Raw genomic sequence first — 113822 nt, 5'->3', positions numbered from 1 at the left:
AGCTCCTGAAGGCCGACGTGATGGCGAAATATCCCCAGAAATTCACGGAGCTTGTCTTCATCGAGGCGGGCTACGATGACGGCAAGCTGCTGATCAAGCTGCCGCCGGCCGAGCTGCTCAATGAGGCCGAAAAGGAGGTGCAAGGCACCTCCCCTTACCCAATGCCGCCGTTCTACGCGAGCGACATGAAGGACAGCAGCCTGAAGAACGATACCCCCAGCGGCAGGCTGCTGTTCCATTCGAGGCGTGTCGGCGAGTACACGATCAAGTTCTGCGGGTGAGCAGGCACCCGCTCACCATGCGTGATGCCTGAAGCCGACGACCGGGACGCCTGCGCCGCCTATGCCATCGCGCAGGCGCTCCCAATCCTCGCGACGGGCAATTGGATGCGCATGGAGGAGCCAGAGCGCGATGTCCTGGTCGGCGGGCGGCTTGCCGAACCATATCGCGCGGATTCCATCGAGGAATTTCCTGCCCTCGAGGCGGGCCTCTTCCGTCCTGCCGAGATGATACAGTGCGGCCGCCTTCCAGCCCGGGAGCGTCTTCGCCACGTTGTTGGCGCGATCGATCCCCTCGATCGCCTCCAGGTAATTGCCTCGCATGAACTGAAGCACGGCGCGATAGGGCCAGTGCAGTGGCGGCGGCGACCAGAACACCTTGAGAGCTTCTGCCACGAGATCGTTGCCACGCTCGAAATTGCCGCAAAACCCCTGGCAGGACGCTGCCGACAGCAACGTCCAGGGATCGTTGCCGTTGAGCTCGCATGCGAGATCGATGTGGGCACTGGCTTCCGAATATTGCATCAGCATCGCCTGCGACCAGCCGAGGCAGAGCTGGGCCCTGGAATCGACGGGGTCGAGCTGCACCGCCGTTCTCGCAAGCTCGAGCGTGGACCTCGCCTTCGTCAGATCGCGGAACAGGCCGGGAAAGACGAGATGCTCGGTATTGTTCATTTGAACCAGCGCGCTGTAGCTCGGCGAAAAGTTCGGAGCGACGGCGATCGCCTCGGTCAGGAGCGCGGTCGAAGCGCGCCAATGTTCGGCGCTGAAGCTTCCGAAGCTTGCCTGTGCGCGAAGCCAGCGGTCGTAGATGTCCAGGGACACGTCCGGGGCGACGGCCACGCGCGTCAGCCGCTCGGTCGACAGATAGACGTTCACCGAGAGCGCCGTGCGTTGCACGATCCTTTGTTGCACCTGGAACCAGTTCTCGAGCTTCAGCTCGAACGTGTCACTCCAGATATAGACGCCGGTGTTCGTCTCTCGCAGCGTCAGCACCATGCTGATCGTGTCACCCGCCTGATAGGCAGTCGCCGCCACGCTGTAGCGGGACGCTGCCGCACGCTCTCCCGGCGCCACGGGTTGTTGCGCCGTGCCGTCTCCGACATACCACTCGCGGAACTTGGTCAGGCAGGCGATGAGATGATGTCGAAATCCCGTCACGAGGTGGACGCGGTCCGCGCTTACGCCATTCATGCTGAACGGATCGACCAGGATCGCGATCTTGGCCGCCGCCCGGGACGAGGCCGGCGATTGTCTCGGCGCCTCATCGGCCGTCGGACCCTTTGCGCCGTCGCGCTGCATCTGATCGCCCGCAACGGATGCGGCCTCTCCCTCGAATTGACCGTTCTTGATGTCGGCGATCAATTGCTGGGTCTTGGCCGAAGGCTCCATCCCATATTCATCATCGAGGATGTTCCACAAGGTCTTGTAAACTCGGAGCGCCCCTGACAGGTCGCCTTCTTCCGCGCGCGTCTGCATCGCGAAGCGGCACGCCTCCTCGTGGGTCGGGTCGAGATTCAGGATTGCCTCGGCCAGCGCGCGCCTGCTCGCCACGGCAAGTCCGACGTTCCTGAGGCCGGCCTCGAGTGCACGCGAGATGCGATCATGGAAGGTCTGCCGCTTGGCGAGAAGCCAGACACGGAACGACGGGTCGATATCGTCGAGGCCCGCGAGAAGAGTTTCCATGACACCTGGCGCGCTCATCAGCAGCGGATGCGCCTGTTGCGCTTCGGCCTCTCGCAAGGTGTCGAGGAGATCGACACGCAGCCGATCGCGGCCCATTTCGACGAGCATTTTCTCGATCTGCAACCCGTCGTATCCGGCCTCCAGGAACGTTTCCCGCAACTCATGGAGGACCTGACGAAGCGAGGCTCGCGCCTTGTATTCGTCAGACTCGCTCCACAGCAGCCCGACCAGACGCTCACGTGTTTCCTGGTGGCGATCCGTCAATGCCAGGTAGCCGAGAACCGCCCGCGACTTTCGGCTCTTGACCCGAATTTCCCGCCCCGCGAATGCGACGGACAGGCCGCCCAAAACGGAAATCGACAGGTTTTCGCTCGGCTTGGGAATTCCGCCGTCCCTTGCAATGGACTTTGAGAGAGATGCACGAGCGCTCACTTTGGATCCGCCCCGATAAACCGCATTTGGGAATAACAGCAACTATAACAAACTAATTCCATGTGTATAGGCATCGCCTCCTCCGGTCCTGCGCCGAGCGGACACCAGACGTTCGGTCGCGACTTCGGACGGCTCCATCTGGAGTGCCGGCGCGACGATCCGAGCGACGACAACCCCGAACATGGGACGGGTCAGATCGATGGCAAACGTCTCGACGCCTCTGGCTGACAGTCTCTCGATCAATGCCGCAAGCTGCCGCGCGGGCGTGTCCGGGCTGAACTCGACGGTCGCGTGACGGGGCGCGATCGGATGCAGCAGCGTGCAACTCGCAGCATCGATCAGCGTGCTGCGAGCGACGTGACGATGATCATGTTCGTTCAGCCTCGCGTCGCCTCCTTCCCGGCGCTTCTGCTCGACGACGGCATAGGCCAATTCCATCTGGCACATCTCCGTCAGCGCCGAGCGGACCGCATTCTCGACACTCAAACGTGCAGCCAGTCCGCAGGCGAAGCCGCTGCCATCGGCGCAGCAGGAGATCGCGACGATGCAAGGCACCTCCATATCGGTGGTGATCTCGAGCAGCCAGGTTCGCCTCGTCGTGACGCCGCCGCGCGCCTGCGCAACCCAGGCTGCGGCCGTTGCCGCGGCGTGCCCCTCCAGCGCAACCTGCCGCCCGCGAAGGCCGCCGCGCCACCACAGGCTTGCCGCATCCCTCTCGACCAGCTCCAGCATCCCGTGCAACGCAGCCGTCTCGAACGAGGTGCCGGCCGCACAGCCCGAGCTCAGGCTGAATGGCGGCGTGAGCGCGCTTCGCTCGGGCGTGCGGCGCAGGCACAGGTCCGCCGGAAACGGCATCGACCGGCCGCTCGATAGCTGCGTTGCTTCGATCCAATCGACGTTGTTGCGCACCGACAGGCGCATGAACTCGGAGAGGACAGACCGGGATGCGGGATCGAAGGCGGCAAGTCCATCTGCGATCGGGCCCTGGTGAAGACGATCCAGTACGGTCTCGAACTGGGAGAGGTATTCGACCCCTTCTCCGATGCATGATTCGAAAGCCTGACGAAGCGAGAGACCGGCGCCGGATGCGCTCGAGCGCGCCTGATGCGAGAAGGTGGAATCGACGCCGGTCGCACGGATGTCCGCGCCGAAGAACGTGACGCCCGGCGCATCACGGGAGACCAGCTGGAAGACGTCGGAAAATCTGGCCGCCGCTTCGAGCAGTGCAATGCGATTGCGCGTCTCCGACGGCGCCGTCCCGCCCGACGGGAGGTATTCGAGTTTCTCGAGGATGGATTCCAGCTCGCGATCACGGCCGTGCGCTGGCGGGCCCGCCAGGTATGCGGCCAACCGCTCGAACAGATTGGTTGCCTTCGATGCTTCCATCGGTCGGTTCCGCTACCCGGCAGGGTACAGTTTCGATCGACAGCATGCCATCAAGGCCCCTGCGGAAGGTCAAGTAATTCGTGCGATCACGCCGCGACCGTGCGAATTCACGCTGGCTTCACGCCCGCACATGATGATCGGCCCTCGACCGTAACGGGTTAGATGGCCGGTATGTGGAAAAATGGCTTTGTCGTTGCAATGGCAGCGGAATTTTCGTTCGCGGCCTATCATCGACCGATTTCGATCCGACGCAAGGTCCGGCGATGGATCATCGTGTCCCGCTGCGGTCCGAACTCGGAGTTCATCACCATTGCGAGCGCAGCAGGCAAGGTAGAACCGGAGACCGAAGCTCCGATCGGCCTCGCGCCGGTCAACACGGCCGTTGGAATTCTCCTGTCGGAAACCGCGGAAGACATCACGTTCCTGATGCTTCGGCAGCAGCCGACCCATTTTCCAATCGCAGGAACATTCTTCCCGACCGACGGCTACAGCCGGATTTTCGAGTCACAGGGCAGGTTTCGCCTGCGCAGCGAAGGACGCCACGCGCACCGTGCTCGAGGCCTCGACAGCCACGTCCGCAGCGACATGCCGGATCCCCTGCCGAACGCGCAACGCGCAATGGGCTGGCACGTCGAGGCCGTCAGGCACAACTGGGTCGGCGAGTTCTTCGAATGAGGGGCGAGCCCCGCGCTCAGCAGGGGCTCGCGAGGAAGCCGAGCCGACAGCGACCCATCCGTCATTTCCAGAGAAGCGACCGTCGCCTACTCCAGCTTGATATTCGCCGCCTCGATCACCTTCTTCCACCGCTCGGTCTCGGAGGCGATGTAGGCCTTGAAAGGTTCGGAATCCACCGCAACCGCGGCCGCGCCGAGCTCGGCCATCTTCTGCACCGTCTCCGGCTGCTGCATGAAGGCGCGGATCTCGCCCGACAGCTTGTCGACGATGGGCTTCGGCGTTGCCGCGGGGACGAAGAAGCCGTGCCAGGCCACGGCCTCGAAGCCCGGCAGGAATTCGGCGACGGCCGGGACTTCCGGATCGAAGGCGGCGCGCTTGGGCGTTGCAGTGGCGAGCATCGCGAGCTGGCCGGTCTTCACCTGCGGCAGCAGCAGCGGCACGTTGTCGAAGGCAAGATCGATCTGGCCGCTCAACAGATCCGTCAGCATCTGGCTGGAGCCCTTGTAGGGCACATGCACCATCTTGGTGCCGGTCATCTGTTGAAACAGTTCGGCGGCAAGATGCTGCGAGGTGCCGACGCCGGCCGAGCCGAACGAGACCTTGTCCGGGTTCGCCTTCAGATAGGCGATCAGCTCCGGCACGGTGCGCGCCTTGATCTTGTTGGGATTCACCACGAGCACGTTCGGCACGACGCTGATCTGGGCGACCGCCACCAGGTCCCTGTCCGGCTGGTAGCTGAGCTTCGGCCCGTAGAGCGTGGGGTTGATCGCGAGCGCGGAGGTGCTGGCAAGGCCGAGCGTGATGCCGTCAGGCGCCGATTTCGCCAGCCGCGTCACGCCGAGGATCGAACCCGCGCCGCCGACATTCTCTACCACGAACGGCTTGCCCAGCTTCACTTGCAGATGGTTCGACACCATGCGCGCGAAGATGTCGGCGGTGCCGCCGGCGGCGAAAGGCACGATCACCGTCACCTGCTTGGACGGATAGCCGTCCTGCGCCTTTGCCGGCGACGTCGCCAGCAGCACGGCTGACACAAGACCAAGCCACATCGATCTCATCGAGGTTTCCTCTACTATTACTGTTTTGTTGATTGGGTCCCGCGGGCGGCGGAGGTGACTAGAACGCGACCTCGTACATGTTCAGGATCGCATCCCGGCCGAGGTCTCGCGGATTGTTGTCGAGCAGGCGGCGAATGGCGTGCGCCTCGTCGGCCATGACGCCGAGATCGCCCTTGGGCACGCCGAGCGCGGACAGACGCATCTCGATGCCGAGGTTCTTGCAGAACTCGTAAGTGGCCTCGAATGCAAGAATCGGGTCGTTCTGCGCCGGCAGGCCGAGCGCCGCCAGCACCGCGACCGTCTTCGCCTCGACTGCCGGCATGTTGAAGGCCAGCGTGTGCGGGAAGATCACGGCGCAGGCGAGCCCATGCGCGACATGATGGCGCGTGCCCAGCGGATAAGCGACGGCATGCCCGGCAGTGGTGTTCACCGGCCCGAGGCAATAGCCGCCATAGAGCGAGGCTAGGGAGAGACCCGCGCGTGCCTCGCGATCGCCGCCGTCGGCGACCGCCCGCTTGAGATATTGCCCGACCAGCCGCGCGCCCTCGAGCGCATAAAGGTCGATCATCGGATGCGCCTTGCGGCTGGTATAGGCCTCGACGCAATGCGCCAGCGCATCGACGCCGGTGGCCGCAGTGACCTGCTTCGGCACCGTCATCGTGAGATCGGGGTCGACGATGGCGATATCGGCGAGCATGAAGCGGCTCTGCACTGCCTGCTTGTTCTGGCTGACGGGATCGGTGACGAGCGCACGGGTGCCCGCCTCGCTGCCGGTGCCCGATGTGGTCGGTATCTGCATCAGCGCGACGCTGCGGCCAGCGACTTTTTCCGGCCCAACGATATCGGCAAAGGCCACGTCGCTGGTGCAGAGCACCGCAACCAGCTTGGCAAGATCCATCGCGCTGCCGCCGCCGAAGCCGACCACGAGATCGGGCTTGGCGTCGCGTGCCATCGCGACGGCCTTCTCGAGATTGGGCAGGTCCGGCTCGGGCTTCACGTCGCCGAACACCTTCACTGCGCCCGGCAGCGCCAGCGCATCGACGCGGCGCGCATTGAACAGATCGGAAATCACCAGCGGCCGCCTGGCGCCGATCCGCTCGGCGAAGCGCGCCGCGGCGGTGATCGTGCCGTTGCCGAATTCCAGGATGGTGGGACGCTGGATTTCGATGGGCGTGAAGGCGTTGGTCATCGTGCGCTAGATCTCATGATTTGGAGGCGGAGGCGCCAGCGGAGAGCCGCTCGGCATAGTCGATGGCCTCGATCAGGCTGTGCTCGTTGGCAATGCCCTTGCCGGCAATGTCGAAGGCGGTGCCGTGATCGACGGAGGTGCGGATGATCGGCAGGCCCAGCGTGATGTTGACGCCGGAGAGCTCCTGCCAGCGGCCGGTCGCGGGATCAACCTGGAAGCCCAGCAGTTTGACCGGGATGTGCCCCTGGTCGTGATACATCGCGACCGCAGCATCGTACTGGCCGGCGCGCAGCTTGACGAAGATGGTGTCGCCGGGCACCGGGCCGACGACGTCGAGGCCATCGGCGACGGCCTTGGCAATCGTCGGTGCCGAAACGTCGATATCCTGCCGGCCGAACAGACCGCCCTCGCCGGCATGCGGATTGAGCGCGGCGATCGCAATCTTCGGTTTGGCGATACCGAGCCGCAGCAAGGCCTCGTTGGTGAGATCGATCACCATGCGCAGACGCTCCGGCGTCAGGCGCTTCGGCACGTCTTCAAGCGCCACGTGGGTCGAGACATGGCTGACGCGCATGTTGCCGTGGGCGAGCAGCATCACCGAGCCGCGCACGCCGGTGAGGTGCGCCAGCATCTCGGTATGGCCAGGGAAATGATAGCCGGCCTTGTTGAGTGCTTCCTTGTTGAGCGGCGCGGTGACAATCGCGGAGGTCCGCCCGGCCTGGGTCAGGCGCACGCCCTGCTCGATCGCCTTGTAGGCAAAGCGGCCGCCATCGGCGCTCAAGACGCCGGGCTTGATCGGGGTGCCCTCGACATCCGCCTGGAGGAAACAGAGGTTCGGCCAGTCAGCATCGTCAGCACGCACCTCCGGAATCGCAACGGCAGCGCCGAGCGCGGCCTTGGCACCATCGAGCGCCGCGCCGCTGCCGATGATCAGGATCCGCAGATCGCCTTTCGCGATCCGGTCCTTCAGCCCGACGCAGGCCTTGACGATGATCTCCGGGCCGATCCCGGCCGGATCGCCCATGGTGATGGCAAGATGACGAGAGGTCATGTCGGGCTCCCAGTATTGAGCAAATGATTGTCCCGGAGCAGATCGCGCCACAGCTCGCTGGGGCCGAACGCGCCGGACTTCGAGATGATGTCGACGCCGGCCCAGCGACCGCCTTGCAGTACCGAGCGCGGCAGCCCCGGTACGATACGCCCCCTCACCTGGAGCGCATGCGCGCCGAGCGCAACGCATACGGCCTTCAAGGTCTCGCCGCCAGCAACGATCAAGGTTCCGGGCGGATCGAGCGCCGAAATCAGCGTCGTCAGCTCGCGCGCGATCCGCTGCGCGGCCTCGACGCGCGAAAGGCCATCCGCGAGCGCGAATTTCACCAGCGCCACGCCATCGTCAGCCAGCTTGCGTTGAACGCCTGCGCCCCCCTCACCTTCGGCCAACGCGATGGTGGCTTCGCCACATGCTGCGAGCTGGGAGGCGGTGGTGGCCTGGTCGGAACCGAACAGCCCCAGCACCGGCCGCTTCAGCCGGCTCGGCGCATCGGCGCGATCGCTGCGGGCGAGTGCACCGGCGAGCCCGCCGCTTCCGCACCACAGCACCGGCCCCGGCATCTGCCGCGCCATCTCGACGATGCGATCGAGCTCGACGTCGTTCTCGGCATCGAAGACCTGAACACCGCCTTGCGACAGCGTATCGGCCCGGCCCTGCCGTGCTTCGATGCCCTCGAGCTGCAGTTGAGCCAGCAGATTGTCACCGACGCGATGCCAGTCGCCCTGGACCGTACGCGCAAATTGCTGGCCGCCCACGGTGCGGCGTCCCTGATAGTCGAAGGCTGGTGCGACCACGCATGACGCCCAAGGGCCGCTGCGCAGGCAGGCGCCGAGCTCGGCCGCCCAGGCACCGCGGAGCAGGCTGTCGACCTTCTTGTAGGCGATGGTCCCACCCTGAAGCTGCGGCGCCAGCCGTCCGACGATCTCGACGCTGTCGGCTTTCGACCGCTCGCGGGTGCCGCTGTCGATCGCGAGGCTTTGCGTGCCCGGAGTCGCGGGCGAATCCGCCCAGGTGACGTCGAATGGTCCGCACAGGCCGACGAACTCCGCCGCGGTGTCGAGTGCGCCGGTGAGATCGTCGGCAAGCAGGCGCACGACCGTCATTGTCATGCTGCTCCCGCGCCAAAGATCTTGCCGGGGTTCATCAGGCCATTCGGATCGAGCAAGCGTTTGATGCCACGCATCAGCTCGATATCGAGCGGATCGGCGACACGGGCCAGCCGGACGCGATTGGTGATCCCGATGCCGTGCTCGGCACTGATCGCCCCGCACTGCGCTGCGGTCTCGTCGTCGACGATCTCATTGATTTGCGCCACCAGGGCGGCCGTCGTCGCCGGCTCCTGACAATGCGCACGGTCGATCAGGGCGATCACGTGGATGTTGCCGTCGCCGATATGGCCATGCATCACCACGCGGGCATGCGGTACCGCGGCCATGATCCGCGCCTCGACATTGGTGACGAAGTCCGCCTGGCGCTCCAGCGGCACAACGCTGTCGTGCGAGACGACATAGCCGCTGCGCTTGTTGCCTTCGGACACGCTGTGCCTGACCGCCCAGATCGCTTTCGCCTGCGCGAGGTTGGAGGTCAGGATGACGTCTTCGGCGATACCGGCCTCCATCGCATCCGCCAGAGCCGTGGCGAGCGGCTCGTCGAGATCGACGCCCGCAAGCGTGTCCGTCAACTCGACGATCAGGTACCACGGCGTCGTCAGCGCGAACGGGATCGTGACATGCGGCACGGTCTCCGCGATCGCCTCGATCTGCGAGCGCGACATGATTTCGAGGCTGCCGAGCCGGTCGCCGACCACACCGCGCAGGCGCTGCATGATCTCGAGTGCCTGCGCGACACCCCGCAATTTCACCAGCGCCAGCGCCGAGCTGCGCGGCGGCGAAAACAGTTTCAGCACCGCCGCGGTGACGATGCCGAGCGTCCCTTCCGCGCCGATGAAGAGCTGCTTGAGCGCGTAACCCGTGTTGTCCTTGCGTAGCGCGCGCAGGCCGTTGAAGATACGCCCGTCGGGCAGCACGGCTTCGAGCCCGAGCACGAGATCGCGCGTCGGGCCGTAGCGCAGCACGGCCGTGCCGCCGGCATTGGTCGAGATATTGCCGCCGATCTGGCAGGAACCTTCGGCACCCAGGCTTAGGGGAAAATAGCGATCGACGCTACGCGCCGCATTCTGGACCTCGGCGAGAATGCAGCCGGCCTCGACCGTGATCGTACTGGCGAGCGGACTGACGTCGCGCACCGCTCGCATGCGGTCGAGCCGGATCACGACATTGCCAGCGTGATCGTCCGGAGTCGCGGCTCCGCACATGCCGGTGTTGCCGCCTTGCGGCACGATCGCAAGGCGCCTGTCGACACAGTATTTGACGACGGAGGCGACCTCGGCAGTCGAGACGGGCTTCACCACCGCGACAGCGCGGCCGCGATAGCGCCCGCGCCAGTCCACCACATAGGGCTCCTGGTCGACTCCGGACGCGATGACGTGCTTGTCGCCGACGATCGCGGCGAGCCCGGCCAATGGATCCTGGAATGAGTCGGACATCAGATCGCCTCGTCGTCCGTACCGAGCTTAGGCGGAGGCTGCGAATGCCGCAGCATTCGCAAGCAGCTCTTTCAGCTGGTCCGGCAGCAGGGACTCCAGCGGCGGCCGCAGGCGCTGCCAACCGGCATGCTTGGTGCGATCGGCCGCAAGCGCCTTCAGCGAGGCCATCTGCGGAAATTGCGAGACCAGCTCGCGCGCCTTCACGATGCGCGCCTGCGCCGCCTTGAGCGCCGGATCGTCGTCGCTGTTGCCAAAGTGCTTGAAGACATAGGCAAGACTGCGCGCGACGACATTGGAGGTCGCGGTTATGCAGCCCGCGCCGCCCTTGCGCAGCAGCGGCAGCATCAATGGATCGGCGCCGCCCAGGACAGCGAAGCCCGGAAACCGCTCGACCATCGCCGTCATGTTGGCGAAGTCGCCGGACGAATCCTTGATGCCGGTGAACGTCGCCGGATAGACCTTGCGCAGCCGCTCGATCAGTGCATGCGAGATCGGTTGCGCCGACATCTGCGGGTAGTGATAGAGGACGACTTTCAGGCGCGCATCACCGATACGCTGAACCACCTCGCTGTAGGAGGCGAAGATGCCGTCATCGGTGACGTTCTTGTAGTAGAACGGCGGCAGCATCACCACGGTGTCGACGCCGACCGAGAGCGCGTGGCGCGTCAGCGCGGTGGTATCGCTGAGCGCGGCAACGCCGGTGCCGGGCAAAAGCCGCCGCGGCGCGATGCCGGCGGCCACCACCGCCTCGAGCAGCGCCGAGCGTTCGGCCACCGAAAAGGAGTTCGCCTCACCCGTCGTGCCCAGCATCGCGATGCCGTCGCAGCCTTCGTCGAGCAGATAGCGACAATGGTCCACGAAGCGCGCATGATCGGGAGCAAGCTCGGCGTCGAGCGGCGTCAACGCGGCGGAGAACACGCCATGAGGGTGCAGCGATGATGTCGACAAAACTTCCTCCGATCGTCAGAACGATATTGTTCGGAATGCGAACATTTGTTATTTGCTGATGCAGTCGTAAAATCAGCTCGGCCCGACGTCAAGGGCATGGCTGTCATGGCGGGGCATTCGAGCATGGCCAAGGCTGCAAAGCGCATAACGGAATCGTCGCGGAAAAACCCTAAGAACCACGTCGCTTCCGTTGGGAAGGCCTTCGCGGTGCTCAAGAGTTTCAGCAGCGAGGCCTTCGAGCTGACCCTGAGTGAGATTGCCGCACGGGCCGAGCTCGATCGCGGGACGGCGTTCCGCCTGATCCAAACACTGACCGAGCTCGGCTATCTCCAGGCCGTTCCGCAAAGCCGCCGGTTCCGTCTCGGCGTCGCCTGTCTCGACCTCGGCTACACCGTGCTGTCGCACGGCTCGCTGCGGCCGATCGTCGAGCCGCTGCTGCGCGACCTCGTCCCGGCGGTGGGCGATGCGGCCTCGCTCGGCATTCTCGATGGCGGCGACGTAGTCTATCTCGCGCGCGTCGGTGCCGGCCTCGACCGTCACAAGATGGACCGCCGGCCGGGCACGCGCATTCCCGCCTACAGTGCCGCGCTCGGCCATGTCATGCTGGCGCATCTGCCACGCGACCAGCAGATCGAGCGGCTCGAGTTGCGTCCTCGCGTCAAACTGTCGGAGCGAACGCTGACCGATCTCGACGCACTGCTCGCCCGGCTCGATCAGGTGAAGAAAAAAGGCCATGCCGTCTCCGACGGCGAGAATGCCTATGGCCTGCGCACGCTGGCAACGCCGATCTTCGACGCTCAGGGTTTTGTGATCGGCGGCTTGAGCGTCACGGTCGATGCGATGCGCATGGACATGGCGGCCTTCCGCGACCAGGCGTTGCCGCGGCTGATGCAGGCGACCGCCCAAGTCCAGGATCTCGCGATCAAATCGGGATTGACGAGCTGAGGGTGGTGACGGCGATCAGATCACGATGTGATCGAAGTCGGCAGCGATCCGCGTATTCGGAAACATCTTTGTCGCCTCCGTCAAGATCTCTTCATCCTCGTATCGTCCCGACATGTGGACCAGCACGAGCTGCTTGACGTTGTTGGCAGCGGCAAACGAAGCGGCTTCGGTTGCCGTGAGATGGCCGTAGTCCCGCGCGGTCGCGGCGTCACGATCGAGGAACGTCGCCTCGATCACCAGCAAGTCGGCGTCGGCGACATGTCGAGATAGACCATCGGTGGTTTCGGTGTCGCCGACCACGACGAGCTTCCTGCCGCCGCCCGGCGGGCCCAGGACGTCTTCCGGATCGATGGTTCGACCGGCGATCACGACCGGTCGTCCAGCGGCCAGCTCTCCGCGCATCGGCCCGTCCGGGACGCTGAGCAACGCGAGGCGCTCGGGCAGAAGGTGGCGGCGTGCGGGACTTTGGAAAGAGAAGCCAAAGCTGTCGGTGTCGCGGTGGCGGACCGGAAAGCAGTCGATAGTGAAGTCGCCGGCATCGATGACTTGCCCCTCGGTCAGCGGCGCGAATGCCACAGGGATCGGCGCCCTGCCCGCGCCCCACAGACCTGCAAGCATGCGAACGACGATGTCGAGCGTGCCCGGGCCGGCATGAACGGTCATCACGTCGGAGGTCTGCCGCAACCCCAGCGTCGAGAAGAGACCGGGGATGCCGAGCACGTGATCGAGATGCCCGTGCGTCAGCAGGATGCGGTCGAGCCGGCGAAAGCCGGCGCCACTGCGCAGCAACTGGCGCTGCGTGCCCTCGCCGCAATCAACCAGAATGCGCTTGCCCGCGACCTCCACCAGGAGGGCCGGATGGTTGCGCTCCACTGAGGGAACGCTTGCCGAGGTGCCGAGAAATGTCAGGGCGAACATGGTCGTCAGCGTCCAGAGACCGACCTCTCCCCGGCAGCCCTTCAACGGTCCGCACGGTGGATGGCCTCACCGTCCCCAATGCCATGCGAGCAGCAGCGCGTACAGGCCCATCGAGCCCGCATAGAGCGCGGCAAGCAATGCATATCCGGCGATCTGGCGGCCGAGCGCTGCCTTCGGCTTGATCCACCAGTCGAGCGCCCTGAAGGCGGCCGGCACGAGAAACCAGCCGAGCAGCTGGGTACTCACGAGATTGCCGACGAACAGCGACAGCCAGACGGGCACGCCGTGGCTATCGATCAGCGGCGCGCTGACGAAATAGCCCCAGAGATAGACCACGGGATAGAGCACCAGGAGCACGATGAGGTTGCTCTTCCAGATCAGACCCGCACTCTGCTCCGGCGCCTGGGCCTTCCCCGTTGGGAACCAGAAATTGAAGCCGTAGCTTGCCCGCTTCACGTTCATGCCGGCGTTGAAGCGCGCGCCTTCCTCAAGCAGCGTCTGCCGCAAGGGCGAGTCGAGCCATGCATTGAGGTTGGCATCGCTGTCGAACGACAGGATGACGATCCACTCGTCGTGCAGGCCCGAGATAGGCCGCTCGATCTTGTGGCGCAGGAACCCCCTGAACTCGGCCTCCGCGGCCTGGATGCGCTGTTGCCATTTGAGGAACGCATCCTCGAGTCCATCCGGCACCTTGAAGGAGATGACGGCGGAGACCGCGCTGTCGCGCTGAACGCCGGTGTCGGGAAGGATATGGACGTCCTCCGACCCGACGAAGAAGCGCTGCACGTCCGCGATCAGCCGCGCCCGTACCTCGCTCTGAAGCCAAGCGCGGGCAGCGGCCGGATTCGCGAAACGTACGATCGTCACCCAGTCCACATGCGCCGGCGGCTGCGGCGGCACGACCTCCTGGCTGAGGAAGCCAGGCCACGCCTTCAGCACCTCGCCGACCTCGCCGTTCCAGCGCGCGAACGCGGCAAAGCCGTCGTCGGCGATGCGGCGCTGGATGACGAGGGCGACCGCCTGGGCCGCTGGATCCGGAGATGCGCTCATCGCGACCGTCCGCTTCAGCTCTGCTTGTAGAGGCGCTTGCCCATCACCCAGGTCTCGTCGACGCAGCGGTCGTCGCCGACCATCATGACGGCGAACAGCATATTCGCGACCTCATCAACCGTGCGCGGACCAGCACCGTCGGCGATCAGCGACTGGTGCCAGGGTTGCGCCAGCTGGCCACCATTCGGATCGAGCGCGACGAAATCGGCCTCCTTGCCGGGCTCGAAATTGCCGAGCTTGTCGTCGATGTAGAGGCCTTCGGCGCCGCCGAGCGTGACCGACCAGAAGCCGCGATAGGGCGAGAGCTTGTTGCGCTCGGCTTCCGCAAGATCCTTGCGCGCCGGGTCGATGCTGCCGTCGAGCAACGTGTTGTTGCACATGCCGACCTTGTAGGCGTCATCGAGCACGGAAATCATCGAGAAGCGGTTGCCGCCGCCGACGTCGGTGCCGAACGACATCTTCACCCGATGCTCGGGATCGGTGGCGCGGCCGAGGCGGAACAGGCCGCTGCCGAGGAACAGGTTCGAGCACGGGCAGAACACCACCGCGGCGCCCTTCTTGGACATGCGGCGGAACTCGTTGTTCGAGAGATAGACACCATGGCCGCCGGAGAATTTTGGCCCGACCAGGTCGAACTTCTCGTAGACACCGAGATAGTCCTGGCAGTCCGGATGCTCGACCAGCACGCCGCTGCACTCGGCCGGGTTCTCGGAGATGTGGGTGTTGACCCAGCAGTCCGGATGCTCGTGCTTGAGGCGCTGACACGCCTTGAGCAGCTCCGGCGAAGCGCCGAAGGCGAAGCGCGGCGTGATGGCGTAGAGGTTGCGGCCCTTGTTGTGGTACTGCGCGATCAGACGCTTGCTGTCGCGATAGAAGTTCTCGGGCGTGTCGATGAACTCGGCCGGCGCGTTGCGGTCGATCCCGGTGAGGCCCGCGATCACGCGCATGTTGCGGCGGGCGGCTTCCTCGAACAGCTCTTCGGTCGAGACCGGCGAGGAGCTGGTGAAGGCCTGGCAGGTGGTGGTGCCGGCGGCGAGCAGTGCGTCGAGAAAACGCTTCACGCCCTCGCGCGCGTAGTTGCGATCCTTGTACTTGATCTCCTCGGGGTAGATCGACTTCTGGAGCCACGGCAGCAGCTGTTCGCCATAGGCGCCGAGCACGCGGGTCTGCGGCAGATGGATGTGGCCGTCGATGAAGCCGGGGACGATGATGCGGTCCTTGATATGGGTGATCTCGACGCCCGGGTGCGCGGCGGCGATCTTCTCATACGGACCGAACGCCTTGATGACCCCATCCGTGACGACCATGAGGCCGTCCTGGTGAAAGCGCGCGGCAGCCTGCTCGTTGCCGATGTGCTTCCAGGGATCGTCGACGAAGTCGAAGAATGTGCCGCGAATACCAACGGTGGTCATGAGAGGTTCCTTCCTTAAGTCTGTGTGGCGTGGCGCGCTGCAGGCAGCGAGATCGCAAGCAGCGTGCCTGCGACGGCGCAGAGGCCGAGATAAAGCCAGCCGATCGGCGCCTGCGTCGCTTCGGGCAACACCGCTGCGATCGCCATGGCGCCGCTGACCGCGAGATAGCAGAGCGCGCTGATGAGGCCGCCGATCAGGCCGTGGTCGCGCTCGAACAGGCCGAGCGCCATGCCGTACATCATCGGGCACAGCACGCCGCAGCCGCCGAGCACCAGTGCACCGCCGATCGTGATCGACGCAAAATCAAGGCCGAGGGTCATGCCAGTTGCGGTCAAGACCACAGCGCCGGCGAGAAACAGCGCGAAGGCACCAAAAGCCATCACGCGGGCCGGCATCCAGCTCGCGAAGTGCGCACAGCCGAGCTCGCCAGCGAGATTGACGCCGCCAAGGCCGAGCGCGACGAGGCCGTAGATGGCCGCGGAATAACCGAGGCCGGTCTGGTAGAAGAACGGCGCGACGACGCCGAACGCCAGTTGCGCGCTGGCCGCGGCGGCGAACACCAGCACGAAGGCCAGGAAGCCCGGACGGACGAGCGCCTCGCGGAGAATGCTCGCCGTGCGGCGCGGATCGAACGGCGCGCGCCGCTCGGCCGGCAGCGTCTCGGGCAGAAGCAGCACGACGATCGCAGCGACGATGGCCGCGGCGATGGCAATGATGACGAAGACCCCGCGCCAGGACGTCAGCTCGACGATGAAGCCGCCGGCCGCCGGTGCGAGCACGGGTGCAAGCCCCCAGGCGGCGCCAAGCAGGCCGGAGATCGCCGTGAGCTCGCGGCCGCGAAAGCAGTCGGCCGCAACCGCATAGGCGACGACGAGGCAGGTGCAGCCACCGACGCCCTGCAGGAAGCGTAGCGCGAGCAGCAGCGATGCGCTGGTGGCGAGCGCACAGGCGATGCTCATCGCGATGAGAACCGATAGCCCCGCGAGCAGGACGTTACGGCGGCCAAGCGTGTCGGAGGCGATGCCGACAGGCACCAGCGCCAGACTCATGCCGAGCATGTAGGCGGTGACGGTGTTCTGCATCGACGCGGAATCGGTGGCGAGATCAACCACCATCTGCGGCAGGCCCGGCGTATAGGCATCGAGCGGAATCTGGCTGAACGGCACGACGCACAGCAGGATCGGCACGATCCCGCCCTTCGCGCGACCAGCGTCCGAAGCAACTGCAGTCATGGCTCACGCCCCCTCGATGCCCGCGGGTCCTGTCTTTTCGTGCGCGCAGTGAGAGGCGACGATGCAGGTTGCGGATTGACGCGCGGAGCGTGCCAGAACTGTGTGTAAAAACTCTTAGGGGGTCCGCCTCAATGCGGGCGGCCGAGGCTCTGGTCCTCGCTGTCCCGGGATGCTCCAACAAAAAATGCGAAAACAACCCCATGCACAGTACAAATCATTGAAGAATTTCGCTTCGGCATGACGCGAGCCTAGCCCCGAGGACGTTTGACACGTCGGGCAAAACAGGCGCAGGACTGCACCATCCCCGCCTGTGAATTCGCCGTCGCACAGAAGCCATTAACCGTTCGGAAGGCATCGCCGTTTCGAACGCAGGTTCGGCATCAGCCGGGTGCAGATCAAAGCAAGAAACCCTTGAGAGCTCCGAGAAACTGCCGCGGCGACTGAAGCTGCGGCACGTGCGCGCAGCCTGGAATGACCTTGAGTTCGGCGCACGGCAAACCGGCGGCCAGCTCATGCGACATTGGCGGAGGCGTCGCCTCGTCGTGCTCACCGACCAGAACGAGGGCAGGAACTTTCACCGCGGCAAGTTCGGCGCGGAGATCGAGGCTTGCCAACGCGTCGCATGCGCTGCGAAACACATCGGGATCCGTCCGCAGAAAAGCTTCGCGACGATCCCGCATCAGTTCGGGATGCTGCTCCTGAAACTCGGGCGCAAACAGACGCCGCATCGCAACGTCAGTGATCGCCTCGAGGCCCTTCTCCCGCGAGACCATCGCCATGTTGCGAAACGCCTCGCGGCCGGGCTCCGAGAACGCCGCGCCGCAATCGGCGAGGACGAGCTTGCTGGCGATCTCCGGGTGCCGGATCGCCATCTGCAAGGCGACGAAGCCGCCATAGCCGTTGCCGAGCACGATCGCCGGCGCACCGCCCGCAGCCTCCTTCACGGCCTCCGCCATCCTGTCCGCGACAACGACGAGCCCGCCCCCGACCGCGCGTGAGCGACCGAACCCCGGCAACTCCGGCACGATGGTGCGAAACGATCCCTCAAGCTCGGGCACGATCGCATCGAAGCTCGCACGGTCCGACAACAGCGAGTGGAAGAGAAACAGCGGCGGCCCTTCGCCCGATTGCGCGGCGTTGACGGTCCCGTTGGCAAGAAGCCTGTCCATGTCCGGTCTTTCCTTAACTTCGTCGGCGGGATCACACCCGTTCGCGTGCCGTGGAGGCCCCCGATTGATAAATCAACTGTCAGGGAATTCAAGCATTTGGCGCTTGACGTGAAATATCAGACTTGCCAGATTATCGCCAACGAGGTCCCTAACGATCATGCTTTTACGCGAAAACATCTACGATCTTCTCAGATCTGATATTTTAGCTTGTCGCTTTGCTCCAGGCGATGAAATGCGGGAGCAGGATCTGGCCGAACGCTATTCGGTGAGCCGCCAACCGGTTCGGGATGCGCTTTTGAGGCTGCAGCGCGAGCACCTGGTGACGGTGCAGCCGCGCCAGGGCTACCGGGTCACCCCGATCTCGCTGTCGGACGCCCGCGACCTCCTCCGCTTCCGTCTTGCGCTGGAGCCGGCCTGCGTCGCCGAGGCGATCGAGAGCGCTCCCGACAGCGTCCTGAAATCGCTCGATGAATTTCGCCGCTTCTCCGGCGACCACGAGGACTTCATCGCCTACAACCGCGGCTTCCACTCCGCGCTGGCTCATGCGTCCGGCAATCGCCGCATGGCGACGGCGCTGTGCGACCTGATCGGCCAGGCCGACCGGCTGGTCCGCGTCAGCGTGTCCAATCTTAGGGGTCACGACCCGGCAAAGCTCGTCGCCGAGCACGTTGCCCTGATCGACGCCATGCAGAGCCGCGAAACGCGAACCGCCGCGCGCATCATCAAGGCCCATATCGGGGCCACCGAAAAACGCGTTCTGCCGGCGCTCAAGCGCAATGCCGTCATCGTCGAGGAGAGGTCATCATGAACATTCCGTCGAAACCTGCGTCGATCGACGTCGAAATCCATGGCAATTTCATCGACGGGCGTGAAGTCGAAGCCGGCAACGGCGTGATGCTCGACGTCCGCAATCCCGCGACCGGCGACGTCATCGCCCGCATTCCCAATTCGACCGCCGAGGACATCGACCGCGCGATGAAGAGCGCGCGCGCGGCGTTCGAAGGCAAAGCCTGGGGCGGCATCGACACGCGCGCGCGTGCCAGACTGGTCAACAAGCTCGCCGATGCCTTCGAGGCCAATCTCGACAGCCTGTACCGGCTGGAAACCCTCAACAACGGCCGGCCGATCAACGAGACCCGCGCCCAGCTCTCCCGCCTGCCCGATTTCTTCCGCTACTTTGCCGGCGTTGCGCTGGCGCGCCGCGACTCCGTCATCCCCGTCGAAGGCGCCTATCTGAATTATACGCTTCGCACCCCGATCGGCATCGTCGCCAATTGCACGCCGTTCAATCATCCCTTGATGATCCTGTGCAAGTCGCTGGCCGTGGTGCTGGCGACCGGATGCGTCACCGTGGTCAAGCCGTCCGAATACACGCCGCTGACGACGTTGAAGCTTGCGCAGATCTTCACCGAAGCGGGCCTCCCGCCGGGCGTCTTCAACATCGTTCTCGGCCTCGGCCAGAGCGCCGGCAAGATGCTGGCCGAGCATGGCGACATCAACAAGCTGGTCCTGACCGGCGGTACCGAGGCCGGCCGCATAGCCGGCAGCGCGGCCGCAAAGGTGTTCGCGCATCAAACCATGGAACTCGGCGGCAAGACGCCGGTGATGGTGTTCGACGATTTCGATGTCGACCGCGCCGTCAACTACGCCGCGTTCGGCGCTTTCATCGGCGCCGGACAGACCTGCGTCTGCGCCTCGCGCCACATCGTCCAGGCTTCGATCTATGACGAATTCGTCGAGAAACTGCAGGCCAAGACCCGCACGATCCGCGTCGGCGATCCCTTCGACGCGAGCACCCAGATGGGCCCCGTGATCTCCGCCCGGCAGCGCGACCGCGTTCTCACCTACGCAGGCTACGGCCACGAGGATGGCGCGCGTCTCGTCACCGGCGGTGTTGCCGCGAAGGTGGCAGGTCACGACAACGGCTATTTCGTCGAGCCGACCGTGTTCGCCGACGTCACATCCGACATGCGCATCTTCCAGGAGGAAGTGTTCGGTCCCTTCACCTCGGTGACGCCGTTCAAGGACGAGGCCGACGCGCTTCGGCTCGCCAATGACTCGCCGTTCGGCCTCGCTGCGGCCATCCGCACCCGCGACGTCGCCCGCGCCCACCGCGTTGCCGCTTCCGTCAAGGCCGGCATCGTCTGGATCAACGATCACCATCGGCTCGACCCGGCTTCGCCCTGGGGTGGCGTCGACGATTCCGGCATCGGCCGCGAATGCGGCACCGAGAGCTTCAACGACCACTTCAACACCAAGAGCGTGATGGTCGCCACCCACGAGCAGCCGTTCGACTGGTATCGCGACACGGCCAACCAAAAGCGCCTGAACTAGCAAAAAAACGACAAGCGGCCGACCGTCCATAGAAGGCGGGCCGCATCGACCAGATCAACAGTCAAGGGAGAGCGTATATGTCGACATCGGTGAACGCCGGCAGCCGTCTGGATCGGCTGCCGATCGGGCCATTCCATCGCCGCATCATGCTGCTGATCGGCATCGGAATGTTTTTCGACGGTTTCGACATCTATATCGCCGGAACCGTGCTCAGCGTCACGCTGAAGACCGGCTTTTCGACCCTCGCCCAGAACGCGGTTTTCATCTCCGCGACCTTCGTCGGCATGATGCTGGGATCATTCGGCACCGGCTTCCTCGGCGACCGCTACGGACGCCGCTTCACCTATCAATTCAATTTGCTCCTTTTCGGCGTTGCCTCCCTGGCCGCGGCTTTCTCGCCGAACATGGCCTTCCTGATCGCCTGCCGCTTCGTGATGGGCGTTGGGTTAGGTGCGGAGAATGTCGTCGGCTATTCGACGATGACGGAATTCGTGCCCGCGCGCACCCGCGGCAAATGGCTTGGCTTCACCACCGTGTGCGTCGTCACCGGCCTGCCCGTGGCGCTATTGGTCGCGTCCGTGGTGGTGCCGCAATTCGGCTGGCGCTCCATGTTCGTGCTCGGCGGCGTCGGCGCGCTCGTGGTGTGGTACATGCGCAAGTCGCTGCCGGAATCGCCGCGCTGGCTGGAAGCGGTGGGACGCACCGACGAGGCGGAAGCGCTGATGCAGACCATCGAGAAGGAAGCCGCGCAAGGCCAGCCCCTGCCTCCTCCCGCGGCCACGACGCCGGTCCCGGCATCTGCCGATCTCGGCACGCTGTTCACCGCGCCCTTGCTGTCGCGGATGATCGTCGGCGCCGTCTGCCTGATCACCATCAACACCCTGCTCTATGGCTTCGTGACCTGGCTGCCCGTGTTCTTCGTCAAGCAGGGCCTCTCGATCGCGACCTCGTTCGGCTATTCGCTGCTGATGGCGCTCGGCGCGCCCGTCGGCTCGGCCATCGGCGCGCTGACCGCCGACCGCTGGGGCCGCAAGCCGACCATCATCGGCGCATCCCTGATCACGGTGATGCTTGGAATCCTCTACCCCATGATCTCCGATCCGATCCTGCTGCCCGCCGTGGGCTTCGCGCTGACGGTGCCGATCTACGTCCTGGTCGCCCTTCTGTTCGGCATCTATATCCCGGAGCTGTTTCCAACCGAGGTCCGCCTGCGCGCCTCCGGCATCGTCAACACGCTGGGGCGCGGCGCCACCATCGTCACACCGTTCCTCGTCGTGTCGCTGTTCAAGACGCGCGGCGTGGCCGGCGTCATGGCCTTGATGATCGGACTGCTGGTGGTGCAGATCATCACGGTCTGGGCGCTCGGCATCGAGCCGCGGCATCGCAGCCTCGAGGAACTCAAGGCGGAGGAATCTGCTTCGCCGGTGCTGAAGGAAGCTTCCTGAGGCTCTCCACCGCGTCATGGCCGGGCTTGTCCCGGCCATCCACGCCTTGTGACGCCGCACTGAGAACGTGGATGCCCGGGACAAGCCCGGGCATGACGACCAGATGCGATAGCGTCGTAGCCCGGATGAAGCGATAGCGTAATCCGGGTCATGCATCCGCGTCGGGATATCTCCCGGATTGCGCTGCGCTCCATCCGGGCTACAAGGTCTCAGCCGGGATACAATGGAGCTCGTGATGACCGCAGATGCCGCTGACCTGGACTACGGCTCGATCGGCGCACTTCTGAGCGCCCTGCACGCGCGCAAAGTGTCTGCGTCCGAGTTGCTCGCGCATACGATCGCGCGCATCGAGGCGCTGGACGGCCGGATCAATGCCATCATCGTTCGCGATTTCGATCGCGCGAGAGAGGCCGCACGCGCCGCCGATGCCGCGCTTGGCCGCGGCGAACGACTGCCTTTGCTCGGCATCCCCGTGACCCTCAAGGAACCGTTCAACGTCGCCGGTCTGCCGACGACATGGGGCTTCCCGCATTTCAGGGATTTCATGCCTGCGGACGATGCCCTTGTCGTCTCGCGGCTGAAGGCGGCAGGCGCCATCATCATCGGCAAGACCAATATCCCGATCGGCTTGCGGGACTTCCAGAGCTACAACGACATCCACGGGACGACCAACAACCCGTGGGACCTCGGCCGGTCACCCGGCGGCTCCTCAGGCGGATCGGGCGCGGCGCTGGCCGCGGGTTTCGGTCCCCTCTCGATCGGCTCGGACATCGGCGGCTCGATCCGGGTGCCCGCGCATTTCTGCGGTGTGTTCGGACACAAGCCGAGCCTCGGCCTGGTGCCGCTGCGCGGCTACAGCCTGCCGCCGGCACTGCCCGTCCCCGGCCAGGGCGATCTCGCTGTCGTCGGGCCGATGGCGCGCAGTGCCTCGGACCTCGCGCTGGCGCTCGACGTGATTGCCGGCCCCGACGCGACGCGCGACGGGATCGGCTATCGCCTTGCACTGCCGGCCCCGCGGCATGACCATCTCAAGGGTTTCAGTATCCTCGTGATCAATACGCATCCGCTAATGGCGACCGGAGACGCAGTGCGCTCAGCCATCGGGCGATTGGCCGACCGGCTCGGCAAGTCAGGCGCGCGGGTCGCGCGCGCGAGCACCTCGCTGCCCGACCTCGCCGACTCCGCGCGGCTCTACATGAAGCTGTTGAACGCAGCGCGAAGCCCGCGGCTGACGCCGGCCGCTCTCGCAGAGGCGCAAGGAGTTGCCGCGGCACTCGCGCCCGACGACCGCAGCCTGCAGGCCGAGCGCGCGCGCGGCTGGGGCATGATCCATCGCGATTGGCTGGCGACCGACGCGGCGCGCCTGCAGTTGCAGCAGAAATGGTATCAGCTGTTCCGCGAGTTTGACGCGGTGATCTACCCAGCCGCCGCCGTGCCGGCCTTTCCGCATGATCACTCCGAGCCGTTCGACGCCCGGCAACTGGACATCGACGGCAAGCTCCATCCCTATTCCGATGCGTGCTTCATCTGGGCAGACCCCGCCTCGACCTGCGGACTGCCGGCAACCGCCGTTCCGATCGAGCGAACGACGTCGGGCTTGCCGGTCGGCGTTCAGATCATCGGGCCGTACCTCGAGGACCGTACGACGATTGCGCTCGCCGGGTTGATTGAACGCGAGTTCGGTGGCTTCGTCCCGCCGCCGGCGCTGCAATCCTCAAAATGACAACGGCCGGCGGCCGTCACCTTCTGTCGGACGACTGCGCCTCGACCGCCTGCACGGCAACGCTCGCGACCTGACGCAGCGCCTCGCGGTCGGAGCCTGAGGACGCCATCACGCCCATGCCGACCGAGACGGCCGAGACGTAGCGCGCGAGCGCGGCGGGATCAGAACTCGGCTTGAGATCGCCTTCGGCCTTGGCGCGAACAAAGCGCTCGCGGAGCTGGTCTTCGTTCTCGGCGCGGCGGGCGGCAAGCTCGAACGGGACGTTTTCGGAGCCGCTACCGCAGGCAATGCCGCCCTGCACGAGCAGGCAGCCGGGCGGATTGGCGGGGTCGGTCTGCTTTTCGGCGATGCCCATCAGCATCCGCTCGGCGACGTCGCGGGCGGTCGGTGCGGCGACCACCTCGTCCATCCAGACGCCGCGCAATTTGGTGTAACGGTCGAGCGCGGCCTTGAGCAGGCCTTCCTTGTTGCCGAAGCAGGCGTAAAGGCTCGGGGGATTGATGCCCATGGCCTCGGTGAGCTGGGCAATGGTGGCGCCCTCATAGCCGTGGCGCCAAAACACTTCCATCGCCTGGTCCAACGCCGTTTCGGCGTCGAATTCGCGGGGGCGTCCCATGCCCATGTGCCTGTCTCCTCGGAATTCAGGTTCTGCCTGAGGCTTAACGCCCAATCCTATCTATTTGTTCTAGCTTTATTTTCTGCAGTCTTCCAATTCTTGCGGTATGCCGCTACAATTTTCTTAGTGAATGATACATAAGTATCTTGCACTGCGGCATCCAGCTCCACATCTGTAGTGAACACTACATATCTGGAGCGCGCAAATGCATCCCTCGCAAAACTCCCCCCGCACCGGCCGTTTCCGCCGCCTCCTCGGCGGCGTCGCCATCGTGGGCGCCCTCGCCGTGGCCGGCGCGATCGCAACCGGCCACTACTTCCGTGCCGCCCAAGCCACGGCAACGGCTGCCGCTGCCGAGCAGGCCGTCTCGGTCACCGTCGCGATGATCGAACCCAAGCAGACCGTGCTGTGGGACGATTTCTCCGGCCGGCTCGAGGCCATCAACCGTGTCGAGCTTCGTCCCCGCGTGGCCGGTGCGATCCTTGCGACCAACTTCACCGAAGGCGCGCTGGTGAAGGCCGGCGATGTGCTGTTCAAGATCGATCCGGCACCTTACGCCGCGGAGGTCGACAAGGCCAACGCCCAGCTCGAGGCTGCCAAGGCGCGCGTCGTGTTCACCCAGAGCGAGCTCGAGCGCGGCGCGCAGCTGGTCGGCAATGCCGTGGTCACGCGGCGCGACTACGACCAGCGCGACAACGCCAATCGTGAAGCCATCGCCAACGTGAAGGCCGCCGAAGCGACGCTCCAGACCGCAAAGCTCAATCTCGACTACACCGAGGTGCGTGCGCCCGTAGACGGCCGCGTGGGCAAGTTCGAGATCACCGTCGGCAATCTCGTCGCCGCCGGCACCGCCTCCCCGGTGCTGACCTCGCTGGTGTCGGTCAATCCGATCTACGCCTCGTTCGATGCGGATGAAGAGGTCGTGCTGCGCGCGCTGAACTCGATCGCGGATACCTCCGGCCAACGCGGCAAGCTCGACCAGATCCCGGTGGAAATGACGACATCCGGCGGTCTCTCGGCGAAGGGTCACATCCAGCTCATCGACAACCAGGTCAACGGCCAGAGCGGCACCATCCGGGTCCGCGCGGTGTTTCGGAACGAGGACGGGCGTCTCATCCCCGGCCAGTTCGCCCGCGTGCGCATGGGCCAGCCGAAGCAGCAGACGCTGGTGATGATCGACGAGCGCGCGATCGGCACCGACCAGGACAAGAAGTTCGTGATGGGGGTCGGCGACGACAGCCGTGCGGTCTACCGGCCGATCACGCTCGGCGGCTCGGTCGACGGCCTTCGCATCGTGACGGCGGGGCTGAAGCCCGGCGATCGCATCATCGTCAACGGTCTCCAGCGCGTGCGTCCGGGTGCGCTGCTCAAGACGGAGGTCGCGGCGATGGGTGCGCGTGGACCGCAGCAGGCCTCCAACCACAGCAACCAGGATGTGGTGCAACGCTAGCTACATCATTCCGGGCCGCGCGCCCGGAATGACCAAGTCATAACGACCAAGACATAACGACCAAGACATCGCATCTCGATTCCGGGTTCGTGGGCGTCGCCTACGTCCCGGAGTAACGGGAGAGCTGTCGCTCGCGTAGGGGCAAAGCCATGAATCTCTCAAAGTTCTTTATCGACCGTCCGATCTTCGCCGGCGTGCTGTCCGTCCTGATCTTCCTCGCAGGCCTGATCTCGCTGTTCGCGATGCCGATCTCGGAATATCCGGACGTGGTGCCGCCCTCGGTGCTGGTGCGCGCGACCTATCCCGGCGCCAATCCCAAGGTGATCGCCGAGACGGTGGCAACCCCGATCGAGGAGCAGATCAACGGCGTCGAAGGCATGCTCTACATGTCGAGCCAGGCGACCACCGACGGCGCCATGACGCTGACGGTGACGTTCCGGCTCGGCACCGATCCTGACAAGGCGACGCAGCTGGTGCAGAACCGCGTGCAGCAGGCCGAGCCGCGCCTGCCGGCCGTGGTGCGTCAGCTCGGCATCATCACCAAGAAATCGTCCCCCGACCTCACCATGGTCGTGCATTTGCTGTCGCCGAACAACCGCTACGACATGACGTATTTGCGCAACTATGCCGTCCTCAACGTCAAGGACCGGCTGGCGCGCATCGACGGCGTCGGCGACGTCCAGCTCTACGGCGCCGGCGATTATTCGATGCGGGTCTGGGTCGATCCGCAGAAGGCGGCCGAGCATGGCCTGACCGCGAGCGACATCGTCAAGTCGATCCAGGCGCAGAACGTCGAAGCCGCCGCCGGCGTCGTCGGCTCCTCCCCCAACGTCAAGGGCATCGACCTGCAACTCTCCGTCAATGCGGAAGGACGGCTCGCCAACGAGGAGCAGTTCGGCGACATCGTGGTCAAGACCGGCACGCGCGGCGAAGTGGTTCGCTTACGCGACGTCGCCCGCATCGAGCTTGGCGCCTCCGAATACGGCCTGCGTTCGCTGCTCGACAACAAGCAGGCGGTGGCGATCCCGATCTTCCAGGCGCCGGGCTCCAACGCGCTCGAGATCTCCGACCACGTCCGCGCCACCATGGCCGAGATCAAGAAGAACATGCCGGAGGGCGTGTCCTACCAGATCGTCTACGATCCCACCCAGTTCGTGCGCTCCTCGATCGAGGCCGTGATCCATACGCTGCTGGAGGCGATCGCGCTGGTGGTGCTGGTCGTGATCCTGTTCCTCCAGACCTGGCGCGCCTCGATCATTCCGCTGCTGGCGGTGCCCGTGTCGATCGTCGGCACCTTCGCCGTGATGCACGTGTTCGGCTTCTCCATCAACGCGCTCAGCCTGTTCGGCCTGGTGCTCGCCATCGGCATCGTCGTCGACGACGCCATCGTCGTGGTCGAGAACGTCGAGCGCAACATCGAGGGTGGACTGTCGCCGCGCGACGCCACCTACCAGGCGATGCGCGAGGTCTCCGGTCCGATCATCGCGATCGCGATGGTGCTGATCGCGGTGTTCGTGCCGCTCGCCTTCATCTCCGGCCTGACCGGGCAGTTCTACAAGCAGTTCGCGCTGACCATCGCGATCTCGACCGTGATCTCCGCCGTCAACTCGCTGACGCTCTCGCCGGCCCTGTCGGCGCTGCTGCTCAAGGGCCACAACGAGCCGAAGGACCGGCTGACGATCATCATGGAAAAGAGCCTCGGCTGGTTCTTCCGCGGCTTCAACAAGGCCTTCACACGTTCGTCGGACAATTACAGCGGCACCGTCACCAAGGTGGTCTCGGGCAAGGCCGCGGTGATGGGCCTCTATGTGGTGCTGGTCGGCCTCACCGCCTTGCTGTTCCAGCAGGTGCCGAGCGGCTTCGTCCCCGGCCAGGACAAGCAGTACCTGGTCGGCTTCTCGCGGCTGCCCGATGGCGCCACGCTCGACCGTACCGAGGAGGTGATCCGCAAGATGAGCGACATCGCGCTGACCCAGCCCGGCGTCGAGAGTTCTGTCGCGTTTCCCGGCCTGTCGATCTCCGGCTTCACCAACTCGTCCAATGCCGGCATCGTGTTCTCGACGCTGAAACCGTTCGACGAGCGCAAGGGGCCGGCCCTGAGTGGGAATGCCATCGCGGCCGACCTCAACAAAAAATATTCCGGCATCCAGGAAGCCTTCATCGCCATGTTCCCGCCGCCGCCGGTCAACGGCCTCGGCACCATCGGCGGCTTCAAGCTCCAGATCGAGGACCGTGCCGGTCTCGGCTATGAAGCGCTGAACGAGGCGACCAAGGCGTTCATGACGGCGATGCAGAAGGCGCCGGAGATCGCCGGCGTGTTCTCGAGTTTCCAGGTCAACGTGCCCCAGCTCTTTGCCGACATCGACCGCACCAAGGCGCTCCAGTTGGGCGTGCCCGTGACCGAGGTGTTCAACACGCTCCAGATTTACCTCGGTTCCTACTACGTCAACGACTTCAACAAGTTTGGCCGCACCTATTCCGTCTACGTCCAGGCCGACGCGCCGTTCCGCGCCCGCGCCGACGACATCAGGCAGTTGAAGGTCCGCTCGTCCTCCGGCGACATGGTGCCGCTGTCGGCGCTGCTGACGATCCGCCAGAGCGCCGGACCTGAGCGCGCGATCCGCTACAACGGCTTCCTGTCCTCCGACATCAACGCGGCCGCTGCGCCCGGCTTTTCGTCGGGGCAGGCCCAGGAGGTCGCGACGCGGATCGCGGCGGAGACATTGCCGCCCGGCTTCGCCTTCGAATGGACCGACCTGACCTATCAGGAGTTCATCGCCGGCAATTCCGGCCTCTGGGTGTTCCCGCTGGCGATCCTGCTGGTGTTCCTAGTGCTGGCCGCGCTCTACGAGAGCCTGACCCTGCCGCTCTCGATCATCATGATCGTGCCGATGGGCCTATTGGCGGCGATGTTCGGCGTCTGGATCTCGAAGGGCGACAACAACGTCTTTACCCAGATCGGATTGATCGTGCTGGTCGGCCTCTCCGCCAAGAACGCCATCCTGATCGTCGAATTCGCGCGTGAGCTCGAATTCGCGGGACGCACGCCGATCCGGGCCGCGATCGAGGCGAGCCGCTTACGGCTGCGTCCGATCCTGATGACGTCGATGGCGTTCATCATGGGCGTCTTGCCGCTCGTGCTCTCGACCGGCGCGGGCTCGGAGATGCGACGCGCGATGGGCGTCGCGGTGTTCTCCGGCATGATCGGCGTCACCGTGTTCGGCCTGTTCCTGACACCGGTGTTCTATGTGCTGCTCAGAACCATCACCGGCAACAAACCGCTGGTGCATCACAGCAGCGACACCAGCGCCGCGCCGGTCCAGGGCCTTCACGAAGTCCAAGGGCACTAGATCAGGGAAATCCCTGAAAGCAACAACAGAACGAGCACGGTCTTGCGAAAGACCGTCTCGTTGACCCGGTGAAAGGCGATCACACCCAGCCCTGAGCCGGCGAACAGTGCCGGCAGGCTGATCGCGAGGTCGACGAACACCTTGGACGACAGGTCCTGGTGCCCGACCAGCAACGCGATCGCAAAGACCTGCATCGCGGCGATGAAGGGCTGCACCAGGCCGCGCTGCTCGCTCTTAGGCATGCCGCGCATGTCGCACCAGATTGTGGGGATTGCGCCGGGCATCGCGGTCAGGCCGCCGATCAGCCCTCCCCCGAATCCGATCAGTGCGACCCAGTGCCGGCCGACGGCTTCGCCGGCCGTGACCAACGTCGGTCGCAGCAACATGTAGGCCGCATAGAGCGCGACGATGATGCCGAAGCCGCGCCGCAGCAGATGCGTGTCCGTGGATTGCAACAGCGACACCGCGATGGGAACGCCGATCAATCCGCCGACGATCAGCAGCAGACTGCCCTCCCACCGGATGCTGCGCCGAAGCGCCCACAGATTGGTGGCCTGCACGCCGATGCTGCACGCCATCATCAGCGGCACGGCCTCCAGCGGCTGAAACACGCGAAGCAGAATCGCGCCCGCCACGGCCGAGAACGCGAAGCCCGAGAGCCCCGAGACGAAGGCGCCGGCGAACACGGCGACACTCACGAGAAGGCTGGTCGTGATATCAGGCACGATGCGTTCTCCGGCTCAGTCGTAGGGTGTCTGCGTCGCAGGGACATCGGCAGTCCCGGTGCAGAGCTCCGCATCGTGCGAATTCAGGAGAGGCCGAGCGACCGGCTGCGCGTGCGAACGCGCCAGCATTGCCAGCCCGACCAGTTGAAGCGTGACGAGCGCCGCCGTCAGCGCGGCGGCGACAATATTGACGTTACGCCCGTTCGAACGTGGTGCGGCCGGCCGCGCGCTCGCGCGGATCAACTCTGTTGGCATTTTCAAAAGTATCCTCTTCATTGCAGACGGGAATAATTTCATTCAAACGCGACGTTTCATGCGGCTGCTCCAGCAAATGGCCGTAGCGCCGTAGCGCGCGCTTCGCGTCGATCTCGCGCTGCGCGCGGAATGCCGCTCCGATGCGGGCGACGATGTCGCGAAACTTGCCGGCCGGAGCTGGTGACGCCTTTCGCATGACAATCTCCTCTCAACTTGCGCGAGAGATTGATGAGGTTCACTTCCGCTTGCTGTGAGTTGCTTCACACGACAATCGAACGCGTCGAACAAGACAACGTGTGAGTTCTCGTAGAAGAGAGCGCGGAGAATCGCGTCATTCGATCGAACGACCCGCGATAACTTTCTAATGATGCTGCTGTTTGAACCTATCGCGAGACGGAGCGACTCGCCTGCGCCTTCGGAAAGCGCGTCAGTGCAGAACCGGATTGGAGAATCCAGCCGCGAGCTTGACGAGATCGGCCTGACGCGAGACGCCGGTCTTCGCGAACACCCGATGCAGATGCGTCTTCACCGTCGTCTCCGCGATGCCGAGCGCCACGGCTGTCTCCGGCACGCCGCCGACCTCGACGATCGATTGCAGGACCCTCAGCTCCGCAGGGGTCAACTCGAACGCGCGGTCGATGAGGCCGGCACATGAGCGGCCGTCGAGTTCCGCCTTCCAGATGAACAAGGCGCCGACCGCCGACGTGCGCTCCGCGGCACCTTCACGCAACAACGACGGCAGTGCGATGACGTGCGCGACGTAGTAGGAGCCGTCATGCGACATCAGCGGAATCTTTCGCCCGGCGGCCGCCGCGACGGCGACCTCGCCTGCGTCACGAAAGATATCGCGCAGCGCCGAATTTGCCGCGGAAGATCGTGCCGCCAGCCGGCCCGCGACGGACCGCAGGACATCATCGGCGGCGAGCAACGTGTCCGCGGCGGGATTGCTGTGGACGATGTTGCAGGCCGTATCGAGCAGGATGACGCCGGCATTCAGCCGGTCCACGACATCGGCGAGCGCGATCGCCCGCTGCTGCTTCCGCTCGATCGCCCGGTTGATCAGCAGCGCCCGGCTCGCATGCGGAACCAGGAATTGCATCCGCGCCCGCTGCTCCGCATCGAGCATCCGCTTGCCGGGGATCACGGTGATCAGCATCGGACACGGCGACTTCGACTGTTCCAGAACCACGCTGGCGACATCGACGCAGCCCTGAGGCCGCAGCCATTCCTGATAGAACCGCCCGCGGCGATATTCGTCGAAATTCACGAGATCGGGGATGTTACGAACCTCGCCATAGCGAGGCAGCCGCGCCAGCGGGTCGTACTGGGCATAGGTCTCGGCATAGAGCTGGATGTAGTGCGGATCGACACCGCAGTAATAATGCGTCGCGCCGGACTTGCTGACCGGATCCTTCGAAATCAGCCCGCACGCCTGGCTGCCGATGAACGCATTGAGCTTGACGACGACGTCGCTCCACAACTCAGGGTGGAGACCCGCGTCATATATGTTCTCGATCAACTCGGACTGTTTGGGAGGTCGGGACATCAGAACAGCCAATGGTGACTTGGAGATAGCGAAATGTTCGTCATGCCCGGCGGCACAATTGAGTCTATCGCGGGAGCAAAAGGTTCAACCCCGACCGCGATTGACCGATCAGTTGACGAGCGGGTTGGAGAATCCGGCCGCGAGCTTGACGAGATCGGCCTGACGCGAAACGCCGGTCTTGGCAAACACCCGATGCAGATGCGTCTTCGCCGTGGTTTCTGCGATACCGAGCGCTGCCGCCGTTTCCGGGACACCACCGACCTCGACGATCGACAGGAACACGCGCAGCTCGGCCGGCGTGAGATCGAAGGTCCGTGCGATCAGCTCGCCATAGGACTGTCCGCCAAGCGACACCCTGCGCAGGAGCAGCGCACCGACCGCATCGACCACCCGCTCGCCGCCATCGCGCAGCACGGACGACAGCGGCAGGATATGCGCGACATAACGCTCGCCGCTGGGTGACAACAGCGGAATCGCACGGTCCTTCGCGGCAAGCAGGACAATTTCGCTGCCGGTCGCAAGCGCCTCGCGCAGGGTCTGATTGGCCTCCGCACTGCTGGCTACGAGCTGCCCGGCAACGGACCGAACCACATCGTCGGCGGCAAGCAAGGCGTGGCCGGCCGAATTCGCATGCACCACCCGGCAAAAGGCATCGAGCAGGAAGATGCCGGACGCCAGATTGTCCAGAACATCCGCCAGCGCCGTCGCCAGTGTCAGTTGCGAGGTGATGGCGCGGTTGATCAGCAGCGCGCGGCTCGCGTGCGGCACAATCAGCGAGAGCCGATGCTTCATCGCCGGGTCCACCATGCGCCGGCCCGACAGCACCGTCATCATCACGGGACAGCTCGATTTCTCGAGCACAACGTTGGCCGCGTCGCTGCAACCCTGCGGCTGCATCCACTCCTGGTAAAAGCGCCCTCTCCGGTATTCATCGAAATTGACGAGATCGGGGATGCTGACGATCTCGCCATGCGGCGGCAGCACCGTCAGCGGATCGAACTTCGAATGGGTTTCTGAATAGAGCCGGATATAGTGCGGGTCGGCCCCGCAATAATAATGGGTCACGCCGAATTTGCTGATCGAATCCTTGGAAAACAGCCCGCAGGCCTGTCCGCCGACGAAATCGCGGATGCCGGCGACGGCGTTGTTCCACAGCCAGGGATCGAGCCCCGCGTCATAGATGGACTCGACCAGTTCGGGCAGCTTCCGTGGTCCGTGCATGGCGTGAAATGGCCTGAGTGATCAATATCACCAAGCATACCACAACCACAGCATGCGGCGTCCTCCGATCGGAGGAGGCGCCGCCCCGGAAGGTGAAGCCGGAACGGTCATGCCTGGTCCCAGCCGACCTTCTCGGAATTTTCCGACCAGACCGCCGCGCGATAGACCTCTCGCCCGCCCGCATCCCTGACGCGGATCCAGGCGTCGCGATCACGCAGATCGTCGCGCCAAACGAACAGATGTCTCGCCATCTCGTCGGCCACGACGAACGTGGCCCTGGCCTGCTCGAAGACCATGCCGCCCGGATCGATCTTCACGACATTGTCGACCAGGAGATCAAAGAAGAAGCGGCGCATTCACAACTCCAACTACAGGCGTCGTCCGAAACACAGCGTCATCGTTCTACTCCTCGCGCTTAGAAGACGTAGTCGGCCGAATGCGGCGCACTGCGATAGGCACCTGTCTGGTCGCACGAACAGCGCACCGCGCGGTCACAGCACTTCGCCGCTCCTGACGCCGCTGGGCGTCGCGCCATAGGCCCGCCGGAAACAACGATTGAAATAAGAGAGATCGCCGAAGCCCACGTCGTAGGCGATCGAGCTCACCGGCCGCCCGGCGAAGTCAGGCTCGCGCAGCATGCGATGCGCGCGTTTGAGGCGCTGCTCGGTCAGGAAGGACGAGAACGTCTTGCCGTCGGCTTCGAACAGCCGCTGGAGATAACGTGTGGTGACGCCGAATTCCTGCGCCACGGTCGCGACCGAGAGGTCCTGATGCCAGCAATTGTTGGCGATGAAGGACTTCATCTTCCGTAGCCGCGCGGCCCTGACGCCTCGGCGTCCGGCCAGCTCGTGAACCTCATCCGTCGCGCCAAGAACACGCGCCATCAGATCATGGAGATGCGCAACCGCGAGCTGGCGCAATGCGGGCACCGCGAGCGCGCGCTCGCGCACCAGCGAGGTCGCGTAGTCGACCAGCAGTCGAAGTCCGGCGGCGCGCTCCGGAATGATCCGCATCACCGTGTCGTCGATGTCCACGATCATGGGCGCCAGCACCCGCCGCGGCACGCGCAACGACAGGCAATTTCCAAGCGAGAGGCGTTCGTAGATCGTCGCATCCTCCGCGCTCGTCAGAACCGCGTCACCGGGATGAAGCCGCAGATCTCGTCCTCGCGCGGATACTTCGACGATGCCGGATCGGTTGATCATCAGGCCGAGGCTGTCGTTGCCGTCGACGACCAGTTGCTTGGTACGGATGACCCGCGCTCCGACCAGCCCGCCGATCACCAGCTGGACGTCCGGCAGGGCGTGGGATGTGAGGCTCGCCGCAAACGGCTTTTCGTCCGTCGGCTCGACCTCGGCCTTGAGCACGCCACGGCAGTAGAATTCGCGCAGCAGCGGCACGCGCTCGTCTTCGGGAATGTGGTCCGTTGAAACTTCGAGAATGGAAAATTCGTCCTTGCCGCTCACTGCAATTTCTCCAACCAACTGGGCAGGCCCGGCCACGCGCTGTCCTCTCCCGCACCCGCGTCCGGTGGCGCACGCTGCCGTTCTCGTTCAAGTGGCGCCATATACGAAAGTATCAAATGACGCGCGTCGTACGTTCGGAGGACCTGACGATCCTGCTCATCACAATGGATTGAGATTGCATCGCCGCGCGGCCCGCGCTGTGAAATGAATCACACGGTGTCGTCGTCGCGGCTCGTTCGCTGTGCAAACGGTGCAGCGAAGCCGGCCGCGATCTTCACGAGGTCGGCCTGCCTGCCGGCACCGGTCTTCTCGAACAGGCGACCGAGATGCGTCTTCACCGTCGTCTCGGCAATGCCGAGCTTTGCCGCGATATCGGGAACGCCGCCGACCTCGACGATGGCCATCAGCACGCGCAACTCGGACGGCGTCAGCCTGAAGGCAGCAGCAATGGCGTCGGGCACGAGTGATGGCACCATCACCGCCTTCTGTACGAGAAGCACCGTAGCCGCGACGTCTCGCGGCAGGCTGCGCTCCCGCTTCAATCGGAGGGCATGGACGAGATAGTGCTGACCATCCGCCGACGTCGCGAGCTCGATGCGGCGGCGACCAGCCGGATGAGCTTCGCCATCTGCGGCGACTTCAAACAGGCCGCGGAATGATTTGTCGGCCTGGGTGTTGCGGACCACGATCCGGTCGCCGACCATCGCGAGCAGGTTTGCATCGACGAACAGCTGCCGGCACGCCGCATTGGCGTGGACGACCCGGCCATCCGCATCGAGCAGGCAGATCGCCGTGCTGAGGCCGTCGAGGACATCGGCAAGGTCGTCCACCGTGTGCGAGCGCGCCCTGATCTGTCGGCCCATGATCCTGGAACGCTGGATATGGGGTGCGAGCAGCCGCATGCGTTCGCGCATCGCCTCGTCGACGGTTCCGCGGGATCGGTGGCGCAACACCTGCAACACCGTGGTACGCGCGTCCGATCTCTCGAGCGCGACGGTCGCGAGATCGATCGCGCCCTGCGGCTCGACCCACTCGCGATAGAAGCTCGTGGCCACGAAATCCGCATGCGGCATGATATCGGTCACGCCGATGGCCTGCCCGGCCGCAAAAGCGAGATGACGATCGAGCAGAGGATCCTGCTCGACATATCTGTCGCGATAGAGCTGACGGAAGCGGGATTCGGTGCCAAAATGCTGGTGAATCTCGATCGAGAGCCTTGCCGCATCACGGGACAGGATGGTCGCGGCACACCCGCCGACGAAATGGGAAACCTGTTCCAGCGCGCCGCTGCGCAGCGCAGGATCGACCGCCGCATCGTAGATCTCGCCGACGAGAGACGAGAACCGGTTTGCCTGGAGGATCGTCATCGGAAGGACGATGCGATCGGCGTGCCGTCCCGGTGACGAAGGGAGCTTGCGCATTGGAAATTGGCAGAGGCGACGGAGCGGTCAATCGTCGCCTTCGGCGTGGAAAAGGCAGTGCAGCGAGATGCTAAAATATCGGACATCGTCCTTGCGTAACGTCAACCGCAGGGTGCGGCTTGGACGTTTTCGCCAAAGACTAGGATAAAAGCGAACAGCGCGCGGGCTGTGTGCTGTGGGTCACGCGCCCTCGCGCTGCTTGCTCGATCGCGCGCACTGTGCGCGGCGGAGCACTCTATTTCCGATTTTCCTCGCAGAACTTCAGCGCGGCGAGCGCCTCGCCGGCGCGCGGGATCTGCATCTCGATGCTATCCTCGTCATCGTCCTCGAAATCGAGCGAGAGACGCCTGGCCTTCGACAGCCGGTCCATGATCGACTGGTCGTATTCGAAGATGCCGCGCACGGTGGTCTTGTCCATGACCTCCCACTTCGCCTTCTTCATGATATCGGCGTCATCGGTGCCGAGGTCGGCTCGGAGGATCTCGCCGACCTTGTCCCACTCCCAACCGTCATAGATCATCACGATCACGATGGCCTTCTCGGAATAGGTGATGACGATGACGTAGTCGCGGTTCTCGTCCTCCTTGTCCTTGTAGCCGCGGCTCGCATTGCAATGCGTGTCCTGCGTGCGCTTCTCGATGGTCCAGTCGCCGACCCTGGATTGCTGCGCGAGCGCCGACCCTGTGCTCGAGACGGCCGCGCCCAGGGCGCCCGCGGTCAGCAAAGCGGCAAGAAGGAATCGTCTCATGTCAGCCTCCAGCGTTCCCCACGCGGAGATGACCACCTCAGCCTGCAGCCCGCAAGGGCTCGAGGAGGCTGATCCGGGCCGATGCTGGAACGTCGCCGGCCCTACACCCGCCGGGGGATGATGGCGATCGGAGTGAAGGTGTAAACCTCCTCGCCGTTCTGGTTGAACATGGTCCATTTCACCAGCGCCATGCCCTGCGGCTTCGACTTCGACGGCGTCAGGCTCATGACCTCGCCGACGAGATGCAGGCGGTCATTGGGCCGTACCGGGATGGTCCAGCGCAGGCCATCGACGCCCGCGCCGATCAGCGGATGCGGGCCGAACGGGCGGGCCTGGATCGCGAGGTTCATGGCGATCGCGGCGGTGTGCCATCCTGATGCAGCCAGGCCGTTGAACAAGGTCTGCTTGGCGGCCTCGTGGTCGAGATGCATCGGCTGCGGATCGAACTCGGCTGCAAAGCGCTTGATGTCGGCTTCGGTGACTTGGACCTCGGGGGATTTGAACCGCATTCCGATGGTGAGATCGTCGAACCACTCGACCTGCGCCATGATTTTGCCTCGCAATATGATTGGCCGCCCGCCCGAAAGGCCCGGCTGAAGGACCGAGCAGCGCGGGATGTAGCGGGTCTGCGGTGCACAAACCAGCCCCGGGTTCCCCGCGAAACCCGTTTCCCAAAACGACGAAACACGCCTGAAACAGATGGCCGGTTATCTGGTTGTCAAAATCATACAGGGACGGCCACCATGCAATTCTTCCTCGACCTGATCCTGGATTATGCCTGTTGCCAAAATCTCGTCTCCCAGCCGCTGCGGGAGGATAAGCTATGATCGAGCTGATCTCAGCCGTGCTCGCCCTTTGCAGCGTCGCTGTCTTCGCGGCGCATGCGTTGGATGCCTACCGTACCACGCACTCCTGATCGGTACGCCCTCCGGCCGCTAGAACGGGCGCCGGTAGAAGTGCTCCGAATGCGTGGCCGGCGGAAACCGGTTGGCGAGCGCGATTGCCGCGCTCTCGTCGGTCTCGAGCGCGACCTTCTGCGCCAGCATCACGTCGCCGGGCACGAGAAAGCCTGACGGGACGAAGCACCATCCCATCGCCGCACGCCCCTCGTCGTCGATCTCATGGACATTGGCGGCCGTGCCGTAGTGGATGCGATACCGCTTGCCGGTATCACAGCCGATGACATCGAAATACCGATGCTGCTCGAATTGCGCATGCTGTGCCGGCGACAGCCATTCGGCCAAAAGCCGGCGGCCGCGGGCATCCGGCGTGTTCTCGCCGAAGAACCGCCGATAGAGCTCGCGCAGCGCATGCAGACGCGCACGCGCCGGCGCGCGGAGCCAAACTGCCGCGATCATGAGCAGCTCAGATCAACCGCCGACCAGGCGGGGATAGAACAGCGTTTCCTGCGCGGTCGGATCGAATGACTTGATACGGGTGACTTCACCGGGTCCGGTTCGATAGGCGGCGGTGAAGCCCGCTCCGGTCAGCTCACGAAAGCGCCGTTCGGCTCGCGCCAGCGCTTCGGCATTGTCAGGATCAAACTCGTGGCGCGTGTCACCAGTCTGGTCCATCACGATCTGGGTAGCCATATTGAGTCTCCTCATGCCAGCCCCGCCCCCGATCAAAGCAAACCTCGTGCCGTCAGTTCCTCAACGCAAGAACTTTCTCCTGCGCGGCCGAGCCTTCATGCGGCCTCAACGCGACGCGGCCGCCCCTCCTTCGTCGATCTGCCGTCCCATCAAGGCGATTGCCTTCTGATAGACGCCGGCAGCATTCCAAGCCTCGATAGCGGCAAAATTCGGTTCGCCCGGCTGGTAACCGGCTCCTGCGCGCCAGCCATGAGCTTTCAGGAAATTCGCCGTCGAGTTCAGCGCATTGGCGGCAACCTCGAGATTGCCGGTGCCATAGGCCAGGATGTTCTTGGGCATGAACTGGGTCTGGCCGACCTCGCCGTGCATGGAGCCGCGGGTCGCCCCCGACAGCGTGCCGCGGTCAATCAGCTTGAGGGCGGCATAGAGCTGGTCGGTGAAGAATTCGGGACGGCGGCAGTCATAGGCAAGGGTCGCGATCGACGACAACATGTTCTGGTTGCCGCGCTGGCTGCCGAAACCGGTCTCCATGCCCCAGATCGCGATCAACGGCCCGGGCGGGACGCCGTAGCGCTGCTGGATCGAGGCGAACAAGGCGGCCTGCGACTGCTTGAGCTGCCGCCCCTTGGCGACGATGGTGGTGGCGCCGCGCTTGGCGAGGAACTGGTCGAGCGTCAGGGAAAAACTGCGCTGGCCGCGGTCGGCTGCGATCGTGGCACCGGCGTAATTGGTCTGCATCAGCGCCGCGAGCGCGGTCTGGCCGACGCCCTTGCCCTGCGCCTCCGCGCTGAACTCGCGCTTCCAGGCCTCAAAGCCCGCCGGGGAGCGGCCGCATGTGGCGGCGTGGGCCATGGATATCAGGGACATGGGCGCCAGCGCGAGAAGCAGCGCTGCAGCGCCGATCATGGCCGTCGCAACGGTCCTGCCCTTGGTCATTCCCTGGTCCTCTCACATAAACGTGCGCGACCGGCTCGCGCGGGCCCATGATCCTACGTCGGCCCTGATCGCTCAAGCCCCATCCGGCGCAACCTGTGCCTTGACACCGGGATGACGGCCTACCTTTCCCCGTCGCGGCCGAGCAGGAAATCCACCATGATGCCCTGGTGCTGCTCATACATGTCCGTACCGGTCCCGGTCACGCAGCCGATCCTGCGGGCGGCAGCGATGAAGGGCGAGACTTCGGGCTTTGTGATGACGCAGCCGCAATAGGCAGTCGGCGCCAGCCGCGCGACATCGACCGGCAGCGGATCGCCCTCCTTCATCCCGGCGGGTGTCGCATTGGCGACGAAATCGAAGCCCGCGGGATCCCCGGTACCGATCCGCACGGGCGTTCTGCCGAGCCCGTTGAGCCGGCCGATCAGTGCGTCGCGGCGCTCGGGCACGCTGTCGTGAATCGCGAGATCGCTCACACCGGCTTCGACCAGCGCAAGCGCGATCGCCGATCCTGCGCCGCCGGCGCCGACGAGCAGTGCCCGCATGCCGCCGGGATCGATCCCCTTCGCCCGCGCCGCACCGACGAAACCGAGGCCGTCCACCATGTCGCCATGCCAGGAGCGGTCGCCGCGCCGGCGCATCAGGTTCGCCGTGCGCAGGAAATGTGCGCGCTCGGTCGCACTGACGCAGGCCTGGTAGCAGGCGAATTTGTGCGGGATGGTCACGACGATGCCGTCGAGGTTCTTCAGCCGCGTCGCCAGCGAAAGGAAATCAGCGAGGTCAGCAGCCGAAACCTGGACCGGCACGAGAATGCCGTCATGGCCGCGCGCGGCGAAGGCGGCTGTTACGCCTGCCGGCGAGCGCACCTGTGCGATGGGATCGCCGACGATGACGTAGAGCCGCGTCGCGCCTGATGGGGCCGGGATCATACCGTTGAGGCCGGAACCTGAGAGCCGCCCGCCTCGGTCCCCTCAGTCAATTCCAGCCCATCCAGATTGCCTTCCTTGCGCCATTTGTCGAGCAGCCGCAGGAACGCCACCGGCCCGCGCCAGTACTGGCTGTTTCTTGCCGCGATCGGATCGAACACGCCCTCGTTGTTGTAATAGCCCGGCGTGCACTCGGCCAGATAGGTCTGGCGGCCGAGCGCGGCCTTGACGACTTCGTCGACCCAGGCGTTCTCGGCGGCGAGCGTCGGCTCCAGCGTCCGCGCTTTGCGCTTGCGCGCCTCCGCGATCACATAGGCGATGTGCTGCGACTGCTCGTCGATGATGTGCGGAAAATTGGCGCTCTGGCCGGCCTGCACCGTGACGATCAGGAAGCAATTCGGGAAGCCGCGACTGTAGAAGCCATGCAGCGTCTTGACGCCATCGCGCCATCGCTCGGACAGGCTCACACCGTCGCGGCCGTAAACCTCGAAGCCCATGCGGCGGGCATAGTCAGTGCCGACCTCGAAGCCGCTGGCATAGATCAGGCAGTCGAGCTCATGGGCCTTGCCGTCAACCACGACGGCGTTCTCGGTGATGCGCTCGACGCCCTCGCCCCTGGTGTCGACCAGATGCACGTTGGGACGATTGAAGGTGTCGAGATATTCGTCGTGGAAGCATGGGCGCTTGCAGAACGCCTTGTACCAGGGCTTGAGCGCCGCCGCGGCGGCTTCGTCCTTCACCACGGTATCGACGCGCGCGCGGATCTCTTCCATCTTGCGGTAGTCGGCCTGCTCGATGACCTTCAACGCCTCTTCGAGCGAGGTCACCGGCTGCGGCTGGCGGCGCGGCGCGAGCAGGATCTCGCCAAGCAGGCCGGTCCAGCCGTCCTGGACCAGGTCCCGTTCGAACGGCTCGCCCGAGATCACCGCGGTGAAATTGTCCATGCGCTCGCGCTGCCAGCCGGGCTTGAGGCTCTGCGCCCAGTCTGCGTCCGTCGGACGGTCGTCGCGCACACCGATCGCCGATGGCGTGCGCTGGAAGACGTAGAGCTCTTTCGCCGAGCGGCCGAGATGCGGCACGCATTGCACGGCGGTCGCGCCAGTGCCAATGATGCCGACGCGCTTGTCGGCGAGACCTGTGAGACCGCCTTCGGCCGTGCCGCCGGTGTAGCCATAGTCCCAGCGGCTGGTGTGGAAGCTGTGTCCCCTGAAGGTCTCGATGCCGGGAATGCCCGGCAGCTTCGGACGGCTCAGCGGGCCCCCGGCGAGAATGACGAAGCGCGCGCAGATGCGATCGCCGCGGTCGGTCTCGACCAACCAGCGTCCCTCCTGCTCCTGCCATTCCATCCGCGAGACGATGGTCTGAAACAGCGCGCGCTCGTAGAGGCCGAAGTGACGGCCGATGCGGCGGGAGTGTTCGTAGATCTCGGGCGCGCGCGCATATTTGCGCACCGGCATGTAGCCGGTCTCTTCCAGCAGCGGCAGATAGATGTAGCTCTCGGTATCGCAGGCCGCCCCGGGATAACGATTCCAGTACCAGGTGCCGCCGAAATCGGCGGCCTTTTCCACGAGACGAAAATCCTCGATGCCGGCCTCGCGCAGGCGGGCGCCGCAGAGCAGGCCGCCGAAGCCGCCGCCAACGATGAGAACTTCGGTTTCTTCCCTGACCGAAGCGCGCGCAAACCCGGGATCGGCCCAGGGATCGTCGAGGTAGCGGCCGAAATCGCCTGTGACCTCGACATATTGCGCCTTGCCCTCGGCGCGCAAACGCCGGTCGCGCTCGTCGCGATAGCGCGCACGGAGTGCGGAAATATCGACCGTAGATTCGCCGGCTGCGCCGGTCTTGTGTCTTTCCGCTGACATCGATTTCCTCCGCGGCGGACGCTGCTTCGGATCAGTTAGCCCCGAAAAAGTGACGCATGCAATCGCGTCGCTCGCTTTTTGCGTGAACGTCCCGTGACGTTCCGCTAACCTCGCACGTAAATCACAAGCATACGCCACGCAACGACGTGGCAGCCCGGAGGAGACCATGCAGGGATTGATGATGGACATGCCGCTTTTGATCAGCGGCCTGATCCAGTATGCCGCAGACTACCACGGCGAAGCCGAGATCGTCGCGCGCGAGATCGAGGGCGACATCCATCGCTACACCTATGCCGACGCCCATCCACGCATCAAGCGCATGGCGCTGGCGCTGAAGCGGCTCGGCATGAAGCAAGGCGACCGCGTCGGCACCCTGGCCTGGAATACGCACCGCCATTTCGAGATGTTCTATGCCGCGCCGGGCATGGGCTACGTGCTGCACACCATCAATCCGCGGCTATTCCCCGAGCAGCTCGTCTACATCATCAACCACGCCGAAGACCGGCTGCTGTTCATCGACCGCGCCACGCTGCCGCTGGTCGAGGCGATCGCGCCGCAGCTGAAGACGATCGAGGCCTTCGTCGTGATGTCTTCGCGCGAGCGGATGCCGGAGACCAAGCTTGCGAACGTGCATTGCTACGAGGATCTCCTCGCCAGCGAGAACGACGCCGGTTTCGCCTGGCCGGAGTTCGACGAAAAATCCGCATCCACCATCTGCTACACGTCGGGCACGACGGGCAACCCCAAGGGCGTGATCTACTCGCACCGCGCCGCCATCCTGCAGACCATGACTTGCTGCAATTTCGACTTCCTGCCGGGACATCTCGAAGGCGTGCGCGAAGTCATGATGCCGATGGCGCCGCTCTTCCACGGCAACGGCTGGAACATGCCGTTCACTGCGCCTTACACGGGATCAAAGCTGGTGCTGCCCGGCCGTAACTATGAGCCCGACAAGCTCTATGAGCTGCTCGAAGGCGAGAAGGTGACGCTCTCCGCCGGCGTGCCGAGCTTCTGGCTGATCCTGCTCGATTGGCTGGGGCGCACCGGCAACAAATTCTCGACGCTGCGCGCGACGCTGTCGTCCGGCTCGGCGCCGCCGCGCGCGATGGTCGAGAAGCTCAAGCGCGACTATGACGTCGACTACGTCCAGGCCTGGGGCATGACCGAGGCCCTGGGCTGCTCGATGCCGGGCTTGCGGCCCGGCTCCGAGCATCTCGGCGACAAGGAGAAATTCGACCGGCGCCAGGTGTCGGGCCGCGCCTGCTTCGGCACCTCCTTGCGCATCGTCGACGACGGCGGCAACGAGCTGCCGCGCGACGGCAAGACCGTCGGCCATTTGCGCGCCCGCGGCCCATGGGTCGCTTCCGGCTATATGAAGCTCGACGAAGGCCTCGACCGTGATGGCTGGCTGATCACCGGCGACATGGCGGTGATCGACAGCCAAGGCCACGTCACGCTGACCGATCGCTCCAAGGATGTGATCAAGTCCGGCGGCGAATGGATCTCCTCGATCCAGCTCGAGGACGTCGCCTTGTCCCACCCCGACGTGCTTCAGGCCGCGGTGGTCGCGATCAACCACGAGAAATGGCAGGAGCGTCCCCTGCTCCTCGTCGTCCGCAAGAAAGGCGCGACCGTCGACGGCAAGACCCTGCTCGACCACATGCGCCCGAAGATCGCGAGCTGGTGGATGCCCGACGCCGTCGAATTCCTCGACGAGTTTCCGATGACCGGCACCGGCAAGGTGCTCAAATCCGCGCTGCGCGAGAAGTTCAGGGAGTACCGCGTCGCCTGAGGTACGCGCACCCTGCCGTGCGCGGTCTTCATCTTTTGGTAGATTCGACGGCGATATATCGAGATGTCGCTAACTCCAGGGATCGAGGACAGCATGGCGTTTTCCGGATTGGGCCTGCATCTCGGCAATCTGTCGCGCCTGTCGAATGCGCAGACGCGCTCGATCAGCCCCGAGAATTTCACCGGCGAGAAGGGCAAGGGCGGCATGTCCGTCGACGGACCCGCCGCACGCCAGGCCCGCGATCTCGGCCAGGGCTGGAAGATCTCGCCCTATGTCGTCATCGAACCCGGCGCGACCTTTACGCTCGCCGACATTCAGGGCCAGGGCGCGATCCAGCAGATCTGGATGACGCTGGCGCGCGGGCGGCTGCGTCACTCGATCCTCCGGATCTGTTGGGACGACCAGGAGCAACCGAGCGTCGAGTGCCCGGCCGGCGATTTCTTTGCCTGCGGATGGGAGGAATTCGCGCAGGTGTCCTCGCTCGCGGTCTGCGTCAATCCCGGCCGCGCCTTCAACTGCTACTGGGAGATGCCGTTCCGCAAGCGCGCGCGCTTCACGCTGGAGAACCGCAGCGAGGAGCAGCTCACCGTTTACTACCAGATCAATTATGCGCTCACCGAGGTGCCCGAGGACTGCGCCTATTTCCATGCGCAGTTCCGGCGCACCAATCCGCTACCCTACAAGGGGGTCTACACCATCCTCGATGGCGTCAGCGGTGCGGGCCATTATGTCGGCACCTATATGGCCTGGGGCGTCAACAACAACGGCTGGTGGGGCGAAGGCGAGATCAAGTTCTTCATCGACGGCGACGGTGCATTCCCGACCATCTGCGGCACCGGCACCGAGGATTATTTCTGCGGCGCCTACAATTTCGATCCCCATGTCGCGCATTCCGGCCAGGGGCAATCACGCTACCAGGAATTCACCACGCCCTATGCCGGCCTGCCGCAGGTGATCCGTCCCGATGGCGTCTACAAATCGCAGCAACGCTTCGGCCTGTACCGCTGGCACATCCCCGATCCCGTGCGCTTCCGCTCCGATCTGCGCGTGACGATCCAGGCGCTGGGCTGGCTGCCGGGCGTCAAGGAGGCGAAGTATCTTCCATTGCAGGACGACATCGCCTCGGTCGCGTTCTGGTACCAGACGCTGCCGACCCCGCCCTTCCCGACATTGCCCGGCCCGGATTATCTCGAAATCGGCTAGCCGCCCTTCCCTGCGCTCACAGCATTTGCGCCGCCCGGACGTCGTGAAGATCGTCCGGGCGGCGCCTTCGTGTTCGGCGCCGGCTACCAGGAATACTGGAGCCCCACGCGTCCAAGGGCGCGCACGTCGCTCCACGACTGCGCCGGAAGCGCCACGCCAAACTCCGTCGCGGTCCGGTTGGACGTGGACGTCAAGCTGCCGCGATCGAGACCGAACGCGATGCCCATGGTCAGTGACAGGTTTCCCTGGATCCTGATCATTCCGACCACACCGGCGGCATGCTGCCCGTCAAAGACGGCCCAGTGCGTCGAGATCGCATAGTTGGTCCCGTCGGGCAGGAACGGATTGACGAGCGAAGTCGCCATGGCCGTTCCCGTCGCTGCACGGGTAATCTGGCGCGCGAGATCGAACTGGCTCTGCACCGTCTGCCCCGCGTTCACGCAGGTGTCGGTACCCGGTATGTAGAAGAAGTTGGCACCGTAGATCGAGCAGATCTTTTCGTACTCGACCGCAGCATGGCCGGGCGTCGGGATCGCCAGAACCACAGCGGCAGTCGCAAGGATAGCGCGCAGGTGACATCGGAAGACGTCTCGTGCCGCGTTGATTTGCTTCCACATGTTTGTCTCCAATCAGTGACGTTGACGCGGCTCAGTAACGAGCAACGATGGCATCGCCGTTGAAGCGGTAGTTCACGCCGAGCTTCACGAGGTGCAGGTCATGGTCGACGTTTTGGGTACTGATCCGTGTGCTCAGCGCGATCGCGGCCGGACCGAAGTACAGATAGTCGTACTCCAGTCGCGCCGAGAGATTGCTCGTCAACGCGTATTCAAGGCCAACGCCGCCGGTCAAACCGGTCCGCTGGTGGTTCACGTCGAGCGGAGCAAACGTGCCGACATAGGCCTGGTAGGCGACGTTGGCCCATGCAACGCCGCCTTTGGCGTAAGCCAGCACATTATCAAACGCGTAGCCGATGCGACCGGTACCCGTCGCCAGTGCTTGGTACGACACTGAAAGCCCGGACAAGATGGGGTTCGCGGGATCGAACGGCCGATTGCCCTTGATCGACGCCCAGGAGAGATCGAGCTCGGCACCGACCACGATGTTGTCGAACTGCCAGTTGCCGCCAACCTGCGCACCTGCGAGCGCGCCCTTTGTGTCCATCGTGAAGCGGTCTTGCGCGAATGCGAAGCTCGGGTCTACGAGCCGGCTGCTGCCCATGCCATAACCGCCATGAGCACCAATGTAGAAGCCGTTCCAGAGCGGCACCGGAGCGACGACCGGAGCCTTCACTGTCATGTCGGCCGCGTTCGCAGATGTGGCAGTGAGCGGCATGGCCGCGAGAAGCGGCGTGGCGGCAGCAACGCAGGAGAGGAAGCGGCGCGCCGATCGCGAGAGAGAGATTGTCATGGGATGATCTTTCAAAATGTCAGAATGAATTTTCGGAGCGAGCGTCGCGTGCTTCACCAGGCGTACATGAAGCCCGCGCGGCCGAGGCCACGGACGTCACTCCACGATTGCGCCGGGATCGCCGTGCCGAATTCCGTCTGCGTCCGGTTGGTGAGGGACGTGAGGCTTCCCTTGTCGAGGCCGAGCGAGAAGCCGCCCGAGAACACGAAGTTGCCGGAGACCCGCACGAGCCCTGAGAAGCCCGCTGCGTGCTGGCCGTCATAGGTCGCCCAGTGGGTCGAGACGGCGTAGTTGGTGCCGGTCGGAAGCCACGGCGCGACGAGCGACGCAGCCATCGCGGTGCCGGTCGAAGCGCGGGTCTGCGCACGCGCGAGATCGAACTGGTTCGTCGCGATCTGGTTGGCGTTGGTGCAGGTGTCGGTGCCCGGAATGTAGAAGAAGCCGGCGCCGTACAAGGAGCAGACCTTGACGTACTCGACCGGAGCGGCGTGGCCTGGTGCGGCGATCATGGCGCCGAGGCCGGCGGTGACGACTGCAGCGATCTTGGACATGGTGAACATGATGTTGTCTCCGAGGATTTCTGTTGAATGCTGTTTCGATGTGCCGGGGAATTAACGCGGGAGGCCGCCGTCGCCGTTGAAGCGGATGTTGATGCCGGCCTTCACCACCTGGACGAAATGCTTGATCTCGGACGTCGTGTCCGCGCTCACCCAGTGGAGCGTTTCGGTGGGGAGAAAGATCGCGTTGTATTCGACCTTGGCGGAGACGTTGCGCAGGAAGGCCACTTCCAGGCCGACGCCGCCGACGGCACCGAACAGCTCGCGGTTGTAGTTGGTGATCTCCGGGGTGAACCGCGACGAGAGCTCCATGCGGGCATAGGCGCCACCGCCCTTGGCATAGGCGAGCCATTGGCCCGATGCGTAGCCGACACGGCCCGTCGCGGTCGCGAGGGCGGTGTAGCCGACCCCGTTGGTGGTGCTCGACGTGAGAAGGGGCGAGGTGCTGGTGTTGCCCTTCACGAAGGACCAGGAGCCGTCGACCTCGGCACCAAGGACATAGTTGCCCAGCTGCCAATTGTAGCCGAGCTGCCCGCCCGCGAGCGGTCCGTTGTAGTAGGCAAAGAACGGATTGTTGGCGGGGCTGTTGAGGGGATCGCGAAACTCCGACTTCCCCCATCCCCAGCCGCCATGGACACCGGCGTAGAATCCAGACCAGGAGACGACGGGTGCAGGCAACGGACCGCCGGCGAAAGCAGGTGAAGTAATAATCGCGCTCACCGCTGCAACGGCGGCGGCGAGTCTGATGCGGTGAGTTACGGAACGTCCTGATTGCGTGTGCATGTCGATGTCCATTTCCTTTTCGAATTCAAGATTGCCGCTATTATATTTCTCTATTTTAGATTGTGCCTTGAGATGCAACGTTTGGATCAAGCCCTTGCTTGCTTTTGAACGAACGAAACCGGCGACCGCGCAGCTTGCGGATCGACGGGACGAACTATCGGTTGTTGGAAGAACCCGCGCGCAGTCTAGAGCAATGCGCTCCGCGTCCTATCGACTGGCGAACTAGGGGCGCGCGATCCGTAAGGATGTGCTTCCGTAGTCCCCTTGTGTTGTCATGACTGCTGCCCCCACTTTTGATTGAGGCCGATCTTAGGCACGACCTTTCGGATTGCCAGTCGCGTCAAAGTCACAGTTGCTGATTGTTTCCCACGCGCTTCTCATTCGGTGCACAAACGCAAGACAACGCATGAATGGACGTTAATATCGCTACGCAACAGGTGAGCTCTGACGCGATTTGCGCAGAGCCGCGCCGATGAAAATGCGATGAGGCAAGCGCCGCTATCGCCGACTCGATTCTGATGCAGGCCGGCCCCGCGTGCAGGCGCTGCTTGATCTACAGGAGGTCCAGATGCTCTACCCGATGTCGCCCAAAGTCGTCGAGCTCAAGCGCAAGCTCGAAAGTTTCATGGACCGGCACATCTATCCGAACGAGGAGCGCTTCTATCGCGAAGCGGAGGAGCTCGGGCCGTGGAAGGTCTATCCCGTCGTCGAGGAGCTGAAGCCGCTGGCGCGCGCCGAGGGTCTCTGGAATCTGTTCCTGCCGGAGTCCGGCCACGGCGCGGGTCTCACCAATCTCGAATATGCCCCGCTCTGCGAGGTGATGGGGCGCACGCATCTGGCGCCCGAAGTGTTCAACTGCTCGGCGCCCGACACCGGCAACATGGAGGTGCTGGAACGCTATGGCACGGAGAAGGACAAGGAGCGCTGGCTGAAGCCGCTGCTATCAGGCGAAATCCGCTCCTGCTTCGCCATGACCGAGCCCGCGGTCGCATCATCCGATGCGACGAACATCGAAAGCTCGATCGTGCGCGACGGCGACCATTACGTCATCAATGGGCGCAAATGGTACACGACCAACGCGACCGACCCGCGCTGCAAGATCTGCATCTTCATGGGCAAGACCGATCCGGACAATCCCGACCGCCACAAGCAGCAATCCATGATCCTTGTGCCGATGGACACGCCGGGCATCGAGGTGAAACGTCCGCTGCCCGTGTTCGGCTTCTACGGCGTGCCCGACCGCGCTTCCGAGGTCGTCTTCACCAATGTGCGCGTGCCCAAGGAGAACATGCTGCTGGGCGAAGGCCGCGGCTTCGAGATCGCACAAGGCCGCCTCGGCCCCGGCCGCATCCATCACTGCATGCGGCTGATTGGACTAGCCGAACGCACGCTGGAAAAGATGTGTCGCCGCGTGCGCAGCCGCGTCGCCTTCGGCAAGCCGGTCTCAGAGCAGACCGTGACGCAGGAGCGCATCGCGGAAGCCCGCATCATGATCGAGCAGGCCCGGCTGCTGACGCTCAACGCCGCCTATGCGATGGACACGGTCGGCAACAAGGTCGCGAAGGCCGAGATCGCGATGATCAAGGTCGCCGTGCCCAACATGGCCTGCCAGATCATCGACTGGGCCATCCAGGCCCATGGCGGCGGCGGCACCTCGAACGATTTTGGCTTGACCCAGGCTTACGCGACCGCGCGCCTGTTGCGGCTCGCTGATGGGCCGGATGAAGTCCACAGGAACCAGATCGCGCGGTTCGAGCTGAAGAAATACTCGAATGCCTGAGTCGATGTTAGTTCGTCAGTCCAGAGCCGGGCGCCTGAGCATCGGAGTCTAATCGACGCTTTGCGGCTCCGGGATGGATGCAGACACATTTTGCTTCGAAATCGCTTCGAGCATAGCTCCGAAAATGATGATCGGCAGATAGAACGCAAGCATGACCGTATTCCTCCTGCTGTGACAACCTTGGCCTGCAGGACCAGGTTCCTCAAATTGACACTCGCCCGCCTCGGAACATTTTCGTGGCTTACCTAGCTACCGAAGAAACCGAGTCGCAGGCAGTTTCAGGAACGCATCGCGTCAATCGCATGGGCGATCAGAACGACTGCGCTCGCGGCAATGAGAAACACAAAGAACCAGCTCATGTCCGCCTCCGATCCCGGAAGTGAACGCGCTCATCCATGCACAGTCAAAACCCATCGGTCTGGAACCGCTATTCAACGGCTGGCTGATGCTTCGCTGCAACATTTGCGTCCGCTGTCGGCTCTATCGGCAGAATGCCAAAAGGAGCAACGCGCCTACGACGCAGGCTGCCAGGACTAAAAACCAAACGCCCATAAGTCCCCCGACTCACACAAGCGAGTCAGGATTAGCCCTGCGATCTGGCATTGAAACGCCTGTTGGCGGTTTTCCCCAAGCCAGGCGCGATCCATGGGCTCGTTGCGTTAGTCCAATACCTCTACCGTCGCAGAGCGGCCGGCGACGAGCGATATGGTGTCGGGGACATTGTCCAGCGCGATGCGCACGGGGACGCGCTGGGCGAGCCGCACCCAGCTGAAGGTCGGGTTGACATTGGCAAGCAGGTTCGCGCCCTCGGCGCGGTCGCGGTCCTCGATGCCGGCGGCGATGCTCTCGACATGGCCCGACAGCGTGACCGTCTCGCCCATCAGGCGAACCCGCACCTTGTCGCCGGTGCGGATGCGCGCGAGCTTTGTCTCTTCGAAATAGCCCTCCACATGCAACGTGTCGGTGTCGACCAGCGCCATCACGCCCTTGCCAGCCGTGACGTAGGCGCCGGGACGCAGATCCATGTTGGTGATGACACCGTTCACGGAGGCGTGGACCTCGCTGCGATCGAGGTTGAGCTGGGCGACCGCGCGGTCGGCGACGGCCTGATCGAACGCCGCCTTGGCCTGGAGCTGGGTCGCCAACACCTGCTCCTGCTTCTGCTGCGATACCGCATCGGTCGTCAGCGCGCTGTAGCGCTTCAAATCGGAATTGGCCTGGTCGAGCGTGGCCTGATGACCCGCCACCGATGCATCGGCTTGCCGCAAGGCCAGCGCGAAACGTTCGCGATCAATCCGGAACAGCACATCGCCGCGATGGACTTTCTGGTTGTCCTTGACCAGTACCTCCGTGACGAACCCGGAGACGTCAGGCGCGACCTGAACCACGTCGGCACGGACGCGGCCGTCGCGGGTCCAGGGCTGCTCCATGTAATAGACCCAAAGCTCACGGCCGACCGCGAGCGCGGCGACGACGGCGAGAACGGTCAGCGCAAGGCGGCCAAACCAGGCGAAATTCCCCTTCATGGCAAAAACTCCGAGAGATAGACGACGCCGCCGAGAAGACAGACGAAAATCGCGAAATCGAACAGCGCACGGTGCCAGACCAGCCGGTAGAGGTCGAAGCGCTGCATGAGCCGGCGCAGGATCGCGCTCAGGACGTAGGCGACGATGATCCACGCCAGCAACGCCGGCACGAGCACGCCATAGATGTCGATCTGGTACCTCATGCCGCAACACTCTTGCCTGCACGCGGTCGATAGGCCGGTGCGTCCGGAAACAGGCCGCGCCTGATGCCGACGAGGCCGATCAGGGCGTCTTCGCGCGCGCTGTCATTGGAATCCGCCACCGCCTTGGCCAGCGCCCGATCGACGCTGGTCAACAGCTCGGTCGGCATTCCCCCACCGGCATAGCTGCGGCAAGCGATGGCGAGCTGATCAAGCATGTCGTCGATGACGGCAATCGTGGTTGCGGCAAGCCCATAACGGGCGCGGCGCAGGTCGATGATATTGATCCCGATTCGAAGCTGCACGAGGCTGTCGGCATCGCGGCGATCGCTCTCGGAGAGGAAGGCGATCCGCTGCACCAGAAGGCCCAGACGGTGCAGCATGAGGCCTGCAAACTCTGCCCGATCATGTTTGCCGCGGCGCTCGGCAGCGACCGCGAGCGTCTTCCAGCTCGACAGCACCAGGCGATGGGCGATCCACTCCGCGCCCACGCCGCGCGCGATCCGCGTCACGAGCTCGGCGATGACGACGCCGACGAAGAAGGCGACCGCGGAATTGGCATAGGATGCGAATTCCGCGCTGTAGGTCGATTGCAGCGCCAATAGCGTTGCGGTGTTGGCCGCGAGCGCCATGCCTGTTCCCGCCGTTGCCGGCCGTCCGATCAGGAAGCCGTAGAGCAGGAAGGTCGGCGCCAGCGCGACGATCAGAACCTCGATATGGGAGATCGCGGGCACCAGCGCGAACAGATAGATCGCGACGACCACGATGGCGACCAGCGACCACAGGCCGAAACTGCGGATGAAACGTGCGGGCTCGTCCTGCGCGGCAAAGAAGGAGCACGCGACCGCCGCCATCATCGGCGCCGACGCGCCGTCGGGCCAGCCGGTCCCGATCCAGAACGCGCAGCAGATCAGGATGGCGGTGGCCGCGCCGGCCGCCGACCACAAGGCAAGGCCGCGGTCGCGATGGCGCACCGGCGCGGCGCCGGCCTCGGAATGGAAGGCCAGATCGAGCGTCGAAACATTGCGGCTCTCGGCGATGGCCTCGCTGAGCGCGCGGCAGTCGCGCGAGAGGTCGACCAGCTCGCGCAGCCGCAACAGCAGGCTCGTGGTGATGATCCGCTCCCATGAGGCGCTGTCATCGAGCACCGCCTGTCGCTCTGTGATCGCGGCGCGGATCGGCTCGGCCGGTTGCCGCGCGCCGACATCGCTGCCAATCCATTGCGCAAGATCCTCCAGCAGCCGCTTCAGCTCGGGCTGCCGACGCAGCGCCTCCTCCCCCAGCGCTGCCAGCCGATCCTCCAACGAGGCGATCACCGGCAACAGCATCAGCATGCGCAGCCGGATCTCGCCGAGGCCGGTCACCACATTGCGATCGGTCAGCCGGTCATACGCAAGATGGGTGGAAAGCGTGTCGATCTCGACGATGTCGGTCGCAAGCTTGAGTCGCTTGCCGCGGCGCGTTTCACTCGTTCCCTGACGAAGCAGCACCGCCTGGCTCAGGCGCTGCGCATCCGACAGCCAGGCGTCGACGCGATTGGCAACGGCTGGCGCGACGCTGCGGGGAAAGACGATGGTGGAGACGAGGCTCGCGCAGATGATGCCGAGGGAAATCTCCTCCACCCGCGCAATGGCGGTATCGAAGATGGCGCCGGGCTCCGAGACCGAGGGAAACCCGATCAACGCGACCGTGTATCCCGCCAGCATGAAGACGTAGCTGCGCGGCGTGCCATCCAGCAGCGACAGATAGAGGCAGAGCCCGACCCAGAGCGCGATCGCGAGGCAAAGCAGTTCCGGCGCATCGATCAGGTTCGGCACCAGCACCACCGTCATGGTGGCGCCGACCAGCGTGCCCATGACGCGGAAGAACGCTTTTGAGCTGGTCGCGCCCGCCAGCGGCTGCGAGGTGATGTAGACGGTCGCCATCGCCCAATAGGGCCGCGGCAGGTCCATGGCGAATGCGACGACGAGCGCCAGCATCGACGCGGCAAACGTCTTCAACGCAAAAATGACGTCCGCGTGGCGGACCAGGAACGGCTCGTCTGCGCGCATGCTATTTCGTCTCTGGACCGGGCTTGGTGTCCTGCAGGCGACTGGCCCGCTGTTCGATGCGCTGAAGAGTTTCGAAGGTTATCGCAAGTTCGTCCGCGCCGATATCCTTGAGCAGGCTCGCCCGTACCCGCCGCAGCACCCGGTTGGTCTCTTCGACCTTCGCCCCGCCCGCTTTGGTCAGATGTAGCGTTTTGGCACGGCGGTCGCTCCGATCCTCGCGACGTTCAACCAGCCCCTCGGCCTCGAGCAGATCGATCAACCGGACCAGCGACGGCCCCTCGATGCCGAGCTCGTCGGCGAGCACGCCCTGGCGGACGTTCTCGCCCTGACGCGACAGCACCAGCAGCGGAATCGCGGTCGCATAGGACAGGCCGTGATCGGACAGTGCCTGATCCGACTCGCGGCGCCAGATGCGGGCCAGGCGGGCGATCAGCCGACCGATCTCGCCGTGGATATGAGCCTGCGAGGGAGCCATGCAAATTAGATAGGACACGAACTATTAGCCTGCAACTATATAATCCGGGGTATCCCAATCGATCACGCAAATGCGAACGAGGACAGCGCTGGATGGGACCGGGTTCCGCGACCGAGGCAAGGGAGACGATAGCGGGCGAGAGCGCGCTGACGCTGGTCCCGACCTTCGTGGTCGTCGCCGTGGACGCGACGGGCATGGGAATCATCCTGCCGCTATTGCCGTTCTACTCGCAGCGGCTCGGCGCAACGCCGTTCCTGCTCGGCGCACTGATCTCGACCTATGCCGTCTGCCAGCTCGTCGCCGGCCCCGTGGTCGGCATGCTCTCGGATCGGTACGGCCGGCGGAAGGTTCTGGTCGTCAGCCAGATCGGCACTTTCATCGGCTTCATCCTGCTCGCGTTAGCGGGCAACCTGACGCTGGTGTTCCTGGCGCGCATCATCGACGGCCTGACCTCAGGCAACATCTCGGTCGCTCACGCCTATGCCGCCGAGCACAGCGCGCCGGCAACGCGCAAGCAGGCACTCGGCATGACCAGCGGTGCGATCGGAACCGGGCTGCTGCTCGGCCCTGCTCTCTCGAGCTTCCTCGTGCACTACGGCCCGACCGCGCCGGTGTGGGCCGCGGCCGCGCTCTCGCTGATCAGCATCGTTGCGACGATCGCCCTGCTCCCGCCTGATCACCCGGCGTCCGAGCCGCTCTACCAGCATCGTGTGCCCGAGCCGACGCTGACCCGCAGCCTGCTCGACATGCGCTATGCCTGGCGGCTGCTCGGCCTGCTCATCGTGTTCTTCTTCGTCAACTCGATGTTCCTGTCGCAGATCGGCCTGTTCCTGTCGGCGCGGTTCTCCTGGGACGGACATCCCTTCGGCGCGCGCGAGCTCGGCTGGATGTTCGCCTATGCCGGCTTCATCAACATGGTGGTTCAGGGCTTCCTGATCACGCGCGTCAGCCTGATCGCCTCCGACCGCAGCATCGTGATGACGGCCTTCGCCTGCATGGGCCTCGGCTTTGCCGGGCTCGCAGCCGGCGACAATGTCGGCCTGCTCGCGGTCAACCTGTCGCTGATCATCGTCGGCACCATGTTCGCGCGAAGCACGTTGACGGCCGAGCTGTCGCGCTCGACCGCGATCAACCGCCAGGGCATGATCATGGGCCTCAACCAGTCCCTGATGTCGGGCGCAAATATCAGCGCACCGCTCCTGAGCGGCGCGCTGATCGGTCATCGGCTGTTCGTCCCGTGGGCGCTGATAATGGCTGCGATCGCTGTGGTCGGCACCGCGCTGGCCGGCCAACTGCTCGATACGCCGCGGACGCGCTAGCGCCCTCGCCTCACTTCACCAGGTACACGTCCGGATCGGCGCTCGAGCTCGGCTTCTTGAAGGCCTGGCGCAGGGCTGCCGACATCGGAACGTTGTAATTGATGCCGTTCGGCGGCGTTGGCGATTCCAGCCAGCGCTTGTAGAGAACCTCGATCTCCGGGCTCGCGTAAAGCTCCGCGGTGGCGCGGTCGGCCAGCGCCTTGAACGCCGCATCCTCCCGCCGCAGCATGATCCCGAAGGGCTCGGCCTTCGCGAACGTCTCCTCGCTGATCATGAACAGCGCCGGTTCCTTCGAGCGCGCAATCGCGACCGCGAGCTGGACGTCGTCGAGCGCGTAAGCCTGGGCGCGGTCGGTTTCCAGCAGCAGGAACGCTTCGGCCTGATCCACGGCCGGCATTATTCTGATGCCAAGGTTTCGCTCGGTGTTGACCTTGGCAAGCTGATTCAGATTGACCGAGCCTGCCACCGCCGTGACGGCCTTGCCCTTGAGATCGTCGATGGTGTTGATCTTCGCGGCTTTCTTGGCTGCAAACCGGGTCGCGCTGAGGAAATGCGTGTTGGTGAAGGCGACCTGTTTCTGGCGGTCGGCGTTGTTGGTTGTCGCCGAGCAGTGCAGATCGAGGGTGCCGTTGACCATCAGCGGAATCCGGTTCGACGACGTCACGGCGAGGGTGTCGACGGCGATGTCGGGCATGCCGAGCTGCTTCTTCACGGCATCCACGATTCTGAGGCAGATATCCATCGCGAAGCCGATCGGCTTCTGGTTGCCGTCGAGATAGCTGAAGGGGACCGAGGCCTCCTGATAGCCCAGCGTGATCTTCTTGGTCTCCTTGACCTTCTGGAGCGTGCCCGACAGATCCTCGGCTGAAGCTGCGCCCGCAAGACATGTGACGGCCAGGATAATTGTGGGAAGACGCATCGGGGGCTCCTCAAGGGGGCTTGCGCCTCCGTGCCGGGCGCAGTCGCAGGGGTAATAGCGCAGACGCCTGCCAGCCGCCAGAGCAGCTTGCGTCTATCAGCTATCGCAGCTTTCGATGTGCCAGCCCCTACGCGTCGATGCCCCGCTGCACCAGGATGCGCTCGGCGCTGTCGTTCCAGACGTCCATCTTGACGATCTGCCCGCTCCGGACGACGAAGCGGTCGACGTAGCGGTTGCCCTCGAACGGCGTGCCGTCCATCCACTCGCCATAGAGCGTGCCCACGCTGTAGACGACGGTCTCGTCCACGCCGGGGCAAACATCGAAGCGATCCATCTTCTTCTTGACCCAGCGATAGCGCTTGGCGTTGAAGCCGGTCGGCCCGCGCGGGTGGTCGAACTCGCGCCCGCCGGTAAAGGTGATCACCGTGCCCGGCTTCATATAGGCCGCCGCGGCATCGGGATCGGGAATCATAGAGGCCGTGAGATAGGCTTCCACGATCTCGGCGTCCGACGACGGCGCGTTCTGGCTTTTCACGGCTACGGACATGGCGGCATCTCCCGGACAAATTCGCGAAATACTACCGTCCAGATCGGAGAAAGCACGCATATATTTCGATCAGATCCCCCGCTACATTGCCGCCGCCCCGAAGCCTCGCCGACGTTTATAAGTCCAGCCCGAAGATTCATTGCATGACCGCCCAACCCGCCTTCGACCTGATCTTCCGCGACACGCTGTTGCGGTCATCCGCCGCACCCGTCGATATCGGCGTGAAGGGCGGCCGCATCGCCGCGATCGAGCCCAAGCTAACGAGTGAAAAGCTTGCCTGCGAGACCGTCGAGGTCGATGTCGGCGGACGCCTCGCCCTGCCCGGGTTCGTCGACAGCCACATCCATCTCGACAAGGCCTGCCTGCTCGGCCGCTGCGGGCACAATCACGGCAGCGTCTCGGACGCGATCCGCGCCGTGGCCGGGATGAAGAAGGACTTCACCGTCGAGGACGTCTACGCACGCGGCGCAAGAGTGCTCGAACGCGCGATCGTGCACGGCACGACGCGCATGCGCACCCATGTCGAGATCGACCCGCGCATCGCCTTGCGCGGTTTCGAGGCGGTCAAGGCGCTGAAGCGCGACTATGCCTGGGCCCTCGACCTGTCGCTCTGTGTCTTCCCGCAGGAAGGCCTGACCAACGACCCCGGCAGCGAAGAGCTGCTGGTGCAGGCGCTGCGCGACGGCGGCGAAGCGATCGGCGGCTGTCCCTACATGGACACCGACCCGAACGCGCACCTCGAGCGCATCTTCGATCTCGCGCAGGAATTCGACGTCGACATCGATCTCCATCTCGATTTCGACCTCGATCCCTCCTGGTGGCACCTCGACGAGGTCTGCCGGCAGACCGAGCGGCGCAACTACGGGGGGCGCGTCGCCATCGGTCATGCCACAAAACTCTCAGCGCTGCCGCCGGAGCGGATGAAGGCGGCCACCGCGCAGCTGGCAAAATCAGGCGTTGCCGTCACCGTGCTGCCCGCGACCGATCTCTATCTGATGGGCCGCGAAGCCACCCACAACGTGCCGCGCGGGCTGACGCTTGCCCACAAGCTCACCGGCGACGGCGTGCTGTGCTCGGTCGCCACCAACAACGTGCTCAACCCGTTCACGCCGTTTGGCGACGCCTCGCTGCTGCGGATGGCAAATTTCTATGCCAACGTCGCGCACGCCTCGGTCAGCGACTTCGATACCTGCCTCGATCTCGTGACCGAGCTGCCGGCGCGGCTGATGAACCTTGGCGATTACGGCATCAAGATCGGCAACCCCGCCGATCTCGTCGTGCTCGATACCCAGGACAGCCGCTTCGCCATCGCCGAGCTGCCGGACATCGTGATGGGCTTCAAGGCTGGCCGGCAGACGTTCGAGCGGCCGCGGGCCACTTTGTTCGGACCTGGCTGACCGACTTTCCGCGCCTTGCGCCCTGCCCGCAGCTTGCGCGATGATCATCACAATCGACCAACGGAGCAACCGGATGGCCTTCGACACGATCTTCCTGAACGCTCGCTTCGACGGCGGAGCCCGGCATCACATCGCCGTCGCGGACGGCCGCATCGCCGCGATCACGCCCCTCGATGAGCGTCCCGCCGCGAACGAGACCATCGACCTCGGCAACGTCCTCGTCCTTCCCGGCTTCGTCGAAGGCCACATCCATCTCGACACCAGCTTCTATGGCGACGCCTGGCGTCCGCACAGGCCATGCACCAACGGGTTCGACGTGCATGAGCGTGTGGCCTTCCAGGCCCAGAACATGGCCGTATCAGCGCCGATGGATGTGCGCGCACGCAACCAGCTCGACCTCTGCATCGGCCACGGCACCACGCAGATGCGCAGCCACGTCATGGTCGACGGCTCCGTCGGCCTGAAATCGCTCGAGACGATTTTGCGCGTGCGCGAGGAATACAAGGGCCTGATCGACATCCAGCTCGTCGCCTTCCCCCAGAGCGGCATCCTGATGAGCCCGGGCACGCCGCAATTGCTGGACGAGGCCATCGGGATCGGCGCCGATCTCGTCGGCGGGCTCGATCCCGCAAGCTTCGATCGCGACATCGAGAAGCATCTCGACGTCGTGTTCGGCGTGGCCGGCAAGCACGGCGTCGACGTCGACATCCATCTGCACGACATGGGCACACTGGGCGCGTTCGAGATCGAGCAGATCGCAGCGCGCACGCGCGCGCTCGGCATGGAGGGACGCGTTGCCGTCAGCCATGCTTACGGGCTCGGCGATATCTCCATGGATCAGCTCAAGAAGATCGCCGACATCCTCGCCCGCTCCGGCGTCGCGATCATGACCAATGCGCCGGGCGCCCGGCCCTTCCCGCCGATCCTGGCCCTGCGCAATGCAGGCGTCACCGTCTTCAGCGGCAACGACAACATCCGCGATTCCTGGTGGCCCTATGGCGACGGCGACATGCTGCGCCGGGCCACGACGCTCGGCTATCGCTCGGGCTTCAACATCGACGAGGAACTGCGCGTCGCTTTCGATATCGTCACCGTAACAGGCGCAAAAGCGCTGCGGCTCGAAAGCTATGGCCTGCGTGTCGGCGCCAAGGCCGATTTGGTGACACTGAATGCCGAGCATGTTCCTGAAGCCGTTGTCGGAGTGCCGCAAGGGCGCTCCGTGTACAAGGAAGGCAAGCTCGTCGCATCCGACGGTAAGATTGTCGGGAAGCGCGGCTAATGATCGGATCTTTTCCGTTCGATTATACCGTCAGCTTTCCTCACCCCCGAATCCGGTAGATTCCCTGACCGTAAATACGCGCATTGCGCGACGGGCCAAGGAGATCATACTAAGGCCCGCACTGACATCTGCGTTCTCTGGGGAAGTATGGAATGTTCAGCGCATTCAGCAGCATCGATTACCATTCCATTCGGGCCAACACGCCCGCCGAGATGGCCATCAAGCGACTGACCGGCATCGGCGAAGTCCTGTCGGGCATCGACATATCGGCAATCCGCACGCAGGACGACATGGCCCGCGCGCTGTTGACGCTCGATACCGCCGACAAATGCGTTCGCACGATTCTCGCCGAGTTCCGCACCGAGCGCACCACGGAAGTCGTCCGCGAAGCCACGAGCCTGATCAGCCTGATCGAGCTCGCGCGCGACGAACTCTCGGACTACGCGGCGGCAGCAGAGTCTTGAGCTGAACGCGGGCTGGACCTCAGCGCTTGATCTTCGCCAGGATACGATCCGCCTCGGTACGCCAATCGGCGCTGCGGGCAAATTCCTTCGTCCCCTTGAGGCCGAACAGCCCTTCGTCAGCGAGATCGGCAACCCAGGCCTGCCGCTCGGCGGTGCCCTGCGCCGACCACGGCGTCAGCCCCGCCTCGCGCACGGTCTCCGCGACTTCACGCATCTCCTCGGCGCGTCGGCGCCCGTGCTCGATCACGCGTTGGAAGCAATAGGCGCCCTGCTTCTCCCAGTCGATCACGGGAAACGTCTCCGCGAGCGAGGCCAGCACCGCATCCTCGACGCCATAGGCGCGCGCCGTGGTGAAACTTTCGATGACCATGGCCTCGAGGCCCTTGATCATGATGCTACGGCACATCTTCACAGCTGACGACACACCGAGCTTGTCGCTCGCAACCTTCGCCGCGAAGCCGATCGCGTTCAGCAGCGGCTCCAACTCCCTCGCGCCGGGGCCGCCGAGCAGCAGCGGCACCTTGATGCGATAAGGCGGCACCGAGGTCATCACGGCGCCCTCGACATAGCGTCCGGCAGCGCCGTCGATCAGCGCGGCGGCGCGCTGCTTGGCGCCGGGAGACGCCGAATTGAAATCGAGGAACCAGGCGCCCTGGTTGATTGCACTGGCGCAGGCTTTTGCAACGGGCACGGCCTGGCTCGCCGTGACCGCGGAGATGATGAAATCGGATTTCGCGGTCAGCTCGGCGTGAGACACCGCCAGCGTCACGCCGAACTTCGCCGCATGCTGCTTCAGCGGAGCGCCGTGCTCGCCTCCGAGCTTGATGTCGTACGCGGCAACCTTGATGTCCTGCTGGCGCAAATCCTCGGCCAGGATCCTGCCGACCTCGCCGTAACCCACCAATCCGATCTGCCAGCGCCTGGGATCACCCGCCATCAATCCAATCCTCGCGTAGTCTCGTCGAACAGCTCCTCGACCGCATAGCGGCGCGGGATCAGCGCCTGCTGGAATGCGTAGTCGACGATCAGCTCCAACGGTTTTCTATTCGCTTCGATCCCGAACGGAACGAGGTCGGGCGTCGCCGCGGGTCCCGCCTGCGCCTTGTTCCGCTTCAGGAGATCATAGACGCCCGCAACCACATCGGGGCGCGATCCTGCGAGCTGCTCGGTCACGACCACGAGATGATTGACCGGGACGACGCCGCGATGCGCGTACCATTTGGCCGCTTCCGCGGCAGGATCGGGGAATAGCGGCTTCAATGTGGGATTATCAGAGGTCTCGCCGAGAACGGCATCGAGCTCGCCGTCGAGCAACATTTGCAAAACCTTCTTGTCCTTCGGCGCACGCTCGGTGCCGTCGACATATTCGGCAACGTGCGGATCCTCGAAGGTGACCCAGTTGATCTTGTCGAGATTGACACGGTAGTCGTTGGCGAGAATGCCCCTGATCCATGCGCCCGTCGTCGTCGTGAACGAGCGGATGCCGACGCGCTTGCCTTCGAGATCGGACGGCCCGAGCGTTCCCTGCGCCGGATTATAGAGCGCGTAGGAATGCTGGAAGCGGCCGAGCATGGTCGCCGGCAGCAGCACCAGCGGCTTGCCATGCGCCTTCGCCATCAGATAGGTGACGATCGCCATCTCGCAGACGTCGAACGCCTGCTCGCGCACCATCGGCTTGAACGCCGTATTGGTCGGCGTGTAGGCGATGAAGTCGAGGTCGAAGAGGTCGGAGCGGAGCTCGCCGCTCTTCACCGCCTGGACATGTGGATGACTGCCGAGCACGGCCTTCAGCTTGAGACGATCCATCCGCCCGCTCCGCTTCTTTTCGCTTCAGAGGTCCTCGGGATTGTCGACATAGACGAGCCCGGCTTTCGCCAAGGCCTCGCGCATGTTGTACATGTCGAGGCCCAGCTCGCCCGAAGCCAGACGCTTGCGCTTGCCGCCCTCGTCGGCGTTGCGCTTCTTCGCCTTCTCGGCGACTTCAGCAGCATAGCGCTTCGGCACCACCACGACGCCGTCGTCATCGGCCACGATGATGTCACCGGGATGGACGTTGACGCCGGCACAAACCACGGGAATGTTGACCGAGCCGAGCGTCGCCTTGACCGTGCCCTTGGCCGAGACCGCGCGCGACCACACCGGAAAATTCATCTCGTGCAGCGCTTTCACGTCGCGGCAGCCGGCGTCGATGATCAGCCCCTGCACGCCGCGCGCCTGAAGCGACGTCGCGAGCAGCTCGCCAAACATGCCGTCAGTGTTGTCGGTGGTGCAGCCCACGACGAGGATGTCGCCCTTCCTGCACTGCTCGACGGCGACATGGATCATCCAGTTGTCGCCGGGCTGCGCGAGCACGGTCACCGCTGGACCCGCAATCGCTGCGCCCGGCCACACAGGCCGCAGATACGGCTTCATCAGGCCGAAGCGGCCGTAAGCCTCGTGCACCGTCGAGACGCCGTACTCCGCCATGTCAGCGGGATCGGCACGTTTGATGTTGCGAACGACGACGGGCTTCATGCCAGCTCCTCCGCAACCGTCGGGAACAGCCGCTGATAGGCCTCGCCATAGGTCATGGGCACGCCGGTGTTGCGGCTGCCCTGGATGCCGCGGTTGAGCGCGACGCGCTCGTAATAGCCCCAGAGATGCTTCTGCGCGGCGAGGATCTGGAACGCCTCGTACTTCTCCTTCCAGACCTCGTCGATCTTGAGGAGCAGATCCGGCTTGTAATTGCACTGCTCAGGCTGATGCGGCTCGAACAGGAACACCGGGGGCGCCGAATATTTGTACTGCGCGCCGGGCTTGTGACCCATCGCCTGCGCGACCACACGGGTCTCCTGCGCGAAATGCGCCGCGTTGGGATGGTCGAAATTATAGGGATCTTCCAGCGCGTGCGTCAGCACGAAGCTCGGATTGAGCTCGCGGTAGATGTCGACCATGCGATCGAAATGCGCCTCGGTGAGCTTCAGCGGATAGTCGCCGCAGTCGAAGAACTCGATCTCGGCGCCAAGCAGCTTCGCCGCCCGCTCCGCCTCGTCCTTGCGGCCGGCCTTGACCGATTCCAGCGTCGCGCCTTTTTCCTTCCAGGCGAACTGGCTCTCGCCACGCTCGCCGAAGGACATGCAGACGATCTTCATGCGATAACCCTTCTTCGCATGCAGCGCGATGGCGCCGCCGGCGCGCCAGACGAAATCGCCGGGATGGGCGGTGATCACGAGACCTGTTTTCATGGGACGAACTCCCCTCTTTCCTTGATAAGCAACGTATCGATCGCGAGCACCGTCATGTGTCGAACCCAAACAGACGCGCAGGATTATCGACGAGAATCTTCTGCTGGAACTCCGGCTCGGGCGCGAACAGCGGGATCAGGTCGACCAGGTCGCCGTCATTCGGCATCACCTTGACGTTGGGATGCGGCCAGTCGGTGCCCCAGATGACACGGTCGGGCGCGGTCTCGACGATCTTTCGCGCGAACGGCACCGCGTCCGCGAACGGCGGTCCGGCCGAGGACACCCGCTCCGAGCCGCAGATCTTGACCCAGCATTTCTCGTCGCGTTGCATCAGCTCAATCAGGATTTTGAACGGAAGCTGATCGAGCCCCTCGGACGCCTTCACCCGTCCCATATGGTCGATGGTGTAGCTCAGCGGCAATCTTGTCAGCACGTCGGCATATTCGGGCAGGTCGATCGCGTCGAAATGCAGATCGATGTGCCAGCCGAGCGGCGCAACCATCGCGATGATGCGATCGAACACACGCTTGTCGGGGACGCCGCCGAGATGGCGGACGAAATTGAAGCGGCAGCCGCGGAAGCCGCCATCATGCAGCACCTGGAGCCCACGCTCGCTGATGGTGTCGTCGATATTGGCGACCGCGCGATAGGCGCCATTGCTCTGCGCGATCGCATCGAGCGCGACAGTGTTGTCGGTCCCATGCACGCTGGCATTGACGATGACGGCCCGCTCGACGCCGAGCTTGGCATGCAGCGCACGAAAATCCTCGAGCGGTGCATCCGGCGGCGTGTAGGAACGGTCAGGCGCATACGGATATGTCGCGCCGGGCCCGAAGATGTGGCAATGCGCATCGCAGGACAGCCTTGGCAGCTTGAACTTCGGCGTGCGCGTGTTCGGATCGGGCGGCGGAATGGTCGGCGTGTACATCGTTGTCATCAGGTGAACCGCCGAGCGAGATCGCTTCTTTCAGGTCTTGCTGCTGACGACCGGCCGCCGCCGCGCCGGCGCGGCCTGATCCAGCGCCGGCGCCTGGAACGCGGCGACGGTGGCCTGCACCAATTGCTCGATGGCGCTGGCGGCATCGCTGCCGTCGGCCTCGCCGCGCGACAGGCGCGAGACGCGGTCGGGCGTCACCAGCGAATAATAGAGTGCGCCGAGCAGGAAGTGGCTGCGCCAGACGATGTCGGTGCGCGGAATATGCGGCAGGCTCTCGTGGACCGCATCGATGAAGGCGTGACTGGTATCGTCAAAGGTCTGCGCGATGATTTTTCGCGCGACCTCGTTGCCTTCGGCGGACATCACGGCGCGCAGCCGCGTGAAGCGCGCCCCGCCCCCGGCGAGATCGCTGCCCGAGGTGAAAGCCGGCACCACATAGGCGCGCACCACCGCCTCCAGCCGGTCCTGGAGATCGCGCACGCGCTTCGCAGCGGCGAGCAGCTCGAAACGGCGCAAATTCATCGGCCCGCAATGGCGCCGGTAGATCTCCAGCAGCAGGCCGTCCTTGGTCTTGAAATGATAGGTCACGCTGCCGGGATTGGCGCCGGCGGCCTGGGCGATGTCGCGCACCGAAACAGCGTTGAAGCCGTTGGTGGCGAACAGCTCCTCCGCCGCGGCGAGGATCGCCTCGCGCATGTTCGGCTTGCGGGCCGTTTCCTTGCTGGTGGGCTTGCGTACCATGTGATTTGTACTATCGTACAAAAGATCAGGTCTCGTCAACAAGAACCATGGGCGGCGTCCGGACGGCTTCGAGACAGCCACACGCGCGCGACCGCCCTCTAGGAGTGCTGGGAATGCTGGGTTTGAACAAGACAATCGGCGGCTTGATGCTGGGTGCCGGTCTGCTGCTGGGCGGCGCCGCGCAGGCCGCCGACAACTACCCGAGCAAGCCGGTCCATATCCTTGTGCCCTACGCGGCAGGCGGCGCCGTCGACGTGCTCGCGCGTACGCTCGGCCAGGCGCTGGCGAAGACCTGGGGCCAGCAGCCGGTGATCGACAACCGTCCGGGCGCCGGCGGCATCGTCGCCTCGCAGGCGCTGACACAGGCCGCCCCCGACGGCTACACGCTGATCCTGGTCGCGAGCGGCCATCCGCTCAACCAGTTCATCTATCCAAGCGTGCCCTATGACACGTTCAAGGATTTCACCGCGATAACCGAGGTCGCCTCCTCGCCGCTCGCGATCGTCGTCGCCAAGGACAGCCCCTACAAGACACTCGGCGATCTCCTCGCCGCCGCAAAGAAGGAGCCGGACAAGCTCTCCTACGGCATGTCCGGCAACGGCACCTCGGCGCATCTCGCCGGCGAGCTGCTCAAATACATGTCCGGCACCAAGATCGTCGCGATCCCCTACAAAGGCGGCGCCCCGGCGCTGACCGCGGTGATCGCGGGCGAGATCCCGCTCAGCATCAATCCGCTCGCCGAGGCGATCGGCCAGCTCGAAGGCGGCCCGGTGCGCGCGCTCGCGGTGACATCGGCCGAACGCTCCAAGGCGCTGCCTGATGTCCCGACCGTCGCCGAGTCCGGTGTCCCCGGCTACGACGTCTCGGTTTGGTGGGGCGTTCTTGGACCTGCCAAGATGCCGCCGGAGATCGTGGCGAAGCTCGAGACCGATCTGAAGGCGGCGCTGCAGGACCCGAACGTGCTGTCGACGCTCGGCAAGATCGGCGCCTCGCCGGTCGGCTCCTCCGCCAAGGACTTTGACGCCTACATGCACGCCGAGGCGACCAAATGGGAGCCGGTGCTGAAGGCCGCCGACATCCGCGCGCAGTGAGGCTCGTCACATGAGGATCTCTTCCCGGCGATTTGCGCGCACCGCCCTGCTCGCATTTGCAATGAGCGGCCTGCTCGGCGCGCCCGCGCGCGCCGATGGCGAAGCCAGGCTGCTGGCGCCGAGCGGCACGTTGCGTGTCGGCATCTATCCGGGCAGCCCGACCTCGATGGTGACGGATGCGGCCGGCAAGCCGCATGGCCTCGCCTACGATCTCGGCGGCGAGCTGGCCAAACGGCTCGGCGTTGGCATCGACTATGTCAGGTTTCAGCGCGTCGCCGACATCGTCACCGCGATCCACGACGGCCAGGTCGATTTCACCGTGACCAACGCCACGCCGGCCCGCGCCAACGAGGTCAGCTTCAGCCAGCCCGTGCTGGCAATCGAGCTCGGCTATCTCGTCCCGGCGAACTCGCCGATCGGCAGGATCGAGGACATCGACAGGCCGGGCGTGAAGATCGGCGTCACCAAGGGCTCGACCTCGGAACGGACATTGCCGGCGAAGTTTGGGAATGCGACCATCGTTCCCGCGGAAAGCGTCAAGGTCGCGATCGCCATGTTCGGCCGCGGCGAGATTGACCTCTACGCGACCAACAAGCCGACGCTGTTCGAGATGTCCGACCAGATGCCGGGCGCGAAAATCCTCGACGGCAATTGGGGCGCCGAGCATATGGCCATCGCGATTCCCAAGGGACGGGAGGACGCACTCCCCCTGATCAACCGCTTCGTGTCGGACGAGCAGTCGTCCGGCGCGCTGGACACGATCCAGCAGCAGGCGGGCCTGCGCGGCGCAACCAAGGTGACGCGCGAGTAGCTCCCGGACTTGGGTGCGGACATGGGTGGGGTGTCCTCCCGCCCTGCCCAATACAGTATTCCCTCAATGCAACCGTCGCCGAATTGCGCTAGTTTGCGTCGATCATGACTCGACGTACCGGCAGCGCCGATCTCCCTCTCCATACCGGACGGGTTCCACCCTGGCTCGCCACCCGCATGTCGTCGCTGGGTGCGATCGTCACGCAGGCGATCGTGCATCATTACGGCCGCGATGCGTTCCTCCAGCGGCTCTCGCATCCGTTCTGGTTCCAGTCGTTCGGTGCCGTGATGGGGATGGACTGGCATTCCTCGGGCATCACCACCTCCGTGATCGGCGCGCTGAAGCGTGGGCTCGGGCCCCTGCAGGATGAGCTCGGCATCTATGTCTGCGGCGGACGCGGCCAGCATTCGCGCAAGACGCCGGACGAGCTGCTGCAGCTCGGCGATCGCGTCGGCTTCGACGGCGCAAAACTCACGCGCGCCAGCCGCCTGGTCGCCAAGGTGGACAGCGCGGCGGTCCAGGACGGTTTCGATCTCTATTTGCATGGCTTCTTCGTCACCGCCGACGCCAAATGGACCGTGGTGCAGCAGGGCATGAACGGCGACAAGCGGCAGGCCCGCCGCTATCACTGGCATTCGGAGTCGCTGAAGAGTTTTGTCGATATGCCGCACAGTGCGATCGACGGACCGCAGCAGGGCGAGATCGTCAATCTCACCGATCACCGTGCCGAGGTCTCGCGCATCGCGCAGCTCGAGCTGTTGAGCGGTCTCGCCCCCGATCGCATCCTCACAGAATTCGAACGCCTCGTTGGAACTGCGCCCGAGCCGGCGCAGGCGATGCTGCCGCATCTGATCATGCCCGCGCATCATGATGTCCGGCCCAAGGACGTGTTCGCGCGCCGCCTGCACGGCACGCTGGCCGCCGCAGCCGAACGCGGCCCGGTCGATTTCCCGGAACTGCTACTGACGCCCGGCGTCGGCGCGCGTACCGTGCGCTCGCTCGCGATGGTTGCCGAGGTCGTGCATGGCGCGCCCTATCGCTTCAACGACCCCGCGCGCTTCTCGCTCGCCCATGGCGGCAAAGACCGGCATCCCTACCCCGTTCCGATCAAGGTCTATGACGAAACCATCCGCGTCCTGAAGGGCGCGATCCAGAACGCAAAGCTCGGACGCGAGGAAGAGATGCAGGCGATCAGGCGGCTCGACGACCAGGCGCGGCGGCTGGAGCGGACTACCAGCGGACCGTCGGTCGAGGCCTATATCGCCGGCGAGCGTGAAGTCTCGCCCGATCTCGACGGCCGCTCCGTGTTCGGTTGGGAGCGTGACATCGTGGCGTCACGGAAGTCGACGGGCTGACTGTCCACGGCGACGACCGGCAGCTTCGCAATCGCACGTAGACCCGGTCGCTTGCGCCAGTGAATTTGGGCGGGATCGACGGCAAGACCGAGCTTCGGCCATCGCGCAAACAGCGCCTCCAGCGCACAGGCCGCCTCGATCCGTGCGAGCTGATGGCCGAGACAGAAGTGAATTCCCGTTCCGAACGAGATGTGGCGGTTCGGCTTGCGCGTGAGGTCGGGCCGCTCGGGCTGGTCATGCACCGCCGGATCCATGTTCGCCGCGGCGAGCATGACCATGACGCGATCGCCCTTTTTCAGCGGCACGCCCGCAAGCTCGATATCCCGCCGCACATAGCGCGGCTTGGAAAACTGCACCGGTGACACGAAGCGCAAGAACTCCTCGACGGCGAGCCCGACGCGGCTCCGGTCTTCCTCCAACCAATCCCGCAAGCCCGGATTTCTGAGGAACTCGTAGACCGAGCCGCTGATTAGATGCGTCGTGGTCTCCGATCCTGCCGCGAGCAACAGGAACACCATCGACACCATTTCGTCCGGCGTGATCTGGCCGCCCTCACGCTCGACCTGAACCAGCTCGGCAATCAGGCCCTCGCCGCCCTGCACGCGCGCGACCTGCAACTGCCGTTCGAGATAGGCGCGCATCTTGCGAAACGCGAGCAGCAGGCGGAAGAAGCTGATGACGTTCGTCAGCGACGACATCTTGTTGGCCCAGGCGATGAATCGCGGGCGATCGGCCGCAGGCAGCCCCAGCAATTCGCAGATCACCGACACCGGCAGGATGCGGGCGTAACGCTGGATCAGGTCGGCGGGGCTGCCATCGGCAAACAGGTCGTTCGCCAAGCCGTCGGCGATGGCGCGAATGCGTGGCTCCATCGCCACGATCGCGCGGCGGCGAAAGGCCTCGTCGACGATGCTGCGCAGCCTCGTGTGATCAGGCTCGTCCATCGTCAGCATGTTGTTGGCGATGGTGGTGACCAGCTTCGGCATCCACCAGCGCAGGCCGGCGACTTTGCCATCCCCCTTGCGCAGCGTGAAGGTGGTGCTGTCCTTCAGGACCTGCGCCGTAGCGTCATGGGTCGTGGTGATCCAGACATCGCCGACCAGAGGAAATCGCGTCGCCACCACCGGACCGGACGCGCGCAGCGCCGCGATCGCCTTGGGCGGATCGCGGAAGAAGGCCTCGCTGGTGAAATCGAGGCGCGGTGTCATGGGTTCACCGTACTGGTTGGTGGCGCCTCAACCAGATGGTGTGTACGAGGCGACGCGCAAGGGCCGGAACCGCGCGAGAAGAAGCGAGCCTATCCGCGCCCCGGCGACCGTTGGCCGGTCTTGCGCTGCTGGCGGCCGGTGTAGGCATCCCAATGGCTCCAGCTACCGTTGCTGAGGCTTTGCAGATCGGTGCCGAGGGGACGGCGCGTGCGCTTGTCGTGATCGGCGACCAGGCGCTCGGACTGCGCGATCTTGCGCTTGAGCTCCGCGATCGTCTTCTGGGTCTCCCCATTCCGCTTCGAAGACGCGATCTCGCCCATCGTGAAGCGCGCGGTCTCGAGCGCCTTCAACTCGGCGCGGTTCTTCTTCAACTGGACCCGGTGCCAGGCGATGTTGCTGTCGCTGTCCGCAACCATGTGGGAACTCCGCTGATTCGTTCCCACAGTGTATCGCGCACGGAATCGGCGCCGCAACGCCCGCCAAACGGCGGAAATACGGTCTTATTGCGCGAAAAATCCGCGATCAGCGCTCGGCAAAGGCCTTTTCGACCACGAATTGGGCCGGCTCGCCGTGATTGCCCTCAATGAGGCCACGCTCGCCCAGCAGCACGCGGGTGTCAGCGACCAATGCCGGGCTGCCGCAAATCATGACCCGGTCATGGGCGGCTTCCAGCGGCGGCAGGCCGATATCGGCGAACAGCCTGCCCGAGGTGATGAGGTCGGTAATGCGGCCGCGGTTGCGGAAGGGATCGCGGGTCACGGTCGGATAGTAGATCAGCTGATCGCGGATGTACTCGCCGATCAATTCGTCCTTCGGCAGCGTCTCGGTGATCATCTCGCCATAGGCGAGCTCCTTCACATGCCGGCAGCCGTGCAGCAGCACGACCTTCTCGAACCGCTCATAGGTCTCGGGGTCCTTGATCACGCTCAGAAACGGTGCGAGGCCCGTGCCGGTGCCGATGAGGTAGAGGTTGCGGCCCTCTTCGAGATTGTCGATCACCAGCGTGCCGGTGGCCTTGCGGCTGACGATGATCTCGTCGCCTTCCTTCAGATGCTGGAGGCGCGAGGTCAGCGGACCGTCCGGCACCTTGATCGAGAAGAACTCCAGCGTGTCCTCGTAATTGGCGCTGGCGACGCTGTAGGCCCGCAGCAGCGGCTTCTCGCCGACCTTGAGCCCGATCATGGTGAATTCGCCGTTGCGGAAACGGAAGGTCGGGCTGCGGGTGGTCTTGAAGGAGAACAGCGTGTCGGTCCAGTGGTGGACGCTCAAAACGCTTTCCTGATTGAAATTGCTCATCTCACCTTCCCTGTCGCTTGCAATGCGGTTCCGAGGCGGGCAGCTATGCGTCGTTTGTACACGATCATTCGTGTACTAATGAATAATCCTGCTTGCTCCCGGGGTCAAGGCTGCCCAAGATCGCGAGCGTTGCAGTTAGGAACAAGGAGCCCCTTCCATGGCGCATGACGCCCCCCAGGCCACCGGACCCTCGAAGCTCGTGATCCGGAATATCGGCCTGATCCTGTCCGGCGCCCTGGAAAAGCCGATCCTGGACGGCGACACCATCGTCGCCGAGAACGGCAAGATCACCGCCATCGGCCGCTTCAAGGACCTCAACACCGAAGGCGCGACCACCATCGTCGAGGCCAACGGCACCACGGTCGCGCCCGGCCTGATCGACAGCCATGTCCACCCTGTGGCGGGCGACTGGACGCCGCGCCAGAACCAGATCGGCTGGATCGACAGCAATTTGCACGGCGGCGTCACCACGATGATCTCCGCCGGCGAGGTTCACATGCCCGGCCGCCCGCGCGACGTCGTCGGGCTGAAGGCGATGGCGATCTTCGCACAGCGCGCATTCTGGAATCTGCGCCCGGGCGGCGTGAAGGTTCACGCCGGCGCACCGGTGATCGAATGCGAGATGGTCGAGGAGGATTTCAAGGAGTTGGCCGCCGCCGGCGTCAAGCTGCTCGGCGAGGTCGGCCTTGGCGGCGTCAAGGACGGCCCGACGGCGCGCAAGATGGTCGGCTGGGCCCGCAAATACGGCATCCAGAGCACGATCCACACCGGCGGCCCCTCGATCCCCGGCTCCGGCCTGATCGACAAGGACGTGGTGCTGGAGGCCGACACCGACGTGGTCGGCCACATCAATGGCGGCCACACCGCGCTGCCCGACGACCAGATCCGCTGCATCTGCGAGGGCTGCAAGCGCGGCCTTGAGATCGTTCACAACGGCAATGAGCGCTCGGCCCTGTTCACGCTGCGCATCGCGCGCGAGATGGGCGACCTGCACCGCGTCATCCTCGGCACCGACGCGCCCGCCGGCTCCGGGGTGCAGCCGCTCGGCATTCTGCGCATGGTCTCGATGCTGTCCTCGCTCGGCGATTTGCCGGCCGAGCTCGCGTTCTGCCTTGCGACCGGCAACACCGCGCGGATGCGCGCGCTTGATTGCGGCCTGATCGAGGTCGGCCGCTCCGCCGATTTCGTCATCATGGACAAGGCCCAGCACTCACCCGGCAAGACCATCCTGGAGAGCGTCCAGCTCGGCGACCTCCCCGGCATCGGCATGACCATCATCGACGGCATCGTGCGCACCCAGCGCAGCCGCAACACGCCGCCGGCCGGACGGGTGCCGGAAGTGGTGGCGAAGTGACGCAGCCGGAGCGGCTTGCCGCTCCGCGTCGCGCCTCGAAGGCATTGAACAAGTCTGCTGCCTGCTGCGTCTAACGCAGGCAGCCCTCGGCGGCGGCAGTTCATTGCTGGACCATCGAGGGAGACATGAAAAATTCATCGCGAATAGCCATCGGCGTTGCTGGCGCAGTAGCGGGCTATGTCGCGACCTTCGTCCTGTTCTCCGTGCTCGATTTCGGCAACCGCGCAGACCCGATCACGTCGGGTCTGCTGGGGCTGTTCTTCTACTCCCCCATCGGTGCGATCGCCGGCGCGATGCTCGCCAGCTGGCTGGTGACGCGTTCAGGCAGGGACGCAGGCAAGGGCAGCGTCGCGCGCAACAGCCTGAAGTCGCTTGGCATCGTCGTGCTGCTCTGCGCCGCCGGTATCGGCATCTACATTGCCTACGCCTATGCGACCGCAACACCCTGGCTCAATCCGAACGCCAGCAATCCCCTGCTCGTGTTCGAGGTTCGCTTCCCCGCCGGCGTAACGGTGCCGGCGTCACCGCAAGGCATCACCATCGAATTGCAGACCGACCTCAACACCATGCCGGGTGAGCTGAACCCCGCCGGCTACTATTACGACGGCGACCAACCTGTCATTGCCGGCGAGGTCGAGCTGGCGTTCCGGACCGCGCACCGGCAACTCGCCGTCAACATCGCGGACCAGCCGAGCCGGATCTATCCGGTCGACTTGACGGCCCGCGCGCCGCATACGCCAGAGTTCGGCACGTGGCGGCGGCTCGCCGATGGCAGCGAAATCCGCTACCGCGCCAAATGGCCGGGGAAGACGTAAGGGATCAGCGCTTCTTCGCGATCTCACAGCGCACATAGGTCTGGCGCTTGGCCTGACCGACTGGGCCGTTGTCCATCACCAGCCTGCTGTCCGCCGCGATGGACACCCGCGGATTGGAGCGAAACTTCTCGCCCTCGCCTTCGCAGGCGAGCTTCATCTTCCAGCCGAGCTTGCCGTCCGCAGTGATCTCGCTGGCGTGGCACCGGGTCTCGTACCAATAGAGACGGTTGCCGCCCTCGATGCTCATGCGGTTGGCGCTGTCCTGATCGCGGCAGTCCTTTTTGGTCGAGGCCCAGAAGCCCTCGTAGGGTTGCGCCGCCCAAGCGGGAGCGCAACTGCCCGCCAGCGCTGCAGCAACACTCAAAGTCACTGCAAACCGCGTTACCGCTCTCATCCCAAAAACCTCGACAAACCCTTCATCGAGATTAGTCGCCAGTCCCCGCAGCTTGTTCAACTGCCGTAGGGTGGGCAAAGGCGCGAAGCGCCGTGCCCACGATCCTTGCGGCTTAAGGAAGATGGGGGGCACGCTTCGCTTTGCCCACCCTACGAGACCTTCACTACGGCACCTTACTCACCGCAGCTTGTTCAACAGCGCCATCAGCATCTCGCGCTCCCTGGCGTCGAGCGGCGCCAGCGTTTCCCGTGTGATCGCGAGCGCATTCGGCGCGACCTTCTCGGATAGCTGCTGACCTGCACGCGTCAGGCTGACCAGCAGCCGACGTCCGTCTTCAGGGTCCTGGCTGGTCTCCGTGAGACCGCGCGCCGTCAGGCGATCGATCACGCCCTTGATGGTCGCGACATCCATCGCCGTCAGCCGCCCGAGCTGGTTCTGCGAGCATGGCCCGGTCTCGGCCAGCTTCGACAAGGCCGCCCACTGCGTCGGGGTCAGATTGGTGCCGATGTCGCGCGAGAAGATCGAGCTGTGGCGCTGCCAGACCTGACGCAGGATGAAGCCGACCTGCTCGTCGAGCACGTAAGACGATTTTGCCGGCTTGACGCTCTTCTTCGCCGCGACGCTTCTTGCCATTCAGTCCCGCCCCTCACAACGACAGATGCGCGTCGCGGATATCCGGACGCGCGTCGAGCTCGGCCATGGTGCCGCCGAAGCAGATGCGGCCGCGCTCGATGATATAGGCGCGGTCGGAAATCAGCCGCGCAAAGTGCAAATTCTGCTCGGAGACGACGATGCTGACGCCTTCCTTCTTCATGGTCAGGATGGCATCGACCATCTGCTCCACGATCTTCGGCGACAGGCCTTCCGAGGGCTCGTCCAGCAGCACCAGCGACGGATTGCCCATCAGCGTGCGCGCGATGGTGAGCATCTGCTGCTCGCCGCCGCTCATACGGCCGCCCGGACGATTCTTCATCTCACCCAGGTTCGGAAACAGCGCGAACAGTTTTTCGCGGGTCCAGTGCGGGGCGTTCGGACGCTTCGGCTGGCGGCCGACCTCGAGATTCTCCTCCACCGTCAAATCAGTGAAGATGCGCCGCTCCTCCGGCACATAGCCGAGCCCGTCGCGCACGATTTCATGCGTCGGGCGCGCCGAGACATCCTTGCCCTCGAACATGATGCGCCCCGAGCGCTGGGCAACGAGCCCGACGATCGAGCGAAACGTCGTCGACTTGCCGGCGCCGTTGCGGCCGAGCAACGCCACCACCTCGCCCTCGCCGACCTCGAAACCGATGTCGAACAGGATATGGGCCGGGCCGTAATGACTGTTGAGGTCCTGCACCGTGAGCTTCATGCGGAGGCTCCATGCCCGGCATCGTAAAGCAGGCCATCGCCAAGATAGACTGCCTGCACCTGCGGATTGCTGCGCACCTCGGCCGGCGAGCCTTCGGCGATCAGCGTGCCGCGGTTGAGCACGATGATGCGGTCGGCATGCTCGAACACCACGTCCATGTCGTGCTCGGTGAAGAGCACGCCGATCGACTTCTCCCGCGCGATCTGCGCCGTCAGCCGCATCAGCTCGACGCGCTCGCGCGGCGCCATGCCGGCGGTCGGCTCGTCCATCAGCAGCAGCTTGGGCTCGTTGGCGAGCGCAACCGCGAGCTCGAGCCGCTTGAGGTCGCCATAGGCGAGCTCACCGCAGGGCCGATCGGCGTAGCCGCCCATGCCGACCAGCTCGAGCAGCCGCCCGGCCTCGCCGCGGTCGAAGTTCGGCGCCGAGCCAAAGAGATTAAACAGCTGCTTCCCATGCGAGATCAGCGCGACCTGCACGTTCTCTCGCACGGTCATGGTCGCGAAGGTCGCCGTGATCTGGAAGGTGCGCCCGACGCCGAGCCGCCAGATCTCGCGCGGCTTCTTGCCGGTGATCTCCTCGCCGAGCAGGCGGACATGGCCGGTATCAGGCTTGTTCTGGCCGTTGAGCATGTCGAAGCAGGTGCTCTTGCCCGCGCCGTTCGGACCGATCAGCGCCAGAATTTCGCCTGATCGCAGCGAGAACGAGACGCCGCGCACGGCGTGGATGCCGCCATAAGATTTGGACAGGCCTTCAACCGCGAGAAGTGGGGGTGCGACGCTCATTCGACGGACTCGATCGGCTTGGCAAGCAAGGGAGATCCCGGCGGCGATGTCTTTCTGCGCCGCTGCGCCAGCATCTCCAGCGTGCCGACGATGCCCTTGGGGAAGACGACGACGATCAGCACGATGAAGCCGCCAAGCACGAGCTTTGACAGGTCGGTCTGGCTGACCAGCCAGATGTTGAGCGCCTTGTAGACGATAGCGCCGATCACCGCGCCCGACACCGTCTCGACGCCGCCGAGCAGCACCATGACCAGCGCGTCGACCGACAGCGAGATCCCAAGATTGTCGGGGAAGACGCTGCCCTTGAGGTAGGCGAACAGCGCGCCGCCGATGCCGGCGGTCGTGCCGGCGATCACGAACGCCGTCCACTGGATGCGCTTGGCATTGATGCCGACCGCCTCGCTGCGCAGAGGCGAGTCGCGCGTGGCCCTGAGTGCGTAGCCGAACGGCGAGAATACCATGGCCCGAAGCGCGACCGTCACAAGTGCCGCAACGCCGAGCGCCAACCAATAGAAATGCCCCGGGCTCGCCGCCCAGCTTGACGGCCAGACGCCGAGTATGCCGTTGTCGCCGCCCGTTACACTCACCCACTGGAACGCGATCGACCAGACGATCTGCGCAAACGCAAGCGTCAGCATCGCGAAATAGACGCCGGAAAGCTGCACCGCGAAGAAACCGAACACGGCCGCGCCCATGCAGCCCAGCAGCGGTCCGAGCAGCAGGCACACGATCATCGGCAACCCTGCTATCTTGGCGAGGAAGGCGACGCCGTAGGCGCCGAGACCGAAATAAGCGGCATGCCCGAACGACGCGAGCCCGCCGACCGACATCAGGAAATGCAGGCTGACGGCGAAGATCACGAAGATCGCGATCTCCGAACCGACCGTGAGAACATAATTGCCGGCGAACAGCGGCAGCGTCGCCGCGATGACGAGCGCGGCAAGCGCCGCGAGCCGCTCGTTCGACGTCAGCGGCCGCCAGGGATTGACGGTGAGGCCCGGTGTCTTGCGCGCGGCCGCCTCGGGTTTGCCGAACAGGCCCCAGGGCCGGACGATCAGCACCACCGCCATCACCAGGAAGACCAGGATGATGGAGATTTTCGGAAAGATCAGGATGCCGAAGGCATTGAGCTCGGAGACCAGCACCGCCGCGACGAAGGCGCCGACGATGCTGCCGAGGCCACCGATCACGACCACGACGAAGACCTCGACGATGATACGCAGATCCATGGCGTGATGCACGGCATCGCGCGGGATCTGGAGCGCGCCGCCGAGTGCGGCGAGGAAGACGCCGACCGCAAACACGGATGTGAACAGCCATTTCTGGTTGACGCCAAGCGCCGCGACCATGTCGCGGTCCTGCGTCGCCGCGCGCACCAGCACGCCCCAGCGCGTGCGCTGGAACAGCAGCCAGAGAATGCCGAGTACGACCGGGCTGAGCACGATCAGGAACAAATCGTAGCTCGGGATGTTCTGGCCGAAGAAATCGATGGCGCCCTTGAAGCCCGGCGCGCGGCGGCCGACGAGATCGTCGGGGCCCCAGATCAGCACGACGAGATCCTCGACCATCAAGGTCAGGCCGAAGGTCGCAAGCAGCTGGAACAGCTCGGGCGCGTGATAGATGCGGCGCAGCAGCACCATCTCGACGATGACGCCGATCAAGGCCACGGCAAACGCGGCGATGACGATCGCGCCCCAGAAGCCGAACGCTCCCGAAAGCCGCTCGGTGAGCGTGAAGGCGATGTAGGCGCCGATCATGTAGAAGGCGCCATGCGCGAAATTCACGATCCGCGTCACGCCGAAGATGATCGACAGGCCCGAGGCCACCAGGAACAGCGACGCTGCGCTGGCGAGACCGGTCAAAAACTGTACGACATAAAAGGCCATCGGCGGTCCGGGTTAGGCATAAGTCTCAGTGTCTCGCTTCATCCTTCGAGACGGCGCTACGCGCCTCCTCAGGATGAGGTCCGGGACCCTCATGGTGAGGAGCGCGGCAACGCCGCGCGTCTCGAACCATGAGGCCCCGGTCTCTCTTCGCATCAATCCTTCGGACGCAGCTTCTCGACTTCGGCGTCGCTCGGCAAATAGTCCGATCCCTTCTTGTAAGAAGAATCCACCATCACGCCCTTGCCGTCCTTCAGCGCGGTCTTGCCGACATAGGCACCGAGCGTCGACTGGTGGTCGATCTTGCGGAAGGTGATCTCGCCGAACGGCGACGGCATCGACAGCCCCTCTGCCGCGGCAATCAGTTTCTCCGGATCGGTCGAGCCGGCCTTCGCAAGGATCGCGGCGGCCGCCTTGATGGTCTGATAACCGACGATCGAGCCTAGGCGCGGATAATCGTTGTACTTGGCCTGATAGGCCTTCAGGAACGCGTCATGCTCGGGCGTCTTGATCGAGTACCAGGGATAGCCGGTGACGATCCAGCCCTCCGGGGTCTCGTCCTTAAGCGGATCGAGATATTCGGGCTCACCGGTCAGGAACGAGACGACCTCGCGCCCCTTGAACAGGCCGCGGGTGTTGCCTTCACGCACGAGCTTCACGAGGTCGGCGCCGAAGGTGACGTTGAGGATCGCTTCGGGATTGGCTGCGGCAACCGCCTGCACCACGGGACCCGCGTCGATCTTGCCCTGCGGCGGCCACTGCTCGTCGACCCACTGGATGTCCGGGCGCTTCTCCGACATCAGCTTCTTGAACACCGCAACCGCCGACTGACCATATTCATAGTTCGGCGCGATCGTCGCCCAGCGTTTGGCGGGCAGCTTGCTGGCGGCTTCCACCAGCATCGCGGCCTGCATGTAGTTGGAGGGACGCAGGCGGAAGGTGTACTTGTTGCCCTTGGACCAGGTGATGGCATCCGTCAGCGGCTCGGCCGCGAGGAAGAACACCTTCTTCTGGTTGGCGAAGTCGCTGACGGCGAGGCCGATGTTCGACAGGAACGTACCCGTCAGCATCGCAACACCCTCGCTGGAGACGAGCTCGTTGGCCGCGGTCTGCGCATCGGCCGGCTTGCCGCCGTCGTCCTTGGAGACGACGACAAGCTTCTTGCCGTTGATGCCGCCGGCCGCGTTGACCTGTTCGACTGCGAGCTGCCAGCCCTTGCGATAGGGCTCGGTGAACGCCGGCAACAGCGAGTAGCTGTTGATCTCGCCGATCTTGATCTCCTGCGCCACGGCCGAATGAGCCATGCCGCCCGCCAGCAGCGCGAAGGCCGCGCCCACAAAAGTGTTTCTTGCTCGCATCCCAACCTCCAGTTTTGAACTTTCTACGTCTTCAGCGTGATCTTGTCGGAGAAGCTGTGCCCGCCTCCCCTGTTCAAACTCTATCTCAAACCGTCTTCACCCTTCACTTCCGCAACCGTCAGGCCGCCGACGCGCGGCAACGGGCGTCCGCTGTCGGTGACGGCGACTGCGACCATGATCTCGTTGGCGCGCGGCGCATCATTGATCTGCACTTCCATGCCGTCAAAGTGACTGCGCACGAAAGCCGCGTCCTTGTGCCCGAGCGGAATGTCCAGTGTCGTGCCGGGGCCGCTGCGCTTCTTCGATGACGGGATCAGCGCCGCGCCCTTGCTCAGCACCTTGCGCACCGGAGCGCCCATCTTCGGATGCAGGATAGCCGCTGCATGCTCCAGCTCGCCGTTCTCGCCGACCGCCGCGGCCTTGCCGTAGCTCTGCGCCTTCGCGCCATCGATGCCGAGCGCCGCCACCGCGCGCTTTGACAGAAGCTCGCCGAGCTCCTCGCCGATCGTGATCAGCGGCGAGAGATCCTCGACATATTTGCCGGCAAAGGGATTTTCGATCACGGCGATCGCCGCCGCACGCCGCGTCGGCGGCGAGACCTGGCGGCCCATTTCCATCTGCGTCTCTTCGACGACGGTGACGATCTTGCGGATGATCGCGCTCATGTTTCGCTTCCCTGTTCAGGCATAGACCGCGTTCTCCAGCATGAGCGGGCGCGTTCGTTGCTCTTCTATATCCTTGGTTCCGATGACAAGCATATCACCACAAAGCTGCAACACGGCACCCTCGATCAATCCGCGATCGAACAATTGCCGTGCACATTCCGCGCCAGATTCCAGCGCGGCCGCGACCTCGTTCTGCGACAATTCACCGACATCGCGGGTGACGAGACGCACGCCGAGATCGCTGTCAGGCTGAAGCTCGTTCGCAGGCTTTCTGATGATGGCGGGATGCCCGGGCAGATCGACGGCGTTGGCGATGACCGTCGCGGCCGCATCGGCCTGCGATGCGGTGGCAGCCAGCACCGTGACCGCGTCGGCAATGCCGAGCGAAAAGCTGCGGCCGTGACGCCCGCTGGTCGCGATGCCGCGCACGGGATCACCTGAGTAGACCCTCAACTTGCGCAGCACGCCGTCACGATCGGGCCGATCCATCAGGCCGACCGAGAAATGCTCGCCCTCGCCGAGATGCAGCGCGATATCGCCGCCATTGTTGACATAGGCCTGATCGAGCGTCGCAGCGCCCAGCATGGCGCCAAGAATCTCCTCTGCAACGCTGCCGGCAACCGCGGCCATCGGCGTAATGAAGCAATCGGCAGCATAGGGTGCGACAGCAGCGTGCATCCGACGCGCCACCACGCCCGTCAGCGACGTCCGCCCCACAGCGGCCGTCCGCAGTTCCGGCAACTCCGCGCAGAGTTCGTCGAGCAGTCCGGTGAATCGCCGCGCCGCCGCCTCATAGGCCGCACGCACTGCGTCCGCGCGCCCCCTCGCCTCCACGATCACATCAATCGGTCCATCCTGCAAATGCAGCCGCCGGCCATCAGACAGCAATGCGATTTGCGGGAGCCTGGTCATGCCCGGGGCCCCGGGATCGGGTTCTGCCAGGGCAATTGGCGGACGTCGTCGCCGTTCTGCACCTCGGACAGCGGTTTTACATAGTCCATGTGCCCGCCGAGCGCGGCATAGTCCGACAGCTTCATCGTGAACTCGATCGGCGCGACCAGCGCCGGCGTCGGCACATAACCGAACGCGCCTGAAGGCATCTGCGTCACATCGACCATGTAGGTGATGCCGCCGCCCGGCCAGACATAAACAGGTGCGCCGCCGCTGGTGACGCGCGTCAGCGCGTCCTTCACCGAGCGCGTCAGCCGGACCGGATTGTCGGTGACGCCCGCGCGCAAGGAGCCGCCGGCACCCGCCATGAACAACACCGTGCACAGCGCCGGCTCGCAATTCTCCTGGATGCGCTCGACCGAGAACTTCAGGTCATCAGGCATCTCGGTCTCGACCGGCTTCAGGGCTTCGTCGAGCACATAGTAAGACGAGTGCTCGCCGGTCGTGGAGACCATCAGCATGGAGAGACCAGGCTTGGCTTCCTTGGCATCGAACGGCCCGAGAATCGCCAGCGGATCGGAGATGTTGGTGCCGCCCCAGCCCGTGCCGGGATCGGCGACCTGGAAATAGCGGCCTGGCGTCGAGCGACGGCCCTTCATCTTGATGCCGGTGTCGGCGATGTCGAGCAGCTTGCCGGCTTGGTGCTCCGAGAGCACGCCGGTGATGTGATCGTCGACGACGACGACTTCATCGACCTTGCCGTGCCATTGCTTGGCGAACATGCCGATCGTCGCCGAGCCGCAGCCGACGCGCATGCGCTCTTCTTTCATGCCGTTGACGATCGGCGGCTGGCCGGCTTGCACCACCACGCTGGCGCCGCCGTCGATGGTCAGCTCGACCGCCTTGCAATTGGCGAGATCCATCAGCGTGTCACAGGTGACGCGGCCCTCTTTCTTGGAGCCGCCGGTGAGATGATGCACGCCGCCGAGCGACAGCATCTGCGAGCCGTATTCGCTGGTCGTGACGTGACCGACCGCCTCGCCCTGCGCGCGAACGGTCGCGGTTTCCGGGCCGAGATAGCGGTCGGTGTCGATCTTCACCTTGATGCCGCAATAGGAGAAGATGCCCTCGGTCACCACGGTCACCATGTCGACGCCATCGACCTCCGCGGAGACGATGAAAGGCGCCGGCTTGTAATCGGGATAGGTCGTGCCCGCGCCGATCGCCGTCACAAAGGTTGAGGGCTCGTGGACGATCTTGCCGTCCCAGTCTTCGGTGCGGCTGAACGGAACGAGCTTGCCGCCATGCGAGACGGTGCGCTCCAGGATCACATGCGGGTCGACGCGGACGAGCTTGCCGTCGTGATTGGCATAGCGGTCGCAGGCGCCCGCCGCGCCCGGCTTGATGTAGCACATCACCGGACAGGCATCGCAACGGATCTTGTCGATGGCGGCGCTCGTCGTTTCAGTCACCATGTGCAAAGCCAGCCGACTGCGGTTATCATTCGTATACGAACGATGTTGCGCGCCCTCCCGAAGGCTGTCAAGCGGCGGTGCGGCGCAAAAGGTGCGGCTGCCGCATAAAACCCCATTTGCCTATCCGCTCTGTCCACAAAGAAGGCAGTCGCGCTGCAGTGCGGCATGCGCGGCTTGCACGTTTGTGTACAAACGGTATCGTCGCGACGTAGGTTTTGACGAGCACTTGGCCACGGGCTTGGGAACGAGGATGATTCAGACACCGATCCGCCTCACCGTGAACGGCAGGATCCACGAGGTCACGGCAGCGCCGCAGACGCCGCTGCTCTATGTGCTGCGCAACGATCTCGCGCTCAACGGCCCGAAATACGGCTGCGGCTTGGGCGAATGCGGCACCTGCACTGTCCTGATCGACGGGCAGGCTGCGCGCTCCTGCGTGATTCCCGTCAGCGGCTGCGCAGGCCGCGACATCCTGACGCTCGAAGGGCTCGGCACGCGCGACAAGCCGGATACGGTGCAGCAGGCCTTCATCGACGAGCAGGCCGCGCAATGCGGCTATTGCCTCAACGGCATGATCATGACCACCAAGGCTCTACTTGCGATCAACCCGCAACCGACCGAGCAGGAGGCGCTCGCGGCGCTGCGCTACAATCTCTGCCGCTGCGGCACGCATGTCGAGATCCTGCGCGCGGTGATGCGCGCATCCGGCCAGCTCACTGAGGCCGTTGATTGATGGCCTCCCCTGTTTCGAACGGAGCTGAGCGGCAGTCCGGTTCGCTCGTCGTCGTCTGCACCGTGGACGAGATCACATCAGAGACCTTCGTCCGCATCACCGCGGATGGATCGGTCACGGCCTATAACGGCCATGTCGATCTCGGCACCGGGATCCGCACCGCACTCGGCCAGATCGTCGCCGAGGAGCTGGATGTGTCCTTTGCGCGCGTCGTCGTGGTGCTCGGCGATACCGCCGTGGTGCCGAACCAGGGCGCGACGATCGCCAGCGAAACCATCCAGATCACCGCCGTCCCCCTGCGCAAGGCCGCAGCGCAGGCGCGGCACTTCCTGATCGCGCGCGCAGCCGAGCGGCTGGAGCTGCCGGCCAGCGAGATCAAGATCGAAGACGGCCTCGTGCGCGGGCACAACCGCAGCGTCAGCTATGGCGAATTGATCGGCGGCGAGACCATTCGCCTCGAACTTGCCGACGACGTCGCGCTCAAGCCCGTTGGCGACTACGCCATCGTCGGCCAGTCGACGCCCCGCGTCGACCTGCCCGCCAAGGCGACCGGCGAGCTGACCTTCGTGCACGACATCCGGCTATCAGGCATGCTGCACGGCCGGGTGGTGCGTCCGCCCTATGCCGGCGTCGATGCCGGCCCGTTCGTCGGCACCAGCCTGGTCGCGGTGGATGAGTCCTCGGTACGCGACATTCCCGGCATCATTGCCGTCGTGCGCATCGGCGATTTCGTCGGCGTGGTCGCCGAGCGCGAGGAGAACGCGATCCGCGCGGCGGAGCAGCTCGCGGTGAGCTGGAAGCCGACGCCCGGTCTGACCGATCTCGCCGACGTCGAGACTGCGCTACGCGCCAATCCATCGACGCCGCGCACGCTGATCGACAAGGGCGACGTCGACGCGGCGATATCAGGCGCGGCCAAGCCGATGCAGCGCACTTATGTGTGGCCGTACCAGATGCACGCCTCGATCGGGCCGTCCTGCGCGGTCGCCGATGTCCAGGACGGTAACATCCGCGTCTGGTCCGGCACGCAGAACCCGCACCTGCTGCGTAGCGATCTGGCGCTCCTGATCGAACGTCCCGAAAGCGAGATCGAGGTGATCCGCCTGGAGGCCGCCGGTTGCTACGGCCGCAACTGCGCCGATGACGTCACTGCGGACGCGCTGCTGCTGTCGCGCGCCGTCGGCCGGCCCGTGCGCGTGCAGCTGACGCGTGAGCAGGAGCATGCCTGGGAGCCCAAGGGCACCGCGCAGCTCATCGATGTCAATGGTGGACTCGACGCCGACGGCGGCATCGCTGCTTACGATCTCGCCACGCGCTATCCCTCGAACGCCGCGCCAACGCTGGCGCTGCTGTTGACGGGGCGAATCTCGCCGGTGGCCGATGTGCTCCAGATGGGCGACCGCACCGCGATTCCGCCTTACGACTACGACCACATGCGCGTCGTCGCCCATGACATGGCGCCGATCGTGCGCGCCTCCTGGCTTCGCGGTGTCTCGGCCCTGCCGAACACTTTCGCACATGAATCCTATATCGACGAGGCCGCGACCGAGGCCGGTGTCGATCCCATCGAATACCGCCTGCGTTACCTGAAGGACCAGCGCGCCGTCGATCTCGTCAATGCGGTGGCCGAGCGCGCGGGCTGGACGCCCCGGCCGGTCCGCGAAGAGAAAGATGGCGACGTCGTGCACGGGCGCGGATTTGCCTATGCGCTCTATGTCCACAGCAAGTTTCCCGGCTATGGCGCGGCGTGGTCGGCCTGGGTTGCCGACGTAGCCGTGAACAAAGCGACGGGCGATGTCAGCGTCACGCGCGTCGTCGCCGGGCAGGACTCCGGCCTGATGATCAATCCGGACGGCGTGCGTCACCAGATCCACGGCAACGTCATCCAGTCCACCAGCCGCGCGCTGATGGAGGAGGTTTCGTTCGAGCGCGGCGCAGTGGCGGCGCGCGAATGGGGCGCCTATCCGATCATCCCCTTCCCCGACGTACCCAAGATCGACGTACTGATGTTGCCGCGTCAGGACCAGCCGCCGCTCGGCGTCGGCGAGTCCGCCTCGGTGCCGAGCGCAGCCGCGATCGCCAACGCGATCTTCGATGCCACCGGCGTGCGCTTCCGCGAGCCGCCGTTCACGCCGGAACGCATCTTGAAGGGATTGCACGGTGAAACATCGCCCGTGCCGCAAGCCCTGCCCGCACCCGCTACGCCGCATCCATCTCGCATCTGGCAGAATCCGTTCGCCAAGCGCGCCGGCATCTTCGCGACGATTGCGGCCGTCTGCACCGCCGCGATCGGCGTCGGCGCTGCCCTCCTGCCCGGGCGCGCGATCGCGCCGATCGCACGTCCCGATCCATTGGTCTATTCCGCGGCGACGATCGCGCGCGGAGAGCAGCTTGCAGCACTCGGCAATTGCGCGGAGTGCCACACCATGATCGGCGGCGCGGTGAACGCCGGCGGCCGTGCGCTACAGACGCCGTTCGGCACGATCTACGCGACCAACATCACCCCGGACGTCGAGACCGGCATCGGCGCCTGGTCCTACCCCGCCTTCGAGCGCGCGATGCGCGACGGGCTTCATCGTGACGGACGGCAGCTCTATCCCGCCTTCCCCTACACCCATTTCGCCAAGACTGGCGATGCCGACATGCAGGCGCTCTACGCCTTTCTGATGGCGCAGCCTGCGGTGCGTGCGACGACACCGGCGAATGCGCTCGCCTTCCCGTTCAACCTCCGCCCGCTGCTCGCAGGCTGGAACGCGCTGTTCCAACACACGCAAGAGTTCAAGCCCGATCCCGCCAAATCCGAACAGTGGAATCGCGGCGCCTATCTCGTCGAGAGCCTCGGCCATTGCAGCGCGTGTCATTCGCCGCGCAACGCGCTTGGTGCGGAGCAACGCAATGCCTATCTCGCGGGCGGATTTGCCGAAGGCTGGGAAGCGCCGGCGCTGACGTCGCTCTCACGCGCGCCGATCCCATGGAGCGAGGACGAGCTTTTCGCCTATTTGCGCACCGGCCATTCGCGCTATCACGGTGTCGCGGCTGGCCCGATGGCGCCTATCGTCAAGGACCTCAAGGCCCTGCCGGACCCCGACATCCGCGCGATGGCGGTCTATCTCAACTCGTTCAACGACACCGCGATCGATGCGCGGGGCCAGGACGCACTTGCCGCAAAGCTTGAAGGCTCAACGCAGGTCACGGTGGCGCCCTCCACCGGCGCGCGGATCTATCAGGGCGCGTGCGCCGTCTGCCACGAGGTCGGCGGCCTGCCGCTGTTCGGAACTCGGCCCTCGCTCGCGCTCAACAGCAATCTGCACAGCGCGACATCGGACAATCTCGTGCAGGTCGTCCTGCACGGCATCGCCGAGCCGGTGTCGAGCGATCTCGGCTACATGCCAGCCTTCAAGAACAGCATGAGCGATGCGCAGGTCGACGAACTCGTCAGCTTCCTGCGCAAGCAGTTCGCGCCGGACAAGCCGGCGTGGACCGGCGTCCGCGAGACGATCGCACGGGTGCGCAGCTCAACGCATTGATTTTTGGAGCATGACCTAATCGGAAAACTGCTTCACACTTTGCGCTAACGCGGCCCTTCGGGTCCGGGTCATGCTCTAGCCGTGCTTCTTCGCCTCTACCGGCGGCGTGCCGTGGGTGTGGAACGACTCGATCGTCTTCAATCCCCACGCCTGGCCCTTCTTGCGCTCTTCTTCCGTCCACACGATCGGCTTCCAGTCGGGTGCGAGGATGAGGCGCGCGCCGGCATTGGCGACTTCGACGCGATTGCCGCCGGGCTCGTAGACATAGAGGAAGAAGGTCTGCTGGATCGCGTGCTTGTGCGGGCCGGTCTCGATGTGCACGCCGTTCTCCAGAAAAATATCGGCGGCGCGCAAAATCTCCTCGCGGCTGTCGAGCGCGTAGGTGACATGGTGGAAGCGGCCGGGCGTGCCGGAATGGTCGAGCGAATAGGCGAAATCGTAGCTCTTGTTCGACATCGTCATCCACATCGCCGCTTCCCGCCCGTCGTTGAGCACGATCTGCTCGGTGAGGCGGCAGCCGAGATAGTTCTCGAAGAACTCGCGGTTGGCCTTGATGTCGACGGCGAGGCAGTTGAGATGGTCGAGGCGGCGAACGTTGACGCCGCGCGCAGGAAAGCGCTGCGCCTGGTTCTTCAGTGCAGGCTTCAGCTCCGGCGGCGCCTGGTACCATTCGGTCTCGTAATAGAGCTCGACGATGTGGCCGTCGGGGTCGCGGCAGCGGAAGGTCGGCCCCTGCCCCATGTCGCCATCGATCCAGCCGATGTCGAAGCCGGAGCCTTTGAGCGCGGCGACGCGGCGCTCCAGCGCCTGCTGGCTGCGCGCGCGCAGCGCCATATGTTCCATGCCTGACGTCTTCGACGCCGTGAGCTTGAGCGAATAGCGCTCATAATCGTCCCAGCCACGCAAGTAGACCGACTCGCCCTTCTGCCTGCTCACGGTCATGCCCATGACGTCGACGAAGAATTTCAGGCTCTCGTCGGGCTTCGGCGTCAGCAGCTCCATGTGGCCGAGATGAGCAAGATCGAGGATCGGTTCGGGCTGCATGCTTTCCTCCAGGCGTGGCTGCGATCCGCCGGACCGGATCGCGCAACCGGACGCAAGGCTGCAAACGCGCTCAAGTGTCCGGGGGCGGCATCCAGGCCGCCGGTTCATTTGTACTAATGTACAAATGATTAGCTCCCGTCAACAAATCAAAACATGGCCGCCCGGATCGAGTGACGCGCCAGCCGGGATGACCTCCATCCCCGAAGGGCGGACCTACTGACCGAATGGTAAAATCTTCCTTAAGCGCTGTCGGGCCTATCGGCCTAGAAAAGCGGCATTCCCCTACCGATTCCGCCCGCAAGTATGCATTAGGAGCAAATCTCTCAACCGAATTGTCGCAGATTTAACAAAGCCCCCGCGCCTGCCGTTTAACCGTTTGTCCAGCCGCGGCACGCATAGTCAGGGTTAAATCTCTTGCTCATGCCAGGTTCATTCATCGTGACATCCTTTGGACGCGTGATTTCGGTACGCGGGTCGCTCGCTCGGGTCGGGCTGCTGGCGGCAAGCCAGATGCCGATCTCGGAAATTCGGGCCACGGTCGGCCGGTTCGTCAGCATCCGCTGCGCCAGCTCGGTGATCGTCGCCATGATCACCGAGGTGTCCTGCGAGAACCTCTCGAGCTCCGACTACATCGCCATCGCGTCGGTCGACCTGCTCGGCGAAATCCACAATGCCGCCGACAAGGCCAAGTTTCAGCGCGGCGTCACCAACTATCCGACCATCGGCGATTCCGTCGACCTGATCACGAGCCAGGAGCTGCGCACGATCTACGCGCCGACCGGATCGGACCAGATCAATGTCGGCTTCCTCCAGCAGGACCGCTCCGTCGTCGCCTATGTCGACGTCGAGGAAATGCTCTCCAAGCATTTCGCGGTGCTGGGATCGACCGGCGTCGGCAAATCCACCGGCGTGTCGCTGCTGCTCAACGAAATCCTGAAATCACGCCCGAACCTGCGCATCTTCCTGCTCGACGTGCACAACGAATATGGCCGCTGCTTCGGCGACCGCGCGCTGGTGCTCAACCCGCGAAACCTGAAGCTGCCGTTCTGGCTGTTCAACTTTGAAGAGATCGTCGACGTGCTGTTCGGCGGCCGCGCCGGCGTGCCCGAGGAGCTCGACGTTCTCGCCGAGGTGATCCCGATCGCCAAGGGCATCTACACCCAGTATCAGAACACCGATCGACTCGGCCTGAAGCGCATCGATCCCAAGCAGGTCGGCTTCACCGTCGATACGCCGGTGCCATACCGCCTGGTCGATTTGATCTCGCTGATCGACGAGCGCATGGGCAAGCTGGAAAACCGCTCCTCGCGCATCATCTATCACAAGCTGATCTCGCGCATCGAGGCCGTCCGCAACGACCCGCGCTACGCCTTCATGTTCGACAACGCCAATGTCGGCGGCGACACCATGGCCGAGGTGATCAGCCATCTGTTCCGCCTGCCCGCCAACGGCAAGCCGATGACAGTGATGCAGCTCGCCGGCTTCCCGGCCGAGGTCATCGATTCCGTTGTCTCGGTGCTGTGCCGCATGGCCTTCGACTTCGGCCTGTGGAGCGACGGCGTGTCGCCGATGCTGTTCGTCTGCGAAGAGGCGCACCGCTACGCCTCGGCCGACCGCAATGTCGGCTTCGGGCCGACCCGCAAGGCGGTGTCGCGCATCGCCAAGGAAGGCCGCAAATACGGCGTCTATCTCGGCCTCATCACCCAACGTCCGGCCGAGCTCGACGCCACCATCATCTCCCAGTGCAACACGCTGTTCACGATGCGTCTGGCCAACGAGCGCGACCAGGCGCTGCTGCGCGCCGCGGTGTCGGATGCCGCCGCGAACCTGCTGTCCTTCGTGCCATCGCTCGGCACCCGCGAGGTGCTGGCGTTCGGCGAAGGCGTCGCACTGCCGACCCGCCTGCGCTTCAAGGAAGTGCCGCCGCATCAATTGCCGCGCGGCGAAGCCACCATCTCAAGCGTGCCGTCGGTCACCTCCGGTCACGACATGCATTTCGTCGGCGCCGTGCTCGAACGCTGGCGCGGCGCCACCTCGCAACGCGACGCGCCGAACGACCCGGTGTTTTCGCAGCCGCCCGCAAAGACGCTCGCGACCGCCGAAGCGCCGATGCTGCAGCCCTCGATGGGGCTGGACCCGGACCGCTTCTCGCTGCTGAAGAAGCCACTGCGGTAAAGACGGCGCGGCTGGGCGCGACGGGGAATGCCCCGGATATCGCGGCTCAAGGCCGCGTCTCGCGGATAGCCCAAGGCTTGTCCTTCGTGCTACCCTTGGCTTTGGAGCCGGTTTGAGCACGCGGGGCGCGAGGATGTCCGTGGGCGGTGCCAATATTGCGGATCGCAACATCATAACGGTGCTCGCCGTCGACATGGTGGGTTCAACTCGCCACATCGCGGCTTGCGACCCCGATGAAGCTCAAGCGTTTTTGGACCATTGGCTGGATCACATCCGCAGTTCCGTGGAGCGTCTCGGGGGACAGATTGTCCACTATGCGGGAGACGGTGGCATTGCCATATTCGGCTGGCCAACCGCATATGAGGATCATGCGGATCGTGCGTGCATCGCAGCCTGGGACATTCAGAGTCATAGCCAGTCGACCGGCCCCAGGGGAGATCCGGTCAATTTTCGCGTCGGACTTCACTCCGGCCTGGTCGGCTTACGCATAGGCGGCAAAAACGCCATCGCCCGCTTCGACGTTTCCGGAGCGACCGTGCACGTCGCTGCCAAGCTGCAGCAGGAAGCGGCGGCAGACGAGATCAGGGTAAGCGCCGAAACCGCAAAGCTGTGCCGATCGCCACTCGACCTTACGGCACACAAGACGACTTCGGGAATCGCCGATCGGGTCATCGAGGCCTACACGCTGATTGCCCGGCCGGACGATGTCGATCACAACGAAATCGCCAGCCGCTATCAAAATCCGATCGTGAATCGGGTCGACGAGCTTGCGGCGCTTCGGGGGCTACTCCCGCGCCCGGGCGCCAAAAGCTGCTCCGTCGCCCTGCTGGGCGAACCAGGTATCGGCAAGAGCCGCCTTGCGACAGCCGTAATGACCGAGGCACTGACATCCGACGTGAGGTGTTGCGTCTTTTATGGCGGCGTGCAGAGACGTGCCACCGCATTCGCCGCCGCCCGCACGTTGGTGGGCGACATGCTCGCTGCAAACAACTCATCGTCGGATGAACATATTCGGAAGGCTCTCGCGGAACTGCACGTCGAGGCAGGCGATCGCAGAAAGCTCGAAGCCCTGTTCATCGTTGGAAAAGCGTCCTCTCGCCAACGATTGACCGACAATACGCAAACGCAAATTGCACGCGCACTTGTCAATGCCTTCCTCGCATTGGCGCTAAGTAGACCAACTCTCTTGCTGATCGAAGACCTCCAGTGGATCGATCCGGAAAGCCGCCATTTCCTGAAATTACTCGCGCGCGCAAGTACCCCGCAGCCGCTTTGCATATTGCTGACCGGACGTCCGGAATCATCAGACCAGGCCATGGAGATTGCGGACTCGCTCATTCATCTGCAACCGCTGTCGCGGGCCTGCATGGAGGCTTTGGGACGCCAATTGTGGCCGAAAACTCGATCCCCGACCGTGTTTGCGAGAGCGATCGATCGCGCTGACGGCGTCCCCTTCGTATTGGAAGAGTTCTTGCGTTCGGCGGACGCGACGAACGCAACGAGCGAACAACTGCCTCAGAGCGTCGAGTCCGTGATTCATGCGCGGCTGCAACGGCTTTCTCCGAAGATGAAGACATTCGCGCAGACGCTTAGCCTGCTGGGAGAGGAGGTCGAAATCCAATTGGCTACGACGGTGCTCGGCGTGGACGTAGGCGAGCTGCTGACTGCATTGTTCGAGCTTGCCCGATTTGCTTTTGTCCATCCGCTTGCGGGTAACTCCGTGCGTTTCCGGCATCAGATCATCGCCGAGGCCTGTGCAAACACGATACCGCGTGGCCGGCGTCTGGAAATCCACCAGGCCGCTGTCCAGGCAATCGTGCGGCGTTACCCGAATCTGGATGGCCGTTACGAACAGTTGGCCTTTCATGCAGAGGAAGCCGGAGATTCTGGTGCTGCACTTGGCTATCTCTGGGAGGCTGCCGTCGAAGCGCGCCGGAACGCCGCAGCCTCATCGCTCAGCTTGATATACGACCGGGCGCTCAAGCTCATCGAGCGTCTTGGGGAAGCCGCCGAAGAAAAATATGTCGACTTCGGTCGAATGAGCTTCGCTTCGATGCTGCAACTCGGCGAATTCAAAAAAGTAAATATGCATTTGCCACGAACGTTGGAGCTGGCGCGGCGCCAAGGCAGGATTGCTCACGTGTGCAGCGTCCAGTCGCAACTCGGAATGGTCTACTGGTTTGAGGGCCGGTATGAAGAAGGGCTGCAAATAACGAGCGAGGGATTGAGAACAGCTCGAGCGCTGAAATCGACCGCACTCATATTTTCAAATCAGACCATCATGGCAAATGTGTTGCACAGCATGGGCCATGTCCATCGCGCGATTGCGGCGATGGACGAACTGAATGAAATGCTCACAGGAGAACTCGAGACTGCCCGCCTCGGGACACCGGCCGGTCCAAAATGCACGGTTTTGGCATTCAGGAGCTGGTTCATGAATGCAACAGGTCAATATGCGGAGGCGCTCGGATTCGCATTGCGTGCATTGGAGATCGCAGTTCGTGAACAGGATTCATATGGGCAAGTGCTCGCCCGCATTACGATGGGGCGAAATCTCCTCATGCTCCATCGAAATGACCAGGCTGTGGAATGCTTGTCGATCGCAAGGGAGATCGTCGAACGTAACGGGTACGATGCCAGCAAGGCCAACCTGACCGGAGCAATGGCGACCGCTCTGGCACGAACAGGCCAGGCACATCAGGCCGTCGACCTGATAGACGCTTGTATGGAGAGCGGCACGCATCTGCGGACAGGCCAGATCGAGCTCTGCCTTCTCTATGCGGGTTATGCTGAGGCTCTCGTTCGGGACGGGAAATCCGAACGTGGCCTGAGCGCCTTGGATGATGCTCTTTCCATCGCCAGGACCATCAGGAATCCATGGCTGATTGTAGAATGTCTTGGCCTGAGGGCGCGACTGTTCGCCGAGGCGAAGCCTGGCACCGCCCGCGTCGTTGAGGATCTCGCCGAGATGCACGCGATTTGCGATCAGTTTGGCATTGTTGCCTGGGACGGATCCCGGCTCGCGGTTTAGCAAGGCCGCTCGGGTCGAGACACACCAGTTTACCGGGGCCCATTTCGCGGGCCGCCGCGCTTCAATGGGCGTGGCATGCCATCCGGGGCTCCGGCCCGGAGCAACGACCTTGACGGGACTTTGCCAAGAAGTACAATCTCGAGCATCGGACGGCTATTTCTGACAGCTCTCGTCGCCACCGGGCGAGCTGCGTTACTTTCTCTCGCCCAGCTGCGCATATCTCGACAGATTCTGGTTTCGAGACAACGGGTGGTTCAATTGTAGTTCATGGAGGGTCATGCGATGCGTCGTGTCGCTTTCCTCATTCGCATTGCGCTGGTCGTCGCCGCAAGTTCGGGAATTGAGACCGCTCTCGGCGATCCAATATATGTCGACCAAGGCCCGTATTGGACAGCGGAAGACAGGGCCGACTACTACACGCGCGACCAAGGCTCCCGCTTAATCAACCTCACCTGGTTACGGGCATTGAAAGCGAAGGACGGACAACCGTTCCTCTCGGACGGTCTGGCCCGATACGGCTTTCTCCCAAATCCGGGCGACAAGGCCAACCTCCCCGTCGGCCTCCACACCACAGGTCCCGCAGAGTCCCAGATGGTCGGGATAACATGCTCCGCGTGTCACACGCGGCAGGTTGAAGTGGAGGGCAAGACGTACCGCATCGATGGCGGTCCGGCCTTTATGGATTTCCAGGAGTTCCTGAGCGACCTGGACAAGGCGGTAGGAGACGCAACCGCCAGCAAGACGGCATTCGCTGCATTTGCTGCGGCCGTCTCCCAACCTGCGACACCTTCTGATGCCGATGTTGACGCACTACGTCAGAGGGTTGATGCATGGCACCTGCGCTTCCATGCATTCGTGGCCGGTACATTGCCGCCTGTTGGCTGGGGGCCTGGGCGGCTGGACGCCGTCGGGATCATCTTCAACCGCATATCCGGCACCGACGTCGGGCCGCCGCCTGATTTTTTGATCAAGGACAACATGAGGATTGCCGACGCTCCGGTGCGGTATCCTTTCCTGTGGAACACACCGATGCAGAACCAAACCGACTGGGCCGGTTTTGTGTCGAATGGAAACCGCGTTTTTGCACTTGCCCGGAACACCGGGCAAGCTCTGGCGTTCGCCAACTTTGAACCAAAGCGTTCGTCCGGCTTATTCTTGGACTACGCCAACTCCATCAACTTCGATGGGCTGGAAAGACTCGAGAAATTGATCTTGAAGATGGGTCCGCCAAAATGGCCACGGGAATGGCCTATCGACTCGAAACTGGCTGACGACGGTCAAAAACTCTACGAAAGACACTGCAGCGAGGGGTGTCACAAGAAGAAGGAGATACACGCCCTGCGTGACTTTTTTGCTACGACGTGGGAGACGCCGCTCAAGAACGTCGGCACCGACACTCGTCAATTCGATGAGCTCGGTTGGAGAGTGAAGACCGGCGCGCTGAAGGGAGCAGGCACCCTGGGGGTCGCCAGGGATCTCAAGGAAGAGGATTATGCCGTCCACATGATGTTTAGCGCAGTCGCCGGCACGATTCTGAACTATAAGCTGTCTTTAGGGAGCGAGCTCGGTGCTGGTGACGGCTTTGGCTCCTCCTTGCCTCGCAACGGGCCAATGGCGCGCTCCGCACCCAAGTCTCCGTTGCCAGCGTCTCCGGCTCCGGCACGGGCCTCCACCGAACCGCCCAGCGCGCAACCATCGGGAGCGCCGGACAGCCTGACAATCGAGCCTTGGACGTTTTTCAGGCGCACCCTCAAGAGAGGCAAGTATGAAGCTCGCGTGCTGGAGGGAATTTGGGCCGCGGCGCCTTACTTGCACAACGGCTCGGTGCCGACATTGGCGGAATTGCTCGTACCGCCTGCGAAGCGCATGTCACAGTTCAAAGTTGGCGCGAGATACGACATCAAAAATGTTGGTCTTGACGTCACACAAGAGGGGCCAACTCGTCCAGTCACCGATTGCAATGACCTCAATTCAGGAAACAGCCGATGCGGGCATGACTATGGCACGAGCTTGAGCGACGACGAAAAGAAGGCACTCCTCGAATATTTGAAGACTCTTTGACAGCCTCGACTCTGTCTGCGCTAGAAGATGTAGTCCGCGCAAGCGCTTTGCGCGAAGGACTGCGATCGACTATGTTCCGCGTTCCCCGAGAACCCGATCCGGAACATCGTCATGTCTCCTCCTCCCTCAAAACGCTTCCCCGCACCCGCCCTCGACACACTCCCCGACGACATCCGCACGCGCCTGCTCGCCGTGCAGGAGAAGAGCGGCTTCGTGCCGAACGTGTTCCTGACGCTGGCCTACCGGCCCGACGAGTTCCGCGCGTTCTTCGCCTATCATGATGCGCTGATGGAGAAGGACGGCGGCCTCACCAAGGCCGAGCGCGAGATGATCGTGGTCGCGACCTCGGCGGCCAACCAGTGCCAGTATTGCGTGATCGCGCACGGCGCGATCCTGCGCATTCGCGCCAAGAACCCTGTGATCGCCGACCAGGTCGCTGTGAACTACCGCAAGGCCGACATCACGCCGCGGCAAAAGGCGATGCTCGATTTCGCGATGAAGGTTTCGGCCGACGCGCAGCGCGTCTCCGAGGAGGACTTCGCGGCGCTCGCGCCGCACGGCTTCAGCGACGACGACATCTGGGACATCGCCGCAATCTCGGCCTTCTTCGCGCTGTCCAATCGGCTGGCAAACTTCACCGGCATGAGGCCGAACGAGGAGTTTTACCTGATGGGGCGTTTGCCGAAAAAATGACGGAGCTCGACTGGCCCGAAATCCTTGCTCGTCTCGGTGCCGCGACCGTCGCCGCCGGCGCGATCGGCCTCGACCGCGACCTGCACGGCAAGCCGATCGGGCTGAAGACGCTCGGCATCGTCGGGCTCTCCACGGCGACCGTGGTTCTGCTCGCCCTGCAGCTCGCCGAACCAACCAGGGTCGCCGATGCCGCAAGCCGCGTCATCCAGGGCATCCTCACCGGCATCGGCTTTCTCGGTGCCGGCGTCATCGTGCATCAGAGCATCGGATTTCGCGTCCGCGGGCTGACCAGCGCCGCCTGCACCTTTCTCGCGGCCTGCATCGGCATCGTCTGCGGTGCCGGACAGTGGAAGATCGTCACCGTCGCGCTGGCCCTCGCCTTCGTGCTGTTGACGGTGGGCCGCCACATCGAGCGGCGGTTGCACCGCATGCTCGGCGGCAAAGGCGGCCCGCGCGAGGCAGAGACGCCGCACGAGTAGCGTTGCGCGCCGGTACCGACCTAGGCCTCTTCAACCTCAAGCGTAATCGAAACCTTCAGCGGCGGCGCTCCCTCTTCGCGGACATCGACGACGACGCGATGGGCGCTACCGGCAGCGAAGGCATCGCGGGCGATGGAGGCGCGGGTCAGCACCGCCTCCTTGCGTGCGTCCTCATCTCTTCGGTCGTCGTCCGGAATGAGACGGCCGTTCTCGTGAATGTCGAAGTTGAATCGCGGCATCGGGCCCCTTAAAGGGTCGGCGACTGATGCAGATAACGGCCGTCGAAATCGGCAAGTTCCAAAAATTTCCGCTCGTCCAGCACCGTGACGCGGCCGCGGTGCAGCTCGGCGATGCCCTCCTGCCGCAACTGCTTGATCACGCGGTTGGCGTGCACCGCCGTGATGCCCAAAGCTTCGCCGATCTGCTCCTGGGTCAGCGGCATCTCGAAGCTGTTGCCGTCCAGACGCTCGATGACCCGAAGACGCTCGCGCAGCTCGATCATGACATGGGCAAGCCTTGCGGGCGCGGGACGCTGGCCAACATTGACGATCCATTCGCGGAACATGGCGGAGTCGATCAGCGTGTCTCGCCAGAACAGCTCGGCGACGCTTGGACTGCGCTGGTGCAATTTTCGCAGCGTTTCGTGCTTGATGAATCCGAGCGTGCACGGGGTCAGCGTCGACAGGTCGTGATCCATCACGTGCAGGAACAAGCTCATCAGGTCGGGGATCTCACCGGGGATGTGGATGGAGAGGATCTGGCGCTTGCCGCTTGGAATCGTCTTGGAACGCGCACAGAAGCCGTCTGCGATCAGGCAGCAATCGGTTGCGCGCTCGCCATCGCGGACCACGGGCGTCTCCGCCGGGTATTGACGAACCGCGATCGGGAGCGCCTCGATCTCCTTCACGTCGTCGTCCGAGATGCCTGAAGATGTGCGCAAACGCCTGACAAGCGCAGCACGGATCGTATCGCTGGGCACGCGGGTCAGCTCCGACCGGTACATTTGGGACCTGTATTGCAATCCTTGGCGCCGAGGCGCCGCTGCAATGAAAAACCCGCGATCCACGCTCCCGGTTCCAACAAAAGTTAAGGACGCCACTCGCCTCACCATGGTGGGCTTCGCGCCGGAAAGGTCCAGCCATGACCAAGAAGCGCAACCGCACGCGACCGGCCCTGTCACTCCAGCAGCGCCTGAACAAGTTCACGCAGGACGCCCGCGCCGCGGCCAAGAAGCTCCCAGCCGGCACCGAACGCCACACGCTGTTGCAGAAGGCGCGCGACGGCGAGGCAGCCGCCGAGATGGAACGCCTTCTGTCCCCACCCGGCCCGCAGCATCAGAAGTGATCGTCGCACCGTTGCATACCTGCGACCGCGAGGCGCTACGTCGCTAGCGCTGCGCCATCAACTCGAGCGCCGGAGCAAAGCGCTCGGAAAATGTCAGCGTCTTGGCGTGGCGAACTGCGGCAAACGATGCCGAGATTCCTGCTGTGGCGACTGCGAGCAAGGCAATTGCGAAAACCAGACGGCGCATGTTGGCCTCCTGTGTGAGCTCGACTACCCCACAGAGATGGGGCGGCTCTGTTTCAGGACGGTTTCATCCCTGCGGAAAATGACTTCGCTCAAGCGGCTGTGATGAGATCCGGCTTCTCGGGGTGCGCGCCGTAACCAAATAACAATAATCGCTGTTGTCTTGCGACGGTCGCGAGCGGTACCGGGAATTTCACGCCAGCGACCACGATCATGAATCGCAAGACTGCCGCGATAAGCAGTGTTCGCAGAAATGCGGAGTCATCGAGGATTGCTCAAATGAACGTCGTCATCCGGAAACTCAATGGTCTGTGGCACCTCGTCGTCGGCTCGTGCCAGATCCGAACGCCCTTCCTGGCAACCCAGGACCGCGCACTGGTCGTAAGCTACGCCCGGCGCGTCTACCCCGGCGCCAAGATCTTCCAGCGCGACTGATGCGAATGGTTGCGCTTAGTCCTCGTCCGCCGGTCCGCACCAGCCGGGCAGATAGATGGCATCCTTGCTCTTGGCTGCGGACAGGGCCTTCTCGAGCGCCTTGTCGAAATTGGCATCGACTGCCTTGCGCGACAGTTTCCGGCGCAGAAAGTCGGCCCACAGGAATTCGGAGAACGGGGTGGTGTCCTTCGCAAAGCCGCCCATGCGGCGGAGCTCACCGGCAAGGCTTCGGAACGGATCGTCCTTGAGATCGACGACCGATTTCGGCAGATCGCGGAACGGCCGCCGCTCACCCTTGGAATCGTAAGGGTAGACCCAGCGCTTGTTGTCCATCACGCCCCAGAACGCCTCGCGCTCGACCATCCTGAGGTCGCCGACCACGGTCACCAGCACCTCCTTGACGCCCTCGTCGTGCAATGCGCGGCCGAGATGATGATGGTCGATCACGTAGTAGCGCTGATCCGGTCCGTAGACGACGGGGATCATGTGATTGCCAAGCAGGTCGGCCTGCTTCTTCTTGTCGTGCTCGCGCCAGCGCTTTCGCTTCTCCTTGACCTCGCGCATGCCGACCGTCATCTGCGTCGGCCGGAGCGACAGGATCGGCACCGGATGCACTCTCGGTTCGCGTGCGTTGGTGGTGGTCATGGTCGAAGGCCCCTCACATGGTTGCAACCGGTGGTCCGGTTCCCTTGATTATGCCATGGGCGCCGCGGTGGCAAAATGCGTTCGATCCGGCCGCGGAGATCACAAGCAGATGTTCACGAGAGCCGGCGATGCGTGCTTCGGGGTTGTTGCTGCAACGCAACCCCCGCATCCTGTCACCGGCCTGACAGCCGGCGCCGCGTTCGTTCGCGGGCCGTTCCGGAAAGATGCCATGCAAGATAGTGCGAAAGCGCAATGCACGTGCGCGTTGAGAAGATTTTCTGCAAGGCATTCACGACGTATGCTATCTAAAAACCGCTGCTTCGGAGTGATCCCCGCGCCATGAAAACACAGCGGCCCATCAGCTCGGATGACGAGCACCGGGTGCTCCAGTTCAGGCCGCGCAACGCGTCTCCCCCGCCGGTCCAACGGGGCAGCGGCACCGTGCAGCCGTTGCGCGTCGCGCCCGAGCCGCTCGACCTGTCGCGCTACGAGCAGCCCCGCCGGGAACCGGATAATTTCCGCCACCGCATGCTCGCCAATATCGCGGCGCTCGCCTTCACCATCGCGCTGACCGCAATCGGAATCTGGCTCGCGGTGAGCATTGCCGACCTGCGCCGCACCCAGGACTGCGTGCTGATGGGCCGCCGGGACTGCGCCAAGATCACGACGCCCCATATCTAGGTACGTCTCCCGGCTGAAAGGCCCGCCGACGGCATCCCCAGCCCTGTCGCCGGGGCCGCCCGGCTCCATTGAACTCAGCGCGGCGCTCCGATATACGGGCTTTCGACCCGGCCAGAGGGGGGTTTGAGGGCGTCATCGGGGCGCGATGCCCACCCACCGTTCCACTCTGGAACTTCAGACAAATGTCAGCAATATATCAAAGGCTTAGTGATGTCCTCCACATTCGATCAGGTCGCTACGATCATCGCTGAAACCTGCGACATCCCGCGCGACACGATCACGCCGGATAGCCACGCCATCGATGACCTCGGCATCGACAGCCTCGATTTCCTGGACATCGCGTTCGCGATCGACAAGCAGTTCGGCATTAAGCTGCCGCTGGAAAAGTGGACCCAGGAGGTCAACGACGGCAAGGCGACCACCGAGCAGTATTTCGTCCTGAAAAATCTGTGCGCCCGCATCGACGAATTGGTTGCGGCCAAGGGCGCAAGCGCCTAAGCGCGCGGTCATGCAACTCGAATACTTCCACATGATCGATCGCGTCGTCGACCTCAACGTCGACGCGAAGACGATTGTCGTCGAAGCCCTGGTCCCCAAGGAGAGCACGATCTTCGAGGGGCACTTCCCGGGCTATCCCCTGATGCCCGGCGTGCTCCTGATCGAATCGATGGCCCAGGCCTCGGGCTGGCTTCAGCTCGGCGTGCTCAAGTTCGAGCGCATGCCGATCCTGGCCGCCGTCAAGGAGGCCAAGGTCCGCGGCTCGGTCTTCCCCGGCGATCTCATGACCATCGAGGCGACCCTGTCGCATCAGGGCTCGGGCTACGCGGTGACCGAGGCCAAGATCAAGGTCGGCGGTAAGCTGCGCGCGAATTCGACGCTCACCTTCACGCAGATCCCCTTCCCCAATGCGGATATGCGCGGCTTCATGGACGCGGTCGCCAAACGCGTCGGCTTTCCGCAACAGGCCGTATCGCCATGACTGAAATTGCTTCGAAGGCCGGCCAGACGGAAGTCTGGATCACCGGCATCGGCCTTGCCACCTCGCTCGGCGAAGGCCTGGACGCCAACTGGGCCGCGCTTCAGGACAAGCGCATCAATGTCGACGAGAAGGGCTTTGCACCCTGCATCGTGCATCCCCTGATGCCTGTGACCTTCGACAGCCAGATCCCGAAGAAGGGCGACCAGCGCCAGATGGAAGCCTGGCAGCGCATCGGCACCTATGCCGCGGGCCTTGCGCTCGATTCCGCCGGGATCAAGGGCAACAAGGACATCCTGTCGAAGATCGACATGGTGGTGGCCGCCGGCGGCGGCGAGCGCGACATCAATGTCGACTCCGGCGTGCTCACGGCCGAGGTCAAGGGCGCCAATGCGCCCGGCTTCCTCAACGAACGGCTGATGAGCGATCTCAGGCCGACGCTGTTCCTGGCCCAGCTCTCGAACCTGCTCGCCGGCAACATCGCCATTGTGCACGGTCTCGGCGGCACCTCGCGCACTTTCATGGGCGAAGAGGTCGCGGGCGCCGATGCGGCGCGCATTGCGCTCGCGCGCATCGCCTCGGGCGAGAGCGACATCGCGCTGATCGGCGGCTCCCACAATGGCGAGCGCAAGGACCTGATGGTCCTCTACGAATTCGGCGCCTTCAATCTGAAGGACAAGTTTGCTCCGGTGTGGGCGCGCAAGGATCACGCCGGTTTCGCGCTGGGATCTGCCGGCGCGTTCCTGGTGCTGGAATCGAAGGCGCACGCGGAGGCGCGCGGCGCAAAGCCGTTCGCAAAGCTTTCGAGCGTCGTTGCCGACCTCGCCCGGCGCAAGCAGCCCGGCGACATGGCCGCGACGCTGGAGAAGCTTTGGGAAAAGCTGCCCAGGCGCGAGGGCAAGGGCGCGATCATATCGGGCGCGACCGGCGCGGAGCCCGCGACGTCAGAGGAGCTCGGCTTCCTGAAGGGCCATCCCGACTTCCCGGTGCGTTCGACCGGCACGATGTTCGGCCACACCATGGAAACGCAATTTCCGCTCGGCATTGCGCTTGCGGCGCTGTCGATCTCGCGCGGTGCGCTGTTCCCGCCGAACGATTCCACCGGGACGGAGATTGAAATGCAGGGCGCGCCCACCCAGATTGTGGTGGTGGGGGCCGGACACTGGCGCGGCGAGGGCATGGCTCTGGTCGAGGCCGTAAGCTGAAGCGCGTCGCGCTTTGGCGGATGCTCTAGCTCAATCGGGGGATCGACATGACTGCACCACGCGACAAACTCGGGCGTCCCGTCGTCGTCGTCACCGGCATGGGCATCATGACCTCGCTCGGCAACGGCAAGGCCGACAATTGGGCGAAGCTCGTCGCCGGCGAATCCGGCATCCGCACCATCACGCGCTTTCCGGTCGACGGCCTGAGGACGACGATGGCCGGCACGGTCGATTTCGTCAGCGTCGATCCGTTCTCCTCCACCGCCCTGTCCGAGCGGATGGCTGAGCTCGTCACGCAGGAAGCGCTCGAGCAGGCCGGCATCGGCGCCAAGGCCGATTTCCCCGGTCCGCTCTTCCTTGCGGTTGCACCGGTCGAAGTCGAATGGCCGCAGCGCCGTGAGCTTGGCCGCGCCGTCGGCGCGCAGGATATCACCTATGACGATCTGCTGCGCATCTCCGGCGGCGGCAAGTACAGTGCCTATCACCACCGCTTCATGTTCGGCTCGGTGGCAGCCCATCTCGCCGAGACCTTCGGCACCAAGGGCTCGCCGATCTCGCTGTCGACGGCCTGCGCCTCGGGCGCGACCTCGATCCAGCTCGGCGTCGAGGCGATCCGCCGCGGCGAGACCGATGCCGCGCTGTGCGTGGCCACCGACGGCACCGTGAACCCCGAAGCTCTCGTGCGTTTCTCGCTGCTCTCGGCGCTGTCGACCCAGAATGATCCGCCGCAGGCGGCCTCCCGCCCCTTCTCCAAGAACCGCGACGGTTTCGTCATGGCCGAGGGCGCCGGCGCGCTCGTCCTGGAGAGCTACGAGGCCGCGACCGCGCGCGGCGCAAAAATCCTCGGCGTGATCGCCGGCTGCGGCGAGCTCACCGATTCCTTCCACCGCACCCGCTCTTCGCCCGATGGCAAGCCGATCATCGGCTGCATGAACAAGACGCTGGCCGATGCCGGCATGACGCCGGACCAGATCGACCACATCAACGCGCACGGCACCGCGACGCCCGAGAACGACAAGATGGAATTCAACACGACGTCGGCCGTGTTCGGCGATCTCGCGCAGAAGATCCCGGTGACCTCCAACAAGTCGATGGTCGGCCACACCATCTCGGCCGCGGGCGCGGTCGAAGCGATCTTCTCGCTGCTCACCCTCGAGCATCAGCGCATTCCGCCGACGATCAACTACGAGACCCCGGATCCCACGATCCTGTTCGACGTCGTCGGCAACAAGGCCCGCGATGCCCGCGTCACCGCAGTGATGTCGAACTCGTTCGGCTTCGGCGGCCAGAACGCCTCGCTGATCCTGACCCGCGAACCGGCCTGACCGGACGCATGGCGCTGCTTCCTGCGAGCACGAAGGCCCGCGCGCGGGAGGCTGCCAAATCGCTCGGCGGCAGCCTGATTGGTGCTGCCACCGTCGGCATGCTGCGCACCACGCGTTATTTCGATCCGGCCAAGACCTCGGACTTCTTCTCCCGCGTGGTGAAGACGATCGGCCCGCGCCTGCGCGAGCACCGCATCGGCCGCGCCAACCTCACCGCGGCATTTCCGGAGAAGTCGCCGGAAGAAATCGAACAGATCCTGATGGGCGTGTGGGACAATCTCGGCCGCGTCGGCGCCGAATTCGCCCATATGGACCACGTCTGGGACTACGACCGCGACCATCCCGAGAAGAGCCGGATCGAACTCCCGGCGCGCAGCATCGAGCTGTTCGACCAGATCCGCGATGACGGCAAGCCGGCGCTGATCTTCGCCGCGCATCTCGCCAACTGGGAATTGCCGGCACTCGCCGCCGTCGAGCATGGGCTGGACGCCGCGATCCTCTACCGCCGCCCCAACATCGCCTCCGCCGACCGCATCATCCAGGAGATGCGCCAGGTCAACATGGGCACGCTGATCCCGGCGGGGCGCGATGCGCCGCTGCGCCTCGCGCAGGCGCTCAAGGACGGCAAACACGTCGCCATGCTGATCGACCAGTATCTGACCGGCGGCGTCGAGGTCACCTTCTTCGGCCGCAAGACCCGCGCCAACCCGATGCTGGCGCGCCTGCTCCGCCAGGTCGAATGCCCGATCCACGGTGTCCGCATCATCCGCCTGCCCGGCGGCCGATTCCGCGGCGAGCTGACCGAGGAGGTCCCGCCCGTGCGCGATGCCGAGGGCAAGATCGACATCCAGGGCACGACCCAGGCGATCACCAGCGTGGTGGAAAGCTGGGTGCGCGAGCATCCCGAGCAGTGGCTGTGGCTGCACCGCAGGTGGCGGTAGCTACTGCCGTCATTGCGTGGAGGCCGAGAGCGCCTCATTCTCGGTGTCATCGCCCGGCTTGACCGGGCGATCCAGTATCCCAGAGGCTTTCGTTGGAGAGCTCGCTCTCACAATTCACGCCGCGGCGTACTGGATGCCCCGCCTTCGCGGGGCATGACAGCGGGGTTCAAACTTCCCGCCCTACTGCTCCGGCAGTCCCGCATCGACCTCGGCCTGAACGATGCGCTCCCAGGCTGCGATATTAACCGGACTTACGTTCTTCAGCGGCGGCGAGACGTTGAGCCTGGTCGTACCGGGCCGCAGCCTCAGGCCCTCCGCGATCGCCGCCCTCGCCTCCTCGAACCGGCCCGATCTCTGGTAGGCGGCAGCGAGCAGCAGGTGCGAGCGCCCGGACGCCGGCGTGATGGCGATCGAACGCTGCAGCCACGGCAACGCCTCCTCGTCGCGCCCCATCAAGAGATTCGCCAGGCCCGCGCCGAGCAGCCAGGTCCAGCGCGAGGCCGGCGGCGTATCGTAGCGATCGGCTTGCCGGAATGTCGCGAGCGCATCGTCGTGGCGGCCGAGAAAGATCTGCCCGAGGCCGATCAGATAGAGCGCAGACCCATTCCACGGATCGAAGCTCAATGCCTTGGCGCAGGTGACGAGACTTTCGACGAAATGGTTGGTCGCGCTGAGGAAGCGGCAATAGGCCTCGAGCACCGGAATGGAATTCGGCTTCGACCGCAACGCCTGCTCGAGCGTCGCATTGGCCTTCGCCTCGACGGCGACCGCCTCCTCCGGGCTGAACCAGACCATCTGGATGCCGCGCATCTGGAGCGAGGCGAGCGCAACCGCGATGTCGAGATTGTCAGGGTCGTCGCTGAGCGCCTTTTGCAGCATGGCCTGCGCCGCGCCAAAGCGCTCGCGCGTGGTCTGGTTGATCGAGGCGAGCGCCTGCTCGACGGCCACCTTGTCGCCGCCGGCCGACGCCCCGGCGGCCTGGGGGCGCGGCACACGCGACTCCAGAATCTCGTTGAGACGGCGCGCAAGCCCGTGACCGACGCCGGCGACGAGCCGCGACTGCGCAAGCTGCGCGTCCGCCTCGTCCGCCGCGACTGACGCTGCAACGACCGACTGCACCTCTCCGGTCGCGGCCTTGATGATGCGCGCGCGCAGCGTCCACGACTGATCGCGACGCTCCAGTTCGCCGCGCAGCTCGTAATCGGATGATGCGGCGGGCGCAGCGGTGCTGTCGCCGCCCTTGGCTGCCAATCGCGGCGCAACCACGCTGATGTTCTGGATCTTGGCAAAACCATCCGTGAGGCGGGCAGTGACGTCGGCGGCCATTGCCGCGCCGCGCGCATCGTTGCTGTCGTCAACGATCGGCATCACCGCGAGCCGCGGCGGCGTTCGCCTGAACAGGAGGTCCGGCTTCAGCACGGGCGCGGCAACCGCAAGCCCCATGACGATCACGCAGAGCCCGGCCACGGCGGCGACCATGGCCTGCCGGCTCAGACCGAACAGGGCGCGCTGCGGCCTCACGGGCGCCGCGACCACCTCGGCCGACGGCAGGAGCGCGACCTCCCCGGCCGGCGTCAGGTCGGCGGGCGCGTCCACGACCTCCGCCGCCAGCAGATAGCCGCCGCCGGAGGCGAGCTTGATCAGTTGCCGCCGCTCGTCACCGAGCGCGGTGCGCAGCTCGCGGATGCACTGGAACAGGCTGTCCTCGCCGACATGGACGTTCGGCCAGACCGCCTCATGGGGTTCGTCGGCTACAGCACGGCCGGCAGCGCGACCATCACCAACACCTATAATCTATCCTTCATGGGCTTGAGCACGGCCGGCAACGCGGTCATCACCAACAATGGCGGCGGTCCCTTCCACAGTTCCATCGGAACGACCTATTTCCGGGTCCACGCAACCGCGGGCAATGCGCAGCTGATCAACAACGACCCGGGCGCCGCCTTCGATTTTTCCGGCAGCACCGGCCCGAACGGCGACAACAAGCTCAGCGCCGGCTCGATCGCCGGCAACGGCGCCTTCTCTTGCGGCGCCAACGAGCTGACGGTCGGCGGCAACAATCTGTCGACCACCGTCAGCGGCGTGATCGCCGATGGCGGCTACTTTGGCGGCACCGGCGGTTCACTGGTAAAGACCGGCACCGGCACGCTGACGCTGTCGGGCACCAACGCCTATATCGGCGGCACCACCTTCGCCGGCGGCACGGTCAGCGTCTCCTCGGACGCCAATCTCGGCGACCTCGCGGGCGGCCTGACCTTCAACGGCGGCACCTTGCAGATATCAGGCACGGCTTTCAACGCCACCACGCGCAGCATCTCCTTCGGTGCCGGCGGCGGCACGCTGGAGATTGCAGCGGCAGCCAACAATTTCGTCATCAGCCAGAATCTCAGCGTCGGCGCGCTGACCAAGTCCGGCGCCGGCACGCTGACCTTGACCGGCGCGGACAATTTATCCGCCCTGACGATCTCTGCCGGCACGCTGGTGTTCAGCGGCAATGCCACGGCCGGCGGCACTCAAATCACCAACAACGCGCAGCTGACCTTCGATACCAACGCCACAGCCGGAAGCGCCACCATCACCAACAACGGCAACGTGCTGTTCGACGGCAACGCCACGGCCGGCAGCGCGCAGCTCATCAACAGCACGCCCAGCGCCGTCTTCGACTTCTCGATGAGCACCGGCCCGAACAGCGACAACAAGCTCAGCGCCGGCTCGCTCGCCGGTGGCGGCACCTTCGACCTCGGCGGCAAGCAGCTGACGGTCGGCAGCAACAACCTGTCGACCAATGTCACCGGCGTGCTTGCCGATGGCGGATCCGGCGGCGGCACCGGCGCCTCGCTGGTGAAGGTCGGCACCGGCAGGCTGACCCTGTCGGGCGTCAACACCTACACCGGCGCGACCCAGATCGACGGCGGCACGCTGGCGGTGAACGGCTCGATCGCGTCCTCCAGCGGCGTCACCGTGAACAGCGGCGGCACGCTTGGCGGCACCGGCACCGTCGGCAACACGACGATCGCGAGCGGCGGCACGCTGGCGCCGGGCAATTCCGTCGGCACCCTCACCGTCAGCGGCAACCTGACCTTCAACGCCGGCAGCTTCTATACCGTCGAGGTCTCGCCGAGCGCCGCCGACCGCACCAATGTCACCGGCATTGCGACGCTCACCGGCGCGACCGTGCAGGCGGTCGCCTTGCCCGGCAGCTTTCGGCAGCAGACCTACACCATCCTGAACGCCAGCGGCGGCTTCGGTGGAACACATTTCGCCGGCCTCACCGGCAGCAGCTTCGCGCCCGGCGCGCGCAATCCGCACCTCACCTACGATCTGAACAACGTCTATCTCGTGCTCGATCCCGGCACGATCGCGCTGTCGCCGGGTATGGGGGGCAACCAGAGCAATGTGGCCGGCGCCATCAACCGGGCGGTCGAGGCCGCCGCGACGCCGCCGGCAGGGTTCGACGTGCTGCTCAACATGGGCCAGCCGCAGCTCAACGGCGCGCTCGGCCAGGTCTCCGGCCAGCCCGGCGCCGCGGGCAGGCAAGCCTCGTTCAACGCCACGCAGCAGTTCGTCAATATGCTCGATCCGCTCGGTGGCGGCGGCTTGGACGGCGAGCGCGGCGGCACTGCCGGCGACAGCGGGACGCTGGGCTATGCTTCCATCAGACCAAACGACGCCAAGGTGCGCGAGGCCTACGCCGCGGTGACGCCGCGCGAGGCAAGCGGTGATGTCATCGACCGGCGCTGGGGCGTATGGGCGTCCGGCTATGGCGGCGCCAGCACGCTGAACGGCAATGCCGCATCGGGTTCGAGCACCACCACCAGCCGCATCTACGGCACCGTGGTCGGCGCCGATTATCGCGTCTCGCCGAACACGCTGGTCGGCTTTGCGCTCGGCGGCGCCGGCTACAATTTTGCGCTCTCAAATAGCCTCGGCGGCGGCCGCGCCGATCTGTTCCAGGCCGGCTTCTATGGCCGCCACACATTCGGGCCGGCGTATATCTCCGCGGCGCTCGCCTATGGCTGGCAGGACGTCACCACCGATCGCACCGTGACGGTCTCAGGCACCGACAGGCTCACCGCGAACTTTAGGGCGAGCACCTTCTCCGGCCGCCTGGAAGCCGGCTGGCGCTTCGCACCCATTCCCGCCTCCAGCTTCGGCGTGACGCCCTACGCGGCCGCACAAGTCACGACCTTCCATTTGCCCGGTTACGGCGAGACCGCGCTCGTCGGCAGCAACCAGTTCGCGCTGTCCTACAGCTCGCAGGACACGACGAATGTGCGCACCGAGCTCGGCGCGCGGACCGACCAGCACTTCCTCATCAATGGTGGCGTGCTCACGCTGCGCGGCCGGCTCGCCTGGGCGCACGATTCCAACACCAGCCGCCTCGTCAGCGCAGCCTTCCAGACGCTGCCGGGCGCAGCCTTCACCGTCAACGGCGCGCAACCGGCGGCCGACTCCGCGCTGGTCGGCGGCCGCGCCGAGATGAAATGGCGGAACGGGTTCTCGCTCGCGGGCACCGTCGACGGCGAGTTCTCCCAGAGCACGCAGACTTACACGGGCAAGGGCACCGTGCGGTATGAGTGGTAAGCGGAAAGATCGTCTCGCGGCGACCCGCCGCTTGCGGGCCGCGCTGCTGGCGTCGTCGGCGCTGGCGTTGGCGCTGACGCTCGGGAGCCTGGCCGCGGCGCACGCGCAGTCGGGGCCGTTCCTCTACGTGGGCAATTCTGGTGACGCTACCGTCTCGGTCATCGATACGACGACGAACGCGGTCTCCGGATCCACCATCAACGTCGGCTCTGATCCCTCTGCAGTGGCGGTTCGCGGCGACCAGTCGCTGGTCTACGTGGCCAACTTATCTGACGGCACAGTTTCCGTGATCAATACCGCAACGAACACGGTGACGGCCACCATCCCGGTCGGAACCAATCCGTACGCGGTCGCCGTGAGTGCCGACGGCAGCCGCGTCTATGTGGCCAACGCTGTTGACGGCACGGTTTCCGTGATCGACACCGCGACCAACACGGTGGCCGCCACCATCCCGGTCGGAAGTTTTCCGCTCGGGATCGCCGTCAGTGCCGACGGCAGCCGCCTCTATGTGCCCAGCTTTACCGGCAACACGGTTTCCGTGATCAACACCGCGACCAACACGGTGACGGCCACCATCCCGGTCGGAAATGCTCCGCGGGGGGTCGTCGTCAGTGCCGACGGCAGCCGCGTCTATGTGGTGAACTCGAGCGGCAACTCGGTTTCCGTGATCAACACCGCGATCAACGCGGTGACGGCCACCATCCCGGTCGGAAGTCGTCCGGTGGCGGTCGCCGTCAGTCCCGACGGCAGTCACCTCTATGTGGTCAACTCGGTCAGCTCGTCGGTTTTCGTAGTCGATACCGCAACGAACACGGTGACGGCCGCCATCCCGGTTGGAGTTGTTCCGCTGGCGGTCAGCGTCAGTCCCGACGGCAGCCGCATCTATGTGACCATTGGTCTCGACACGGTTTCCGTGATCAACACCGCGACCAACACGGTGATGGCCACGCTGGCCGTTGGATTCCGTCCTTGGTCCTCCGGCATCTGCGGCGGCGGCAATGCCCTGCTGGCGGCGGGGCTGACATTCACGGCCAACACATCGGGCGCGCTGGCCTGCACCGGCGCTGGCGGGCCGGTGTTCACCGGGGGCACGATGCAATTCGCCGGCACCGGCATCACGAGCAATCTGCCGATCACCCTGATGGTCGCCGGCGGCACGTTCGATACCGCCGGCAACAATGCGACGCTGTCGGGGACGATCGGCGGGCCGGGCGGCCTCACCAAGATCGGTGCCGGAACCCTGACGCTCTCGGGCGCCGGCACCTATTTCGGGCCCACCTTAGTCAATGCCGGGACGCTGCAAGCCGGCATCGCGAACGCGTTTTCGCCGAACAGCAACTACACAATCGCAAGCGGGGCTGCGCTCGATCTCAACGGTTTCGATCAGACCATCGGCGGCCTGACGGGGACAGGATCGGTCATCAACGGCGGCGCCGCCATTCCAACGCTGACAATTGCGAGCGGCGGCATTTTTGCGCCCGGCAATGGCACGCCGGGCTCGTCGATGGCGATCGCGGGCAATCTCGCCTTCCAGTCCGGCGCGATCTATCAGGTGCAGGTGAATCCCTCGACCGCTTCGTTCGCGACCGTCAGCGGCACCGCCACGCTCGGCGGCGCCGGCGTGAACGCGGTGTTTGCCGGCGGCAGCTATGTGGCAAAGCAGTACACCATCCTGACCGCAGGCAGCGTCAGCGGCACGTTTGCTCCGACCGTGGTCAACACCAATCTGCCGGTGAATTTCAAGACCGATCTCGGCTATGACGCGACCCATGCCTATCTCGACCTGTCGCTCGCCTTCGTGGCGCCGCCGGGATCGGGGCTTGCCGGCAACCAGCAGGGCGTGGGGAACGCGATCGTCAATTTCTTCAACCGCAATGGCGGCATTTCGCTGATCTACAGCGCGCTCACCGCCAATGGCCTGACCCAGGCCTCCGGCGAGAGCGCCACCGGCTCGCAACAGACGACCTTCGGCGCCATGGGCCAGTTCATGGGCATGATGACCGATCCGTTCGCAGGACGCGGCGGCGGCATCGATGGCGCGACGTCACCGACGGGCTACGCGGAGGAAGGCGAGGCCAGCGCTTACGCCGCGAGCAACAAGACCGATGCGTTCGCGATGTTCACGAAGGTGCCGCTCGCCAGGGCCTACGAGCCGCGCTGGAGCGTGTGGGCGGCAGGCTTCGGTGGCTCACAATCGACCAGCGGCAATGCGGTGGTCGGTTCGAACGATTCTGCGAGCCGCATCGCCGGCACCGCTGTCGGCGCCGACTACCTGTTCTCGCCGAACACGCTCGCAGGCTTTGCGCTCGCCGGCGGCGGCACCAGCTTCAACGTCAATGGTCTGGGTTACGGCCGCTCCGACCTGTTCCAAGCCGGCGCCTATCTCCGCCACACCAATGGCCCGAGCTACATCTCTGCCGCGCTGGCTTATGGCTGGCAGGACGTCACCACCGATCGCACGGTGACGCTCGCCGGCGTCGACCGGCTGCGCGCCGAGTTCAACGCCAATGCGTGGTCCGGCCGGCTCGAAGGCGGCTATCGCTTCGTCGCGCCATGGGTCGGCGGCATCGGCCTCACGCCCTATGCCGCGGTCCAGTTCACGACGTTCGATCTGCCGGCCTATGCTGAAACGGTGGTCTCGGGGAGCAATGCGTTTGCGCTTGCCTATGCCGCCAAGAGCGTGACCGATGCGCGCAGCGAGCTCGGCTTGCGCACCGACAAATCCTTCGCCACGGCGGATGGCGTCCTCACCCTGCGCGGCCGCGCCGCCTGGGCGCATGACTTCAATCCGGATCACTCCGTCGCCGCGACATTCCAGGCGCTGCCCGGCGCGAGCTTCGTCGTAGGCGGTGCACGATCGGCAGCCGACTCCGCCCTCGCCACCGCATCCGCGGAAATGAAATGGCTGAACGGCTGGTCGACGGCAGCAACCTTCGAAGGCGAGTTCTCCAACGTGACGCGCTCCTACGCCGGCAAGGGCGCGCTGCGTTATGCGTGGTAGCAGGCGCGTTGCTCTCGCGGTGTCTCGCACTGGGAGCGGCATCTGGGCGTGATGGCCACGTTACGACTCTGCCAGTGTTTTGCCCGACGAGTCAAAGGACCGGAGGCTGATCACATCAGGCGCATCCGGTGGCTCACTTCGCGTTGCGGGAGAGACGTTTCAGACTGTTGCGCCTGCGGGTCGATTCATCGAAACCACACCGCAACTTAGGCATCATCGCCGCCGGCAACACGCCGGTAGCGGTTCTACTGTGCATGGGGTTGTTTTGCGGGATTTAGTTTTCGGGTTGGTTCCCGGAGCGACTACCGCCCCGTCTTCACCTTCGTCCAGAGCCGGTTGATGATCCGCTGCGTCGCAGGCTCACGCGCCGTGATGACGAACAACTTCGAGAGCGTCGCCTCGTCCGGATAGATGTTCTTGTCATCAAGGATCTTCGGATCGATCAGCTTCTGGCTGGCGAGGTTGCCGTTGGCGTAGGACAGGAAGTCCGAATTCTTGGCGGCGACATCCGGGCGATAGAGATAGTTGATCAGCTCGTAGGCTTCCCTAACGTTCTTGGCGTCGGCGGGGATCGCGAGATTGTCGAAGAACATCTGTGCGCCCTCCTTCGGAATGGCGTAGCCGATCTCGACGCCGCTTTTCGCTTCAGCCGCGCGGGCGCGGGCCTGCATGATGTCGCCGGACCAGCCGACCACGAAGCAGATCTCGCCGGTGGCGAGCGCGCTGAGATATTCGGACGAATGAAACTTGCGCACGGACGGGCGGACCTTGGCGACGACGTCGGCTGCCTTGTCGAGGTCGGCCTGCTTGGTCGAGTTCGGATCGAGCCCGAGATAATTCAGCGCCGCCGGAAAGATGTCGTCGGCGGAGTCGAGCATGTGGACGCCGCAGTCTTTGAATTTCGCCAAATTCTCCGGCTTGAAGACGATGTCCCAACTGTCGATCTTCGCGTCGGCTCCCAGGATCTGCTTCAGCTTGGCGACGTTGTAGCCGATGCCCGTCGTGCCCCACATGTAGTTCGCGGCGTAGACATTGCCGGGGTCGTAAATGCCAAGGCGCTCGGTCACCACGCCCCACGCATTGGCGAGGTTCGGCAGCTTCGACTTGTCGAGCTTCTGGAAGATGTTGGCCTTGATCTGGCGCTGGAGGAAATAGGCCGTGGGCACCACGACGTCGTAGCCGGACTTGCCGGCCATCAGGCGCGTCTCCAGCGTCTCGTTGGCATCAAAGGTGTCGTAGACCACTTTGATGCCGGTCTCCTTGGTGAAGGCCTCAAGGACGTCAGGCGCCATGTAGTTCGACCAGTTGTAGAAGTTGACGACCCGCTCCTCGGCCTCTGAGGGGGCAGAAAGCAACGTCAGCGCCGCGGCGATCGCAAAACCAAGGCAAAGCCTGGAGCGGCCGACGTTCGTCATCTTTCCTACCTCTTGCGCCCGCGCACCGCGTCCGACAGCCGCTCCAGCGCGGTGTCGAGGGTCTCGTCCTTCTTGGCAAAGCAGAAGCGGACCACGGAGGTCACCGCGTCCTGCTCGTAGAAGGCCGACACCGGGATCGCCGCGACCTTGTAGTCCTTCACGATCCGCCAGCAGAACTCGGTGTCGCTCTCGTTGAGCCCGAGCGGCGATAGGTCGACGGTGAGGAAGTAGGTGCCCTGCGACTTCAGCACGGGGAAGCCGAGGCTCTCCAGCCCCCTGGTCAGGCGGTCCCTGCTCCGCGTCAGGTCCTTGCGCATCGACAGGAAGTAGTCGTCGGACTTGCCAAGCCCGTAGGCGACGGCGGCTTGCAAGTTCGGCGCGGTGGTGAAGGTCAGGAACTGGTGCACTTTGGCCGCCACCCGCAGCAGCGGCGGCGCGGCGCAGACGAAGCCGATCTTCCAGCCGGTCAACGAGAAGATCTTGCCGGCCGAGCCGACCTTGATGGTGCGGTCGCGCATGCCGGGGATGGTGATCAGCGGGATGTGCTTGTGCTCGTCGAAGGTGACGTGCTCCCAGACCTCGTCGCAGATCGCGATGACGTCGAACTCCTGGCAGTAGCGCGCAAGCAGTTCGAGATCTTCGCGCGGATAGACCACTGCGGACGGATTCAGGGGATTGTTGAAGAGCACCGCCTTGGTCTTTGAATTGAAGACGCTTTTCAGCATGTCCTCATTCAACCGCCAGTGCGGCGGCTCGAGGCGTACGAGGCGCGGAATGCCGCCGGCCTGGCGGATGATCGGCAAATAGGAATCATAGACCGGCTGGAAGCAGACCACCTCGTCGCCGGGCTGGACCACCGCGAGGATCGCCGAGGTCAGCGCCTCGGTGCCGCCGGAGGTGACCATCACCTCGCTCATCGGATCGAGCTTGAGGCCGTGCCAGTGACCGTAATGGGTCGCGATCGCCTGACGCAGCTCCGGCAGGCCCATCATCGAGGGGTACTGGTTGTAGCCGTTCAGCGAGGCATCGGCCGCGGCGCGGCGGATGTCCTCAGGCCCGGGATCATCAGGAAAGCCCTGGCCGAGATTGATGGCGTTGTTGTCGCGCGCGGCCTGCGACATCGCCTCGAAGATGGTGACGGGAAGGTCGGCAAAGACCTTGTTCAGCGAGGAGCTCTTGGTCGTCATCGCGAGGTCAGCCACCGACCTTGCTGGGAAGACCCGCCGCCTTCCAGCCCAGCATGCCGCCGGCCAGATGCTTGTCATAAGGCAGCCCCGCCGCCTGCGCCGCGAGCGAGGCCGTCACCGAGCGTTTTCCGGAGCGGCAGGCGAACACGACCTCTTTGCCCTGGGGATCGGGGATCGCCTTGGGATCGAAGGTCGAGAGCGGCACGACAACGCCGTAGGGATATGCCTCGGCCTCGACCTCGTTCGGCTCGCGCACGTCGACGAGGAGATAGCGCCCTTCCGCGACACCCTTGGAGACCTCGTCCGGGGTCAGATCCTGTACCTGGTTTGCCACATCATCCTCCAACGTCCGAGCCTGCGCCGGAGCGATCCCGGCGGGCGGCAACCTCGCCTCTCGGCAGGCGAAAATCAAGCGCTACAAAGGCTTGAGCTGCATGCCGCAAGTTAAAGCTAAATCGCAGCGACTTGAAGTGCAGCTTTCAGGATGCCTGAAACTCCTGCTCCGCATCCCACCACGCGCTCGGTGTCATTCCCCGCGGAAGCGGGGAATCTAGTACGCCGCGGCTTCTCGGTTCTAGCCGCGCCGTCTCTGGAATACTGGGTCGCCCGGTCAAGCCGGGCGACGACAGCGGGGGAACTAGATCGTCACCTGCGTTCCAACCTCGACGACGCGGCCGGAGGGGATCTGGAAATAGTCGGTGGCGTCGTTGGCGGAGCGGCTGAGCGAGATGAACAGCCGGTCCTGCCAGCGCGGCATGCCGGAATGGGCGGCGGGCTTGAGCGCCCTCCGCGACAGGAAGAACGAGGTCGACATGATGTCGAACTGCCAGCCGAGCTTGCGGGCGATCGCAAGCGCTTTCGGCACATTGGGCGATTCCATGAAGCCGAACTTCAGCGTCACCTTGGAGAAGGTCGGTGAGATCTGCTCCAGCCTCACGCGCTCGGCCGGATCAATCCGCGGAGTCTGCGCGGTCTCGATGGTGAGAATGACATTCTTCTCATGCAGCACTTTGTAGTGCTTCAGACTATGCATCAGCGCGGTCGGGGCGCTGAGCGGATCCGAGGTCAGGAACACCGCGGTGCCGGGCACGCGCTGCGGCGGCCGTTTCTCCAGCATCGCCACGAGGTCGGCGAGCGGGAATTCGAGCTTGCGCGACTTCTCGAACAGCAGCCGGCTGCCGCGCCGCCACGTGTACATCAGGATGATCATGAGCGCGCCGAGCGCGAGCGGCACCCAGCC

General features: G+C 64.5%; 104 protein-coding genes (2 of these 104 cut by a window edge). 38 read left to right on the top strand and 66 right to left on the bottom strand.

The features are described from left to right. A protein-coding gene (locus AC5ZFO_RS07190; protein WP_282518138.1) for a hypothetical protein crosses the window boundary here: on the top strand, positions 1-281 show its 3' portion. Its footprint begins 112 nt before the window's first position; only the last 281 of its 393 coding nucleotides appear in the window; its start codon lies off the left edge, out of view; its stop codon occupies positions 279-281. A 12-nt stretch (positions 282-293) separates the two neighbouring features. Here the strand turns inward: AC5ZFO_RS07190 and AC5ZFO_RS07185 are convergent, their stop codons facing one another. Together AC5ZFO_RS07185 and AC5ZFO_RS07180 are read right to left on the bottom strand one after the other, a co-directional pair. Then, the gene (locus tag AC5ZFO_RS07185; RefSeq protein WP_282518139.1) at positions 294-2228 is read right to left on the bottom strand and encodes a BTAD domain-containing putative transcriptional regulator; all 1935 of its coding nucleotides are present in this window, start codon (positions 2226-2228) and stop codon (positions 294-296) included. A gap of 210 nt (positions 2229-2438) precedes the next feature. Then, entirely contained in the window at positions 2439-3782 is a 1344-nt protein-coding gene (locus AC5ZFO_RS07180) for a YcaO-like family protein (RefSeq protein ID WP_282518140.1), read from the bottom strand. 273 nt (positions 3783-4055) lie between these two features. Between AC5ZFO_RS07180 and AC5ZFO_RS07175 the strand changes: the two genes are divergently transcribed. Then, complete coding sequence (locus tag AC5ZFO_RS07175; protein WP_282518141.1) at positions 4056-4457, top strand: hypothetical protein; 402 nt, start codon at positions 4056-4058, stop codon at positions 4455-4457. An 86-nt stretch (positions 4458-4543) separates the two neighbouring features. Here the strand turns inward: AC5ZFO_RS07175 and AC5ZFO_RS07170 are convergent, their stop codons facing one another. Genes AC5ZFO_RS07170 through AC5ZFO_RS07145 form a run of 6 tightly spaced genes read right to left on the bottom strand, consistent with a single transcriptional unit; the run spans position 4544 to position 11248 of the window. Next, positions 4544-5515: a Bug family tripartite tricarboxylate transporter substrate binding protein gene (locus AC5ZFO_RS07170; RefSeq protein ID WP_282518142.1), complete on the bottom strand. Its 972-nt coding sequence runs from the start codon at positions 5513-5515 to the stop codon at positions 4544-4546. 58 nt (positions 5516-5573) lie between these two features. After that, positions 5574-6704: an iron-containing alcohol dehydrogenase gene (locus AC5ZFO_RS07165; RefSeq protein ID WP_282518143.1), complete on the bottom strand. Its 1131-nt coding sequence runs from the start codon at positions 6702-6704 to the stop codon at positions 5574-5576. Between the two features lie 13 nt (positions 6705-6717). Continuing rightward, positions 6718-7755 (bottom strand): 4-hydroxythreonine-4-phosphate dehydrogenase PdxA, encoded by a 1038-nt coding sequence (gene pdxA / locus AC5ZFO_RS07160; RefSeq protein ID WP_282518144.1) that lies wholly within the window; start codon positions 7753-7755, stop codon positions 6718-6720. Beyond that, positions 7752-8858: a four-carbon acid sugar kinase family protein gene (locus AC5ZFO_RS07155; RefSeq protein WP_282518940.1), complete on the bottom strand. Its 1107-nt coding sequence runs from the start codon at positions 8856-8858 to the stop codon at positions 7752-7754. The genes pdxA and AC5ZFO_RS07155 overlap by 4 nt, the downstream gene beginning before the upstream one ends. Positions 8859-8860: 2 nt before the next feature. Beyond that, positions 8861-10300, bottom strand: a complete 1440-nt coding sequence (locus AC5ZFO_RS07150; RefSeq protein ID WP_496121855.1) for an FAD-binding oxidoreductase — start codon at positions 10298-10300, stop codon at positions 8861-8863. A gap of 27 nt (positions 10301-10327) precedes the next feature. After that, entirely contained in the window at positions 10328-11248 is a 921-nt protein-coding gene (locus AC5ZFO_RS07145; protein WP_282518146.1) for a dihydrodipicolinate synthase family protein, read from the bottom strand. 96 nt (positions 11249-11344) lie between these two features. On the opposite strand from AC5ZFO_RS07145, the gene AC5ZFO_RS07140 reads away from it, so the two are divergent. Beyond that, entirely contained in the window at positions 11345-12193 is an 849-nt protein-coding gene (locus AC5ZFO_RS07140) for an IclR family transcriptional regulator (RefSeq protein WP_496121854.1), read from the top strand. A 15-nt stretch (positions 12194-12208) separates the two neighbouring features. Here the strand turns inward: AC5ZFO_RS07140 and rnz are convergent, their stop codons facing one another. The 5 genes from rnz to AC5ZFO_RS07115 form a co-directional block, all read right to left on the bottom strand. Then, on the bottom strand, positions 12209-13111 hold the full coding sequence (gene rnz / locus AC5ZFO_RS07135; RefSeq protein WP_282518148.1) for a ribonuclease Z: 903 nt from the start codon (positions 13109-13111) through the stop codon (positions 12209-12211). Positions 13112-13177: 66 nt separating this feature from the next. Then, a complete protein-coding gene (locus tag AC5ZFO_RS07130; RefSeq protein WP_282518149.1) occupies positions 13178-14161 on the bottom strand; it encodes an antibiotic biosynthesis monooxygenase in 984 nt (327 codons plus the stop codon). Between the two features lie 14 nt (positions 14162-14175). Beyond that, positions 14176-15573, bottom strand: coding sequence for a guanine deaminase (gene guaD, locus AC5ZFO_RS07125; protein WP_496121853.1), 1398 nt, complete (start codon positions 15571-15573; stop codon positions 14176-14178). A 14-nt stretch (positions 15574-15587) separates the two neighbouring features. Beyond that, on the bottom strand, positions 15588-16805 hold the full coding sequence (locus AC5ZFO_RS07120; protein ID WP_282518151.1) for a multidrug effflux MFS transporter: 1218 nt from the start codon (positions 16803-16805) through the stop codon (positions 15588-15590). Between the two features lie 395 nt (positions 16806-17200). Continuing rightward, positions 17201-17974, bottom strand: a complete 774-nt coding sequence (locus AC5ZFO_RS07115) for an alpha/beta fold hydrolase (protein ID WP_282518152.1) — start codon at positions 17972-17974, stop codon at positions 17201-17203. A gap of 157 nt (positions 17975-18131) precedes the next feature. Here AC5ZFO_RS07115 and AC5ZFO_RS07110 point away from each other — a divergent pair, with 157 nt between their 5' ends. The 4 genes from AC5ZFO_RS07110 (at position 18132) to AC5ZFO_RS07095 (ending at position 23476) form a co-directional block, all read left to right on the top strand. Further along, positions 18132-18782: a GntR family transcriptional regulator gene (locus AC5ZFO_RS07110; protein WP_212453567.1), complete on the top strand. Its 651-nt coding sequence runs from the start codon at positions 18132-18134 to the stop codon at positions 18780-18782. Then, positions 18779-20308 (top strand): aldehyde dehydrogenase, encoded by a 1530-nt coding sequence (locus tag AC5ZFO_RS07105; RefSeq protein ID WP_282518153.1) that lies wholly within the window; start codon positions 18779-18781, stop codon positions 20306-20308. Before AC5ZFO_RS07110 ends, AC5ZFO_RS07105 begins: the two co-directional genes overlap by 4 nt. A 77-nt stretch (positions 20309-20385) precedes the next feature. Then, positions 20386-21753, top strand: a complete 1368-nt coding sequence (locus AC5ZFO_RS07100) for an MFS transporter (RefSeq protein ID WP_496121852.1) — start codon at positions 20386-20388, stop codon at positions 21751-21753. Positions 21754-21988: 235 nt separating this feature from the next. Beyond that, positions 21989-23476 carry an amidase gene (locus AC5ZFO_RS07095; RefSeq protein WP_282518155.1) on the top strand — a complete coding sequence of 496 codons (1488 nt, stop codon included), beginning with the start codon at positions 21989-21991 and terminating at the stop codon, positions 23474-23476. Positions 23477-23492: 16 nt separating this feature from the next. Here the strand turns inward: AC5ZFO_RS07095 and AC5ZFO_RS07090 are convergent, their stop codons facing one another. Beyond that, on the bottom strand, positions 23493-24098 hold the full coding sequence (locus tag AC5ZFO_RS07090) for a TetR/AcrR family transcriptional regulator (protein WP_282518156.1): 606 nt from the start codon (positions 24096-24098) through the stop codon (positions 23493-23495). Between the two features lie 199 nt (positions 24099-24297). Between AC5ZFO_RS07090 and AC5ZFO_RS07085 the strand changes: the two genes are divergently transcribed. Both AC5ZFO_RS07085 and AC5ZFO_RS07080 read left to right on the top strand, forming a co-directional pair. Further along, a complete protein-coding gene (locus AC5ZFO_RS07085; RefSeq protein WP_282518157.1) occupies positions 24298-25542 on the top strand; it encodes an efflux RND transporter periplasmic adaptor subunit in 1245 nt (414 codons plus the stop codon). A 149-nt stretch (positions 25543-25691) separates the two neighbouring features. Further along, positions 25692-28892 (top strand): efflux RND transporter permease subunit, encoded by a 3201-nt coding sequence (locus AC5ZFO_RS07080; RefSeq protein ID WP_496121851.1) that lies wholly within the window; start codon positions 25692-25694, stop codon positions 28890-28892. On the opposite strand, the gene AC5ZFO_RS07075 is transcribed toward AC5ZFO_RS07080, so the two are convergent. The 14 genes from AC5ZFO_RS07075 to AC5ZFO_RS07010 all read right to left on the bottom strand — a co-directional run bounded on the left by AC5ZFO_RS07075 (position 28889) and on the right by AC5ZFO_RS07010 (position 41587). Further along, positions 28889-29617, bottom strand: coding sequence for a sulfite exporter TauE/SafE family protein (locus AC5ZFO_RS07075; RefSeq protein WP_282518159.1), 729 nt, complete (start codon positions 29615-29617; stop codon positions 28889-28891). The two genes, AC5ZFO_RS07080 and AC5ZFO_RS07075, sit on opposite strands and share 4 nt — an antisense overlap. 193 nt (positions 29618-29810) lie before the next feature. Further along, a complete protein-coding gene (locus tag AC5ZFO_RS07070; RefSeq protein WP_282518160.1) occupies positions 29811-30068 on the bottom strand; it encodes a hypothetical protein in 258 nt (85 codons plus the stop codon). Positions 30069-30299: 231 nt separating this feature from the next. Next, positions 30300-31418, bottom strand: coding sequence for a helix-turn-helix transcriptional regulator (locus AC5ZFO_RS07065; RefSeq protein WP_496121850.1), 1119 nt, complete (start codon positions 31416-31418; stop codon positions 30300-30302). Positions 31419-31526: 108 nt separating this feature from the next. Further along, a complete protein-coding gene (locus AC5ZFO_RS07060; protein WP_282518162.1) occupies positions 31527-32639 on the bottom strand; it encodes a helix-turn-helix transcriptional regulator in 1113 nt (370 codons plus the stop codon). A gap of 107 nt (positions 32640-32746) precedes the next feature. Continuing rightward, entirely contained in the window at positions 32747-32995 is a 249-nt protein-coding gene (locus tag AC5ZFO_RS07055) for a DUF6894 family protein (protein ID WP_282518163.1), read from the bottom strand. A 135-nt stretch (positions 32996-33130) separates the two neighbouring features. Beyond that, positions 33131-34105: a helix-turn-helix transcriptional regulator gene (locus AC5ZFO_RS07050; protein ID WP_282518164.1), complete on the bottom strand. Its 975-nt coding sequence runs from the start codon at positions 34103-34105 to the stop codon at positions 33131-33133. A 209-nt stretch (positions 34106-34314) separates the two neighbouring features. Continuing rightward, positions 34315-35472: a helix-turn-helix transcriptional regulator gene (locus AC5ZFO_RS07045; RefSeq protein ID WP_496121866.1), complete on the bottom strand. Its 1158-nt coding sequence runs from the start codon at positions 35470-35472 to the stop codon at positions 34315-34317. A gap of 289 nt (positions 35473-35761) precedes the next feature. Continuing rightward, positions 35762-36274: a hypothetical protein gene (locus AC5ZFO_RS07040; protein WP_282518165.1), complete on the bottom strand. Its 513-nt coding sequence runs from the start codon at positions 36272-36274 to the stop codon at positions 35762-35764. Positions 36275-36375: 101 nt separating this feature from the next. Next, complete coding sequence (locus tag AC5ZFO_RS07035) at positions 36376-36822, bottom strand: MaoC family dehydratase (protein ID WP_496121849.1); 447 nt, start codon at positions 36820-36822, stop codon at positions 36376-36378. Between the two features lie 387 nt (positions 36823-37209). After that, entirely contained in the window at positions 37210-37632 is a 423-nt protein-coding gene (locus tag AC5ZFO_RS07030; RefSeq protein ID WP_282518166.1) for a hypothetical protein, read from the bottom strand. Between the two features lie 12 nt (positions 37633-37644). Continuing rightward, positions 37645-37866 carry a hypothetical protein gene (locus AC5ZFO_RS07025; protein WP_014496049.1) on the bottom strand — a complete coding sequence of 74 codons (222 nt, stop codon included), beginning with the start codon at positions 37864-37866 and terminating at the stop codon, positions 37645-37647. Between the two features lie 105 nt (positions 37867-37971). After that, positions 37972-38802 carry a lytic murein transglycosylase gene (locus AC5ZFO_RS07020; RefSeq protein WP_282518167.1) on the bottom strand — a complete coding sequence of 277 codons (831 nt, stop codon included), beginning with the start codon at positions 38800-38802 and terminating at the stop codon, positions 37972-37974. A 119-nt stretch (positions 38803-38921) separates the two neighbouring features. Next, on the bottom strand, positions 38922-39728 hold the full coding sequence (locus AC5ZFO_RS07015) for a shikimate dehydrogenase family protein (protein ID WP_282518168.1): 807 nt from the start codon (positions 39726-39728) through the stop codon (positions 38922-38924). After that, entirely contained in the window at positions 39725-41587 is a 1863-nt protein-coding gene (locus AC5ZFO_RS07010; protein WP_282518169.1) for a flavin-containing monooxygenase, read from the bottom strand. Before AC5ZFO_RS07010 ends, AC5ZFO_RS07015 begins: the two co-directional genes overlap by 4 nt. Before the next feature lie 166 nt (positions 41588-41753). Here AC5ZFO_RS07010 and AC5ZFO_RS07005 point away from each other — a divergent pair, with 166 nt between their 5' ends. Next, positions 41754-43379 carry a long-chain fatty acid--CoA ligase gene (locus AC5ZFO_RS07005; RefSeq protein WP_282518170.1) on the top strand — a complete coding sequence of 542 codons (1626 nt, stop codon included), beginning with the start codon at positions 41754-41756 and terminating at the stop codon, positions 43377-43379. A gap of 63 nt (positions 43380-43442) precedes the next feature. Continuing rightward, complete coding sequence (locus AC5ZFO_RS07000) at positions 43443-44582, top strand: glycoside hydrolase family 172 protein (protein ID WP_282518171.1); 1140 nt, start codon at positions 43443-43445, stop codon at positions 44580-44582. A gap of 83 nt (positions 44583-44665) precedes the next feature. Here the strand turns inward: AC5ZFO_RS07000 and AC5ZFO_RS06995 are convergent, their stop codons facing one another. The 4 genes from AC5ZFO_RS06995 to AC5ZFO_RS06980 are packed head-to-tail and all read right to left on the bottom strand — an operon-like array spanning position 44666 to position 47341. Then, a complete protein-coding gene (locus tag AC5ZFO_RS06995; RefSeq protein ID WP_282518172.1) occupies positions 44666-45199 on the bottom strand; it encodes a porin in 534 nt (177 codons plus the stop codon). A gap of 31 nt (positions 45200-45230) precedes the next feature. Next, positions 45231-46046 (bottom strand): outer membrane protein, encoded by an 816-nt coding sequence (locus tag AC5ZFO_RS06990; protein ID WP_496121848.1) that lies wholly within the window; start codon positions 46044-46046, stop codon positions 45231-45233. Next, a complete protein-coding gene (locus AC5ZFO_RS06985; RefSeq protein ID WP_282518174.1) occupies positions 46043-46549 on the bottom strand; it encodes a porin in 507 nt (168 codons plus the stop codon). The genes AC5ZFO_RS06990 and AC5ZFO_RS06985 overlap by 4 nt, the downstream gene beginning before the upstream one ends. A gap of 51 nt (positions 46550-46600) precedes the next feature. Further along, positions 46601-47341 (bottom strand): outer membrane protein, encoded by a 741-nt coding sequence (locus AC5ZFO_RS06980; protein WP_282518175.1) that lies wholly within the window; start codon positions 47339-47341, stop codon positions 46601-46603. Between the two features lie 556 nt (positions 47342-47897). On the opposite strand from AC5ZFO_RS06980, the gene AC5ZFO_RS06975 reads away from it, so the two are divergent. Then, a complete protein-coding gene (locus AC5ZFO_RS06975; protein ID WP_063986445.1) occupies positions 47898-49109 on the top strand; it encodes an acyl-CoA dehydrogenase family protein in 1212 nt (403 codons plus the stop codon). Positions 49110-49768: 659 nt separating this feature from the next. Here the strand turns inward: AC5ZFO_RS06975 and AC5ZFO_RS06970 are convergent. From AC5ZFO_RS06970 to AC5ZFO_RS06955, 4 genes are read right to left on the bottom strand one after another with little or no spacing between them, the layout of a single operon-like run. Beyond that, a complete protein-coding gene (locus tag AC5ZFO_RS06970; protein WP_063983918.1) occupies positions 49769-50635 on the bottom strand; it encodes an efflux RND transporter periplasmic adaptor subunit in 867 nt (288 codons plus the stop codon). Further along, positions 50632-50838: a DUF1656 domain-containing protein gene (locus AC5ZFO_RS06965; protein WP_282518177.1), complete on the bottom strand. Its 207-nt coding sequence runs from the start codon at positions 50836-50838 to the stop codon at positions 50632-50634. The genes AC5ZFO_RS06970 and AC5ZFO_RS06965 overlap by 4 nt, the downstream gene beginning before the upstream one ends. Beyond that, positions 50835-52886, bottom strand: coding sequence for an FUSC family protein (locus AC5ZFO_RS06960; RefSeq protein ID WP_282518178.1), 2052 nt, complete (start codon positions 52884-52886; stop codon positions 50835-50837). Before AC5ZFO_RS06960 ends, AC5ZFO_RS06965 begins: the two co-directional genes overlap by 4 nt. Position 52887: 1 nt before the next feature. After that, positions 52888-53361, bottom strand: coding sequence for a MarR family winged helix-turn-helix transcriptional regulator (locus AC5ZFO_RS06955; protein WP_282518179.1), 474 nt, complete (start codon positions 53359-53361; stop codon positions 52888-52890). Between the two features lie 92 nt (positions 53362-53453). Between AC5ZFO_RS06955 and AC5ZFO_RS06950 the strand changes: the two genes are divergently transcribed. Further along, positions 53454-54680 carry an MFS transporter gene (locus AC5ZFO_RS06950; RefSeq protein WP_282518180.1) on the top strand — a complete coding sequence of 409 codons (1227 nt, stop codon included), beginning with the start codon at positions 53454-53456 and terminating at the stop codon, positions 54678-54680. A 10-nt stretch (positions 54681-54690) separates the two neighbouring features. On the opposite strand, the gene AC5ZFO_RS06945 is transcribed toward AC5ZFO_RS06950, so the two are convergent. Both AC5ZFO_RS06945 and AC5ZFO_RS06940 read right to left on the bottom strand, forming a co-directional pair. Continuing rightward, the gene (locus tag AC5ZFO_RS06945) at positions 54691-55599 is read right to left on the bottom strand and encodes an amino acid ABC transporter substrate-binding protein (RefSeq protein WP_282518181.1); all 909 of its coding nucleotides are present in this window, start codon (positions 55597-55599) and stop codon (positions 54691-54693) included. A 127-nt stretch (positions 55600-55726) separates the two neighbouring features. Continuing rightward, a complete protein-coding gene (locus tag AC5ZFO_RS06940; RefSeq protein WP_282518182.1) occupies positions 55727-56146 on the bottom strand; it encodes a nuclear transport factor 2-like protein in 420 nt (139 codons plus the stop codon). A gap of 143 nt (positions 56147-56289) precedes the next feature. Between AC5ZFO_RS06940 and AC5ZFO_RS06935 the strand changes: the two genes are divergently transcribed. The 3 genes from AC5ZFO_RS06935 to AC5ZFO_RS06925 all read left to right on the top strand — a co-directional run bounded on the left by AC5ZFO_RS06935 (position 56290) and on the right by AC5ZFO_RS06925 (position 59286). Further along, on the top strand, positions 56290-57543 hold the full coding sequence (locus AC5ZFO_RS06935) for an amidohydrolase family protein (RefSeq protein ID WP_282518183.1): 1254 nt from the start codon (positions 56290-56292) through the stop codon (positions 57541-57543). A gap of 73 nt (positions 57544-57616) precedes the next feature. Then, positions 57617-58822: an amidohydrolase family protein gene (locus AC5ZFO_RS06930; RefSeq protein ID WP_496121846.1), complete on the top strand. Its 1206-nt coding sequence runs from the start codon at positions 57617-57619 to the stop codon at positions 58820-58822. A gap of 152 nt (positions 58823-58974) precedes the next feature. After that, positions 58975-59286, top strand: coding sequence for a hypothetical protein (locus AC5ZFO_RS06925; RefSeq protein ID WP_282518185.1), 312 nt, complete (start codon positions 58975-58977; stop codon positions 59284-59286). A 19-nt stretch (positions 59287-59305) separates the two neighbouring features. Here AC5ZFO_RS06925 and AC5ZFO_RS06920 read toward each other — a convergent pair whose 3' ends face one another. Genes AC5ZFO_RS06920 through AC5ZFO_RS06895 form a run of 6 tightly spaced genes read right to left on the bottom strand, consistent with a single transcriptional unit; the run spans position 59306 to position 64188 of the window. Continuing rightward, positions 59306-60223 carry a DUF1932 domain-containing protein gene (locus tag AC5ZFO_RS06920; protein WP_282518186.1) on the bottom strand — a complete coding sequence of 306 codons (918 nt, stop codon included), beginning with the start codon at positions 60221-60223 and terminating at the stop codon, positions 59306-59308. Next, positions 60223-61092: a substrate-binding domain-containing protein gene (locus AC5ZFO_RS06915; protein WP_282518187.1), complete on the bottom strand. Its 870-nt coding sequence runs from the start codon at positions 61090-61092 to the stop codon at positions 60223-60225. The genes AC5ZFO_RS06920 and AC5ZFO_RS06915 overlap by 1 nt, the downstream gene beginning before the upstream one ends. Before the next feature lie 24 nt (positions 61093-61116). Beyond that, complete coding sequence (locus tag AC5ZFO_RS06910) at positions 61117-61800, bottom strand: 4-carboxy-4-hydroxy-2-oxoadipate aldolase/oxaloacetate decarboxylase (RefSeq protein WP_282518188.1); 684 nt, start codon at positions 61798-61800, stop codon at positions 61117-61119. Beyond that, the gene (locus AC5ZFO_RS06905) at positions 61797-62510 is read right to left on the bottom strand and encodes a PIG-L deacetylase family protein (protein WP_027517331.1); all 714 of its coding nucleotides are present in this window, start codon (positions 62508-62510) and stop codon (positions 61797-61799) included. The genes AC5ZFO_RS06910 and AC5ZFO_RS06905 overlap by 4 nt, the downstream gene beginning before the upstream one ends. Before the next feature lie 52 nt (positions 62511-62562). After that, complete coding sequence (locus AC5ZFO_RS06900) at positions 62563-63447, bottom strand: amidohydrolase family protein (RefSeq protein WP_282518189.1); 885 nt, start codon at positions 63445-63447, stop codon at positions 62563-62565. A 30-nt stretch (positions 63448-63477) separates the two neighbouring features. Next, on the bottom strand, positions 63478-64188 hold the full coding sequence (locus AC5ZFO_RS06895) for a TetR/AcrR family transcriptional regulator (RefSeq protein WP_282518190.1): 711 nt from the start codon (positions 64186-64188) through the stop codon (positions 63478-63480). A 113-nt stretch (positions 64189-64301) separates the two neighbouring features. Between AC5ZFO_RS06895 and AC5ZFO_RS06890 the strand changes: the two genes are divergently transcribed. The 3 genes from AC5ZFO_RS06890 to AC5ZFO_RS06880 all read left to right on the top strand — a co-directional run bounded on the left by AC5ZFO_RS06890 (position 64302) and on the right by AC5ZFO_RS06880 (position 67445). Next, the gene (locus tag AC5ZFO_RS06890) at positions 64302-65279 is read left to right on the top strand and encodes a tripartite tricarboxylate transporter substrate binding protein (RefSeq protein ID WP_282518191.1); all 978 of its coding nucleotides are present in this window, start codon (positions 64302-64304) and stop codon (positions 65277-65279) included. A gap of 10 nt (positions 65280-65289) precedes the next feature. Beyond that, positions 65290-66090: an ABC transporter substrate-binding protein gene (locus AC5ZFO_RS06885; protein ID WP_282518192.1), complete on the top strand. Its 801-nt coding sequence runs from the start codon at positions 65290-65292 to the stop codon at positions 66088-66090. 104 nt (positions 66091-66194) lie between these two features. Then, complete coding sequence (locus AC5ZFO_RS06880) at positions 66195-67445, top strand: DUF763 domain-containing protein (RefSeq protein ID WP_496121841.1); 1251 nt, start codon at positions 66195-66197, stop codon at positions 67443-67445. Here the strand turns inward: AC5ZFO_RS06880 and AC5ZFO_RS06875 are convergent. The 3 genes from AC5ZFO_RS06875 to AC5ZFO_RS06865 form a co-directional block, all read right to left on the bottom strand. Continuing rightward, positions 67346-68653, bottom strand: a complete 1308-nt coding sequence (locus tag AC5ZFO_RS06875) for a cytochrome P450 family protein (RefSeq protein ID WP_282518194.1) — start codon at positions 68651-68653, stop codon at positions 67346-67348. The two genes, AC5ZFO_RS06880 and AC5ZFO_RS06875, sit on opposite strands and share 100 nt — an antisense overlap. Positions 68654-68742: 89 nt before the next feature. Beyond that, positions 68743-69069, bottom strand: coding sequence for a hypothetical protein (locus AC5ZFO_RS06870; RefSeq protein WP_282518195.1), 327 nt, complete (start codon positions 69067-69069; stop codon positions 68743-68745). Between the two features lie 106 nt (positions 69070-69175). After that, a complete protein-coding gene (locus AC5ZFO_RS06865) occupies positions 69176-69949 on the bottom strand; it encodes a ferredoxin--NADP reductase (RefSeq protein ID WP_496121839.1) in 774 nt (257 codons plus the stop codon). A 157-nt stretch (positions 69950-70106) separates the two neighbouring features. Here AC5ZFO_RS06865 and AC5ZFO_RS06860 point away from each other — a divergent pair, with 157 nt between their 5' ends. After that, positions 70107-71303, top strand: a complete 1197-nt coding sequence (locus AC5ZFO_RS06860; RefSeq protein WP_282518197.1) for an amidohydrolase family protein — start codon at positions 70107-70109, stop codon at positions 71301-71303. 125 nt (positions 71304-71428) lie between these two features. Further along, complete coding sequence (locus tag AC5ZFO_RS06855; protein ID WP_282518198.1) at positions 71429-72118, top strand: hypothetical protein; 690 nt, start codon at positions 71429-71431, stop codon at positions 72116-72118. A 4-nt stretch (positions 72119-72122) separates the two neighbouring features. On the opposite strand, the gene AC5ZFO_RS06850 is transcribed toward AC5ZFO_RS06855, so the two are convergent. The 9 genes from AC5ZFO_RS06850 to AC5ZFO_RS06810 form a co-directional block, all read right to left on the bottom strand. Beyond that, positions 72123-72512, bottom strand: coding sequence for a hypothetical protein (locus AC5ZFO_RS06850; protein WP_306664151.1), 390 nt, complete (start codon positions 72510-72512; stop codon positions 72123-72125). 177 nt (positions 72513-72689) lie between these two features. Continuing rightward, complete coding sequence (locus tag AC5ZFO_RS06845) at positions 72690-73145, bottom strand: MarR family winged helix-turn-helix transcriptional regulator (RefSeq protein WP_282518200.1); 456 nt, start codon at positions 73143-73145, stop codon at positions 72690-72692. 13 nt (positions 73146-73158) lie between these two features. After that, positions 73159-73863 (bottom strand): ABC transporter ATP-binding protein, encoded by a 705-nt coding sequence (locus AC5ZFO_RS06840; RefSeq protein ID WP_247307205.1) that lies wholly within the window; start codon positions 73861-73863, stop codon positions 73159-73161. After that, positions 73860-74645, bottom strand: a complete 786-nt coding sequence (locus AC5ZFO_RS06835) for an ABC transporter ATP-binding protein (RefSeq protein ID WP_282518201.1) — start codon at positions 74643-74645, stop codon at positions 73860-73862. The genes AC5ZFO_RS06840 and AC5ZFO_RS06835 overlap by 4 nt, the downstream gene beginning before the upstream one ends. Beyond that, positions 74642-76531, bottom strand: coding sequence for an ABC transporter permease (locus AC5ZFO_RS06830; RefSeq protein WP_496121835.1), 1890 nt, complete (start codon positions 76529-76531; stop codon positions 74642-74644). Before AC5ZFO_RS06830 ends, AC5ZFO_RS06835 begins: the two co-directional genes overlap by 4 nt. A gap of 152 nt (positions 76532-76683) precedes the next feature. After that, a complete protein-coding gene (locus AC5ZFO_RS06825; RefSeq protein ID WP_028146663.1) occupies positions 76684-77886 on the bottom strand; it encodes an ABC transporter substrate-binding protein in 1203 nt (400 codons plus the stop codon). Positions 77887-77966: 80 nt separating this feature from the next. Next, positions 77967-78551, bottom strand: coding sequence for an amino acid synthesis family protein (locus AC5ZFO_RS06820; protein WP_282518203.1), 585 nt, complete (start codon positions 78549-78551; stop codon positions 77967-77969). A gap of 15 nt (positions 78552-78566) precedes the next feature. After that, on the bottom strand, positions 78567-79463 hold the full coding sequence (locus tag AC5ZFO_RS06815; protein WP_282518204.1) for a UPF0280 family protein: 897 nt from the start codon (positions 79461-79463) through the stop codon (positions 78567-78569). After that, complete coding sequence (locus tag AC5ZFO_RS06810; RefSeq protein WP_282518205.1) at positions 79460-80917, bottom strand: 6-hydroxynicotinate reductase; 1458 nt, start codon at positions 80915-80917, stop codon at positions 79460-79462. Before AC5ZFO_RS06810 ends, AC5ZFO_RS06815 begins: the two co-directional genes overlap by 4 nt. A 250-nt stretch (positions 80918-81167) precedes the next feature. Between AC5ZFO_RS06810 and AC5ZFO_RS06805 the strand changes: the two genes are divergently transcribed. Together AC5ZFO_RS06805 and AC5ZFO_RS06800 are read left to right on the top strand one after the other, a co-directional pair. Beyond that, positions 81168-81650 carry a (2Fe-2S)-binding protein gene (locus tag AC5ZFO_RS06805; RefSeq protein WP_282518206.1) on the top strand — a complete coding sequence of 161 codons (483 nt, stop codon included), beginning with the start codon at positions 81168-81170 and terminating at the stop codon, positions 81648-81650. Continuing rightward, positions 81650-85177, top strand: a complete 3528-nt coding sequence (locus AC5ZFO_RS06800) for a molybdopterin cofactor-binding domain-containing protein (protein WP_282518207.1) — start codon at positions 81650-81652, stop codon at positions 85175-85177. Before AC5ZFO_RS06805 ends, AC5ZFO_RS06800 begins: the two co-directional genes overlap by 1 nt. 75 nt (positions 85178-85252) lie before the next feature. Here the strand turns inward: AC5ZFO_RS06800 and AC5ZFO_RS06795 are convergent, their stop codons facing one another. Continuing rightward, positions 85253-86221 (bottom strand): catechol 2,3-dioxygenase, encoded by a 969-nt coding sequence (locus AC5ZFO_RS06795; protein ID WP_496121832.1) that lies wholly within the window; start codon positions 86219-86221, stop codon positions 85253-85255. A 420-nt stretch (positions 86222-86641) separates the two neighbouring features. Here AC5ZFO_RS06795 and AC5ZFO_RS06790 point away from each other — a divergent pair, with 420 nt between their 5' ends. The 5 genes from AC5ZFO_RS06790 (at position 86642) to AC5ZFO_RS06770 (ending at position 94660) form a co-directional block, all read left to right on the top strand. Then, entirely contained in the window at positions 86642-88396 is a 1755-nt protein-coding gene (locus AC5ZFO_RS06790) for an ATP-binding protein (protein ID WP_282518209.1), read from the top strand. Between the two features lie 139 nt (positions 88397-88535). Continuing rightward, entirely contained in the window at positions 88536-91427 is a 2892-nt protein-coding gene (locus AC5ZFO_RS06785; RefSeq protein WP_282518210.1) for an ATP-binding protein, read from the top strand. Between the two features lie 282 nt (positions 91428-91709). Further along, the gene (locus tag AC5ZFO_RS06780; RefSeq protein WP_282518211.1) at positions 91710-93488 is read left to right on the top strand and encodes a di-heme-cytochrome C peroxidase; all 1779 of its coding nucleotides are present in this window, start codon (positions 91710-91712) and stop codon (positions 93486-93488) included. Positions 93489-93599: 111 nt separating this feature from the next. Further along, the gene (locus AC5ZFO_RS06775; RefSeq protein WP_282518212.1) at positions 93600-94181 is read left to right on the top strand and encodes a peroxidase-related enzyme; all 582 of its coding nucleotides are present in this window, start codon (positions 93600-93602) and stop codon (positions 94179-94181) included. Then, positions 94178-94660, top strand: coding sequence for an MgtC/SapB family protein (locus tag AC5ZFO_RS06770; protein WP_282518213.1), 483 nt, complete (start codon positions 94178-94180; stop codon positions 94658-94660). The genes AC5ZFO_RS06775 and AC5ZFO_RS06770 overlap by 4 nt, the downstream gene beginning before the upstream one ends. Positions 94661-94680: 20 nt before the next feature. On the opposite strand, the gene AC5ZFO_RS06765 is transcribed toward AC5ZFO_RS06770, so the two are convergent. Next, positions 94681-94899, bottom strand: a complete 219-nt coding sequence (locus AC5ZFO_RS06765; RefSeq protein WP_282518214.1) for a DUF6894 family protein — start codon at positions 94897-94899, stop codon at positions 94681-94683. A gap of 8 nt (positions 94900-94907) precedes the next feature. Further along, positions 94908-95639: a Crp/Fnr family transcriptional regulator gene (locus AC5ZFO_RS06760; RefSeq protein ID WP_282518215.1), complete on the bottom strand. Its 732-nt coding sequence runs from the start codon at positions 95637-95639 to the stop codon at positions 94908-94910. A 161-nt stretch (positions 95640-95800) separates the two neighbouring features. Between AC5ZFO_RS06760 and AC5ZFO_RS06755 the strand changes: the two genes are divergently transcribed. Further along, positions 95801-96004 carry a hypothetical protein gene (locus AC5ZFO_RS06755; RefSeq protein WP_282518216.1) on the top strand — a complete coding sequence of 68 codons (204 nt, stop codon included), beginning with the start codon at positions 95801-95803 and terminating at the stop codon, positions 96002-96004. Between the two features lie 43 nt (positions 96005-96047). Here AC5ZFO_RS06755 and AC5ZFO_RS06750 read toward each other — a convergent pair whose 3' ends face one another. Beyond that, positions 96048-96191 (bottom strand): hypothetical protein, encoded by a 144-nt coding sequence (locus AC5ZFO_RS06750; protein ID WP_282518217.1) that lies wholly within the window; start codon positions 96189-96191, stop codon positions 96048-96050. A 275-nt stretch (positions 96192-96466) separates the two neighbouring features. Between AC5ZFO_RS06750 and AC5ZFO_RS06745 the strand changes: the two genes are divergently transcribed. Further along, positions 96467-96622: a hypothetical protein gene (locus AC5ZFO_RS06745; RefSeq protein WP_166352319.1), complete on the top strand. Its 156-nt coding sequence runs from the start codon at positions 96467-96469 to the stop codon at positions 96620-96622. Positions 96623-96637: 15 nt separating this feature from the next. On the opposite strand, the gene AC5ZFO_RS06740 is transcribed toward AC5ZFO_RS06745, so the two are convergent. After that, a complete protein-coding gene (locus AC5ZFO_RS06740; RefSeq protein WP_282518218.1) occupies positions 96638-97267 on the bottom strand; it encodes a ParB-like protein in 630 nt (209 codons plus the stop codon). A gap of 339 nt (positions 97268-97606) precedes the next feature. Between AC5ZFO_RS06740 and AC5ZFO_RS06735 the strand changes: the two genes are divergently transcribed. The 6 genes from AC5ZFO_RS06735 to AC5ZFO_RS06710 all read left to right on the top strand — a co-directional run bounded on the left by AC5ZFO_RS06735 (position 97607) and on the right by AC5ZFO_RS06710 (position 102395). Next, the gene (locus tag AC5ZFO_RS06735) at positions 97607-97948 is read left to right on the top strand and encodes a hypothetical protein (protein WP_282518219.1); all 342 of its coding nucleotides are present in this window, start codon (positions 97607-97609) and stop codon (positions 97946-97948) included. A gap of 210 nt (positions 97949-98158) precedes the next feature. Further along, entirely contained in the window at positions 98159-98446 is a 288-nt protein-coding gene (locus tag AC5ZFO_RS06730; RefSeq protein ID WP_007592476.1) for an acyl carrier protein, read from the top strand. A gap of 10 nt (positions 98447-98456) precedes the next feature. Beyond that, positions 98457-98927: a 3-hydroxyacyl-ACP dehydratase FabZ family protein gene (locus tag AC5ZFO_RS06725; protein ID WP_282518220.1), complete on the top strand. Its 471-nt coding sequence runs from the start codon at positions 98457-98459 to the stop codon at positions 98925-98927. Continuing rightward, entirely contained in the window at positions 98924-100129 is a 1206-nt protein-coding gene (locus AC5ZFO_RS06720) for a beta-ketoacyl-ACP synthase (protein ID WP_282518221.1), read from the top strand. The genes AC5ZFO_RS06725 and AC5ZFO_RS06720 overlap by 4 nt, the downstream gene beginning before the upstream one ends. A 47-nt stretch (positions 100130-100176) precedes the next feature. After that, the gene (locus tag AC5ZFO_RS06715) at positions 100177-101454 is read left to right on the top strand and encodes a beta-ketoacyl-ACP synthase (protein ID WP_282518222.1); all 1278 of its coding nucleotides are present in this window, start codon (positions 100177-100179) and stop codon (positions 101452-101454) included. 8 nt (positions 101455-101462) lie between these two features. After that, entirely contained in the window at positions 101463-102395 is a 933-nt protein-coding gene (locus AC5ZFO_RS06710; protein WP_282518223.1) for a lipid A biosynthesis lauroyl acyltransferase, read from the top strand. A gap of 180 nt (positions 102396-102575) precedes the next feature. Here the strand turns inward: AC5ZFO_RS06710 and AC5ZFO_RS06705 are convergent, their stop codons facing one another. After that, the gene (locus tag AC5ZFO_RS06705) at positions 102576-103991 is read right to left on the bottom strand and encodes a tetratricopeptide repeat protein (protein WP_282518224.1); all 1416 of its coding nucleotides are present in this window, start codon (positions 103989-103991) and stop codon (positions 102576-102578) included. 48 nt (positions 103992-104039) lie between these two features. On the opposite strand from AC5ZFO_RS06705, the gene AC5ZFO_RS06700 reads away from it, so the two are divergent. Both AC5ZFO_RS06700 and AC5ZFO_RS06695 read left to right on the top strand, forming a co-directional pair. Then, on the top strand, positions 104040-106979 hold the full coding sequence (locus tag AC5ZFO_RS06700) for an autotransporter outer membrane beta-barrel domain-containing protein (RefSeq protein WP_282518225.1): 2940 nt from the start codon (positions 104040-104042) through the stop codon (positions 106977-106979). Beyond that, positions 106969-109980 carry an autotransporter domain-containing protein gene (locus AC5ZFO_RS06695; protein WP_496121817.1) on the top strand — a complete coding sequence of 1004 codons (3012 nt, stop codon included), beginning with the start codon at positions 106969-106971 and terminating at the stop codon, positions 109978-109980. The genes AC5ZFO_RS06700 and AC5ZFO_RS06695 overlap by 11 nt, the downstream gene beginning before the upstream one ends. A 302-nt stretch (positions 109981-110282) precedes the next feature. Here AC5ZFO_RS06695 and AC5ZFO_RS06690 read toward each other — a convergent pair whose 3' ends face one another. The 4 genes from AC5ZFO_RS06690 to AC5ZFO_RS06675 all read right to left on the bottom strand — a co-directional run. Further along, entirely contained in the window at positions 110283-111395 is a 1113-nt protein-coding gene (locus AC5ZFO_RS06690; RefSeq protein ID WP_496121816.1) for a polyamine ABC transporter substrate-binding protein, read from the bottom strand. A 5-nt stretch (positions 111396-111400) separates the two neighbouring features. Next, entirely contained in the window at positions 111401-112582 is a 1182-nt protein-coding gene (locus AC5ZFO_RS06685) for an aminotransferase (protein ID WP_038932055.1), read from the bottom strand. Between the two features lie 7 nt (positions 112583-112589). After that, positions 112590-112916: a rhodanese-like domain-containing protein gene (locus AC5ZFO_RS06680; protein WP_008139644.1), complete on the bottom strand. Its 327-nt coding sequence runs from the start codon at positions 112914-112916 to the stop codon at positions 112590-112592. Positions 112917-113219: 303 nt separating this feature from the next. After that, positions 113220-113822 carry the end of a potassium transporter Kup gene (locus AC5ZFO_RS06675; protein ID WP_282518227.1) on the bottom strand. It continues 1326 nt past the right edge of the window, so 603 of the gene's 1929 nt are visible here — the last part of the coding sequence; the start codon falls outside the window, past its right edge — the gene reads right to left on this strand; it ends in the stop codon at positions 113220-113222.

This window comes from Bradyrhizobium sp. Unk1, from assembly GCF_059512345.1.
Note: the sequence above shows the minus strand (reverse complement) of the source record. Positions and strands in the feature narration are given on the sequence as shown.

Coding starts and splice junctions, on each gene's coding strand:
- AC5ZFO_RS07180 (WP_282518140.1), bottom strand. CDS start 3,782: ATGGAAGCATCGAAGGCAACCAATCTGTTCGAGCGGTTGGCCGCATAC.
- AC5ZFO_RS07170 (WP_282518142.1), bottom strand. CDS start 5,515: ATGAGATCGATGTGGCTTGGTCTTGTGTCAGCCGTGCTGCTGGCGACG.
- AC5ZFO_RS07165 (WP_282518143.1), bottom strand. CDS start 6,704: ATGACCAACGCCTTCACGCCCATCGAAATCCAGCGTCCCACCATCCTG.
- pdxA (WP_282518144.1), bottom strand. CDS start 7,755: ATGACCTCTCGTCATCTTGCCATCACCATGGGCGATCCGGCCGGGATC.
- AC5ZFO_RS07155 (WP_282518940.1), bottom strand. CDS start 8,858: ATGACGGTCGTGCGCCTGCTTGCCGACGATCTCACCGGCGCACTCGAC.
- AC5ZFO_RS07150 (WP_496121855.1), bottom strand. CDS start 10,300: ATGTCCGACTCATTCCAGGATCCATTGGCCGGGCTCGCCGCGATCGTC.
- AC5ZFO_RS07140 (WP_496121854.1), top strand. CDS start 11,345: ATGGCTGTCATGGCGGGGCATTCGAGCATGGCCAAGGCTGCAAAGCGC.
- rnz (WP_282518148.1), bottom strand. CDS start 13,111: ATGTTCGCCCTGACATTTCTCGGCACCTCGGCAAGCGTTCCCTCAGTG.
- AC5ZFO_RS07130 (WP_282518149.1), bottom strand. CDS start 14,161: ATGAGCGCATCTCCGGATCCAGCGGCCCAGGCGGTCGCCCTCGTCATC.
- guaD (WP_496121853.1), bottom strand. CDS start 15,573: ATGACCACCGTTGGTATTCGCGGCACATTCTTCGACTTCGTCGACGAT.
- AC5ZFO_RS07120 (WP_282518151.1), bottom strand. CDS start 16,805: ATGACTGCAGTTGCTTCGGACGCTGGTCGCGCGAAGGGCGGGATCGTG.
- AC5ZFO_RS07115 (WP_282518152.1), bottom strand. CDS start 17,974: ATGGACAGGCTTCTTGCCAACGGGACCGTCAACGCCGCGCAATCGGGC.
- AC5ZFO_RS07110 (WP_212453567.1), top strand. CDS start 18,132: ATGCTTTTACGCGAAAACATCTACGATCTTCTCAGATCTGATATTTTA.
- AC5ZFO_RS07105 (WP_282518153.1), top strand. CDS start 18,779: ATGAACATTCCGTCGAAACCTGCGTCGATCGACGTCGAAATCCATGGC.
- AC5ZFO_RS07100 (WP_496121852.1), top strand. CDS start 20,386: ATGTCGACATCGGTGAACGCCGGCAGCCGTCTGGATCGGCTGCCGATC.
- AC5ZFO_RS07095 (WP_282518155.1), top strand. CDS start 21,989: ATGACCGCAGATGCCGCTGACCTGGACTACGGCTCGATCGGCGCACTT.
- AC5ZFO_RS07090 (WP_282518156.1), bottom strand. CDS start 24,098: ATGGGCATGGGACGCCCCCGCGAATTCGACGCCGAAACGGCGTTGGAC.
- AC5ZFO_RS07085 (WP_282518157.1), top strand. CDS start 24,298: ATGCATCCCTCGCAAAACTCCCCCCGCACCGGCCGTTTCCGCCGCCTC.
- AC5ZFO_RS07080 (WP_496121851.1), top strand. CDS start 25,692: ATGAATCTCTCAAAGTTCTTTATCGACCGTCCGATCTTCGCCGGCGTG.
- AC5ZFO_RS07070 (WP_282518160.1), bottom strand. CDS start 30,068: ATGCGAAAGGCGTCACCAGCTCCGGCCGGCAAGTTTCGCGACATCGTC.
- AC5ZFO_RS07065 (WP_496121850.1), bottom strand. CDS start 31,418: ATGTCCCGACCTCCCAAACAGTCCGAGTTGATCGAGAACATATATGAC.
- AC5ZFO_RS07060 (WP_282518162.1), bottom strand. CDS start 32,639: ATGCACGGACCACGGAAGCTGCCCGAACTGGTCGAGTCCATCTATGAC.
- AC5ZFO_RS07055 (WP_282518163.1), bottom strand. CDS start 32,995: ATGCGCCGCTTCTTCTTTGATCTCCTGGTCGACAATGTCGTGAAGATC.
- AC5ZFO_RS07045 (WP_496121866.1), bottom strand. CDS start 35,472: ATGACGATCCTCCAGGCAAACCGGTTCTCGTCTCTCGTCGGCGAGATC.
- AC5ZFO_RS07040 (WP_282518165.1), bottom strand. CDS start 36,274: ATGAGACGATTCCTTCTTGCCGCTTTGCTGACCGCGGGCGCCCTGGGC.
- AC5ZFO_RS07035 (WP_496121849.1), bottom strand. CDS start 36,822: ATGGCGCAGGTCGAGTGGTTCGACGATCTCACCATCGGAATGCGGTTC.
- AC5ZFO_RS07030 (WP_282518166.1), bottom strand. CDS start 37,632: ATGATCGCGGCAGTTTGGCTCCGCGCGCCGGCGCGTGCGCGTCTGCAT.
- AC5ZFO_RS07025 (WP_014496049.1), bottom strand. CDS start 37,866: ATGGCTACCCAGATCGTGATGGACCAGACTGGTGACACGCGCCACGAG.
- AC5ZFO_RS07020 (WP_282518167.1), bottom strand. CDS start 38,802: ATGACCAAGGGCAGGACCGTTGCGACGGCCATGATCGGCGCTGCAGCG.
- AC5ZFO_RS07015 (WP_282518168.1), bottom strand. CDS start 39,728: ATGATCCCGGCCCCATCAGGCGCGACGCGGCTCTACGTCATCGTCGGC.
- AC5ZFO_RS07010 (WP_282518169.1), bottom strand. CDS start 41,587: ATGTCAGCGGAAAGACACAAGACCGGCGCAGCCGGCGAATCTACGGTC.
- AC5ZFO_RS07005 (WP_282518170.1), top strand. CDS start 41,754: ATGCAGGGATTGATGATGGACATGCCGCTTTTGATCAGCGGCCTGATC.
- AC5ZFO_RS07000 (WP_282518171.1), top strand. CDS start 43,443: ATGTCGCTAACTCCAGGGATCGAGGACAGCATGGCGTTTTCCGGATTG.
- AC5ZFO_RS06995 (WP_282518172.1), bottom strand. CDS start 45,199: ATGTGGAAGCAAATCAACGCGGCACGAGACGTCTTCCGATGTCACCTG.
- AC5ZFO_RS06985 (WP_282518174.1), bottom strand. CDS start 46,549: ATGTTCACCATGTCCAAGATCGCTGCAGTCGTCACCGCCGGCCTCGGC.
- AC5ZFO_RS06980 (WP_282518175.1), bottom strand. CDS start 47,341: ATGGACATCGACATGCACACGCAATCAGGACGTTCCGTAACTCACCGC.
- AC5ZFO_RS06975 (WP_063986445.1), top strand. CDS start 47,898: ATGCTCTACCCGATGTCGCCCAAAGTCGTCGAGCTCAAGCGCAAGCTC.
- AC5ZFO_RS06970 (WP_063983918.1), bottom strand. CDS start 50,635: ATGAAGGGGAATTTCGCCTGGTTTGGCCGCCTTGCGCTGACCGTTCTC.
- AC5ZFO_RS06965 (WP_282518177.1), bottom strand. CDS start 50,838: ATGAGGTACCAGATCGACATCTATGGCGTGCTCGTGCCGGCGTTGCTG.
- AC5ZFO_RS06960 (WP_282518178.1), bottom strand. CDS start 52,886: ATGCGCGCAGACGAGCCGTTCCTGGTCCGCCACGCGGACGTCATTTTT.
- AC5ZFO_RS06955 (WP_282518179.1), bottom strand. CDS start 53,361: ATGGCTCCCTCGCAGGCTCATATCCACGGCGAGATCGGTCGGCTGATC.
- AC5ZFO_RS06950 (WP_282518180.1), top strand. CDS start 53,454: ATGGGACCGGGTTCCGCGACCGAGGCAAGGGAGACGATAGCGGGCGAG.
- AC5ZFO_RS06945 (WP_282518181.1), bottom strand. CDS start 55,599: ATGCGTCTTCCCACAATTATCCTGGCCGTCACATGTCTTGCGGGCGCA.
- AC5ZFO_RS06940 (WP_282518182.1), bottom strand. CDS start 56,146: ATGTCCGTAGCCGTGAAAAGCCAGAACGCGCCGTCGTCGGACGCCGAG.
- AC5ZFO_RS06935 (WP_282518183.1), top strand. CDS start 56,290: ATGACCGCCCAACCCGCCTTCGACCTGATCTTCCGCGACACGCTGTTG.
- AC5ZFO_RS06930 (WP_496121846.1), top strand. CDS start 57,617: ATGGCCTTCGACACGATCTTCCTGAACGCTCGCTTCGACGGCGGAGCC.
- AC5ZFO_RS06925 (WP_282518185.1), top strand. CDS start 58,975: ATGTTCAGCGCATTCAGCAGCATCGATTACCATTCCATTCGGGCCAAC.
- AC5ZFO_RS06920 (WP_282518186.1), bottom strand. CDS start 60,223: ATGGCGGGTGATCCCAGGCGCTGGCAGATCGGATTGGTGGGTTACGGC.
- AC5ZFO_RS06915 (WP_282518187.1), bottom strand. CDS start 61,092: ATGGATCGTCTCAAGCTGAAGGCCGTGCTCGGCAGTCATCCACATGTC.
- AC5ZFO_RS06910 (WP_282518188.1), bottom strand. CDS start 61,800: ATGAAGCCCGTCGTCGTTCGCAACATCAAACGTGCCGATCCCGCTGAC.
- AC5ZFO_RS06905 (WP_027517331.1), bottom strand. CDS start 62,510: ATGAAAACAGGTCTCGTGATCACCGCCCATCCCGGCGATTTCGTCTGG.
- AC5ZFO_RS06900 (WP_282518189.1), bottom strand. CDS start 63,447: ATGACAACGATGTACACGCCGACCATTCCGCCGCCCGATCCGAACACG.
- AC5ZFO_RS06895 (WP_282518190.1), bottom strand. CDS start 64,188: ATGGTACGCAAGCCCACCAGCAAGGAAACGGCCCGCAAGCCGAACATG.
- AC5ZFO_RS06890 (WP_282518191.1), top strand. CDS start 64,302: ATGCTGGGTTTGAACAAGACAATCGGCGGCTTGATGCTGGGTGCCGGT.
- AC5ZFO_RS06885 (WP_282518192.1), top strand. CDS start 65,290: ATGAGGATCTCTTCCCGGCGATTTGCGCGCACCGCCCTGCTCGCATTT.
- AC5ZFO_RS06880 (WP_496121841.1), top strand. CDS start 66,195: ATGACTCGACGTACCGGCAGCGCCGATCTCCCTCTCCATACCGGACGG.
- AC5ZFO_RS06875 (WP_282518194.1), bottom strand. CDS start 68,653: ATGACACCGCGCCTCGATTTCACCAGCGAGGCCTTCTTCCGCGATCCG.
- AC5ZFO_RS06870 (WP_282518195.1), bottom strand. CDS start 69,069: ATGGTTGCGGACAGCGACAGCAACATCGCCTGGCACCGGGTCCAGTTG.
- AC5ZFO_RS06865 (WP_496121839.1), bottom strand. CDS start 69,949: ATGAGCAATTTCAATCAGGAAAGCGTTTTGAGCGTCCACCACTGGACC.
- AC5ZFO_RS06860 (WP_282518197.1), top strand. CDS start 70,107: ATGGCGCATGACGCCCCCCAGGCCACCGGACCCTCGAAGCTCGTGATC.
- AC5ZFO_RS06855 (WP_282518198.1), top strand. CDS start 71,429: ATGAAAAATTCATCGCGAATAGCCATCGGCGTTGCTGGCGCAGTAGCG.
- AC5ZFO_RS06850 (WP_306664151.1), bottom strand. CDS start 72,512: ATGAGAGCGGTAACGCGGTTTGCAGTGACTTTGAGTGTTGCTGCAGCG.
- AC5ZFO_RS06845 (WP_282518200.1), bottom strand. CDS start 73,145: ATGGCAAGAAGCGTCGCGGCGAAGAAGAGCGTCAAGCCGGCAAAATCG.
- AC5ZFO_RS06840 (WP_247307205.1), bottom strand. CDS start 73,863: ATGAAGCTCACGGTGCAGGACCTCAACAGTCATTACGGCCCGGCCCAT.
- AC5ZFO_RS06835 (WP_282518201.1), bottom strand. CDS start 74,645: ATGAGCGTCGCACCCCCACTTCTCGCGGTTGAAGGCCTGTCCAAATCT.
- AC5ZFO_RS06830 (WP_496121835.1), bottom strand. CDS start 76,531: ATGGCCTTTTATGTCGTACAGTTTTTGACCGGTCTCGCCAGCGCAGCG.
- AC5ZFO_RS06825 (WP_028146663.1), bottom strand. CDS start 77,886: ATGCGAGCAAGAAACACTTTTGTGGGCGCGGCCTTCGCGCTGCTGGCG.
- AC5ZFO_RS06820 (WP_282518203.1), bottom strand. CDS start 78,551: ATGAGCGCGATCATCCGCAAGATCGTCACCGTCGTCGAAGAGACGCAG.
- AC5ZFO_RS06815 (WP_282518204.1), bottom strand. CDS start 79,463: ATGACCAGGCTCCCGCAAATCGCATTGCTGTCTGATGGCCGGCGGCTG.
- AC5ZFO_RS06810 (WP_282518205.1), bottom strand. CDS start 80,917: ATGGTGACTGAAACGACGAGCGCCGCCATCGACAAGATCCGTTGCGAT.
- AC5ZFO_RS06805 (WP_282518206.1), top strand. CDS start 81,168: ATGATTCAGACACCGATCCGCCTCACCGTGAACGGCAGGATCCACGAG.
- AC5ZFO_RS06800 (WP_282518207.1), top strand. CDS start 81,650: ATGGCCTCCCCTGTTTCGAACGGAGCTGAGCGGCAGTCCGGTTCGCTC.
- AC5ZFO_RS06795 (WP_496121832.1), bottom strand. CDS start 86,221: ATGCAGCCCGAACCGATCCTCGATCTTGCTCATCTCGGCCACATGGAG.
- AC5ZFO_RS06790 (WP_282518209.1), top strand. CDS start 86,642: ATGCCAGGTTCATTCATCGTGACATCCTTTGGACGCGTGATTTCGGTA.
- AC5ZFO_RS06780 (WP_282518211.1), top strand. CDS start 91,710: ATGCGTCGTGTCGCTTTCCTCATTCGCATTGCGCTGGTCGTCGCCGCA.
- AC5ZFO_RS06775 (WP_282518212.1), top strand. CDS start 93,600: ATGTCTCCTCCTCCCTCAAAACGCTTCCCCGCACCCGCCCTCGACACA.
- AC5ZFO_RS06770 (WP_282518213.1), top strand. CDS start 94,178: ATGACGGAGCTCGACTGGCCCGAAATCCTTGCTCGTCTCGGTGCCGCG.
- AC5ZFO_RS06765 (WP_282518214.1), bottom strand. CDS start 94,899: ATGCCGCGATTCAACTTCGACATTCACGAGAACGGCCGTCTCATTCCG.
- AC5ZFO_RS06755 (WP_282518216.1), top strand. CDS start 95,801: ATGACCAAGAAGCGCAACCGCACGCGACCGGCCCTGTCACTCCAGCAG.
- AC5ZFO_RS06750 (WP_282518217.1), bottom strand. CDS start 96,191: ATGCGCCGTCTGGTTTTCGCAATTGCCTTGCTCGCAGTCGCCACAGCA.
- AC5ZFO_RS06745 (WP_166352319.1), top strand. CDS start 96,467: ATGAACGTCGTCATCCGGAAACTCAATGGTCTGTGGCACCTCGTCGTC.
- AC5ZFO_RS06740 (WP_282518218.1), bottom strand. CDS start 97,267: ATGACCACCACCAACGCACGCGAACCGAGAGTGCATCCGGTGCCGATC.
- AC5ZFO_RS06735 (WP_282518219.1), top strand. CDS start 97,607: ATGAAAACACAGCGGCCCATCAGCTCGGATGACGAGCACCGGGTGCTC.
- AC5ZFO_RS06730 (WP_007592476.1), top strand. CDS start 98,159: ATGTCCTCCACATTCGATCAGGTCGCTACGATCATCGCTGAAACCTGC.
- AC5ZFO_RS06725 (WP_282518220.1), top strand. CDS start 98,457: ATGCAACTCGAATACTTCCACATGATCGATCGCGTCGTCGACCTCAAC.
- AC5ZFO_RS06720 (WP_282518221.1), top strand. CDS start 98,924: ATGACTGAAATTGCTTCGAAGGCCGGCCAGACGGAAGTCTGGATCACC.
- AC5ZFO_RS06715 (WP_282518222.1), top strand. CDS start 100,177: ATGACTGCACCACGCGACAAACTCGGGCGTCCCGTCGTCGTCGTCACC.
- AC5ZFO_RS06710 (WP_282518223.1), top strand. CDS start 101,463: ATGGCGCTGCTTCCTGCGAGCACGAAGGCCCGCGCGCGGGAGGCTGCC.
- AC5ZFO_RS06695 (WP_496121817.1), top strand. CDS start 106,969: ATGAGTGGTAAGCGGAAAGATCGTCTCGCGGCGACCCGCCGCTTGCGG.
- AC5ZFO_RS06690 (WP_496121816.1), bottom strand. CDS start 111,395: ATGACGAACGTCGGCCGCTCCAGGCTTTGCCTTGGTTTTGCGATCGCC.
- AC5ZFO_RS06685 (WP_038932055.1), bottom strand. CDS start 112,582: ATGACGACCAAGAGCTCCTCGCTGAACAAGGTCTTTGCCGACCTTCCC.